We start from the raw sequence: 110733 nt of genomic DNA, 5'->3' as shown, positions 1-110733 counted from the left end.
ACCAGCTCGATGGCCTCCGTGCCGTAGCCCCTGCCGAACGCCCGAGGGCCGATCAGCGCGATGCGCAGGTTGCACGACAGGTTGGCGCGGTCGAGGGCGTTGAGGACCACCTCGCCCGCGTAACCGTCGCCGGTCATGATCGCCAGGTCGAGCCGGTCGGCGTGCTGCGCCCGGCTCGCGCACCACCGGCGGGCGCCCTCGAAGTCGAACTCGCCGTGCGAGCCGGTCAGCCGCCGCACCTCCGGGTCGCGAACCAGCTCGTACAGGCCTTCCGCGTGCTCGGGACCGACCGGGCGCAGCGTCACGCGCGCGCCCTCCAGCACGGGTTTCTCGGCGAACATCTCCCTTGCCTATCGGTCGCGATCACCGGCGGGCAAACCCATTTCCCGCACCACCTTGTCGCGCACCTGCTCGGGGCTGAGCTCGCTGACGTCGCACACCGTGTCCGCCACCTCACGGAAATAGCCCTCGCGGCGGGCCCGCATGGCCGCCGGGTCGAAGTCGGGACGGTGGTCGCTCGAACGCATCCGCTCGGCCAGCACCTTGTCGGGGGCGTCGACCCAGGCCACGAACGCGGCCCGCAATGCCGCCCGGACCTCGGGGTCCTCGACCGTGCTCGCCGCCGCCGCGATCACCTTGGGCGGGCCGGCCAGTTCGCGCAGCACGTGTTCGGCCTCGTAGAGGTGCAGCGCGGCCGCGCCCTCGCGGGCGGCGATCTGCGCGGCGGTGCCGCCGTACCTCGACTTCAGAAACGGATCGCTGTCGCTGAACTCCCGCCCCAGCGCCTCGGCGATCAGCACGCCCGCCGTCGTCTTGCCCGATCCCATGAGCCCGATCACCACGACTGGTTTGTTTTTCGACATGTGGATAGAGGTCCTTCGTGTTAAGGAGGTAAATCAGATGACCATCGCCGGAAGCATCATCCTCATCATGCTCGGTGCGATCCTCACCTGGGCCGTCGAGTTCGACCTCGCCGGTCTCGACATCAACGTAGTGGGTCTGGTCCTCATGCTCGGAGGCCTGGTCGGACTCGGGTTCGGCATCTACCGGATCAGCGTCACCCGCCGGGCGGTCGGCCCCATCGACGAGCCGGTCCACCGTCACGAGATCTACGAGGAGCCCGAGGCCAGGAGGACGACCGTCTACGAGGAACGGCGTCACTACGACGAACCACCGCTGTAGGAGGTGAAGCGACATGCCAGCAGTCGAAGAACTGCCGTCGACCATCAGGCGCTCGCCGAAGAAGGCACAGAACACGTGGATCAAGGCGCACGACTCGGCAGTGCAGGAGTACGGCGAGGGGCGGCGCGCCCACATGACGGCGTTCGCGGCGCTGAAGCACTCCTTCGAGAAGGTCGGCGACCACTGGGAGCCGAAGTCGAAGAAGGGTCCTTCCGACAAGGGCGCCACGGACCGGTCCGGCAGGACGGCCGAGGGCGTCGACGCCAACGCCAGCAAGGAACACCTGCAGGGCGTGGCCGCCAAGCTGGGCGTGCGCGGCCGGTCGAAGATGACCAAGCAGGAGCTGGTGTCAGCGATCAAGAAGGCCAACAGGAAGGCCACGGCGAAGGCTCGCTGACCGGCGCGCAGTCCGGAGGCGGCCGGCTCGTCACGAGGCCGGCGGGAGAGGGAGGCGGCACCGCGCCACCCCCTCGACCGCCGGCCTTTCCATGCCCCGCCTAACACCCGGCCGCCCGGCCGCGCGAGCACCCGGCCGCGCGAGCAGCTCGGCCTGAGCGGGTCACAGCACCCGCTTGACGGCCTCCACGATCGCGCGGCGGTCGATGCCGGCGTCGGCGAGCTGCTCCTCCGGTTTGGCGGACCCCGGCAGCCCGGTCACGGCCAGCTTCACCACTCGCGGCCCGAGCTCGCTGACGGCGTCCAGCACCGCGTCGCCCAGCCCGCCTTCGAGCCGGTGGTCCTCCACCGTGATCAGGTTGCCCGTGGTGGTGGCCGCCTCCACCAGCACCGCCGAGTCGAGCGGCTTGACCGAGTACAGATCGATCACTCCCACGGGGACTCCCGCCGTCTCCAGCTCGCCGGCCGCCGCCAGCGCCTCGTGCACGGTCACCCCGGCGGCCACGATCGTGGCCCGGTCGCCGCTCGACTGCCGCAGCACCCGTGACCCGCCGACGGGGAACCGCTCGCCCGGCGGATAGATCACGGGCGTGCTGCCGCGCGTGGTCCTCAGGTAGGACACGCCCTCGACGCCGGCCATCTCGGCGATCAGCGAGGCGGTCTGGTTGGCGTCGCACGGGTAGAGCACGGTGCTGCCGTACAGGGCCCGCATCATGGCCAGGTCCTCCAGCCCCATCTGCGAGGGGCCGTCCTCGCCGATCGACACCCCGGCGTGCGACCCGATCAGCCGGATCGACGCCCGGCTGACCCCGGCCATCCTGATGAAGTCGTGCGCCCTGGTCAGGAACGCGGCGAACGTGGCGGCGTACGGGATCCATCCGCGGATCTGCATCCCGACGGCGGCGGCGACGAGCTGCTGCTCGGCGATGTACATCTCGAAGAACCGCTCGGGGAAGCGCTGCGCGAAGGCCTCGGTCCTGGTGGAGTCGGCCACCTCGCCGTCCAGCGCCACGACGTCGCCGCGGGCCGCGCCGAGCGCCGCCAGCGCCTCCCCGTACGCCGTCCGCGTCGCGACCTGCTCGCCCACCTCGTACGCGGGCGGCTCCAGCGGGCCGGAGCCGAACCGGTACGGCTCGGCGGCCGCGTCCGGCCTGCGCACGGTGACGCGTACGTCCCGCGGCCCGCCCAGCTCGTCGACGGCCTTGTCGGCGTCCTTGAGCGGCTTGCCGTGGGCGCCCTCGCGGTTCTCGACCTCCAGCACGCCCTCGCCCTTGCGGGTCTTGGCCAGGATGGCGGTGGGGCGCCTGCGCGTCTTGCAGGCGTCCTGCAGAGCGAAGTCGATCTCCCCGGGGTCGTGCCCGTCGATCTCGATCGTGTGCCAGCCGAACGCCGAGAAGCGCCGCGCGTACGCGCCCGTGTCCCACTCGTGCCGGGTGGGTCCCCTCTGCCCGAGCCTGTTGACGTCGACGATCGCGGTCAGGTTGGCCAGGCCCTCGCCGCCCGCGTGCTCGGCGGCCTCCCAGATGGACCCCTCGGCGAGCTCGCTGTCGCCGCAGAGCACCCACACCCGGTACGGCATGCGTTCCAGCCGCCCGGCCATCGCCACTCCGACGCCCACCGGCAGCCCCTGCCCGAGCGAGCCGGTGGCCACGTCCACCCAGGGCAGCCGAGGTGTCGGGTGCCCTTCCAGCCGGCTGCCGCGCCGCCTGAACGTCAGGAGCTCCTTGTCCCCGATGACACCGGCCGCCTTGTACAGCGAGTACAGCAGGGGAGAGGCGTGCCCCTTGGACAGGATCACGTGGTCGTTGGCCGGGTTGTCCGGCTGGTCGAAGTCGTAGCGGAGGTGTCTCGCGAACAGCACGGCCATCAGGTCGGCCGCGGACATGGATGACGTGGGATGTCCCGAGCCGGCCGCGGCGGCGGCGCGGACGGAGTCGACGCGCAGCTGTGCCGCCAGCTCCGCCAGGAACTGCAGATCGTGTTCGGCCATCATGACCTCCTGGAGAGTTTCGGCCCGCCCTACCCCCGCCGCCTCGCTCGACGCGGGCGGCCCCCGTCGTCTGTGGTGCTGTCGTGGACGGTCAGCGCCGCAGGCGCCGGCCGAGGGTGGCGAGGGCGCCGGCGGCCGTGCCCGCGGCCAGCGTGATCAGGACCGGCCGGCGGTGCCGGGAGAGCCAGACCTGGGGACTGCGCGCGTGGGAGCGCTGGTCGAAGATGCCGTGGGCGCCGTAGTCCGTCGTCTCGTCGGCCGGGTCCCAGAGGTTGGACACGCCGCTGGGGGGTTTCTCGTCGGTCTGCTGCGAGCTCACTCCCGTCCGTGCCAGATAGCGGTCCACCAGGGCCGGGGCCACGCGCTGGGCCAGGAGGGTGGCCGCGGTGCTCATTCCCACCCAGTACTCCTTGCGCTCCGGGTGCTCGGCGGCGTACACGATCGCCCGCGCCGCGACCTCGGGCTGGTAGATCGGGGGGACCGGCTGGGGGTGGCGGCGGAGTTTGGACAGCACCCACTCGAACTGGGGGGTGTTGACGGCGGGCAGCTGGACGAGCGTGACCTGGATGTCGCTCCCGTCCGCCAGCAGCTCCGTGCGGACCGATTCCGAGAAGCCCTTGATCGCGTGTTTGGCGCCGCAGTAGGCCGACTGCAGCGGGATGCCGCGCTGGGACAGCGCCGAGCCGGTCTGGACGACGGCGCCGGAGCCGCGCGGCCGCATCAGGTCGAGGGCCACCTTGGTGCCCCAGACGTAGCCGAGGTAGGTGACGGCCGTCGTACGGCTGAACTCCTCAGGGGAGATGTCCTGAAATTTCGCGAAGACGGAGGAGAAAGCGGTGTTGATCCACACCGAGATGGGGCCCATCTCCGCCTCGATCTTCTCAGCGGCCTTGCGTACCTCGTCATAGTCCGCCACGTCCGCCTCGTAGACCTGCCCGCTGCCTCCCTCGACCCCCACGTCCACCGCTGCCGCGCCCAGCCCGGCCGTGCCTCTGGCGATCAGGGCCACCCTGGCCCTCCGCCGCCCGAGCTCGCGGACGACCGCACGCCCGACCCCGCCACTCGCGCCCGTCACCACCACTACGCGCCCGCTCAACTGCGCCATGTCGGGATCAGCCCGCCTCTCCGTCGCTCCGCTGCTTCTGGCGGCGTACGGCCAGCGTGATGTCGATCACCGTGAGCACCGCCAGCACGACTGCGATGCCCGTCATGACCGGGGCGCCCGCGATGAGCCCGAGCACCGCGACCGCGAACAGGAACACCAGCAGGAACGAGCCCACCCTGATGTGCACCACGTCGCGAGGGGTGGCGGGCACCATGGCGTGACCTCTGCTGGACTTCTCCTCGTGCCACTCTCCGTGTTCAGACATGCCGCTCACCTGCCCGTCCCGTTTGCGAGGTAACGTCCTGGGTAGCCGTGCCCGGTGCCCGAGCCTGACCAGAACGTGGACCCGCGACCCCGCGCCGGCGGTCCCGACCTGCGGCCCAGCGACCAGAACGAGCCGGGGATCGTACGACGGCGGTGCGGCCGGGGATTCTCCTACGTGGCCCCGGACGGCGGGCCGGTGCGCGACCGCGCCACGGTGGAGCGGATCAAGGCGCTGGCGATCCCGCCGGCCTGGAAAGACGTGTGGATCTGCGCCTCGCCCGACGGGCACCTGCAGGCGGTCGGCACGGACGCGGCAGGGCGCAGGCAGTACCGCTACCACGACGTCTGGCGGGAGCAGCAGGACCGGGAGAAGTTCGACCGGGTGCTGGAGGTGGCCGAGCGGCTGCCCGCGTTCAGGAAGGCCGTGGACGACCAGCTCCAGGGCCGCGGCCTGACCCGGCGGCGGGTGCTGGCCGCCGCCGCCCGCCTGCTCGACATCGGCTTCTTCCGCATCGGCGGCGAGAGCTACGACACCTACGGGCTGGCCACGCTGAGGATGGAGCACGTCACCTGCGCCCGCGGCGTGGTCGTCTGCTCCTACCCGGCCAAGGGCGACGTCGCCCGCGAGGTCGAGCTGGCCGATCCCGGGGCGTGCCGGGTGCTCAGGTCGCTCAAGGCGCTCGGGGAGGACGGTGAGTTGCTGCGCTACCGGCACGCGGGCGGCTGGAGCGACATCAGGAGCGAGGACATCAACGACTACCTGCGCCAGATCATCGGGTACGAGGTCACGGCCAAGGACTTCCGCACCTGGCACGCCACGGTGCTGGCCGCCGTGGGGCTGGCGGTGTCCGGGCCGGCCGGCGCGGAGGGGCGGACGAAGAAGCAGAAGGCGATCGTGCGCGTCATGCGCGAGGTCGCCGAGTACCTGGGCAACACCCCCGCCGTGGCGCGCGCCTCGTACGTGGATCCGCGCGTGGTCGAGGCGTACGAGCGGGACAGGACCATCGCGGCGGTGCTGACCGAGCTCGGGGCGGACGCCGACTTCGGGCAGCTGGCCACGGCGGGCACGGTGGAACGGGCGGTTATAGACCTAATTCGTGCCGTTTGACCGGTTTATACCCGGGAATGCGGCGACAGGGGAAGGAGACAGCGATGGAGGCTCCGCAGTACGTCGCGGCCCGCGTCCAGCAGGCGCTGGCCGAGGACGGGCGCACCAACGAGCTGGGCATCCGCGTGGACATCAGAGGCGACCAGCTGTTCCTGCGCGGTCAGGTGAGCGAGGCCGAGCAGCGCACGCGGCTCGGCCAGGTGGCGCACGAGACCGCGCCCGAGCTCCGCGTGCACAACGAGATCAACATCGTGGACGCCACCGAGCCAGGAGAGGATGAGCATCTTGACTGACCTGCGCATCGCCGCAGTGGGCGACATTCACCTGGGCGAGGACGGCAGGGGCCACTACCGGCGCAGGCTGGAGGGCATCGAGGAGCGCGCCGACGTGTTCATGCTCGCGGGCGACCTCACCAGGCACGGCACGCTGCAGGAGGGAAAGGTGGTGGCCGACGAGCTGCGCGACCTGCCGATTCCGGCCGTAGCCGTGCTCGGCAACCACGACTACCACTCCGACCTGCAGGACGAGATCGCAGATGAGCTCCGCGACGCCGGGGTGATCGTGCTCGACGACGACGGCGTCGTGCTCCAGTGCGGTGACACGAAGCTGGGCGTCGTCGGCGGGAAGGGCTTCGGCGGCGGGTTCGCCGGCAAGTGCGCCAGCGAGTTCGGCGAGCGCGAGATCAAGAACTTCGTCGCCCACACCCGCTCCATCGCCGAGGCGTGGAAGGTCGCGCTGAAGGAGATCGTGGCCGACGAGCGCGTGGTGCTGTCGCACTACTCGCCCGTCAAGGAGACGCTGGAGGGCGAGCCTCCGGAGATCTACCCCTTCCTCGGCAGCTATCTCCTGGCGGAGGCCGTCGACACGGCCGGCGCGGACCTGGTCCTCCACGGGCACGCGCACAAGGGCAGCCCGAAGGGCATGACGCCGGGCGGCATCCGGGTGCGCAACGTGGCCCTGCCGGTGCTCGGCCGGGCGTACGGCGTTTACTGCCTCGAATGCGAGAACGGGTTCTGACGCGCAGGGTGGACAGATGCGATGGAGCCATCGCGCTCGACAGGCCGAGTCCTCCGGTGGCCGAAATCCGGTGTCGCGGCGATGCCCCCACCTGCTAGAACGCTGGAATGACAGATCGCAGCATCGTCGTGGTCGGCGCCGGCATCGTCGGGGCGTCACTGGCGTACCACCTGGCCGGGCACGGACGACCCGTCACGTTGATCGATGCGGGCCTGCCTGGTTCGGGCGCCACCCGCGCTTCGTTCGCCTGGATCGGACGACCGGCCGTCAGCGACCTGCCCTCGGCGCCGCTGCGCTATCTCGCACTGGACGAGTACCGGCGGCTGGAGACGGAGCTTCCCGGACTGTCGATCCGCTGGTCGGGCTCGATCAGCTGGGACGGCTTCGACGAGAGCCCGGGGGCGCGCACCGACGACGTCGGAGCGCTGGAACCGCACCTGCTCCATCCGCCGGCCGAGGCCGCCCATAGTCCGGAAGATGCGGCGTTCGACCCGGTCGCGGCGACCGAACTCCTGGTCGCCGCAGCACGAAACCGAGGCGCGCGGTTGCTGACGGGCGTGCTGGCGACTGCCCTCGACCACCAGGCGGGCACGGTGAGCGGCGTCCGGACGACCGCCGGAACCGTTCCCGCTGAGACCGTCGTCCTGGCCGCCGGTACCGGCACGGTGGCCCTGTGCTCGGGGATCGGCATCGACCTGCCCGTCGAGCCGTCGCCCGCTGTCCTTGTCCGGTTGCGCGCGACGCCGGGCCTGGTCCGGACGATCGTCGCGACGCCGTCACTGGAGGTCCGGCAGCTCGACGACGGCACGGTCCTCGCCCCCGTGGCGTACGGCGGGGAGACGGACCAGGCCGCGCTGCTCGGGACCGCCCGGCGTGTCCGCGACCGGTTCGCTGCTTCCTTCGCCGGCGCCGGCGACACGGAGATCGTCTCCGGCGAGATCGGCTGGCGCCCCATGCCTGCCGATGGCGAACCGGTCATCGGCCGCCCCGCCGGCACCCGGGGTCTGTACATCACCGTGATGCACTCGGCGATCACCCTGGCCGCCGCAGCCGGCCGCCTTGCCGCGTCCGAGATCCTCACCGCCTTGCCTGCCCCCGAGCTCGCCGGTTGCCGGCCGGACCGGTTCCGCTGAGTTCCCCAGCGACGACCTGACCGTGCGATGCGTTCCTGCCCGAGGGCGCCGCGGCTTGGCGCAACGCTCTATTGACGGCCCTGTTCAACTTCTCTAGGCTGTCGGAAATCGATTTCCCCGTCCGCTCCCGAAGGGACTTCCCTCCATGGAGGAAACCACCGGCGGGCCGGCCGTCGGACCGCCCGGCGGCCGGGGAGGCGACCCGACCAGGCGCGGCGTGCTCAAGGCCGCGGCAGCCGCGGCGGCGCTCCCCATACTGACCACCGCGTGCGGCGGGACCGGCGAGGGCACGCTGACCTTCGTCTACATGGGGGACGCCAACCAGCAGGCGCAGTTCCGTGCGCTGTTCACCGAGTTCAACAAGGTCAACCCGAACATCCGACTGGTCGCGCAGGCCATCCCCGCCGGCAACTGGGCCGTGTTCGCCAACACCGTGGCGACGCGGATCGCGGGCGGATACGTTCCCGACATCATCCAGGTCGCCACCGAGGGGCAGCGCATCTTCGCCTCGAAGGGACTGCTCGAACCGCTCGACCCCTACATCAAGGCGGACCAGAAGATCGTCGACGACTACTTCGCCGACATCGATCCCAACCTGATCGACTGGAACACCCGCTACGCCTCCCACGACGGCCGTACGTACTACATGCCCGGCGGGTACAACACCGTGGTCCTCTACGCCAACACCGAGGTGTTCGCCCGTGCCGGCGTCGAACTGCCCGAGGACGGCAAGTGGACCTGGGACGAGTTCCGGGCCGCCGGCGAGCGCGTCAAGGCCGCGACGGGCGCCTTCCTCGTCCCCACCGACCTGAGCTATTTCGGCGGCATCATGCCGTGGCTGGCCACGAACGGCGCCAGCACATTCGACGCCACCTGGCGGCGGCCGACGTTCGACAGCCCCGAGGCGATCGAGGCGGTGACCTTCGTCAAGGGCCTCATCGACGCGGGTCTCGCGCCCAAGCCGGGAGGTCAGTTCGACGCGGCGACCGCGCTGGCCCAGGGCAAGCTGGCGACGCTCAACGGCGGCCGGTGGCCCGTCATCGACCTGCGCCGGCTCGGCATCGTCGGCAAGACACTGGTGGTCTCGTTTCCGACCAGGCGGACCGACGGCTCCCCGGTGGGCTGGGACGGCTGGCCCATCACTCGAGATTCGAAGAACAAGCAGGAGGCGTGGACCTTCATCAAGTTCCTGATCTCCAAGCAGGCGGCCACGTTCTTCGCGTCGATCGGCGGCACCATCGTCCCCGCACGCAGGTCCGTCGCCGAGGGCCCCGCGTTCACCGGCAACGCCTCCGAGCACAGCGAGCGTCTGGCGGAGGCGATCTCGTACGCGACGCCGATCCCCTCCCCCGACCGCGGCCCGGAGGCGCAGAAGATCATCGAGGAGGCGTGGCTGAAGGTGTTGAGCGGCAACGGAGAGCCGGCTGCGACGCTCGCCGAGGCCAACCGGCAGTTGGGCGGGCTGCTGTGACCGCGCCGACTCTCGCCTCCGGCCGGATCTCCTCCGGCGGAGCGCGGCGGGCCGCCCGGCCGCGACGGTCACTCGCCGGATACGTCTTCATCAGCCCGGCCCTGCTGCTCTTCCTGATCTTCGTGGCCGGCCCGCTGGTCTTCGCGTTCGCCCTCAGCCTGTACTCCTGGGACCTGCTGACCCCCGCACGGTTCGTGGGATTGGCGAACTTCGCCAACCTGTTCGCGGACCCGCTGCTGATCAAGGCGCTCGGCACGACCTTCGCCTTCGCCTTCGCGTCCGTGGTCACGCACATTGTCGGCGGCCTGCTGCTGGCCGTGGCGGTGAACCGGATGAAGAACCGGGTGCTGTCCTACTTCGTGCGAACCGCGATCTTCTTTCCGTTCGTCATCTCCTGGGCGGCGGTCTCGCTGCTCTGGAAGTACGTCCTGGACCCGAACTTCGGGCTGGTGACCCACTATCTCGGGGTGCTCGGCATCACCGCGCCGTCGTGGTTCGCCGACCCCGCCTGGTCACTGCCGGCGATCATCGGCATCGACTTCTGGCACACCATCGGGTTCACCTTCATCATCATGCTGGCCGGACTCCAGGCCGTGCCGGAGCGGCTGGTGGAGGCGGCCCGGGTGGACGGGGCGAGCAGCTGGCACGTGTTCTGGCACATCACCGTGCCGATGATGTCGCCGACGCTGTTCTTCGCCACGGTGATCACGTTCATCGGCGCATTCCAGATCTTCGACCCGATGCAGATCATCACGCAGGGCGGACCGGACAACTCGACGATGAGCATCGTCATGTACCTCTACCAGACCGGGTTCGAGAGCTTCAGCGTCGGTTACGCCTCGACGGTCGCCGTGGTGGTCTTCATCGTGATCATGAGCGTCACGGCTTTCCAGTTCTGGATGTCGAAACGATGGGTGCACGAGCAGTGACAGCGACGACATCGACGACATCGACGACGGTGGGCACGCCACGGCGGAGGCGGTGGCGGACCGGCTCCGTGGTGATCGACGCGGCGCTGCTGGTCGTGGGGATCATCATGGTGGCACCGCTGGTCTGGCTGGTCAGCAGCAGCCTGACCGCGGCCGGCCAGGCGTTCACCCTGCCGCCCAAGTGGATTCCGAGCCCTTTCACGCTCGACAACTTCGCCGAGGTGCCTGAGCTGCTGCCGTTCGGCCGGATGGCGATGAACTCGCTGGTGGTCGCCGTGACGGCCACCGCCGGGTCACTGTTCACCAGCGTGCTCGCGGCCTACGCGTTCTCCCGGCTGGAGTTCCGCGGCAGCCGCGTGATGTTCATCGCCATGCTCAGCGCGCTGATGGTCCCGCCGCAGCTCACGATCATCCCGGTGTTCCTGATGATGCGGAACCTGGGGCTGGTGGACACCCTGCCCGCGCTCTGGCTGCCCGCCCTGATCAACGTGTTCGCGATCTTCTTCCTGCGGCAGTACTTCAACACGATCCCGAGGGAACTGGACGACGCGGCGAAGATCGACGGAGCCGGTCACCTGTGGATCCTGTTCCGCATGCTGGTGCCGCTGTCGGGCCCGGCCCTGTCGGCGCTGGCCATCCTCGCGTTCGAGGCGTCCTGGAACAACTACTTCGCCCCGCTCATCCTGGTCTACAGCCCGGACAACATGACGCTCCCGCTGGGCCTGGTCACGCTGCAGAGCAGCTTCGGCACCAGCCCCACCGTGGTGGTCTTCGCGGCCATCACCATGGTGGTGCTGCCGGTGCTGATCCTCTTCCTGGCGTTCCAGCGCAGCTTCGCGGCCAGCATCGCGATCTCCGGGATCCGCGGATGAGCGGTGCGTCCCTGCCCCGGCTGTTCCGGGCCGCCTGGCCGTCCTTACCGGCGCTGCTCGCGGGCAGCGTCGCGGCCTGCGCCGGAGCGGCGGCCACCGCGCTGACCGGCCCCGGCCTGACACCGATCTCCGTGGCTGCCGCCGCCGTACTCATCGGCGCGCCCCTGGCCGCCCTCGTCCACCTCGCCGTGCGGATGTGGCACGGCGAGGAGCCCACCGTACGCGACTGGCTCGGCTGCCTGCGCTCCGCGTCCGCGCGCGGCGTCGCGGTGACGGCCGTTCCGGCGGGGATCGCCGCGCTGACGCTGGTCAGCCTGGAGGTCTGGGCGCAGTCCCGGCAGGCGTGGGTGCTGGTGCCGCTCGCGCTCGGCGGCGCCCTGACCGTGGTGACCGGGCTGGGCGCCTGCGTCGCACTCCCGCTGGCGCTGCACCGGCCGGAGCTGCGCGGCGCGCCTCTGTGGGCGGGCGCACTGCACCTGGTGGCCCGCAACCCGGTGAGGGTGCTGGCCGTACCGGCGGTGGCGGTGCTGGCGGTGCAGGCGGCCACCGGCCTGACCGCCTCGCTGCTGCTGCTCTTCCCTGCCCCCCTCGCCCTGGTGATGGTCGCGGCCGCCTTCACCTCGACCACGTCCGCACAACCGACCATGGGGAGGACCACCCGATGACCCCGCGCAACGCCGCCCGGCCGGATGCCGCCGCACCGCGACGCATCGAGCACGGCGACGGTCGCCACATCGCCATGCCGCTGGGCGGCATCGGGACGGGCAACGTCGCGCTCTGCGCCGACGGGGCGCTGCGCCAGTGGCAGCTCCACAACATCGGCAACCACAAAGGCGACCTGCCAGGGTCGTTCTTCGCGCTGCGCGCCACGCGGATCGAGCCGCCGCTGGACGAGGTGCGCGTACTCGCCGCTCCGCCAGTGGACGGGCCGGGCACGCCATTGGTCACGGACGACCACGTGCCCGGCTGGCAGCGGGACCTGCTGGCCCGCGAGCGCGGCGTGGAGGGGACGACCTTTGAGTCGACCTACCCGTTCGCGCGGATCGACTACCGCGACGCCTCGCTGCCGGTGCGGGTCTCCCTGGAGGCGTTCACCCCGCTGGTGCCGCTGGATGTGGCGCGTAGCTCGCTGCCCGCGGCCCTGTTCACCTTCACCCTGACCAACATCGACGACCTGCCGATCCACGGCCAGCTCGGCGCGACCCTGCAGAACGCCGTCGGCCACGACGGGGTCAGCCCCATCACCGGCACGGCCGGCCCCGGCTACGGCGGCAACACCAACCGGGTCCGCCGACACGGCGGGTGGACCGCCGTGGTGATGGAGAACGCCGGGCTGCCCGCCGCCCACCCGGGGGCCGGGCAGATGGTGCTCTGCGCCGACTCCGCCGCCGCGGGCGCGCTGCCGCAGTGGAGCGAGCCGGAGGAGTTCTTCGCGTACCTGCGGGGACGCGCGCCCGCGGTGGACGCCGCCCGGAGCCGGCACGTGCCATACCTGGCGGACACCATGGTCAGCGGGCCCAACCCGGCGGAGGGTCCGAGCCCGGCCGGGCGCACCTGGAACGCGGGCCTGGCGGTGCCGTTCCGGCTGGCTCCGGGCGAGCGCGTCCAGATCCGGTACGTCATGACCTGGTGGTTCCCCAACCGCTACGTCAACTTCACCCAGTTCGGGCCGCAGCACACCGAATGGGGACCGACCCGGTTCTGGCTGGGCAACGCCTACGCCACCGCGTTCCCCGACGCGGTGGCGGTGGCGGAGCACCTCGGCGCGAACTGGGCGGACCTGGAGGCCGACTCGCGGGCCTGGACCGACACGCTGACCAGCGGCTCGCTGACCGCGGACACCGCCGAGCGGATGGCCGCGCAGGCCGCGATCATCCGCAGCCCGAGCTGCTTCCAGACCGCCGACGGCGCGTTCTTCGGGTTCGAGGGCGTGCAGGGGGCGTCGACCGTGATGTGGGCGGGCGACGCCGGCGGATCGTGCCCGCTCAACTGCACCCACGTGTGGAACTACGAGCAGGCGCTGGCCCGGCTGTTCCCCTCGCTGGAGCGGAGCATGCGGGAGACCGAGTTCGACGTGATGCAGGCCCCGGAAGGCTACATCCCGCACCGGGTGATCTCCCCGACGTACCTGCCCCAGCTCTGGGACGTCATCATCGGCGGCCCGGAGGAGCCCGCGCTGGACGGCATGCTCGGCACGGTCCTGAAGACCTACCGCGAGGTACGGCAGGGCGCGGGCGAGGACTGGCTCCGGCGGTACTGGCCGAACGTGCGCAGGCTGCTCGACCACATCCGCGCGAAGTGGGACCCGGACGGCACCGGTGTGCTGCGCGGCATCCAGCCGAGCACCCACGACATCGACCTGTGCGGCGTGAACAGCTTCATGGGCACCCTGTGGCTGGCGGCGCTGCGGGCGGCCGGGGAGATGGCGCGGCTGACCGGCGAGCCGGACTTCGCGACCGAGCTGCGAGGGCTGTTCGAGCGGGGCAGCGCCGCCTACGACGAGTTGCTGTGGAACGGCGAGTACTACACGCAGGTCCTGGAGCCGGGAGAGTCGCGGGAGTTCCAGTGGGAGTCGGGCTGCCTGGCCGACCAGGTGATCGGCCAGTGGTGGGCGCACCAGCTCGACCTGGGCTACCTGCTGCCGCGCGAGCACGTGCTCTCCGCGCTGCGCGCGGTGGTCCGGCACAATCTCCGCACCGGGTTCAAGGACTTCGACCACGTCTTCCGGGTGTTCGCCGACGAGGACGACACCGGCCTGCTGATGTGCACCTGGCCGGAGGGGGGACGGCCCGCGGTGCCGACCCGCTACGCCGACGAGGTGTGGACCGGGATCGAGTACCAGGTCGCCGCGCACTGCCTGTACGAAGGGCTGCAGGAGGAGGGCGACGCGATCCTCTCCGGCCTGTGGGCGCGCTACGACGGCAGCCGCCGCAACCCGTACAACAAGATCGAGTGCGGCGACCACTACGTGCGCGCGCTGGCCGGCTGGAGCGTCCTCGACGTGATCACCGGGCAGAGCTGGGACGCCACCACCGGCACGCTGCGCGTGGCGCTGCCGCCGGACGGGGGGTCGTGGCCGGTGGTGACCGGCACGGGCTGGGGCACGCTCCGCCGCAGCGGCGTGGCGGTGACGTTGGAGTGCGCGTCGGGCCGGTTCGACCTGAACCGCCTCGCCCTGGTCGGCCCGGACGGTGAAAGCGCCGGCGGGCACGCGCAGCCCGTCGTCGTGGCGCGGGGTGAGGAGCTGACCGTAGAAGTCTGAAAGCGGGACTGCTGTGGTTCCTGGCGATCGCGTACGGCGATGCCCAGCTGGCCCACATCCCCGAGCAGACCATCGGGGACGGCGTCATCCCCGACCCGCGACGGGACCCCGAGCACCGCCTGACCTGGTCCATCTGGCGGCGACGACACCAACACCGCGCTTCTCCGCAGAACGCACAGGGAAACGTATGCGTACTCCGGTTGTTTGTTGCGTTATTCCGGCGAGAAGGAGAACCGCTGGACCGTTCTCGGGGAATCGGCCCAGCGGTCGGGTCGGGCGGGGAGCCATTCGGGTGGCGCCCCTAGACATTGAAGATGCTGACCCCGCCGGGCCCGACCAGGAAACCGAGCACGATGAGCACGATCCCCCAGAGGAGGTCGCGGCGGGCGAGGATCACGTAGATCCCGGAGATGACGAGAATTACCGCGATGATCCAGAGCAAAGTAGCCATGACTCCGCCTCTGCCCTGAGGGGTGGCCGCTTAACATGTTTTTCCGCTCGGAGGCGAGAACGAGAAACATCGGGCCGCGCCTTTATCGCCGCGTCATTCAAGAGGCCGACTTCATCAATTTCGCGTAGGCGAGCTGCAGCCAGTCGGAGATCGCCACCGCGGTCATCGTCGCCCCCACGAGCCGGGTGACCTTGGGCGCCAGCACCAGCCCGGCGGCGTACGCGGTGGCCACCCACTGCGACAGGCAGAGCGGGCAGGCGAGCAGCTCGCCCACCGGGCCGCGGGGCTTCTCCTGCACCTCGGCGGGCCCGCCGCCGCCCTTGTAGCGGGTGAACGGCGCCCGGAGCGGGCTGGTGACGGGGTCCTTCGCCAGCCGCCGTGACACCTTGTGCGTGCAGGCCGCCATCAGCCAGGATTTCGGTCATATGCTCCTCGCTCTGCCCCCAGGCCCAGGGCGTACTCGCGCGAGAGCCCTTATAACACAACGCCTAGTGGGGGATCGTGTGGGTAGCCCGAAACCATGAGCAGCCACGGTCACGCGGTCACGGACGCGATCCTCGACACCCTCAAGCGCGCCAGCTCCGGGTTGAAGGACGCCGGAGTGAAATTCGCGCTGGCCGGAGGCTGCGCCGCCTACGCCAGAGGGGCCGCGCCGTCGCTGCACGACGTGGACTTCGTGGTCACCGAGCACGACGTGCCCGCCGCCCTGGAGGCGCTGCGCGGGCTGGGCTTCCAGACGGCCAAGCCGCCGGAGGACTGGCTGGTCAAGGCGTACGACGAGGGCCGCCTGGTGGATCTGATCTTCCGGGTGTCGGACCTGGCGATCACCGACGAGCTGCTCGACAGGGCCGAGCCGCTGAAGGCGTCGGCCGTGATCGTTCCCGTGCTGGAGGCCACCGACCTGGTGATCTCGTGGCTGCTGCCGCTGTCGGAGCACGCCTGCGACTACGGTGCGCTGCTGTCGCAGGTGCGCGCGCTGCGCGAGCAGGTCGACTGGCCGCGGGTCGCGGCCGTGATAGAGGACTCGCCGTACGCGATGACGTTCCTCACCTTGCTGGAGCGGCTGGGCGTGCTGGAAGGGCCGGTCGTGCCGTCGGGCGACCCCAAGTGGCCCTGACGGTCTCCTGTGACGCGCTCAGCCGCGCCGGGTGGCGGCGGTGACGCGCTTGAGGATGCGGTCCCACTCCGTGCCGAAGGGGTTGTCCTGCACGAGGTAGGTCCACGTCGCCGTGGGCCGCCGCAGATCCGGCTCGGGCGCCTCGAACGACTCCAGCGAGCGCCGCTCCACCTCGGCCAGCAGCGATTTGTACTCGGCCACGGCCTCCCTGTGGAACTCGTCGACGGGGCTCATCCGGCCGAGCGCCCGCAGGTGGATGCCCTCGCGCAGGTCGGTCAGGAACGCCAGGTGCTCGGTCCAGCAGCGGTCGATCGCGTGCAGGACGATCTGGCGGGCCGTCTCGTCGCGGGCGTCCTCGGGCAGCGACTCCCAGCGCTCGGAGTCGGCCTTCGCCAGCGCCTTGGAGGCGGCGTCGCCGTGCAGGACCTTGTCGCGCCACTCCAGGATGAGCTCGCGCTGGTGCTCGAGCAGGCGGGTGTAGCGCCACGTGTTGCGGTGGATCTCCAGGTTGACGCCCTCGGCGACGCGCTGGGCGTGGCCGACGAGGTAGGCCCCGCGCCGGTGGCGGACGATGCCGTCGGGGTCGGCCGCGGGCGGCCGCTCGTCGGGGACGAACTGGGTGATCAGATCGTCCTGCATGCTGACGAAGAAGACCGAGCCGCCCGGGTCGCCCTGGCGGCCCGCCCGGCCGCGCAGCTGGTCGTCGAGCCGGCTGCTGGCGTGGCGGCCTGACCCGATCACGTAGAGGCCGCCCAGCTCGGCCACACCGTCGCCGAGGCGGATGTCGGTGCCGCGGCCGGCCATCTGGGTGGAGACCGTGACGGCGTCGCGCTCGCCGGCCTTGGCGATGATCGCGGCCTCTTCCGCGTCGTTCTTGGCGTTGAGCACCACCGGCTCCAGGCCACGCCGCTGGAGGAGCTTGGCCAGGTTTTCCGACTCGGCCACGTCGAGCGTGCCGATGAGGATGGGCCGGCCGGTGGCGTGCACCTCCTGGATCTCCTCGACCAGGGCGGCGTCCTTGTCGGGCACGGTCGGGTAGATGCGGTCGGGCTCGTCGGTCCTGACACACGGCCGGTTGGGCGGGATCACCGCGACCTTGAGGCCGTAGAACTCGCCGAGCTGCTCGCTGACGGCCACGGCCGTGCCCGTCATGCCGCAGATCTGTGGATAGCGGCGGATGAGGCCCTGCACGGTGATCGAGTCGAGGATCTCGCCCTTCTCGCTCGGCGGCAGCGCCTCCTTGGCCTCCACGGCCGCCTGCAGGCCGTCGGGCCAGCGCTGGAGCAACGCCACCCGGCCGCGCGAGGGGTTGATGAGCTGCACCTTGCCGTCGCGCACGATGTAGTCGACGTCGCGCGCGAGCAGGGCGTGGGCGTGCAGGGCCAGGTTGAGCTCGATGAGGGTGCCGGGCTCGTGCTCGTCGTAGAGCTCGACGCCCAGCAGGTTTTCCACGCTGTCGGCGCCCTTGGGCGTCAGGTAGACGTTGCGCGCCTGCTCGTCGATCTCGTAGTGGTAGCCGCGGACGAGCTGCCTGACCAGCGCCGCCATCTCCGGCACCGCGTTGCCGGGGTCGGCCGCGCCGGCCATGACCAGCGGCACGCGGGCCTCGTCGACGAGCACGGAGTCGGCCTCGTCGACCAGCGCCACCTCGGGCGCGGGCACGATCAGCTCGGCGGCGTCGGTGCGCAGCCGGTCGCGCAGGACGTCGAACCCGATCTCGCTGACCGGGCCATAGGTGACGTCCTTCGCGTACGCCTCGCGCCGCTCCTCAGGCGTGGAGTTCTGGCCGATCCAGCCCACGCTGACGCCGAGCGCGGCGTAGAACGGCCCCATCCACTCGGCGTCGCGCCGGGCGAGATAGTCGTTGACGGAGATCACGTGGACGCGCTTGCCCTGCAACGCGTAGCCGGCCGCGGCCATGGCGCCGGAAAGCGTCTTGCCCTCACCGGTCGCCATCTCCGCGACCTTGCCGTCGAGCAGGGCCAGCGTGCCCAGCAGTTGCACGTCGTAAGGGCGCAGCCCCAGCTCGCGGTCCGCGGCCTCGCGCACGATGGCACAGAACCCGGCCAGATCGTCCATCTCCGGCTTGGGCAGCTCGTCGAGCTCACCGATCTTGGCGGCTCGCGATCCGGCGGCCCTGACGGTCTTCTGGTAGGGGGCCAGAGGCACTCCGCCCGGGCGATCCAGCAGGTTCCTCAGCATTCCCGAGATTGACGCCACAGTTCCTCCAACGCACGCTTCGCCGAGACCGTTCCCTCGGCCAAGGGGTGGGAGCGGAGCGACGATACGGCAAGCGCCGCCGTACCGGACCTTAACTCATCCGGCGGCCTGTACCGTCACAACGCACCCGCCCGAGTCACCCCTCTTCGGCCCGGAGCGCGAGCACTGTCACCGCGGCCAGCAGCAGAGCGCAGCCGGTCCAGGCGAGTGGCGTGAGCCGCTCCCCGAACAGCGCCACGCCGAGCAGCGCCGCGCCCACGGCCTCGCCGAGCGAGATGACGGCGACCGTGGTGGCCCGCAGCGCGGTCAGCGCCACGAAGTACAGCCCGTACGCGAGCGCCGTCGGCACCGCGCCGAGATAGATCAGCAGTGCCATGGACGGCCAGCTGATGTCCGGCACCACGCCTTCCGCCAGCGCGAACGGAGCCAGGCACACCGCGGCCACGGCGAACCCGCCGATGGCCGTGCTCCGCGGGTCGCGGTCGTTGTGCCGCCGTGACAACAACGTCACCCCGGCGTACCCGGTGGCCGAGGCCAGCGCGAAGGCGACCCCGGCGACGGGGGAGCCCGCCGAGGGAGCCGCGGCGTGGTACGCGGGCCCCACCGTGAGCAGGACGAGGCCGGCCAGCGCGGCGGCCAGCGCGAGGAGCGCTCCGCGGCCGAGCCGCTCGCGCAGGAAGATCCGGCTGCCCACGGCCGTGAGGACGGGCGTCGCGCCCATCGTCACCACGGTCGCGACGGCCACGCCGGAGTGGGCGATCGCGGCGAAGTAGGCGGTCTGGTAGACGGCCATGCCGGCCCCGACCGGCAGGACCCGCCAGTCGAGGTGGTCGGCCAGGACGAAGCGGCGGACGATCACGAGGAGGAAGGCGGCGCCGAGAAGGTGACGCCACAGGGACACGCCGACGGGGCCGAGCTGGCCGGCCTGGAAGAGCAGGGCACCGGCGGCGCCGCCGGTGCCCCAGGCGGTCGCGGCCATGGTCACGTAGAAGGCGCCCCGCCGCGCGGAGACATGGGTCATGACAGATTGCTCCGGATGGAGTGGTTGGGATGGGCCCGGCGTGCGGGCAGCAACCACTCACGGATCTGTCAGACCCGTGAAATGCCAGGAAAGCCGCCCGCTAGCGGGCGGGCGGGGGAGAGCAGATGAGCATGCGTCGCGGCATGGGGCTCACCTTACCGTCAGCGACGGTCACCCGGATCGCGGGGACTCACGGCTTGCGGGCGACGCCACCCAGGAGCAGTTCCTCCCACGGCGCGAGCGGGCCGGGGACGCGCTCGTCGGGGTGCCACTCGGGGAAGTGCACGACTCCCGGCTCCACCAGCACGAGGCCGTCGAAGAACGCGGTGATGGCGGCGCGGTCGCGGAAGAAGCCGGCGCCCATGGTGGCCTGCAACATCACCTCGAGCGCCTTGGCCTTGGGGCTGGGGGAGGCGAGCATGTTGGCGGCGGCGAGGTAGCTGCCCGGCGACAGCGCCGACATGTATCTCCTGACCAGGGCGTGGGGGTCCTCCTGGTCGGGGAGGAGGTGCAGCAGCCCGATCGCCATGATCGCCGTCGGCTGGGACAGGTCGATGAGGCCGCGCAGCACCGGGTGGCCGAGCACGGCGTCGAGGTCGCGGGCGTCCGCGGTGATGGCGCCCGCGTGGGGGTTGGCGCCCAGCAGGGCCCGCGCGTGCGACTCCACCGTGGGGTCGACGTCGACGTAGACGACCTTGCACGCGCGGTCGGCGAACTGGGCGACCTCGTGGGTGTTCTCGATCGTGGGCAGCCCGGCGCCCAGGTCGACGATCTGCCTGATGCCGGCCTCGCGGACCAGGAAGTCGACCACCCTGCCGACGAAGGCGCGGTGGCACCAGAGGAGGTCGACCACCTCGGGCACCGTGTCCTTCAGCTTGCGTGCCACCGAGCGGTCGGCGGCGAAGTTCTCCGTGCCGCCGAGCAGCGCGTCGTGCACGCGCGCCACGTTCGGCCGCTGGGGATCCACACCGGGCGGAGCCCACGCCGGCTCGTCCGTCTCACTCATCCGGCCCCCTTCACTCTCCGTGACGCGGATCGTATCCGCACCTGGAGCCCGGATGCCCGGCGTGCCGGCCGGTTGTCAGAAGAGTCAGCCCACCCTGTCCGACGTCGGGCGGGGCGTCTCGCGCTGGGCGTGCCTGGGGACGTGGGCGGACGCGCCACCTGCCAACATGGCCTTCAGCCTGGGCGCGAGCGGCCGCTCGACGAACCTGTACACCAGGTACGCGGCGCCGAGCATGACCACGATCAGCCCGCACAGCAGCACGTACTTGTTGACCGAGTCGCCCAGCCTGGTGAAGAGCACGAAGCCGACGTGCGCGTGCAGCAGGTAGAGCGGGTACGTCAGCGCGCCGGCCGTCACCAGCCACGGCCTGCCCAGCCCTCGGGTGGCGCGCAGCGCGATGAGCGTCATGACGAGGAAGAGCAGCACGACCACGGTGATGATCACGGCGTGCGAGTACGTCACGGAGTACCGTTCACCGACGGCGTCGGCGTACCCGATGGCCCGGTAGACGGCGTTGCCCAGGCAGATCGGCAGCAGCAGGGCGATCTGCACGTTCAGCCCGAACTTGTAGAGCATGAACAGCGCCATGCCGGCGATGAAGTAGTGGGAGAACTCCGACTGCACGACCAGGTCGGCGATCCCCGGCAGCAGCCCCGCCTGCACGAGGAACGTCAGCCCCAGCCAGGCCCAGAGCCCCACCATGACGCGGGTCCGCGTCATGCCGATGAAGGTGAAGGCCAGGATGAGGAAGTAGAACCGCATCTCGGCCCAGAGCGTCCAGTAGACGACGTCCACGTTCGCGATGTTCGGCACCGACTGGAACATCGTCAGGTTCGCCAGAACCTGAGGCAGGCTCACCTCGAACACGCCCTGTCCCAGCGTCACGGTCACCACGCTGGTGACGGCGATGCCCACCCAGTACGCGGGATAGAGCCGCACGAAGCGTGAGACCACGAACGCGCGCGGGCTCCTGCCCCATGCGCTCATCAACACGACGAAGCCGCTGACCAGGAAGAACAGGTCCACGCCCAGGTAGCCGTACTTGGACCAAGCGCTCTCCGCGGCGAAGACGACCGGGCTGTGGTCGCCGGCCCAGCCGGAGAACGTGTAGTGGAACAGCACGACGCAGAGCGCCGCCAGTAGCCGGAGGCCGTCGATCTCGTATAGACGGTCTGAGCTAGTTGGCATTCTTATCACCCTTCTTGTCCAAGAAGAGGGTGGCGTAGACCGCTTGCTGACCGATGAATGATCGCTTGCTGTTAACCGCTTTGTTACCGGTTTACGGAGCTCTGTTCGGGTAGCGGATGGGGGCCCGAGAAGGACGGAAGAGGAGAGGACGAGTTCCTATGGAGCTCTGGGACTACCGACCTGACGTCTACGACCGTGGCAGGAGCCTGGATCTGGCGGGCTTCCGCGTCCAGGCGACCGACGGGAAGATCGGGACCGTCGACGAGGCGACGTACGAGGTCGGCGAGAGCTACATCATCGTCGACACCGGCCCCTGGATCTTCGGCAAGAAGGTCATGCTCCCGGCGCAGGTCGTCACGAGCATCGACCCGCAGGAGCGCGACGTGCACGTGGCGCGCACCAAGGCCGAGATCAAGGACGCGCCCGAGTTCGACGAGGCCACGTTCAAGGAGCCCGAATACCGGACCCGGCTGGGTGACTACTACGACCGCTTCCCCCGGTGACTCCGTGTCGTGACGGGAGGGCCGCGTCCGAACCCGGGGCGCGGCCCTTCGCCGTACCTGACACAAGATGGCAGGTACGGCTGGAACGCTCGACCCCATGACGACGAAAGCGAAGCTCCTGGCGGTCACCATCGACTGCGCGGAGCCCAGGAAGCTGGCCGCGTTCTACCACGAGGTCACGGGGCTGGACATCCAGTACTCCGAGGACGAGTACGCGGCCGTGGGCGACGGCACCACGAACATCTACTTCGGCAGGAACCCCGATCGCGAGCCGGCCGCGTGGCCTGGCCCGGCCAAGCAGTTCCACCTGGACTTCCGGGTGCCGGACGTGGAGAAGGCGGTCGGCGAGTACATCGCGCTGGGCGCGACCAGGCCGGATTTCCAGCCCGGTGTCACCGAGGAGGGCACGGGCTGGGTCGTCCTGCAGGACCCGGAGGGCCACCTTTTCTGCGTCTGCCCCGAGCGCTCCTAGCGCGGGCCGGTGGGGCCTGACCGGCCCCAAGAATGAGCCACAAGTTCGTGCTGTTCAGGATGGGTCCAGGTGGATTTATCAGCCTAAAGGTGGATTCTAGAAGCTCGCTGGGCTCATAAGCTGGAGCAATGCCTCTGAAAGGACGCCTGCCCCTGCGCGGGCCGCGATGACCTGGGTCGGCCTGCTGATCGCTCTGGCCGGCGCGCTGGGCTACGCGCTCGGCGCCGCGCTGCAGCAGTACGAAGCCGTCGCCGAGGGCGCCTCGCTCCGGCTGGTGCGGCGCCCTCGCTGGTGGATCGGCGGCATCATCGGCTTCACCGGCGCGTGCCTGCACGCGGTGGCGCTCAGCTTCGCCCCGCTGGTCGCCGTCCAGCCGATCAGCGTCGCGACCCTGGTGTTCGCGGTGCCGCTGGCGGCGTTCCTGTACGGCCGCCGTCCGTACCGCGCGGAGATCTTCGGATCGATCGCCGTGGCCGTGGGCCTGCTCTGGCTCATGATGCTGGTGCCCGAGCACAACGTGCCGCCGCACCTGGGCGACGGCGCGGCCATCGGGTTCATCGCCGTGATCGGGGTGGTCACCCTGGTCACGCAGCTGATGGCGCGCCGGGTGCACGGCGCGGCCAGGGCCGCGCTGCTCTCGGTGGGCGCGGGGGCCGTCACCGCGAGCGTGTCCACGTTCGTCCGCGTGGTCGGCGGCGGCCTCCAGGGCGACCTGGGGCGGCTGGTCCACTGGTTCACCCTCGCCGTGCCCCTGCTGCTGGTCTGCGCGGTCGTGCTGCTCCAGCGCTCGTACGCGGTCGGCTACTTCGGCATCGCCTACGCGGGCGTGCAGGTCGTCGACCCCATCACCTCCGTGCTCGCGGGCGCCATCCTGCTCGGCGAGCCGCTGCCCACGTCCCCCGCCACGGCGATCCCCGCCCTGCTGGCCGGCGCGCTGACCATCGGCGGCACGATCACGCTCGGACGCCTGGCCCCCGACCACCGCCCGGCACCGGCGGGCACCCCGGCGGGCACCCCGGCGGGCAGCGCTGAGGACGGCGCAGGGGCCTCCCTCCCCGTGTCGGCGACGTCGGACGTGAACTGAGGCGCGGCCCTCTCGCGGCCGTCCCTGCGGGCGGCCACCTGCATTGGTCAAACGGTTGAATTGACATGGCCTGCAGGGTTACGGTGCATCGGCGATGACCTTTGTGGTCTGTCACATTGCATTGCCCCGGAACGAGCGGAGTGCACGAGCATGCCGAGAAGAGCGATGGGTGTCCTGATCGCGTCCGTCCTGGTGGTCACGGCGGCCGGAGCGCCGGCGTCGGCGGAGCCCGGCTTACCCGCCGGCAAGACCGTTGTCCACGTGGCCAAGGACGGCGAAGAAGGCGCCACCGGTACGAAATCCGATCCGTTCGCGACGGTCGAGCAGGCCCGCGACGCGCTGGCGGGACGGACGAGCGCGCGGCGGCCCGGCGTCGTCTACATCAGGGAGGGCGTCTACCAGACGTCCAAGACCGTCCAGCTCAGCGGCGCTGAGCACTCCTACGTCACCTATGCCGCATATCCGGGCGAGCAGGTCGAGTTCGCCGGAGTCACCACCCTCGCCCCCGGAGACTTCCGCAAGCTGAGCGACGTGCCGGACGAGGCCAGGTGGTCGTCGAAGGCGCGCGTCCCCGACACGGCGGCCGGCCACGTCTACGTCTACGACCTGGGCGCGAAGGGCATCCCCGCCGGGGTGATCATGAAGAACGGGTTCAACTGGAAACCCCAGCCGTTCGCCCCCGAGCTGATCACCGACGACGCGACCCAGACCCTGGCCCAATATCCGAACGGCGACGAGAAGCTCGACAGCGCCGCCATCACCGTCAAGGAGGCGCCGAAGGGCGCCAGGGACTACTTCTCGGACAAGACCGAGGACGGCACCACCATGCCGTACGAGGACATGCTCAAGCTGCCGGGGCCCGTCTACACCTCCGTCGACGCCACGCTCAAGGAGCGCTCCGCCACGTGGGCGCCGCCGCAGGGCCAGGAGGCCGACAACACCGTTCACGAGACCGACGGCTGGCTCTCCGGCTATTTCGGCAACAACTACGCCAACGACCGCGTCCGCATCGCCTCCGTGGACCCCGGTGCGGCGGAACTGCGCACGACATATCCCACGATGTACGCCGCCACCGACAAGTGGACGTCGTTCGTCGCCCAGAACGTGCTCAGCGAGCTCGACACCGAGGGTGAGTACTACATCGACCGCTGGAACGACGCCGGCACCCTCTACTACTACCCGCCGGGCGGGACCGTCGAGGGCAAGGAGATCAGCCTGACCTCCTTCGACGCGCCCTTCTTCCAGCTGGAGAACGTGCGCGGGGTGACGCTCAAGGGCCTGAAGCTGAACGGCACCACCGGCACCGCCGTACGGCTGCTCGACGCGGAGTCGTGCACCGTCGACGGCCTGGAGATCCTCAACGCCAGCATGGACGCGGTCGCGATCGGCGAGGCCAACGACGCCATCACGGCCATCGCCGAATACCGCACCAGCCGAGGCGGCCACCGCAACAAGGTGATCAACAGCCGGCTGCACGACCTCGGCGGCGGCGGGGTGTTCACGGCCGGCGGCGACCGCGACTCGCTGGAGCGCGGCGACCACGTCGTGGAGCACAACGAGATCTACGACTTCTCCAAGCTCGCCACCTACACCCCCGCCGGCTACATGTACGGCGTCGGCAACACCTTCCGCTACAACCACGTCCACGACGCGCCCCACATGGCGATCCAGATCATGGGCAACGACATGGAGATCAGCCACAACAGGTTCGAGCGGCTGGTGACGCACGCCTCGGACCAGGGCGTGATCTACGCGGGCCGCGACTACACGTACCTGAACAACCTGGTGGCGTACAACCTGTTCAAGGACATCGGCGCGGACGGCAACCAGGCCGTCTACATGGACGACGGAATGTCGGGGATGGTCGTGCGCCACAACGTCTTCGACAACGTCCAGCACGGCCTGTTCTTCCAGGCCGGCCATAGCAACGTCGCCTCGGACAACGTGTTCAAGGACGTGACCTACCTCGGGCACGACAAGCTCTACCACGAGGACGACCTGCCGGTGCCGAACTCGAAGGTCGTGGTCGAGCGCTTCAACGACATGCTGAAGCCCGGCGACGGCACCGGCTTCACCAACACCAGGGAGAACATCGAGAAGTGGTACCGCCACTACGGCAAGCAGTATCCGAACATCCGTGACTGGTACGTCCCGTCGAAGGCGAACGGCGAGCTCTGCACCTCGATCGACGGCACCGAGTGCACCGAGGCGTACGTGTGGACCGACCCCGACTCCCTGTACGTGCCCGCGCACAACGTGCTGACCCGGTCGGTCAGCATCGCGACGGGCGACTTCGCCTACACCGACGACGCCGGCGGGCTGAGCGTCAAGACCTTCAACCCGGACTTCGACTCGTACAACGTCAAGAAGGACAGCGCCGCCGCGTTCGCCTTCGATCCCGCCACGGGGAAGTTCGACGCCAGGTCCACGCCGCTCAACTCGGCCGAGGGCTTCGGCCCGAAGTGGGTGCGCGAGTGGAACAGGAATTTCACCCTGGACGGCATCGGGCCTCGGTGAGGAGCCCGGCAGCCGGCTCGTGACGGGCTCATGACGGGCCTGGCGGCGGCGCCCGCCTCAGCCGTCAGACGGGACGCTCGGTGCTTTCCTTCGGCCGGTCGCCGCGGGGCGGGCGCCAGCCGAGCACGTCGTGCATGGAGCGCAACATCAAGTCAGGGCTGAGCCGGGCGGCCGTGGACATCCCGAGGTCGCGCAGCCGTACGGCCAGCGGATGGCGGAGCCTGGTCATCCGGTTGATGGTCATGGACTGGCGGACGACCCGCCACGTGCGGTCGAGGCGGGCGGCGGTGTAGGCGGGGAGCACCTCCTCGACCGCGGGGGAGCCGCCCGCCAGGCGGGCCAGGACGACGGCGTCCTCGATCGCCTGGCAGGCCCCCTGGCCGAGGTTGGGCGCCATGGGATGGGCGGCGTCGCCGACGAACGCCACCCTGCCGGTGTGCAGGGCGGGCAGCGGCGTGCCGAACGAGAAGATGTCGTTACGGATGATGTTCGCGGGGTCGGCCGCGCGCAGCAGCGAGGGGATCGGCTCATGCCAGTCGCCGAACCTGCGCAGCAGTTCCTCCCGCTCGTCCGCGTGGACGGCTCCGGCGGGGGACACGTCGGTGGCGTACACGTACACGGTGTCCTCGGCGTGCCCGGCCTTCCCGATGTCCCCCGCCTCTCCCGCCAGCAGGTGGACCCCTATCACGAGCCCTTTGCCCCAGGTCTCCGTGCTCTGGATGGGCAGGTCGGACCTGGGTATGAGGGCGCGCCAGGCCGTCACGCCGGAGTAGGCCGGGCCCGGATGGCCGGGGAAGAGCGCCCCGCGGGTCGCCGAGTGGATGCCGTCGGCGGCGACGACCAGGTCGGCCTCCAGGTCGCCCTCTCCGGTGCGGACGACCCCGCGGGCGGCGTCCACGTCCGCGACGGTGACGCCGAGCCGCAGGCGGGCCCCGCCCAGGGCGTCGGCGAGCACGTCCATCAGCGCGGCCCGCAACAGGACCACCATCGAGTCCCCGTAACGCGCGAGCGCGTCGTCCTCCGTGGTGTGCACGAGCCACCGCCCATCGGGGCGCCGGATGCCCACCTGCCCCTCGAACCTGCCGAGTTCGCGGATGCGATCGCCCAGGTCGAGCGTGTCGAGCGCCTTCAACGCGTTGGGCGCCATCGCCAGCCCCGACCCCACGGGGGCGAGGTGGGCGGCCCGTTCGAGCACGGTCACGTCCCACCCCTCGCGGCGGAGCGCCACCCCGGCGGTCAGCCCGCCGACACCTCCGCCGATCACCACGGCCTTCGGCATGTCCCTGCCTCCTTCGCACTACGTCTGTAGTTTCGCATACTACGCGTGTAGTCGGGTGGTTGTAAGATCGGGTCCCGTGAAACGCTCAGAGCTGGTCGCGGACACGGCCATCACGCTGCTGGCCGAGCGCGGCATGCGCGGCCTCACCCATCGGGCCGTCGACGAGGCGGCCGGGCTGCCGCCGGGGTCGACGTCCAACCTCGCCCGCACGCGCGCCGCCCTGCTGGAGCTGACCCTGTCCCGGCTCACCGAGCTGGAGATACGCGCGCTGGGCCCGGCTTACACGACCGCCAGGAACGGCACCCTGGGCGCCCAGGCAGACATGGCGGACACCGTGGCCGAAGGGCTGCACATCCAGATCAGAGACCGCAGGCGCGCGCTGGCCCGCTACGAGCTGGCCCTGGAGGCGACGCGGCGGCCGGAGTTGCGCGAGATCTACGACGCGGCGGGCAGCCGCTTCCGCGATCCGGCGGTGGCGCTGCTGGCCGCCCAGGGCTCCCGCGATCCGGTCCGGCACGCCCGCCAGCTCGTGGCCTTCAGCGAAGGGCTCATGTTCGACGCGATCGTGGGGGCGGGGGGCACGCCCACCTTCGAAGAGCTCCGGCAGGCCGTCGAGGACTTCCTGGCCGGCATGCTCGGCCGGCCGTCCAGGGGCCTGTGAGGGTCACCGGGCCCTGGACAGCCTAGGGGCCCGTGAGGGTCACGAGGCCGTAGCCGCCGGACAGGACGGCCGTCAGGACGGGATGGGCCTGCTCGTCGACGTCGAGCCGGGCGCCGACGGCCGCCAGCGCCGCGCGTACGGCCTCGGCGTCCGGATGGCCGCCCGCCAGCGACACCAGCTCGACCGCGGGCAGCCCCTGCCCGGCCGGATGCGGGGTGCCGCCCCACTCGATGAGGAACGGCACCAGGCCGTCGTGCCCGGCCCGCTCCGGCGGCGTGAGCCGCCAGCTGAGCAGGTCACCGGAAGGGGTGCGCCGCGACATGTCCCGCGGGTCTCCGGGGTCGTGGCCGCGGGCCCGCGCCCTGGCCGTGACCGCGTCGATGTCCTCGACCGCCACCGCCCAGCCGACCAGCGCCGCCGCTTCCAGCTCGTCGATGCCGAACGGCCGTGGGGCGGCCGGGGCCTCCTGCTCGGGATCGGGCCCGATGATCTCCAGGTAGCTCGTGCCGCCCAGGCCGAGCAGCCGGTTGTGCGTCCCGAACCCCGGGTGCCGCCCGCCGGCCGCGGGGCGTACGCCGAGCAGCCGTTCCAGCTCGGCGGCGGTGGACTCCAGGTCCGGGGTGGCGTAGACGAGGTGATCGAGACTCATGGGTGCAATTGTGCGTGACGGCAGGTCACCGGCAGGTCAGGCGCCGCCGTCCCGCGGCGTGCCCAGGCGGGCCCGGTGCTGCGGCCACTCGTCGTCGAGGATGCCGAAACAGACCGTGTCGCGCCAGGTGCCGTCGGGCCTCCTGCGGTGGCGGCGCAGCGTGCCCTCGTGCACGCCGCCGATGCGCCTGATGGCGTTCTGTGACCGGATGTTGAGCACGTCGGTCTTGAGCAGGACCCGGTTGTGGCCGAGCGCGAAAGCGTGGTCGATGAGCAGGAGCTTGCACGCGGTGTTCACGGCCGTACGCCAGACCGCGCGGCCGTACCACGTCCAGCCGATCTCGACGCTCTCGTCGAAGCCGGGCACGTCGCAGTAGGTGGTCCAGCCCACCGCGCGTCCGCTCTCCTTGTGCACGACCGCCAGCGGGACGTGCCGGTCGTCGTCGATGAGGTGGCGGGCCACCTTCGCGAGCTCGGCCTCGGTGCGCGGCGTGCCGGCGGGCAGCCAGCGCCAGACCTCCTCGTCCCCTCCGCCGGCGGCGAACAGGTCGGGCACGTGCCCCATGGCCAGCGGCTCCAGCCGGACGACGGCGTTCTCGAGCACCACGGGCTCGGGCAGCTTGGAGGTCATGGCGGCAACCCTACGGAGGGCCGGGCGGTCGCGGTGATGGCCACCTGTGCCTTTTTACGGGGAACCACTGTCGACACTCATACCGGCCGGTCGGTAGGCTCACGGCATGGACTTCGCTTACGACACCGTCACCGAGGACCTGCGCGAGCGACTGCTGCGCTTCATGGACGAATGCGTCTATCCCGCCGAGCCCGCTTTCGAGGAGCAGGCGGCGACCAGCGGCTGGAGCGCGCCGCCGCTGATGGCCGACCTCAAGGACGAGGCCAGGAAGCGCGGCCTGTGGAATCTGTTCCTGCCCGGCGAGCACGGCGCCGGGCTGACGAACCTCCAGTACGCGCCCCTGGCGGAGATCATGGGCCGGAGTCCCACGCTCGCCCCGACGGCCACCAACTGCGCCGCGCCCGACACCGGCAACATGGAAGTGTTGTCCATGTTCGGCAGCGAATGGCAGCGCAAGGAGTGGCTGCGGCCGCTGCTCGACGGCGAGATCCGCTCGGCGTTCGCCATGACGGAGCCCGACGTGGCTTCCTCCGACGCAACGAACATCGCCACCTCGATCGTCCGCGACGGCGACGAGTACGTCATCAACGGCCGCAAGTGGTTCATCTCGGGGGCGATGAACCCCAACTGCAAGATCTTCATCGTCATGGGCAAGACGAACCCCGACGCGCCCAAACACCGCCGGCAGAGCATGATCCTCGTGCCCCGCGACACCCCCGGAGTGCACATCAAGCGCGGCATGCACGTGTTCGGCTACACCGACGCCGACCACGGCGGCCACGCCGAGATCGTGTTCGAGGACGTCCGCGTCCCGGCGGAGCACCTGATCGGCGAGGAGGGCGGCGGCTTCGCCATCGCCCAGGCCCGGCTCGGCCCCGGGCGCATCCACCACTGCATGCGCCTGATCGGCATGGCCGAGCGCGCAGTCGAGCTGATGTGCGGGCGGGCGCTGGCCAGGAGCACGTTCGGCAAGCCCGTCGCCCAGCAGGGCGTCGTCCAGGACTGGATCGCCGAGTCGCGCATCAGGATCGAGCAGCTGCGCCTGCTCGTGCTCAAGACGGCCTGGCTCATGGACACGGTGGGCAACCAGGGGGCCCACACCGAGATCCAGGCCATCAAGATCTCCACCCCGATCACCGTGGAGTGGATCCTGGACAAGGCCGTCCAGGTGCACGGCGCGGGCGGCGTCTCCCAGGACTTCCCGCTGGCCGCGCTCTGGGCGCACGCGCGCTCGCTGCGCCTGGCGGACGGCCCCGACGAGGTGCACAAGAGGTCACTGGCCTACCGCGAGCTGAAGAGGTGGATGTGAACGAGGCGGAGATCAGGGAGCGCGTGGCCGCGTTCCTCGGCGAGCATGACCCGAGCGGCGACCGGCTGGAGTTCCTGCGGGCCAGGTACGACGCCGGGCTGGCCTGGGTGTGGTTTCCCGAAGGGCACGGCGGGCTGGGGGCGCCTCGGGAGTTGCAGCAGGTCGTGGAGCGGGAGCTGGCGCACACCCCGCAGATCGACGGCGGCATCCAGGGCATCGGCCTCGGGATGGCGGCGCCGACGATCCTGGCGTTCGGCACGGACGAGCAGAAGCGGCGTTTCCTGCGGCCGCTGTGGACGGGGGAGGAGATCTGGTGCCAGCTCTTCAGCGAGCCCGGCGCCGGGTCCGACCTGGCCACGCTGGCGACCCGGGCGGTCAGGGACGGCGGCGAGTGGGTGATCGACGGCCAGAAGGTGTGGACGTCCGGCGCCCACCACTCCCGGTGGGCCATCCTCGTCACCCGTACCGACCCTGACGTGCCGAAGCACCGCGGCATGACGTACTTCATCTGCGACATGCACGCGCCGGGCGTCGAGGTGCGGCCGCTGCGGCAGATCACCGGCGAGGCCGAGTTCAACGAGGTGTTCCTGACCGGCGTCCGGCTCCCCGACGAGCTGCGGCTCGGCGCGGTCGGCGACGGCTGGCGGGTCGCGCAGACCACGCTGATGAACGAGCGCGTCGCCATCGGCGGCGGGCCCGCGCGGCGCGGCGGCGGCATGATGGCCCCGGTGCTCGACGCCTGGCGCGAGCACCCCGAGCTGCGCAGCCACGACCTGCACCAGCGGTTGTTGTCGCTCTGGGTGGAGGCCGAGGTGACCCGGCTGTCGGGAGCGCGGTTGCGCGAGCAACTCGCCGCCGGGCAGCCAGGGCCCGAGGGCTCGGGCATGAAGTTGTCGTTCGCCCGGCTCAACCAGGCGCTGACCGGGTTCGACGTCGAGTTCCGGCGCGATCTCGGCTACGACGACTGGACGTTCCGGCGTTCCGAGAACGTCGACTTCTACGGCCGCGGCCCCGGCTACCGCTATCTGCGGGCCAAGGGCAACTCGATCGAGGGCGGCACCTCCGAGATCCTGCGCAACATCATCTCGGAACGGGTGCTCGGCCTGCCCTCCGAACCTCGCATCGACAAGGACGTTCCCTGGAAGGACCTGCCGCGATGAGCCGCGACCGGATGACGCTGCTGTACACGGACGTCGAGGAGGAGCTGCGGGCCGCCGTGCGGGGGGTGCTCGCCGACCGGTGCCCGCCCGCCGCGGTGCTCAAGCGCGCCGAGTCCGAGCCCTACGACCTGGACCTGTGGAAGACGCTGGCGGGGGAGATCGGGGTGGCCGGGCTGCTCATCCCCGAGGAGCTGGGGGGCGCGGGCGCGTCGGCCAGCGAGGCGGCCGTCGTGCTGGAGGAGCTGGGCAGGGGAGTGGCGCCGGTGCCGTTCCTCACCAGTGCGGTGCTGGCCACGCGGGCGCTGCTCCCGACCCGTGACGCCCTGCTCGGCGAGCTGGCCGAGGGCAGGCGGACGGCCGCGCTGGCGGTGTCGTTCGCCGCGTCCCCCTACCGGCCGGAGCGGGGTGCGTCGCTGAGCGTGGACGGCGCGGGCCGGTTGTCCGGCAGCGTCACCGGCGTGGCGGGGGCGGACGTGGCGGACGTGCTGCTGGCACCCGTGGACGGCGGCCTGTACGCGGTGGAGACGGGCGCGGCGGAGGGAGGTCCGGTCACGGGATGCGCGGTCGAGGTCGTGCCCTCGCTCGACCTGACGAGGCCGGTCGCCACCGTGACGTTCGACCGGGCGAGCGCCCGCCGGGTGGGGGCGTGCGACCTGACCGGGGTGCTGCGGTTCGGGGCGGGGCTACTGGCGTCGGAGCAGCTCGGCGTGGCCGAGTGGTGCCTGGACACGACGCTCGCCTACGTCAAGGAGCGCCACCAGTTCGCCCGGCCGGTCGGCTCCTTCCAGGCGATCAAGCACCGGCTCGCGGACCTGTGGCTGGACGTGGTCAGGGCCAGAGCCGCCGCGAGGAGCGCCGCCGCCGACACCTCGGCCGTCACCGTGGCCGTGGCCCAGTCGTGGAACTCCGGCGTGGCGGTGCACGCGGCGGAGGAGGCCGTGCAGCTGCACGGCGGGATCGGCATGACCTGGGAACACCCCCTCCACCTGTTCCTCAAGCGCGCCAAGGCGAGCGAGATCGCGCTCGGGACGCCGGGCGACCACCGGGAGGCGCTGGCCTCACTGGTCGACGTTCCCGGCCCGGAGTGAGGTGAGCAGCAGGTCGGCGAAGTGCCTGCCCACCTGGGCGCCGGTCAGCGGGCCGTCCGCGTGGAACCAGGTGCCCAGGTGGTGCACGGAGCCGAAGAAGTAGTCGACGACCAGCTCGGCGGGGACGCGGTCGCTGAAGACGCCCGTGCGCTGCCCCTCCGCGACGAGGTCGCGGAACCGCTCGTGGTAGCGGCGGCGCTCGGCGCGTACGGTCTTGCGCGTCTCGGGGGCGAGCAGGTGCATCGACCGGAAAAAGATCTTGGAGTCGTCGAGGTTGGCGGTCGTGGTCTCGACGACGTCGGCCGCGGCCCGGCGCAGGCGCTGCTCCAGCGTGCCGGGGCCGTCGGCGATCTGCGCCAGCCGGTCCGTCTGCATGCGGAGCACCCGGCCGTAGATCTCGTGCAGCAGGTCGTCCTTGGAGTCGAAGTAGTGGTACATCGCACCTTTGGTGACGCCGGCCGCCACCACGATCTCCTGCACGGAGGTGCCCTCGAAGCCTCGATCGGCGAACAGCCTGGTCGCCTCGGCGAGGATCCGCTGCCTGACCGGTTCTTCTCTCACATGGTCCCCCTTGGTCACCCGCCCTAGCATACCGACTGGTCGGTTGAGCTCATTGGGTGGTCTTGCAGGTACTAATTCCGTCACCTTAGGCTCGCCTTGGTTGGGAGCGGGTATCTCTTGACCGGCGAGGGATCTTCGGCGTGGCAGATCCTGCAAGACACCTACTCATTCGGGGAGTTTGCCGTGCCAGGTGGCTCTATCTACGTGAAGCAGGACGAAAAGTACACAGGCTCATCCCCGCAATGGTGGTACGAGAAGTTCTGGCGCGAGGACGCCCAGAACCGGCGCAGGTCCCGGTACATCAAGGCCGGGGTGGGGCTCGTGATCGGCGTCGCGCTGGCGCTCAGGTTCGACCTCACCGCCCTGTCACCGCTGTTCGGCCTGCTCTTCGCCGGCCTCGTGGCCGGGGGAGACTGGTTTCTCCACTGGCGCTCCTTCCACGCCACGGCGGTCTGGCGCGGAGCGCGGCGCGGAGAGGCGATCACCGGCAGGCACCTGCGCAGAGCGCTCCGCCGCCAGGGCTACAACGTCCTCGACGGTCGTGCCATCCGCGGGAAGGCCTCCATCGACCACCTGGTGATCGGCCCGGGAGGCGTCTGGGTCGTCGACAACGAGTCGTGGAGCCCCGACACCGAGATCGCCTGCTACGCGGGGCGGCTCTTCTTCGGCGAGAAATACGGCTCCAAGACGGCCAAGCCGCTGGTGGAGGCCGCCGAGGCGTTCGCCGAGCTGCTCAACCGCGAGACGGGCATCGCGGTGACCATCACGCCCCTGCTCGCCGTCCACTGCGGGCTGCTGCCCAAGGGCGGCTTGGTGCACGCGGAAGGGCTCACGCTGCTCAAACCCCGCCTGGCCGGCAAGCTGATCAGGGCGGCCGAGGGCGGCGTGCTCACCGGCGAGCAGATCGAGGTGCTCACCCGCACGGCGGCCAGGGAGCTCCAGCGCGTCTGAAGGTCAGGCCAGCGTCTCGACGAACGCGGCGAGCTGGGCGACGTTGCGGCACTCGTGCATCGGCACGACCTGCCCGTAGTCGCTCGCGAGCGAGTCGCCCGTGTCCCACTGCCGGCGCGGCTCCGGGTTGAGCCAGTAGGCGTGGCGCGCGCGGGACACGAGGGACGCCAGCACGTCCAGGGCCGGCGGCTGGTAGTTGGAGCGGGCGTCGCCGAGGATCAGCAGCGAGGTCTTCGGGCCGATCGCGTCGCCGTACCGCTCGGCGAAGCGCTCCAGCGCGTGCCCGTAGTTGGTGCGGCCGAAACGCACCATGTCGGCCTCGTCCGCCAGCCTGGCCATGGCCTCGACGACGTCGGCGCCGGGGGCGAAGAAGCGGGTGATCTCGTCCACCGTGTCCACGAAGCCGAACGCCCGCACCCTGGCGAACTGCTCCCTGAGCGCGTACGTGAGCAGCAGCGTGAAGTGCGCGAACGACGAGACCGAGTCGCTGGTGTCGCAGAGGATGACCAGCTCGGGCCGGTGCGGGCGCGGGGGTTTGAGGTGGACGGCCAGCGGCACGCCGCCGCTCTGCAGCGAGGCCCGCATCGTCCTGCGGAAGTCGAGCCGGCCGCGCCTGCCCTTCCTGTGCTTGATCGTCAGGCGCGCGGCCAGGCGCCGGGCCAGCGGATGCACCTCCCGGCGCAGCCTGGCCAGGTCGGCCCTCGTGATGCGCAGGAAGTCGATCTGGTCGAGCGGCGGGCGTACGGCGGAGCGGGCGATGCGCTCGATGCCGGAGTTCTCGGCGATCCGGCGGCGCACGTCGGTGGCCACCGCCTCCTCGAAGCGCCGCAGGCCGGCGCCGACCCGCTGGCGCAGGGTCTTCTCGGCCAGGCCGCCGCGCTCGCCGTCCCGCAGCCCGGCGCGGAGGATGCCGGCCATCAGCGTCTCGGGCGACAGGGCGCGCATGACGCTGTAGGAGAACCAGTTCTGGCGCCCAGGACCGGACTCCTGGCGGCCGAACCGGCCGACCATGGCCTGGGCGAACGCGCGCACCTCCGGGTCGGAGCCGCCGGTCAGCAGCCCGGCCAGGTGCTCGCGCAGCTCGGCGACCGTGGCCGTGTCCGGGTCCGCCGCGCCTGCGGGCCGCGCGGCTCCCAGCCCGGTCGTCGACGCCGGGAACCACAGGTCGAACAGCACGTCGAACCCCGGCCGGTAGGCGGGCTTCTTGACCAGCGTGGCCGCGTACGCGGCGCGCAGCGACTCGCGGTCGCCCAGCTCGATCGCCCGCAGGGCGTTGGCGGCGTCCAGCCCTTCCGCCACCGAGACCGGCACCCCTGCCTCGCGCAGCGCGTGCACGAAACCCACGTGCCGGTCGACCAGCGACTCGCGGTCAGGCATCCGGCAGCCCCAGCTCCTTGATCGCCCTGGTCTGGTCGGAGGCGTGCTTGAGCACCACGCCCAGCGTGCCGGCGACGGTCGCCTCGTCCAGCTCCGCCCGCCCGAGGGCCAGCAGCGTGTTGGCCCAGTCGACGGTCTCGGCCACCGACGGCGCCTTCTTCAGCTCCAGCGCCCTGAGCGTGGCGACCGTCCTGGCCAGCTGCTCCGCGAGTCCGGCCCGCAGCCCGGGGACCTGGGCGAGCACGATGTCCCGCTCCCGCTCGGGGGTGGGGTATTCGATGTGCAGGTAGAGGCAGCGCCGCTTGAGCGCCTCCGACAGCTCGCGGGTCGCGTTGGAGGTCAGCACCACGTACGGCCGCCGTGTCGCGGCGATGGTGCCCAGCTCGGGGATCGTCACCTGGAAGTCGGACAGCAGCTCCAGCAGCAGCCCCTCGACCTCGACGTCCGCCTTGTCGGTCTCGTCGATGAGCAGCACGGTGGGCTCCGCGGACCTGATCGCCTTGAGCAGGGGCCGCTCCAGCAGGAACTCCTCGGTGAAGATGTCGTCGTCGGCGCTGGTGGCCTGGATCCTGAGCAGTTGCTTCTTGTAGTTCCATTCGTAGAGCGCCCTGGCCTCGTCGAGGCCTTCGTAGCACTGGAGCCTGATCAGCCGGGCGCCGGTGGCCTGCGCCACCGCCTTGGCCAGCTGCGTCTTGCCCACCCCTGCAGGCCCTTCGACCAGCAGCGGCTTGCCCAGCGCCGCAGCCAGGAACACCGACGTGGAGATGGCGTCGTCGGAGAGGTAGTCCACGGCGGCGAGCCGCTCCGTCACGTCGGCGGGCGAGTCGAACATCGATGCTCCTGTCTCGAGGCCGAACTTTATTCTAGCGGCTCGGGTCCGGCTGATACCGATTCGACCAGGATGCGGATCACCGGTATATTCCTCTCTGCCAGCGCCGCTAGCTCAGTTGGTCAGAGCAGCTGACTCTTAATCAGCGGGTCCGGGGTTCGAGTCCCTGGCGGCGCACCAGTTCTGATCAGGCCCGGCTTCGGTTATGACAGCCGGGCCTGATCTTTGATGGGGCCGTGATGAGGCCAGGGTGAGCGCGTCAGCGAACAGCAGCCTGATGACGCTTCCGTCGGCCTACGGTCTGGCTCTGCTTCCGGACAGAGCCACTACGGCGACGGGGGCGATTGCTCCCAGGCGGTCGGCGTCCGGCCTCGCGAATGAGGCGGGCTACGGCTTCGGCGGTGTCACGGGCGACCTGCGGGACGACGGTTACGTAGGTATCGGCCGTCAGCACGATGCTGGAATGACCAAGCTGGTCCTGGATGACCTTGAGGTCCGCGCCTGCCTGAAGCGCGAGACTGGCCGCCCCACGTCGAAGGTCGTGCAGGCGAATGGGTGGAAGCCCGCTCTCCTGGATCATGGCGCCGAAGGTCCGGGTCAGGCCGTCGGGGGTCATCGGCCGGCCGCGTTGGGTGGTGAAGACGTAGCCACCGCCGTCTTAGTCGAGGAGGGCGAGGTCGGCCTGCTGGAGGTCGCGGTGACGGCGTAGCGCGGTGACGGTGGTGCGATCGAGGGCGATGGTGCGGCGGCTGGTGGGCGTCTTGGGCGGACATTGGGCCAGCCCGCCGCCGTCCAACCGTTGTGTCTGGCTGTTGATCGTGATGAGTGCCGCGTCGAGGTCGAGATCGCACCAGCGTAGTCCGGCGGCCTCTCCGCGGCGCAGGCCGCGCAGAGTGATGAGGTGATAGACGGCATACAGCCGGTGGCCGCTGATCGCGGTGAGGAACGTAGCGGTCTGGGCGGCGGTCCAGATTGCCACCCGGGGACGGGTCCCGCTGCGTTGCCATTCGGCGATCTGGTCGCTGGTCCACACGACTGCGTGAGGGCGGCGTAGCCGGGGGAGTTCGATATAGCGGGACGGATTGTCAGGCAGAAGGTTCTCTCGAACGGCGGCGTTGAGCGCGGCTCGCAGGGTGGCGTGCAGGCGGGCGAGCAAGGTCGCCGAGGCTGGCCGGCGGGTAATGGTGCCGTGTCGCATGATCGTGGTGAACATGTGCTGCACGTCGCGGATGGACAGGTCGCGGAGCGGGATGCCGCCCAGGTGTGGGATGAGGTAGCTGTCGATGTGCGCGGTGTAGTTTCGCAGCGTGGCGGGCTGGAGGGAGACCCTGGAGGCGATCCAGATGCGCAGCCATTGCGCGATGGTCAGCAGGCTGGCTTGAGGATCGGAGCCGGACGTCTGTAGCTGGCGAGTGCTCTGACAGCGGCGCGGCGGCTGGTGAAGCCGCCCTTACGGAGGCGGCGGCGGGCACCGTCGAGACTGGCGGGAATGTCGAGGGTGAGGTACCAGCTGCCGTGGCCGCGGGTGGTCAGCTTGGGGCAGTGGGCTCCGAGCTGACGTCCGGTTTGTGGATTCCGGCAGCCGCAGCGCTTGTGGACGTGACCGGCGACGGGCATGGCGACTCTCCGATCAAGATGGGGTAATGGTGAGTGGATCGTGGGGATGTTTGCGATGATGAAGGGGGCCGGGTCGAGCGAGGGAGGTGAAGTGGGTGTCCTATAGTCCGAAGCTAGCGGCGGCGTTGTCGGGTGCCACGCTTCGTCAGCTCGCGCACTGGCGTAAGGCCAGTTCTGGGCGTGGCGCGGTGCTGGTGCCGGAGGTCTCTCCGGTGCGTCCGGTGCTGTATTCGTTTCGGGATCTGGTGGCGTTGCGTACGTGTGTGAAGCTGCGCAATGACGCGTCCTTGCAGAAGATTCGCCGGGCGTTGGACACGCTCCGTGACGACCTGCAGGAGCGTGAGCATCTGTCGGCTTACCAGTTGGTGACCGATGGTTCGACGATCTACTTGGTCGAGCAGGGTCAGGCCACCGATCTGGTGCATCGCAAGGCCAACCTTGTCATCCATGACATGGTCGAGGTGTTGCGGCCGTTCTACCGCGATGGACGGCACATTCCGGACCTGCTACGTCCCCGGGAGCACGTCACGGTTGACCCGGCGGTCCGCGGTGGGATGCCGGTGATCGACGGGACCCGCGTGCCGTACGACGAGATTGCGGCGTTGCTGCGGGATGGCGTTCCGGCTGAGCGGATCGTGGAGTACTACCCGAGCGTGTCGGCCACGGCGGCGTTGGACGCCGCCGACTTCGCCGACTACGTCGACAGTTACGAGCCTCCCAGGGAGCAGCGTGCGGCTGCTGCTGGATGAGAACGTCCCCCGTCCGCTGCACCTGGTCCTGACGAGTTTCGTACTGAACCACGACATCGTCCACTTGCTGGATCTTCCTGGCTGGTCGGGCACGCGCGATGAGACCTTGTATCCGCGAGCCGCGGCCGAGGGGTTCCACGTGGTTCTCACCAACGACGGCCGCCAGATGCAGCGACCGCGGGAAGTGGCCGCTATCGCCGCCTCTGGTCTGCACCGGATCGAATATCCGCACAAGCACCCTGGGCTGGTCGGGATGGGCGCCGCGATCGCGACGGTCGCCGCTGGATTGCCGAGCGTGCTGGCGTTGCTGGAAGAATCCAGCGGACCACGCTTGATCACTTTGCGAGGCGTCGATCCCACGGTGGCGAGTCGGCTGCGGTTGATCGATCCTGCGCTGAATCCGCCCAAATTCTGGCCTACGTCTCCGTCTGGGCGGACCCGGCCAGGTGCCAATGCCGAAAATATGTGAAGGGCAACGGCGAAGCGGTCGAACTCACTCGGGCATCACGCCGCGGCGAGTCCCGTCCTGACCTTGCCTGCGACCGACGCGCCTAGCGTTTTCGCCTGTCTGCTGGTTTGCGCCAGTACGGCAGCGCCACGCACCTGATCCTGCGGCCGTCCCATGAGGACGTGGGACGGCCGGGGGAACGGATGGTTGTTGAGATGCCGGCGCTGGCCCGCGCTGCTCGGGCCCCACTGCGTGCCGCACCGACGCAATCTCTCAATCACAGGAAAGATGGCGCTGACGGTCATACCCTGAAATCTGATGCCGGGCGGAAAGGCCAACGAGCCGTGATCATCAATCAGGCGGGGAAGAGCAGCCTGCAGGTTTCGGAAATCCTGTTCTCCCCGCTGCTCACCCTTGACGAGCTTGGACCTATGGGGCACATAGCCATCACCTACTCGGTGAAAGAGAACGGCTGCTCGCACAGCCCTTCCTGCCGGCAGCGGGGAAAACACGCGGCGGAACCCACAACCACGAGCCTGAAGGAGTTTCGGGGACATCGCCATCACGAGCGGATGTGCCGAACATGCGGCGGCGCGGACCTGCCTGCGTTGAAACCGGAGGAGATCGCAAGCGTCGAGGAACTGGCGCTGTTGCTGCCCCCACGGTTGGAGGCGGCGCAGCGGAGGGCTGAGGCCGAACGCGTTGTGGCGGCTCGGGTGCGTGCTGCTGATGCACTCGATGAGCGGGCACGGGCGATCCTCGATGGGTGGGAGTGGAGGCTCGCTGAGGAGCGGCAGCGGGCTGAAGGAGGATCCGCCGACGTCCTGAGCGCAGTGACTCGTTGCTGCGAGGACGGGATGTGCACGGCAGAAGCCGATGTGTCGTTCGATCCGCGCACGCTGAAGGTCGATTTCCGGTGCCGGGCCAATCCGATGCACGGCCGACTGGCCTGGAAGGATGACGAGACCTACGAGATATGGAAGCACTGGGATGAGGCCAAATACGACACTCTTGCCCTCATCGCTTCGTTGATCGCTGAGGATGACCCCTGCTGGAGCGAGGTCTACGGCACCCGGGCAGATGACTGGCGAGCGGTGACCGCCGCGCTGCGGGTTTTCGATGAGGCGAACCCACAGCCCATGGACCTCGGCCCCAACGTTCGGTGTGGTTTGTGCAGTCGGCGGATGGCGCTCCACGAGAGGGCAAGCCGTGCGGACGTGCCCTCGGTGTACGAGTGCGGGCACCGGCACACGGATGGCCGTTTCCACCGCGAGAAGAAGGCTGATGTCCACCGTGTGGTCGACCGCGTTTTGCTCGACGCGCTCAACGGACGCTTCTCCTGGGTGACCGCGCCCGAACTGGCGCCGGCTCCCGCTGCCCTGGTTGCCTACGCCGACTATCTCACGGCGAAGATCGCGACTTACGATGCGCACATCGGCGCGGCGAAGGCAGACGCGGCTCTTTCGCGGCAGCACACCGACCGGGTGGCGCGGTTGGAGCAGGTCGGGATGATGCAGGAGCACGGAGTGTTCGCGGTGGCCGGCCTGGATGCACTTGTCCGGGAGCCCTGGCGCGGCAGGTCGGTGCGCGACGATGGCGTGTTTACGGATCTCGGACGTGCGCTGCTGGTTGATCGGGTTGTGTGCCATCGCGACGGCATCGAGGTCTTCACTCGTCTCGATGAGGGCACCGCTCTTTATCGGAGACTGTACGCGGAGGATCTCCGGGAAGAAATCCGCGTGGCTCGTGCCCAGTTGCAAATGCTGGAGGACGAACTTACGGAGTTGGAGGAGACGCCAGCAGGCCCTCCAGACTCACCGTCATCGTGACATGACTCCGATCAGCGACTGGAGTGGAGTTGTCCCGGATGGCCGGACAGCCCGTGGGCCGTGAGGTCGGCGGCGAGACGAGAGCCGACCGAGAGGAGGTCGGCTGCTGCCTGGTCGAGGACGTGGATGAGCGCGGTCATCGCGGCTGGGTTGATCCCGGCGAATGTGCCGCGTATGGCTGTGATCATGGCGGCTGAGGACGCGCTGGCGGGGACGGCTGGTGTGGGGCCGCTGTGCCGTACGGCCAGGGTGGCGAGCTGGTGGAGCGCGTCCGCCAGGGCGGACTGGAGGAGACGACGGTGCTTGTTGAGGCTGTCGGCGAAGCCTGGGGCGGCCGCCACCGCCCCAGGCGCAGGCGCTCGTCTGGCGGGCAGCGGAGTCGAGAGCGTCGCGATGGGCGACGGCGAGTGCGCTGACGCGCCGGAATGCTTGAAGGGTCGCTGCGTACTCCGCCATGACGAAGGTAAGGATCTCAGGCCAGTGGGCGTCGACCCGCTGGTTTGGCAACTCCTCCTAAATCGTCCGACGCGACCGCTGCTATGGTCCGATCTCTCCGAATACCAGAGTGGGATCGTAGTCGTCGACCATGGCAATCGGCTCGTCGAGAGTGATCGTGAAGTTCCAGCCCTCGTTCTGGATTGCCTGGCCAAGTTCGTCCCAGGTCAGCTGTCGGCCATCGACGACCACGGCCATCTCATCCGGGCTGCGCCAGATGATCCTGCCGCGTACCTCGCGGTCGGCGATGGTCGGCTTGCCGCTGAATGGGCTGCGCTCGAGGTAGTGCCTGCCGATCTCGCGGCGGGCGGTCTCCCGTACGTGGTCAAGAGCGCGTTGCGGGTCGGCGTAGGGGGCTGCGAGTGAGCGGAACTCATACCCTTCCTCGACGCCGACTTCCGTGAGGTCGGCTTCGATGCCGGTGGCGCCGTGTGTGAGGCGGTAGGCCAGGACATGCGGCCGACCGTCAGGATCGACGAACATCTCTGGTGGCGGAGGCGACGGCAGCGGATCACGTCCGGTCCGGTCACACATCCACGAGTTCCAGCAAGCGTCGCAGAGCATGCCCACCGGGTTGAGATGAATCCGGGCGGGTTGCCCGCACCTGCTGCATTTCGCGCTTTCGGTAGCCACCTGCTGACTCTACGTCTTCGGGTGTCTCGGGCCGCGTACATGAGATCGGCGAGGCGATACGCTCGCCGTCATGCTCTCCGTAGCCGAGAGTCCGGTGTTCGCAGCCGCCCACGCCCTGGCCGCCTGGGTAGGCGAAGGACGTGCGGTCACGCCGGGCGGCGTACTTAAGCCCACTCTCGTCCCGGATGTCGCGAAGGCCATCAACGTTCCTTGTCCGATCAAGGTACGGCGGCTGAGCGATGTTCCCGAGGTGTTTCGGGCATGGCTGACCGCGGTAGCCATCGAGATGATCACGGTCAGCGGGGCGCGTGCCGTACGCTCCGAACCCGAACCGCACCTGGACGCCGCCCGCGGGTATGTGGCGCTGGAGCAGGTGATCGCGGCGCAGGTCACCGATCCGTGTGGGGCAGACCCGCGGATCTGCTGCCAGGTGACGCTCGACCTGCTCGCCGAGGAGGAGCCGCCGCTCGGGCAGGCGCTGCGGCGCGAAGTCGAGGCCGTCATGCGGCAGCGTCGCGACTGGGACTGGCGCGCATCCGGGCTGATCGACGGGCATCCCGCGGACCAGGTCGTGACCATTCTGCGCGAGTTCGGCGCGCTGGACACCCGGCTGAACGTGACTGAATTGGGCGAACATGCCCGCCGTGAACTGGCGGACCGGATCCCGCTGCCGGTCACGCCGGACTTGGACGCGGCCGAGGTGCTGCGCCGAGTGGCCATGTCCGCCGAGGAAGACGTACCGGAACTGTTGCGGCGATGGCGGATCCCTGACTACGGTTCGCTCGTTAGGCCGCCGAGGCCGCGCAATTGCCCGGTCGGTTGCTCGGTGGTTGCTCTTCGGCCATCGGCACCCGTGAACCCGCGGTGGCATTTTGGGGCATTTCGAGGACAACGGAAAGGGACGGAGCGCTACAAGCAAGTACATTTAGGTACGGCTTGACACAAAGGCTAGTGACTCTTAATCAGCGGGTCCGGGGTTCGAGTCCCTGGCGGCGCACCGCGCGAAAACCCCAGCTTGATGTGCCGAGCTGGGGTTTCTCGCTTCGTCGGCGGGCGCGTGGCCGACCGGCCCGGCTCCGGCTGGTCAGCTGATCTTCGGTACGCGCCACATCGGCCAGACGGCTGGGCCGTCGGGCAGAAGGATCGGTTCTCCGCACCGCACGAACCCGTGGCGTTCGTACAGCCGCAGGTTCGCCTGCCCGCTCGCCTCCAGGTAGGCGGGCAGACCGGCCGCGTCGGCGCGTGCCAGACCGCGGGCGAGCAGCGCGGAACCGGCGCCCTGCCCCTGGCAGGCGGGGTGAACGCCGAGGAACTGGAGGTGGAGGTGGTCGCGATCGCTCGGGTGCCGAGCGGTCGTGAGCTCCACATACTGCCTCAGGCGGACGGGCAGTTCCGGTGGCAGCCCGTCGGTCGCGGAGCCGGGCGTGGAGTCGTCGGCGGACCAGGGCAGCCAGACGGCGACGGCCACCTCGTCCTGGACCTCCAGGCCTCCGGCCGCGGCGGACTCGGCAACCACGAAGGCGAACATCCGGGCGGAGACCTCCGGGGTGAGCCAGCGGATGACGGCGTCGGCGGCGAAAGCGGCGGTGAGCACGCGAACGGCCGCGCCCGCGTCCCCTTCCGGTGTCCGGTCACGACGAAGGCCGCTCCCCTGGCCGCGGCTCGTCACGCGCCCTCCATCGGCGTCGCCGCCGCGGCGGCGGCCGCGGTCTCGAGAAGACGGCAGCGCTCGTCCGGCCCGATGTACCGTCCGGCGGCCACGACCGCGTGGATCCTCCGGGTGTTGGTGATGTCGGCCAGCGGATCGGCGTCCAGGACCAGCAGGTCGGCCAGCCTGCCCGGCTCGACCGTCCCCGAGATTCGCTCGCGCCCGAGGAACCTGGCGGGTTCGAGCGTCGCGGCCCGCAGGGCGCGCATCGTGCTCAGCCCGGAGCCGACCAGCAGTTCGAGCTCGTCGTGCAGGGCGAAGCCCGGGAACAGACCCGGGGTCACCGCGTCCGTGCCGGCCAGCACGCGCACGCCCGCCTCGTCCATGGCGGCGACCGCCGCCCGCCGGTGGTCGAACAGCCTGCGCCGCTTGGTCACCTCGTCCGAACTACGCCCGCCGCCGTGGAAGATCTGGTCCCGGACGAACGCCCACATGTCGGAGGTGCCGGGGGCCATGTAAGCGAGCCGCTGGTCGTCCAGCCGGATTCCCTCGGCCAGGTCGACCGCGGCGTGCATGATGAGCGTCGGGCAGTAGGCGACGTCCTCGGCGACGAACCGCTCGAACAGCGCCGTGGCGGATGCCCGGCTGTAGCGGTTGACTGACTCCCATTCCACCTCGTTGACCTGCTTGAACCAGTTCGCGTAGTGGAAACCGGGTTCGGGGGAGATCCGGGCCATCGCGGCCTCCATCCGCTCCACGTCGTCGGCGGTGGCGGGCCACAGGCCGTGGACGTGCTCGAAGGACCGCTGGCCCGCGCCGACCTGCTCGACGAGCGGGATCAGGTCGGACCGGTGGCCGACCACCGGGATGTCCTGTTTGGCCGCCTCGTCCAGTAGTGCGAAGTAGGGCTCCCTGCCCAGCCGGGAGTACGCCTTGACGAAGTCCGCTCCACCGTCCTTGGCCTCGCCGACGGCGCGCCGGGCCTCCTGCTCGGTGGTGACCGAGATGATCGGCGCGTCTTCGAACAGCTCTTCCCACAGGGCGGGGGAGCCGTCCACGATCGGGCTGGCGATGATCGACCGAGGTCCGAGCATCTTGCCCGCCTCCGTCCGCCGCCGCCATTCGTGCAGGTGCGGCTGACCCCACATCTCGCGTACCGTGGTCACGCCGTTGGCGATGTAGAGCGCGGGAAACTGCCGTTCGTCGTCGCCGCCCTCGCTGTGCACGTGCATGTCGGTCAGCCCCGGCAGCACATAACGCCCGGTAAGATCATGGATTTCGGTCCCCGGCGGGATCACGACCTGGGATGCGGGCCCCACCGCCACGATGGTGCCACCGGCCAGCAGGACGGTCTGGTCCGGCAGGGACGGCCCGCCGGCGACGTCGATCACGGTGACATGGGTGAGTGCCATGGGTACGTCGGCGAATGTCATGTGTACACCGTATGGATCGGCACGCTCGCAGGCTCGATCACCTGATGCACTTCTTCAACCGTACTGCTGGCTGGGCGCTGAACGGCGGCTCGCCGGGTTGCCCGCGTTCGCTTCCGAACTAGTACAGTTGGGCCGTGGCAGCGGTGCGGGATGATCAACGACCGGCGCAGCGCGTCGTTCTCGAGCTGCGCCGCAGGATCGCCGACGGCGTCCTGCGGCCCGGTGATCGGGTGCCTTCCACCCGGCAGATCGTGCGCGATTTCGGCGTCGCCATGGCGACCGCGAGCCGCGCGCTGACCCTGCTGAGGGAGGAGGGCCTGATCGTCACGCGGCCCGGCTCGGGCAGCGTGGTCAGGGTCCCCGAGACCCGCGCGCCCGCCGCGCCACGGTTGTCGCCCCGCGACCTGACCAGAGCGAAGATCATCGCGGTGGCCATCGCGGTCGCCGACCGCGAGGGGATCGAAGCGGTCTCCATGCGTGGCCTCGCGGGCAGGCTGGGTGTGGCGGCCATGTCCCTCTATCACCATGTCGCCGGCCGTGACGAGCTCGAGCTCCTGATGATCAACGCGGTGTTCCGGGCGCAGCCGCTGGCCGCCGTCCTTCCCGAGGGGTGGCGCGCGCAGCTGGAGGAGATCTACCGGCTGCAGTGGCGGCTCTACCGCCGTCACCCGTGGCTGGCAGGGCTGCTGTCGCTGACGCGGCCGCCGTTCGTCCCCGAGGCCATGATGCACAGCGAGCGGACCTTCGCGGCGCTCGCCCAGCTCGGCCTGTCGCCGGACGAGCGCAAGCGCGCGGCCCTCGCGCTCCCCGCGCTGGTGCGCGGGCTCGCCTTGACGGCGGCGGATGAGGTACGCGTGGAGCGCGAGACGCGCATGCGCACGACCGACTGGTGGGCGGCCATGGAGAGCGAGGCCAGGATGACGTTCCGGTCGGGGAGCTTTCCCCATCTCGCGGCCGTGGAGCAGACCGTGCTCGCCGAAGACCTGGAGGTCGTGTTCGAGCATTCGCTCATGCGCTATCTCGACGGGCTGGCGGGGCTCGCCGAGCAGCGATGACCGGGCTCGCCGCCAGCCCGGCAACCGACGCGAGAGCAGACGTCGCGCTCCGCATGCACGGCCTCTTCGATCTTGGTGAGTGAACCGGACCGAGCCTGCCCGAGCCCCGCGGCGTCGGTCCACCGGATGGCCGAGAGGGAGGGAAAATCCGTCCGGCCGGCCGCGATGCGCGAGCGGATCGTGGACGCTACGACAAGGGAACGTGGAGGCTCCGGCATGGCCCACCGCGCGGCGATGGGTGAGGCTTTCCTCCAGATTCAGCCGTTCCGATCAAAGGAGGGATTCCATGCCCGTCCTCCTCCAAGGGGGTCGACCTGGAGCAACTCCACGGTGATCCGCATGCGGTACTGGTTGCCCCCGACGAAGCGCCGCCGCGACAACATCAAGATCGTGGACTTCGGCAAGCGGGGGGAACACGGGGCCAGTGATCGATGACGGGATGGTGGACAGCTTCGGATCCGACTGGAAACCCCTTCTCATCCGGAGTTACCAGCGCCGCGTCGGCAAGGTCCGCGTGGAGTTCGTCTTCGACCGCAAGGGTAAGGACCCGCGGCGCTCGAGGACGTTCTGACCGACGGTCCGCTCTCGCCGGCCGCCCGGCGCCCTCATGGGTCTCCGACGCCTCGCAGCCTTGGGGCGGTTTCGGTGGGTGCCGGGAGGTGCGCCGGCCAGCGCCGTGCCACAGGCAGCATGGCCAGGCAGCCGGCGAGGCCGCACCCGCCCACGATCAGGGCCGGGTTGCCGGCGAGGTCGGTGAGCGCACCCGCCAGGCTGGTGGCCAGCCCGATTCCGGCCATCATCCCTGCGGCGGCGACGCCGAAGGCCCGGGCGCGGTGGGAGCCGGGCACCTCGCGTACGAAGCGGGCGTTGAGCGCGATCTGGAACGCCGTGCCGTACCCGCTCAGGGCCAGCAACCCGAGCACCACCGGGAGGGGCGGGCCGGCGGCGATCGGCACGAGGGCGAGGCACGACAGCAGCGCCATCGGGCGGACCTGCCTCCAGCGCGCGGCCGGCGAGGTGAAGCGGCCGTAGATGATCGCTCCGATCATGCAGCCGAAAGGCATGGCCGACAGCAGCAGCCCGACGGTCGCGTCACCGCCGCCAACCCACTGCGCGTAGGCGGTCATCAGCCCTTCCGGTGCCGTGGCGAAGGCCGCCCCCGCCCACCCGAGCAGGAGATACGCCCGCAGCTGCGGGTCGCGGGTGACGAGGCGGAAGCCGTCGGCGGTCGACCGGAGTACGGTGGGCGCCCCCGCCCGTGCCGGAGCCGGACGGCGGATGAGATGGCGGGCGAGGAGAAGCGCCGAGATGGCGAAGGTGGCGGCGTCGATGAGCAGCACCTCCCGCGCGGACAGGACCGCCAGCAGCAGCCCGCCGCCGGCGAAGCCGAGCATCTGAGCGATCTGGCCGGTCAGGCTGCTGATGCCGGCGGCGACGACGTACTTGCCCCCGTCGAGCACCTCGGGCATGGTCGCCGAGCGAGCGGCCTGGGCGGGCGGGGCGAGCAGCGCGGACACGAACAACACGCCGATCAACACGGCGACCGGAAGGCCCGGCGTCACCAGCAACGCGATCAGGCACATGCGGGCCGCATCGCTGACGATCATCACGGTACGCCGGGGAAAGCGGTCGGCCAGAGCCGACAGCACGGGTCCGAGGACCACCCACGGCAGATAACCGATACCGAAGGTGACCGCCGCCAGGAACGCGGAGCCGGTGCCGGTGAACACAAGAGCCGCGACCGCGACCTTCGTGAGCTGGTCGCCGATCAGCGAAAGCAAGTGGGCGGCGAACAGGGCACGGAACTCCCGGAGCCGGAAGATCTCTCGATAGGTGGCGGCCGTTGTGTCTGTCGGCATTCTCTTCCCCGGATCAACTGCAGTCGAGGTGGGCCCGCACACCCCTGCACGCGGGCCCACCCCTTACCCTTCAATCGGCGCACACGACCGAATCAATACCAGGTGTTCCCTCGACGTGCCTTCACGTGAATCACCTCCGTCCTTCTCCGCTTGAAACGTTCGTTCTTTGGCTAGGCTATTGAATCTGGCACGCGAAACGATGTCGCGGGGTCCACGCTTTTTGGCGATGCGTCCACAGGAAAGGCGGATATGAGCGGGGAAGCGGAGCGGGTGCGGTCGCATCCTGCCGACTGGTTCGAGGTGTGGCGCGAGCAAATGAGCAAGGGCGCGGGATTGGAGATGGCCAGCGAATTCGCCGACGACATACGGGTCAGCGGGCAGGAAACGCCCCTCGGTCCCGTGGACCTTCAGGTGAAGTCGTTCCGGTCGGCGGCGGCGCGGCGACTGCGGGGCAGCACGATCGACGATCGCACGTATCAGATCGTCCTGCCCCTGCGCGGGAGCCTGCGCGCCTGCTGGGACGGGCGAGAAGCCGAGGTCGGCGCCGGAGACCTCTACGTGCACGACATGGCGCGGGCCGATCGTTACGAGTTCAGCGCGCCCCACGAGCACGGGTTGTTCGAGATGGCGGTGATCGCGTTCCCGAAGGTTCTCCTGCCCCGCAACGCGAGGCACGAGCAGATGCTCGGGCAGCGCATGTCGGGCACGGAGGGAACGGGCGCGCTGCTGAAAGGCTTCATCGCCGAACTCGCCAACGGAAAGGGCGAATTCAGCACGTCAGAGAGAGTCAGGCTGGGTATGGTTCTCGTCGACCTGGCCACGGTCCTTCTCTCCTGCCCGGGCGGCGAGGAGATGATCGACCCAAGGGCTCGGGACAGATATTCCCTGACCCTGCAGGTTCAGCGGTTCATTCAGGTCAATCTCGCCGATGCCGAACTTTCGCCGAGGTCGGTTGCCGCCGCGCATCACATCTCGGTCAGTTATCTGCACAAGCTTTTCCAGGAGCAGGAGATCTCGGTCGCCGCATGGATAAAGACGCGCCGGCTGGAGCGGGTGCGCCGCGATCTGGCTGATCCGTCGCTGGCCGACGTCCCCATTCACGGAATCGCCGCCCGGTGGGGATTTCCGGACGCGGCCGGTTTCAGCCGTTCGTTTCGCGCGGCGTACGGCATGCCCGCCAAGGACTTCCGGGCGCAGGCGCTGGACGGCGGCGCCTGACGGCCGGTCGTCAAACGGTCGCCGGGCCCCTTCGCCAGCGGGCCGCGGCGGTCCTGACGATCGTGGGCACCATCCCGCGCATCCCCAGCGCCTGGACCCCGGAAAGGGGGCTCCAGTAGTCACGCCAGGTGACGATCTCCCCGCCCCGCGCGCGCAGCACCTGAATGTAGGGCATGCGGTACGGCTTGCCGGTGCTCACCACCCGCCCCCGCCCTTCGTACTCGGCGACGACGACCTCCGGATCGCCGGTCTCATAGACGCGGAGCCCGTGAAAGCCGGTCAGTTCCAGCGGAGTGGAGGTGATCGAGGTGAGATAGCGGCGGATCTCCTCCCGGCCCCGCAGGAACTTCGGCACTCCGGGTGGAGCGAAGGGCAGTTCGTGTGTCCCGTCGGCCGCGAACATGTCGGCGAAGCCGTTCAGGTCTTTGGCGAGGAAGAGCCGCTGCGCGCGTTCGAGGATCGCCTTGGGGAGGGTGTCGGGCGTTGGCATGGCGGGTCTCCTCATTGGGTCTACGGTTGTTGACTGAACTGATGCTAGTGCGAGCCGGCGGGTTGGGTCAACGGCTGTAGACTCAAGTTTCATGTCCGACCACCGTCCCCGCCTGTCCCGGGCCGAGCAGCGCAGACAGACCGAGAACCGGATCCTGGCCGCCGCTCGTCACCTCTTCGCCACCCTGGGGTATGACCGCACCACGATCAGGGGAGTCGCCGCCGCCGCGGAGGCCGACCCCGGGCTGGTGATGCGCTACTTCGGCTCGAAGGACGCGCTGTTCGCCCGGGTCGCCGAGGTCGCGCCCGACCGGCCGGTGGCCGGGACGCCGGAAGAGGTCGCCGAACTCCTGCTGGCCTCCATGGCGGACAAGCTGGAGTCCGATGCCCCGGGCGCCCTGGCGATGCTGCGTTCCATGCTCACGCACCCGGACACCGGCGACGAGGTGCGCGCCGCGATCGCAGAGCAGCAGCGGCAGGTGGCCGCCGCACTCTCCACCGACGACGCGGTTCTTCGCGCCGGGCTCATCGGCGCCCTCACCGTCGGGGTCCTGCTGAGCCGCCACCTCCTCCACCTGGAAGGGGTGAGGGACGCCGGAGTGGCGGAGATCGTCCGCGTGCTGCGGCCAGCCGTGCACGCCATCGCCCAGGGCACGGCCGCGCCCGATCCGCAGCACCATCACTGATCGCGAGGTCGTCCCGAACCCGCCGGCGGTTCGGTGTTCGATGCCGTGGAAGGACACCCCGGCGTCCAGCACGCCGGGTGGCGAACTCGCGCACGGAGCAGAGCCAGGCCATCGGATGCCCTCACTCGGAAAGGGATCCGGATGCGGCACCGGCGGGACGCCTGCCGAGGACGAAGGCGCCGCCCTGGGCGTGGAAGACACCCATGGCCAGCACGCCCGCCGCGCCGGCGGCGAGCGCGGGGATCGGGTGTCCGCCGAGCTCGGCGGTGATCACCAGAGTGATGGCGATCACGTACATGGCCCAGCCGGCCACGAGATTCACCAGCGGGCTGGTGCCGAAGAGGGTCGGAAATCGTTCTCTGGTGATGCCCTTCACGAAATGGGGTGTGGCGTTGGCGGCCAGGACGCCGGCCAGGAAGCTGAGCAGAATCGTCTGCGTCACGGCACTCTCCTTGGGTCTTGGTCAGATCAGCATTCGGCCGGTGAGGCCGGCGAGCCGGCGTAGCCGGGTGCGCGGCACGGCCGGCTCCTCGTCCTGCTGGGCATTCCGCCGAGCACGTCGATCACCGCGTGTAGACCTGCGTGCGCCACGTGACGCGCGCGCTCGAGGTGTCGGATGAGCTGTACGCCCGCAGCGCCGAGGCTCGGTAGCCGACCAGCTTCGCCGAGTCCCCGGCCGACCACGGGACGCTGACCGAGCCCGACCTCCCACAGGTCTCGGCCTTGAACCCCTTCTCCTTGCCATTGACGTAGCCGCGCACCTTGACGCACACGCGGGCGGTGGCCGACCAGCGGTAGGACAGCCGCGTACCGAGACGGTGGGAACAGCCCTGCTGAACCGGGCCCCATGTCCTGGCCGGCGCGTTGACGCTCTTCTGGCAGTTCACCGGATCGGCCGCGGCCGGCCCCGCCGCCACCGGCGTCAACGCGATCGCGGCACCAGCCGCCGCCACCAGGCCGAGAATCCTTCTCATCGGTGTTTCCCCTCAGTAGGAGTGACCGCGCTCCCGCGGGCCTCCACCCAAGGATCTTGGCCGGGCACGGCGGCGTCCATGCCGGGAAGTCGCCCGCACTTGACTCCGCGTCCACAGGACGCTGATGCCTGGAGCACCCAGCCGCGTTCGACGTCGAGGACCAGCTTTCCGGTGCTGCCGCCGGACCCGACGCGCCGGTGTGCCGTCGCCCCGGCTCGCGGATTCCCTGGCGGCCTGGCCGCCTACGGCAGGCGCAGGCCGCGCAGCCGCGTCCACGACAGCAGCACGTGCACCCGGTCCGGCAGGTCCAGCTTGGTCAGGATGCTCGACACGTGCACCTTCACGGTGTATCGGCTGATGACGAGCCGGCGGGCGATCTCGTCGTTGGACAGGCCCTCGGCGATCAGCTCACAAACCTGCCGCTCGCGGTCGGTGAGCCGGTCGGCCGCAGCCAGCAGCGCCCTGTCGGCGTCGGTGGGCAGCGTGGGCTGCAACGCCTCGATCATCCGGGTCGTCGCCTCAGGAGCCAGCACCGACTGGCCGGCGGCGACGATCCTGATGCCGTCGCGGATGCGCTCGCCCGGCGCGTCCTTGAGCAGGAAGCCGCTGGCTCCGGCCTGCAAGCCGGCATAGACGTAGCTGTCCAGGTCGTACGTCGTGAGAATGAGCACCCGGCTGTGCCCGCCGGCGATGCGGCGGGTGGCTTCGATGCCGTCCATGCCGGGCAGCCGGATGTCCATGAGCACCACGTCAGGACGGTGCTCCGCGACGGCGGCCACGGCGGCGGCACCGTCACCCACGGCGGCCACCACGGTCAGGTCGTCCGCCGCCCCGACCAGCCGGACCAGCGCCTCGCGAAGCAACTGCTCGTCGTCGCAGACCAGGACGCGGATGGCGGTCACGACACCGCCCGCAGCGGCAGCGTCGCGCACAGCTCGAACATCTCCCGCCCCGAGCTCACCTCCACGGTGCCGCCGAGGAGCCCGACGCGTTCGCGCATGCCGATCAGCCCCACCCCGCTCGGCCCGCCGGCGGGGGCCTCGGCGGGGACGGCGTTGACGACCGTGACCCTCAGGTGGGTGGCGGTGTAGTCGAGCGACACCCGTACGTCCACGGGGCCGGCGTGCTTGGTGACGTTGGTCAGCGCCTCCTGGACGACGCGGTAGGCGGCCAGCTCGATGCTGGTGTCGACGTGCCGTACGTCGCCGGAGCGGATCAGCGTCGCCCGTGGCCCGCCCGGCGGGATGGCCGCCACCAGAGCGTCGAGCTGGTGCAGCCGCGGAGGAGGGGCGAGCGGATCGTGCCCGGGCGGCGCCTGCCTGAGCACGCCGAGCAGCCGCCGCAACTCGGCCAGGGACTCCCGGCCGGTACGGGCCACCCGGCGCAGCGTCTCCTCCATGTCGTCACGGGTGTCCGCGCCGGCCTCCGCGTCCAGCACCATGGTGGTGACCGAGTGGTTGAGGATGTCGTGCAGCTCCCTGGCCAGCAGTGTCCTCTCGCGCTCCGCCGCGCGCCGCTCGGCCAGCTCGCGTTCGGCCTCCAGCCGCCGCGAGCGGGCCTGCAACTCGTGGATGCGGTCACGGCGGCGCCCGTCCACACGCCCCATGGCCCAGAACCCGACGACGAGCACCGCCGCCACCGCGTACACGGCCACCACCCGCAGGGGGTCGCCGAGTGACACCAGCGTGACCGGCAACCCGATGCCCAGCAGCGCCAGCACCGCCGCGACGCCGATGACCCGGTGGCCACCCCGGCCCCACGCCCCGAGGCGGGACGCGGCGACCAGTGGCGCCACCAGGACGGGCATCTTGACGAGAATCAGCGCCAGCTCGAGGACGACGCTCACGCCCAGCACGGAGAGCGGAAAGCGGCGCGACAACATCAGCGCCGCCGACTGCGCGCCCGCCAGCGCCAGTTGCACGCCCGGCTCGTCACCGGGCACGACCAGCCAGGCGGCCAGCGGCGGCAGCAGGGCGGGCAGGCCGTCGCTCAGCCACTCCAGCCTGGTTTCGCGCTGCGCCGGATCGCCCGCGTACGCGCCCAGCCGGCCGCCACCAGCACCAGCACCGGTGCCCACGGCAGCAGCGCGATCGTCCAGCTCACCCCGAGCGGCGGGCCCGGCTGGTCGATCGCCTGGACCGGCAGGACTCCCGTCGAGGTCGCGCCCGCTCTCTCCACGGCGAACTCGAAGCGCCATGTGCCCTCCTCAGGCAGTGAGACGACGTCCAGCCCCCAGACCTGCTCCGCGCGGGGATGCCGCGGCAGCACGATGGCATCGCCGCGGCGCTGCAGGACGATGCCCTTCAGCCCTTTGCGGTCGCCGCTGGGCGACACGGTCGTGACCAGGCCTGTGCGCCCGCCGATGCCGCCCGCCGGTTCGAAGGTGAAGTCGAGGGACTGCAGGGCGCGGACCGGCCACTCCGTGAACCCTACGGTGATCGGGGCCCCGTCGCTCATGGTGACGGTCTCCGTGTGCACGATCTCACCGGGGAGCGGGGCGGCGGCGGCCGGTCCCGCGGCGGTCATCACGGCCAGGGCGGCCGCCAGAGCCACCAGGACGCGCCTCATGCCGTCACCGCCTGCGGGACGGAGAGGCCGCGCTCGTTGAAACGGCGCAGCAGGACGGCGCACTGCCAGCCCAGCCATCCCGCCCCCGCGCCCAGGGCGGTCGCCGCGGCCAGCGTGATCGGCAGGTTCATCTCCAGAATCCCGAGCCCGCCGTAGAAGAGCGCGGTGTTCGTACCGGCCAGCGCGCCGGCCGCCATCGCGATCCGCACCGGCTGCACCGCGCGCCGGACCGCCCACGCCGTCATGGAGCCGGCCAGCAGCGCGACGAGCGGATAGGTGACCGGGAACCCGATCAGCGCCTGTGGCATGTTCGCGGCGTAGTCGCGCATCGGCTGGCCGATCGCCTCGGCGTACCACCGGGTGGCGGCCGGGGCGAACAGTGAGAGCCCGCCTTGGACGAGCACGAACGTCAGCCCTGTCGCGGCGGGCCAGTGCCAGGAACGAGTGAGGCCGATGACCAGGCTCAGGATGAGCGCCGCCGCCGCGCTCAGGCCCAGCACGCGGGGCGCCACGCCGGGCAGCCATTCGAAGATGATCTCCGACACCATGCCGAAGGCCGACGTCGAGCCGAGGGTGGCCAGGCCGACGGCCAGGGCCAGGCCCCATCGCTCGGCCCGGGTACGCCGCAGCACGGCGAACGCCATGATCATGGCAAAGATCTCGACCTGGATGGACAGCCCGAGCCCGAAATGCGACGGGGTGGTCCCGGCGGCGATGTCGAAGCCGTACACCTCGTGCCACCACAGGTCGGAGCCCGCGTACAGGAGGTTGCCCGAAGCGCCCAGCCCGCCCACCAGGAACGGCCACGGCGCCCGGAACGTGCGCAACACCGTCACGGAGGGCGTGCTGGTGGGCGCGCCACGCGCCCACGTGGACTGCAGCACCACGATCAGGCAGGTGAGCCCGATGATGCCGGTGCCGGCGTAGAGGAGCAGGTGCGGGGCGGTCCAGAAGTTGTCGGGCCCGACGTCGCCGTGCCACTGCCCGTCCCAGACCATGCCGGTCAGTAACGTGGCGTAGCCGAGGAGCAGGGACCAGGCGCCGGTGACCTCCCGGCGGGGTATGTGTGGAAGTTCGGATGACATGGGGGAGTCACTCCTAAGCTGTGATCAATGTGTTGACTTTGATGACTTCGGTGCCCGAGGTGTCGTGCACGCGGACGCCGATCTCCCACGGGCCCGTCATGGTGAACAGCTCGCCGCGGGCCACATAGCGGCCCGGCCCGTCGGACCGGGCCTGGAGCTCCGGCGTGGCGTGCCCCATGTGCGGCATCACCGCGGAGATCGAGACGTCCGCCGGGGACGCCGGGTGGAGCTCGACGCGCACGTCGAGAGGGCCGAGCCGGGGTTCAAGACGCACCACGACGGCGTGGTGGGTGCCCCGGCCGCGCAGCTCGGCCGGTCCGGGATCGGCGGGACTCCCGTGGAAGATCCAGGCGATGCCGGCCGCGATCAGCAGCACGGGCAGGACGATGTACAGGCGGCGCCTCATCGGCCGCTCCCTTCTTCGGCGACCTCGATGACGTGGGGCACGGTGACGATCCGGTAGTCCCGGGCGTACTGGATCCAGACCAGGTAGCGGCCCGGCCGGGGAAAGCTGAAGACGAACTCGAGCCGGGGCCCGTAGCGGGCGACCGACTCGTCCGGCACCCGGGCGGCGGTGGCGTCGGCCATGGAGCGGGCCTCATGGACGTGGCCGAGGTAGCCGCCGTCATGGCTGCGCAGGATCAGATGGCCGGCCATGCCGAGCCATGGCCGCAGCGCGGTGGCGCCGGTGTCGAGCGTGAGGCGGAGCGGCCGTCCGGCTACGGGATGCGCGGGTTCGGTCACCGGCCGCGCGCCGGTGGAAGCGGTCACCGGCCTGTCCCCCCGATCGCGGTGATCCGGGTCGGGGACGGTGAACGTGCCCGAGACGAGCTGGCCGCCCGCACCGGCCCGTTCGAACTCGACGTACACGAGGTGCCGCCCCGGCTGCTCCGCGCGCAGCCGCACCTCGTACACGCCCGGCGCGGTCCTGATCGGGTGCACGTGCCGGAAGAAGCGGCCGTCGTCGCTGGTCACGACCAGGTGTGCCAGGGCGGCGTGGTGCTCGGCCAGGTCGTCCGCCGGGGCCCCGGTAGAGCCGTCGAACAACGTCACCCGCAGCCGGTAGGCCGACCGGAGGGCGGGTCGCTCCGGCGCCACCTCCACCAGCGGCTGCGCGTTCGGCCGGGTGAGCGTCTCGGGAGCCGGGGCACCCTCCGGCGCGAACCAGGGCGAGATCGCTCCGGTGGTGAACGCCACGACGATCGCCACCGCGAACGTCCCCGCGAACCCCATCGCCGCGCCCCTGCGCCGAAGCGCCGCACTCGCCAGTGCGCCGAGCAGCGCCACCGCCCCGCACGCGAAGGCCGCGTACACGACGACCTCCCAGCGCGGCGTGGTCGGCACCAGCAGGCTGAACGGCAGCACCGACCGCTCCCCGCCCGCCCGCACCTCCAGCTCGTGCGGTCCCACGTCCTGGGCGCGCAGGATGGCCGGGTACATGCCGGGCCGCCCGCCCTCGACCCGCACGGAGGCCGTGGACGACCCGCCGTTCTCGACGGACCGGACGGCCAGCTCGACCTGCCCGCCCTTCCCGGGGTCGTGCGCGACCACGTCCACCTGCAGCGGAGCCGGTACCCGTATGCTCGCCCGCACCACGACGGTGAGTTCCATGCCGCCGATCGTCTGGGCGAAACGCGCATCGGCCTCGGCGTCCCGGCCGTGCGCGGCCGCGGGGGACGCCCAGGCGAGCAGGGCCACAAGGGCGAGCAGAACCGGGGTCAGACGGTTGATCACGGCGTCGAGCGTAGGAGCCGGCCCGCATCCGCCACATCGCCCGGCGGCACTGACGTGCCTAGTTCCACGGAACTACCGACGTCGCCGGATCGATCGTGCCGCCCCGCCCGCGCACGCCCGATGGCGGGGACGCGGCCGGCGTCCCCGCCAGGTCGGTTGGGGACGGCTACCGCTGGGCGGAGCGTTCGGCCTCGCGCTTGACCTTCTGGATCTGCTCGTCGGTGACGACCAGGTTGCCGAATTCCTTGACCGCCTGGTAATAGGTCCAGGCGAGCCCGTCACAGGTGGACTTCGACACTCCCGAATAGCCGGCGCACACCCGGCGCATGTCGAAGTAGAAAGCGTCGTCTATGCGGGGCTTGTTGGCCGGGAACTGGCCGACGTCCTTGTAATTGCGGTAACCGAAGTCGTGCCGCCTGCACGGCATGCGGAAATCGAAGCCGAGCGGCTGGTCGGGGCTGCTCGAGCAGAGGTCGGTGGACCAGTCGAAGGCGTAGTCGGCCCAGGCCGACTGGTTCTCCCACGCGTTGCGCCACGCATTGGCGCTCGTGGTGGTGGGCTGGCTGAACGAGGAGAGAGCGGCGAGTTTCTGCTCCAGCGTCACCGCGTGGGCCGGCAGCGCGAATCCGAATAAGGTGAACAGAAGGACGACGGCGGGGGTGATGAGGGCGATTGGTCGTCTGATCATGAAAACCTGCTCCAGATGCCCGGGGATATGGCAGGGTTCGCCTGATGTCCTTACGATGACGCGCGGTTCCGGGAAAATCCGAAGCAGATCTTGCCCAAACTTCCGGGCAGGCTTCGCACAGCATTGATCTTTACAATGCGACGCGATTCTGTCAGCTGTGGAGTCAGCGGGTGACGCGGCGGGACAGCAGCAGCCGCGCCGACCAGCCGGCGGCCCACAGCAGGAGCAGCGCAACGAGCGCGCCGCCCAGCACGATGGTCAGCCCGGCGCCGATGTTGGCCCCGACCGTGCCCGCCGTCACGACCCGCCAGCCGGCTCCCACGACGGCGCCCGCGGCCAGCACCGGGATCAGCGCCGCCCACCACCGGCGGTCGAACCGGCGCCGCCGCGACGCCCGCACCAGCAGTGCCGCCGTCACGCCCGCCACCACCAGCGCTCCCAGGCCGACGGCGCGCTCGGCCCACGGGCCCAGGCCGGGTGGACTGATCAGGTGGTCGAGGACCGTGCCGGGCGGCACGTCCGCGCTGAGGTCGCCCACCAGCCACCAGACGGCCACCGGTACGGCCAGCGCGCAGCCCGCGGCTGCCGCGAGAAGGCCCCGTCCCGAGGGCGATGCCGTGTCTCCCATGCGGTAAGTCTTACCGCCACGAGGGCCGGCATGCGCCCGGCCTTCAGCGTTCGCTCCCCAGCGGCTGCACCGAGCACCTGACCACGATGTGGGTGCCGAGCGTGATCGGCGATTCGGCCAGCGGATCCCTGCCCGACAACGCCAGGCGCACGGCGGCCCGGCCCAGCTCGGTGTGCGGCAGGTGAACGGTGGTCAGCCCGATGTCCTCGGCGGGCGGCACGTCGTCGTAGCCGACGATCGAGACGTCCTCGGGGACGCGCAGCCCGTGCTCGCGCAGCGCCTTGACGGCGCCGGCGGCGATCAGGTCGGTGGCGGCGAAGACCGCGGTGAAGTCACGCGGCCCCTCGGCCAGCCGTCGCTTCATCGCCACGTAGCCGCTGCGCCGGTCGAAGTCGCCGCACATCTCCAGCGCGGGGTCGGCCGCGACCCCGTGATCGGCGAGGGCCGCGCGATAGCCCGCGACCCGGGTGTCCGACGTGGTGTTGCCGGGGCGGATCCCCAGGTAGAGGATGCGGCGGTGCCCGGCGGACAGCAGGTGCGCGGTGATCGCGTGGGCCCCGCCGGTGTTGTCGAAGTCGACCGTGAAGGCCGGCACCCCGTCACCGAGCGGGGGCCGGCCGCACAACACCAGGCGGGAACCGGAGGCCGCCAGCCCGTGCGCGTAGCGCGTCATGCGTTCGCGGTAGTCGTCGTCGAGGACCACGCCGCCCACCAGGATCACCGCCTCGGCCCGCTGCTCGCGCATGGTCTGGACGAAGGCCAGCTCGCGTTCGGGATCGCTGCCCGTGGTGCAGACGAGCGACAGGCGGCCCTCGGCGGCGGCCTGCTCCTCCACCCCCTGGGCGATGTAGGCGTAGTAGGGCGAGTCGACCGAGTGGATGACGATGGCCACCGCGCCGGGCGAGGCCACGGACAGCGCTCTGGCCTGGGCGTTGGGCACGTAGTCGAGCTCGCGCACCGCGCGCAGCACCTTGCGCCTGGTGCTCGGGTGCACCGGATAGTCACCGGCCAGCGCGCGCGAGACGGTCGCCACCGAGACCCCCGCGTGCGCGGCGACGTCGCGGATGGTGACGCGTCTAGCCGGTCCGGACAACGCGTGCTCCCGCGGATCCATGCCGGCGGTAGGCGGGCTCGCGTCCGAGCCGGACTTCGACCCGCGAGCCGGCGGCATCATTCCACGAGACCTGCTCGCCGTGCACCGAGATTTCCGGGCTCTTGGCGGAAGGGGCCCGCCCTAGCCGCACCGCCGAGACGAAGATCGCCGTGCGACCGCCCGGGTGGGCGCCGACGAGGTAGGGGGTCGCGGAGTGGGGGCCGAACGCGTTCTCGTCGTGGCGGAGGGCGGCGGCTGCCGTGTCCCAGCCGTGCAGCCCGGCGATCTCGCTGACCAGTTCCTTCCCCGAGGTGGTGGTCACCGAAGCGGTGAGCCCGCCCGGCGCGACCGTGCACGGTTCGTCGGCGGCGACGGCGTGCCCGCCGTCGCGGACCACGCTCCCCGCGGGGGCGCTCACCCGGTGCACGCGTATCTCCCAGGGCCCGTCGAGCACGGACGCGGTCTCCACGACCACCTCCCCGTCGGCGTAGCGGGACGCGGCGAAGCCGTCGGCGACGCCGATGCGCTCGATCCGGCGGCGGCGGGTGGCCCGCCCGTCGGGCAGGAGCACGGTGAGATGGTTGTCGATGTTCTCGGCCCGGCCGCCGGCGCCGGTCTCGGGCGCGGTGTGGGTGGAGTAGCCGAGCTTGGCGTAGTGGGGGTCGTCCCTGGCGGTGTCGGGGTCGTTGCCGTCGCTGCCGTGGTTGACCAGGCGGGTGATCCCGTCATGGCGGTGCAGCAGCCAGCCGGGCGCGGGCAGGGCCAGGCTGAGCTCGCCCGCGTCGGGGTCGGCGGCCGGTGCGGTCCACACCGGGTGGTCGGGGCCGAGCAGCAACCCCAGGAAACCCTTGCTCGCCCAGTAGGGGGAGGCCGGCCCCGAGTAACCCTGGGTCACGGGCAGGAAGGGACGGTGCCAGCCCAGGCTGAGCAGGCCGCGTTCGTCGGGCGCGCCGTGGGCGGCGAAGTGGTCGAGTGTGCGGCCGGCCATCAGGCGGGTGGCGCCCGGCTCGATCGGGGAGGCGTCGAAGAGCGCGCCGAGCCAGAGCGGGGCCAGGCTCGCCATCCGGTAGGTGAGCGAACGCCCCTGGTGCATGGGAGCGCCGTCGGGGGCGAACAGGTGCCGGTAGCCGTCGAGGAACGTGCGGAGCCGGTCGCGGTGGACCGTCGCGTCGGCGCCCGACATCCTGGTCCACAACAGCGTGTAGAGGTGGATCGCCCATCCGCAGTAATAGTCGTAGTTCTGGCCGGCGCCGTCGGTGTACCAGCCGTCGCCGACGTACCAGCGCTCCACGTCCGCGAGGTGCCGGTCGATCTCGTCCTGGTCGTACGGGCCGCCGACCCCGGCGAGGAACTGCTCGACGATCACCTTGAACAGCACCCAGTTGCACGGCCAGGCGTGCTTGCCGACGATCCCGCCCAGCCAGGCGACCACCCGCTCCTGGACCCCGGGGTCGAGCCGGTCGAAGAGCATCGGCCGGGTCTCGTGCAGCGCGATCGCGATCGAGGCGGCCTCGACGATGGTCTGGTGGCCGTCGGCGATGGGCAGCCAGGCGAATTCGTGGCCGGGGTCGGTGCCGCCGGCCAGCCCTTCTGCGTAGCGCTCCAGCAGCGGCGCCGGCGCGGCGGCCGGGTCGCCGGCGAGGCGGAACGCGGCGAGCAGGAAGGTGCGCGCGAACCCTTCGAGCCCGTCGGACTCGGGCCCTGACCTGCTGGTGCGGCCGGGCAACCGGTATTGCGCGTGACCGGGCGTGGCGTAGGGAGTCACCGCGTCGAGCAGCCCGTCCGCGACGCTGACCCAGTGCTCGCGAGGGTGGTCAGCGCGCATGACGACTCCTTGGTAACGGGTTACTGTGATGCCGCGCCGAAGATACGCACGCACCGCGATGAGCGTCAAGCCTCGGTGTGTAACCGGTTACTACGACCCGTCCGCGTGCGCGCGGGCGCGCCACAGGAGATAGACGAAGTACGGCGTGCCGATCAGCGCCGTGACGAGCCCCGCCGGCACCTGCGCGGGGGCGATGACCGTACGCCCCAGCGTGTCGGCGAGACTCACCAGCAGCGCGCCGAGCAGCGCCGCCACCGGCAGGACCCTGGCGTTGTGGGCGCCCACCATGGCCCGGGCGGCGTGCGGGGCCACCAGGCCGACGAAGGCGACCACGCCGACCGCCGACACCGCCGTGGCGGTGAGCAGCACGGCGCCCGCGAGCGCGGCCAGCCGTACGGGCTCCAGAGGGACGCCCAGGATGCGCGGGCTGTCCTCGTCCAGGGAGAGCAGGTCCAGGTCCCGGCGCAGCCAGGCCAGCAGCGGCACGGCCAGCAGCAGCGCCAGCGCGACCGGGATCAGCTGCGCGGGCACGCGGCCGTACGTGGAGCCGGACAGCCAGGTCAGGGCCAGGGCGGTGTTCCACGGGTCGGCCTTGACGATGATCAGCACGGTGAGGCTCGTACAGGCGTACTGCACGGCGATCCCGATGAGGACCAGCCGGTCGGAGCTCAGGCCGCCGCGCCACGCCAGCCCGTAGACCAGGCCGAAGGCGGTCAGCGCGCCCAGGCCCGCCGCGCCGGTCATGGCCCAGATCCCGGCCACCGGAGCCAAGGTCAGCAGCGAGATCGCGCCGACGCCCGCCCCTGCCGTGACGCCCAGCACGCCCGGCTCGGCGAGGGGGTTGCGGCACACGGCCTGTACGGCGGTGCCCGCCACGGCCAGCGCCGCCCCCGCCAGCACGGCGGCCAGGACCCGCGGGTAACGCTGGTCGAGCACGAACGTCAGGGCCCGGCCCGTACGGCCCTGCAACCAGTTGAGCACGTCACCGGTCAGCAGCCACCGGTCACCGGCCAGCAGGCCCAGGACCAGCGCCCCGGCCAGCAACGCCGCGAACGTGCCGGTCACGGCCAGGAAGGCCGCGCGCGACCGGGTGGCGCCGATGCGCGCGGCCGGAGGGCGGCGCGTCGGCCCGGCGTCCCGGTAGCGGCGTGCCAGCCACACCATCGCGCCCGCGCCGAGCAGCGTGGTCACGACGCCCGGCGGCACCTCCACGCCGGCCTGCGCTCCCAGCACGGCACGGAGGGCGATGTCGGAGCCCAGCACGATGAGCACGCCGGCCAGCCCCGACAGGGGGAGCATCGACCTGTTCCTGTGCAGCCCGGGGATCGACCGGGGCAGCAGCCGGACGATCACCGGGGCACAGAGGCCGACGAACCCGATCGGCCCCGCCACGGTCACGGCGGCGGCCGCCAGCACGATGGCCAGCAGCGTCAGCCACAACCGCAGGCGCCGCACGTTCACGCCGAGCACCGAGGCGGTGTCGTCGCCGAGCCCGAGGATGTCCAGCCGCGGCCCGGCCAGGATCGCCGCCGCCATCGCCACCGCGATCACGGGGGCGAACTGCGTGACGGCGCGCAGGTCGCCCTGCACGAGAGAGCCGCTGCCCCAGGCGTACAACCCGGTCGTCTCCTCCTCGAAGAGGATCATCACCAGGTTGGTGAGCGAGCTCAACGCCAGCGCCGTGGCGGTGCCGGCCAGGATCAGCCGGGTCGTGCCGCTGCGCCCGCCCGCCGACATGGCCATCACCAGGGCCGCCGCGGCCAGGCCGCCGACCAGGGCGAGCCCGCCGGACACCGGCAGGGGCAGCGTCAGGCCGAACGCGGCGGCCGTGGCGATGGCGAGGTGGGCGCCGGAGCTGACGGCCAGCGTGTCCGGCGAGGCCATCGGGTTGCGGGCGACCGACTGCAGCAGCGAGCCGGCCACGCCCAGCGCGCAGCCGACGGTGACGCCGGCCAGCAGGCGGGGCAGCCGCGAGGCCAGCAGGACGCGGGCGGCCTCCTCGCTGCCGCCGAAGGGCCCGTTGAAGAGGAGCGCCAGGAGGTCCAGCGCGCCCACCGACGAGGTGCCCTGCGTCACGTGCACGGCGGCCACCAGGACGGTGGCGGCCACGGCGAGCAGGAAGACCCCGGCGGTCCCCAGCCGCCGCAGTGGCGTGGCGGGAGGCGCCGGAGCCAGGACCGGGACGCTCAACCCGCGTACGCCTTCACCAGCGCCTCGGCGTACTGCCGGCACGACAGGGGCCCGCCGAAGGTCCAGATGCCGTCGGGCAGCTTGGTGACCTGCCCCTTGGCCACGAACGGCAGCGACTTCCAGATGGCGTTGCTCTCCAGGCCGTCGGTGAACACGTCCACGCCGTCGGAGGCGTTGTAGAAGAAGCGGATGTCCGGGTCCTTCAGCGCGGACAGGCCCTCGACGTCGGTGGCGCCGAGCCCCCACACCTCGTCGACCTTGCCGGTCCAGGCGTTCTTCAGCCCGAGGCGGATGGCGACCTGGGAGACGAGCGAGCCCTCGCCGAACGGGCGGATCGAGATCGTGCTGCCCTGCTTCCACCCGTCGGCCATGACGAACGGCTTGCCCGCGGCGCCGGCGGCGGCGATCTTCTCCTTGGCGGCGGTCATCGCGGCGTCGAAGTCGGCCATGAGCTTGCCGGCCTCGTCCGTCCTGCCGACCGCGGTCGCGATCCTGTCGAGGTCGTCGCGCATCCGCTTGAGGTTGTCCTTGGCGTCGCTGCCCTCGAACGCCAGCACCGGCACGAACTTCTCCAGCTGGCTCACCAGCGCCGAGTCGCGTCCGGACTCCATGACGACCAGGTCGGGCTGGAGCGCGCTGATGGAGTCGACGCTGGGCTCCTGCCGGCTGCCGACGTCCTTGACCGAGGCGTCGAGCTTGATGGAGGTGTTCCAGGTGGCGTAGCCCTTCACGTCGGCCACGCCCACGGGCATGACGCCGAGGGAGGCCAGCATCTCGGTCTCTCCCCATTCCAGGCTGACCACCCTGGTCGCCGGGCGGTCGAGGGTGACCTGCTTGCCGCGGTCGTCGGTGACGGTCACGGCGGCGGCGGTCGATCCGCCGGGAGAGGGGGCCTGCTCGGTGACGGGCGCCTCGGTGGTGCCGCAGGCGGCGAGGGTCACGATCGCGGCGAGCGCCGTCAAAGCGCTGCGCAGTGAGGTCATGGTCGTTCCTGTCATGTCGTGGCGGGGACGTTTTTGGTGTGCCGGCCGATCGGCCGGGTGCTCACCGTCCCCGTCCTGGGGTCGTGGCTGACCTCGATGCGGATGCCGTACGTGTCGCTGAGCTGGTCCTCGGTGAGGACCTGAGCGGGCGGGCCGTCGGCGATGACCCGGCCCTCCCGCAGGAGCACGACGTGGTCGGCGATCTCGGCGGCCTGGTTGAGATCGTGCAGCACGACGCCGATCGCCACGCCGTGCTCGTCGGCCAGGTCGCGGACGAGCTCCAGCAGCTCCACCTGGTAGCGCAGGTCGAGGAACGTGGTGGGCTCGTCGAGCAGCAGCACGCCGGTGTCCTGCGCCAGGCAGGTGGCCAGCCATACGCGCTGCAGCTCGCCGCCGGACAGCTCGTCGACCGGGCGTTCGGCCATCGCCGTCACCCCGGTCAGCTCCATGGCCCGGCGTACGGCCTCGGAGCCGCCGGGGTCGCCGGCCCTCCAGCGCCCCCTGTAGGGGTGGCGGCCGTACCCGACGACGTCGCGGACCTGCACGCCACCGGGGGTGGGCCGGCTCTGGGCCAGGAGCGTCACCCGCCGCGCGAAGTCGCGGGCCGACAGGGCGAGCGCGGAGGCGCCGTCGCCCAGCGTCACGGTGCCGCGGTCGGGACGGTGCAGGCGGGCCAGGGCGCGCAGCAGCGTGGACTTGCCACTGCCGTTCGGGCCCACCAGCGCGGTGACGTGGCCGGGCCGCAGCACGATGCGGCCGTCCTCGACCACGGTGGCTCCGTGGTAGCTGAGGCACAGCTCCGCCCCGCGCAGAGAGATCTCCTCGGTCATGAGGATAGGTTAGGCTAACCTTGCCAAATAATCACCATGCCGCACGTACGGATTTATGGGCCGTTCGGCGAACGCCGGGCGGGCCTGCGCAACCACAGGCCGCCCGTGGCGGCGAAGACGACCAGCAATCCCGTGGCCACCAGCACCCGCCCGTCCGGCCCAGCCATGCCGCCGCCCCCGGTCGCCACGCCTCCCGTCGGGAGCTCGGTCACCGTCCTGGTCGTGGTGGAGGCCGGGCTGGTGGTCGTGTCCTCAGAGGTGGAGACGTCGGGGTCGGGCGTCTCCGACCCGGCGGTCTCGTCGGGACTGGGGCTGGTGGACTCCCCGGTGACGGTGAGCGGATATTCGCGTAGCGACTCCTCGTCGTCGACCTCGCACTCGATCACGCGCTCCTGCGGGGTGGGGCCGAAGTTGACGGCGGCGGCGTGCACCGTGCCGGTGCCCGGGAAATTCGCGGTGGTCTTCATCTCGACGGTCGTCGCGGGCAGCGTGATCGGCTGCCCCGGCGTGACCGTGCCGAGCTGGCCGACTCCCGTGGCGGAGGTCAGCCTGTCGATCCCGCTGATGCCGGCGTAGGCGTACATCTTGAGCTGGCCGTCCGTGGCCGTCGTGGGGGCGAGCAGTCTCGCGGAGCCGACGTAGGAGCCGCGCCAGCCGATCGTCATCTGCGTGCCCACCGTGGCGTCCGTGGGCACGGTCAGCTCGATGTCGAGGCTGATCTGCTGTTGCATGCCCGTCGCGACGGTTTCGCACGTGTACGCCACTGTGTCGGCGTGCGCCGCCGAGGGCAGGGCGGTGTACGCGAGGGCCAGGGCCACGGCCGGGACGGCCAGTCGAACGCGCAAGGCGGCTCCTTGAGGCAGATGGTGCGCAAGAGGAGACGGGGCGCGAGGGCATTCGGTTGACAGATGTGTCCGCATCGGGACAACGCATGCGTTTCCTGACCCGACCGATCTGTGGCTAGTTCATGACATGTCTGAATTTCGCCATGGCTGAAAGTCCTATGACCAGCGCAGTTGTGCCATCTTAGACCAGATGAAATGACGCACATGTGGAGGAAAGAGATGTGGCCTGGTCGATGGGCCCCAGTCCGGCGATGGGCCGCGGTGGCGGCCGCGCTGGCGGTGAGCATGACACCGGCGCCGGGAGCGCGGGCAGACTCCGTACCGGAGCTCTTACCGGCCGCCAACCCGCGAAGTTACGACGTCACGCTGATCACCGGTGACAGGGTGCACATCACCGTCGGCGAGGACGGCCGGCAGCGGGCGAAGGTCACCCCGCGAGACCCGGCACGCACCGGCTTCCGCATGGTGGACCACGGCGGCGAGCTGTCCGTGGTGCCCGCCGACGTGGCGGACCTGGTGCCGGAGCGGCTCGACCCAGAACTGTTCAACGTGACCTCGCTGGCCGCCCAGGGCTACACCGACCAGCAGACCGACTCCATCCCGCTGATCGTGCGGCAGGACGCGGGCGCCGCGCCCCTGGCCGGGCTCGCGGCCGTCACCCGGCTGGAGAGCATCGGCGCGACCGGGGTCAGGCTCGCGAAGAAGGACGCGGCCACGTTCTCGACCGGCCTGGTCACCGGCTCCGGACTGGCCGCGGGCGTGAACAAGATCTGGCTGGACCGCAAGATCACCGCACGGCCGGTCACGAGCGCGTCCACCGCCGGGGCCGCGGCGACGGCGGCGGCCGGCGGCGACGGCGCCGGCACCACCGTCGCCGTCCTCGACAGCGGAATAGACGCCGGCCACCCCGACCTGGCGGGCAAGGTCGCGGGCACGCGCGACTTCACCTACGACGGCGACGGGGTCGACCGGTACGGCAGCGGCACGGCCATGGCGGGTGTCATCGCGGGCAGCGGCGCGTCGTCCGGAGGCACGTACACGGGCGTCGCTCCCGGGGCGCGGCTGCTCAACGGCAAGATCATCGATGGCTCCGGCAGCGGACTCGCCTCCTGGGCGATCGAGGGCCTGGAGTGGGCGTCGGGGGAGGCGGGCGCCGAGGTCGTGACGATGGCGGTGAGCGTCCCCGGCAAGGGCGGCCCGCTCACCGACGCCGTGAACGAGCTGACCGCCAAAAACGGCACGCTCTTCGTCATGAGCACGGGCGACCGGGGCTGCGAGGCCTGCGTCGAAAGTCCGGCGGACGCCCGGGCCGCGCTCACGGTCGGCGCCGTGGACGGCAAGGGCGGGCTCGCGGAGTTCTCCGGCTACGGGCCGGTGGGCCTGCACCGCGCGGTCAAGCCCGAGCTGAGCGCGCCCGGGGTCGGCGTGGTCTCGACCCGCGCCGGCGACCTCCCGCCCGCCGAGCCCGTCGGCGACCACTACGCGCGCTTCTCCGGCACCGCCCTCGCCGCGTCGTACGCCGCGGGCGCCGCCGCGCTGCTGCGCCAGGCCAGGCCCGGCATCACCGCTCCCGAGGTCAGGTCCGCGCTCGTGGGCGGCTCGGAAGCGCTGCCCGGCGTGCCCGTGGACAAGGGCGGAGCGGGCCGGCTCGACGTGGCAGGGGCGCTCGCGCGCACGGTGCTGGCCGGCGACGCGACGCTCGACTTCGGGCTCGCGACGGCCGGCGCCGGCGACCCGGTGACGCGTACGATCTCCTACCGCAACGTCGGTGCGGAACCGGTCACGGTCGCCCTCGACGCCGGTGCCCCGTTCACGCTCTCCACGACCGAGCTCACCCTGCCCGCGGGCGGCAAGGGCCAGGTGGACGTCACCCTCGACCTCGCCGGGGCACCGGCGGGCTGGGCCCGCGCGGAACTCGTCGCGACGCCCGCCGGCGGCGCCGCGCTGCGGACGCTGCTGACCGGCAACGTCGAGGTCCAGCGGGTCGAGCTCCGGGTGTCCGCCGTGGCACGGGACGGCCGCCCCCGCCGCATCCTGCCCAGCGTGGTCGACCTGGGCAACGGCGACCTCTTCGGCCGCGAGCTGCCGAGCGACCCCGACAGGCGGTGCGAGACGGACGCCGGGGACTGCTGGCTCGTCCCGCCGGGCACGTACTCGATCGCCGGAATCATCAGCACCCTGCGGCCGGGAGCCACCAGCGAGGGCCGCGGAGACATCGTCAACCAGAGCTTCGCCGGGTATCCGGAGATGGAGGTCACCCGCGACACCGACGTCGTGCTCGACGCGCGCAAGGCGGTCGCGGTGAAGATCGACACGCCTGACCATCACACCGCGCGGAACCGCGGAGCTGCCACCAAGCTCGTCTACACCAGGCAGCCGGTGAAGGGACCCAGGTATACCGAGAGCCTCCTCGTGGACGGCCGCCTTGAGGAGAGCTATTACCTGCAGCCCACCGCCAAGGTGACCAAGGGCGAGTTCGCGGTGGCCACGCGGTGGCGGCTGGAGGCGCCCGCGCTCACCATGTGGACGTCCGGCGTCGACCTCGACCCCGTATACGTCGACCCGGTCCACTTCAGCAACCGGTCCACGCAGTATCCGCGGTTCGACGGAACCGCGGTGCTGGCCGTCGCCGACGCCGGTGACGGCAGCGCGGCGGCGCTCAAGGGCCGTGACCTGCGCGGCCGGCTGGCGCTCATCCGCCGCACGCCCGGCACGCCCGTCTCGGCCCTCGCCAACGCCGCTGGGGCGGCCGGCGCCCGCATGGTGGCGATCTACGGTGACACGCACCTGGGCTGGGACGAGAGCCGGCTCACCGTGCCGACGGTGACGCTCGCGGAGGCGGAGGGCACACGGCTGGCCGAGCGGGCGAGCCGCCGGACGACCCACGTCGTCGCCAAGGGCATCGTGGCCAGCCCTTACGTCTACGACCTGTACCTGAGCGAGGAGGGCCAGGTCAGGAAGCAACCGTCGTACGTGGTCGGGAAACGCTCCCTGGCCCGCGTGGACACGGCCTTCCACAGCGAGCTGACCGACGACGTCGCCCTCTCCGAGGTCAAGTACGGCTGGATGCCGTGGGAGACCTTCTCGTGGGACTCGGTCAGGCCGCTGGCCAGGGCGCCGCGCGTGCGGACCGACTACCTGAGCCCAGCCCCCGACGTGCAATGGCACAGCGGGACCGACATGCCGGAACGGTCGTACAACTCGATCCTCCCCGAGGAGCCGCAGGGCGTGATGACCGTCAGGGACACCGTGCGCGGTTACCAGGCGGGCAAGCGGATCGAGCGCACGTGGCTGAAGCAGCCGGTGGCGCCCGGGTTCCCGGCGGACTCGCCCACGCAGCGGCAGGGCGACACGCTCACCGTCGACATGCACGCCTTCGTCGACGCCGAGGGGAACACCGGGGCCCAGCAGACCGATCCGTTCCCGCACGGCTACCTGTCGGACTGGCGCATCTACAAGGGTGACGAGCTGCTCGGCAGGACGGCGACCGGCGGCTCCGGACGGATCCTGCTGCCGCCGGAGCGGGCCGGCTACCGCGTGGAGTACACCGTGGAGAACCGCTCGACCTGGGCGCGCCTGTCCACCAGGACGAGGACGGTGTGGACGTTCGACTCGGAGCGCGCCGAGGGCGATCCCGTCGTGCTGCCGCTGCTGGCCGTCGCGTACGACGTGCCCGTTGACCTGCGCAACCGCACCGCCTCCACCAGGCTCGGCCTGACCGTCGCCCACCAGGAGGGCTCGGAGGGCAGCGCGATCGAGAAGGTGACCCTCGAGACGTCGTCCGACGACGGCAGGACCTGGCGCCCCGCCCGCCGGCTGCGCGACAAGGGCGACGGCACGTACGAGGCCACCATCGAACGGCCCCGCCCGGGTGCGGTGTCGTTGCGCGTCATGGCCTCCGACGCCGCCGGCTCCACGGTGACGCAGGAGGTGATCCGGGCGTACGGAACCCGCTGACCCGAAAAACATCGTCTCTGGCGTTGACGACGATTCCTGCTCCAGGGTACCGTCTGTCTCTGTCAGAGACGATGTTCTGCCCGCCCGGGTGCCACTTCCCGGCGTGGTAGTAATGAGATCCCCGCAGGAGGCAGGAAAGACAGAGCTGGCACCATGACCGAGCACTACCTGGGCGTTCTCGGCGTCGCCGAGGCGCTGGGAGTGACCCGGCACGCGGTGCACAAATGGCGCTCCCGCCATCCGGCCGGCTCCGACCGCCCGTTCCCCGAGCCCGACGTCGAGATCGACGGGGCTCCCGGATGGCGTCCCGACCGGGTGGAGGAGATCGTCCGATGGCGCGACGGCCTGCCGGGCCGGGGTGCGGGCGGAGGCCGTCCGTCCGCCGCCCGCCAGGACTACCTCAGGGCGGCCCTGGCGCGCGGTCTCGACCGCGACGAGGCTCTGCGCGCGCTCGCCGCGTTCGTCGCGGAGTTCCCCGAGATGACCGAGCCGGAGGTCTGCGCCTGGCTCATGGAGAAGTGGCGCGGCTAGCTTGCCGGATCCACCGGCGACCCCAAGGAGACCCCTCGATGGCCCACCTTCCCCGGCCCGGCCGCACCCCCCTCACCGCGGAGGAGAAGTCCCGGGCGGAGGCCAGCTTCGTCACCCTCGTCGCCGAGCACCTCACCGCCGCCGGCCGGTTCAGGGTGAGCGCCGACACCCCCGAGCTGACCGAGATGTTCCAGAACGTCGCCCGCAGGGTGGGCGAGCTGCTCGGACGGCCCGTGGTCAGCTACGCCAACGGCAGGTACATCGTGATCACCTTCGGCCCTCAGGAGTAAGCGCCGCCGCCGAGCAGCACCCCATCCACACCGACGGAAGGCGATGACGCATGCCCGACATCAGCGGGGAGACCGCACCGGGATTCGAAGCAGTACGTACGGCCTTCGCCCGCAACCTGGCCGAGCACGAGGAGATCGGCGCCGCGGTCGCCGTCTACCTGCACGGCAGGAAGGTCGTCGACCTGTGGGGCGGCCTGGCCGACCCCGATGAGGGCCGTCGCTGGGAGCGCGACACCCTGCAGGTCGTCTACTCCACCACCAAGGCGATCACCGCCGCCTGCGCGCTCCTGCTGGCGCAGCGGGGCGAGCTGGACCTCGACGCGCCCGTCGCGCGATACTGGCCGGAGTTCGCGGCGCAGGGCAAGGACCGCATCCCGGTGCGCTGGCTGCTCACCCACCAGGCCGGCCTGCCCGCCATCGACCAGCCGATCACCCCGGCAGAGGCGATCGCCTGGGAGCCCATGGTGGAGGCGCTGGCCGTCCAGCGGCCCTTCTGGGAGCCGGGCACGGAACACGGCTATCACGGGCTCACGTACGGATGGCTCGTCGGAGAGGTCGTCCGCCGGGTGAGCGGCCGCAGCATCGGCGCCTTCCTCGCGGAGGAGATCGCCGGCCCGCTCGACCTGGACCTGTGGATCGGGCTGCCGGAGAGCGAACTGCACCGGGTCAGCCGGATCGTCACGTCCATGCCCGGCATGGCGGACCTGGCCGGGATCGACCTGGACGCCCTGCCCGAGCCCGCCCGCGAGATGATGCGGGCCTACACCGACCCGGCGTCGCTGACCGTACGCTCGATGTCCGTGGTCTCGCCCCCGCTCGACCACAACGACCCCCGCGAGCAGCAGGCCGAGATGCCCTCGACCAACGGCATCTGTACGGCCCGCGCGCTGGCCCGCTTCTACGCCGCCCTCATCGGCGAGGTCGACGGCCACCGCGTCCTCACCCCCGCCACCCTGGCGGCGGCGACCGCCGAACAGGCCGCCGGCCCCGACCGCGTCCTGCGCATGCCGGTCAGGATAGGCACCGGCTTCGGCCTGCCGACCCCGGACATGTTCTTCTACACCCCCACGACCTTCGGGTTCGCCGGGCTCGGCGGTTCGCTCGGCTTCGCCGACCCGCAGAGCGGGCTCGCGTTCGGCTACGTGATGAACCACGTCAAGGAGGACGGCGAGAACCGGCGAGCCGCCACCTTGGTGGAGGCGGTCAGGAGCGCCATGACCGCCTAGCGGGGAGGCGCGGCGTGTGAAACGGCTTTGCCGCCGATCTCCGAACGTATGACAATGGCCGCTCGGAGCGCGGCGACCATCGGAGATGCGTTATGTCCCCAGAAGAGCGTGACGGTGCCGACGCGGAAGCCGCAGAGGAGTCGCCGGCGGCGTTCGGGACGATGTTGCGGGGCTGGCGTGAGCGGGCGTTGCTGACCCAGGAAGAGCTGGCCGCACGGGCGGGACTCAACGCCCGCACGGTCCGCCGGCTGGAGGCCGGACAGTTGCGACGGCCACGCGGCACATCGGTGCGGTTGCTGGCCGAGGCGCTGGGCCTGGACGAGGCGGAGCGGGCGACGCTGACGCACGCCGCGAGAAGTGCCCCGGCGAGTCCGGCGCCCGTGCGGGTGCCGCCGCGGCACCTGCCCGCCGACGTGGTGGCGTTCACCGGGCGGGAGCGGGAACTCGCCGCTCTCGACGGCGTCGGCGATCAGGGCACGGCGGGCACGGTGCTGATCACCGCCATCGACGGCATGGCGGGCGTGGGCAAGACGGCGCTGGCCGTACACGCCGCGCACCAGCTCGCCGCCCGGTTCCCCGACGGCGACCTGTTCCTCGACCTGCACGGATACACGCACGGCATGGTCCCGGTTGACCCGGCCGAGGCGCTGGCCAGGGTTCTCGCGGTGCTGGGCGTGCCCGGTGAGTCCATCCCCCAGCACGCCGACGACCGGGCGGCCCTGTACCGGAGCATGCTGGCGGACCGGAAGATGCTGATCGTGCTGGACAACGCCGCCGACGAGGCGCAGGTACGCCCGCTGCTGCCGGGTTCGGGCGGCTGCCTGGTTCTGATCACCAGCAGGCGGCGGCTGATCGGCCTGGACGATGTGCGTACGGTGTCGGTCGACGTGTTGCCGCCGGCCGAGGCGGTCGCGCTGCTGGCCCGTACCGCCGGCCACGAGCGCGTCGCGGGCGAGCCGCCGCAGGCGCTGGCGGAGCTGGCCCGGCGGTGCGGGTGGTTGCCCCTGGCGATCCGGCTGGCCGCGGCCCGGCTCAAGGCGCATCCGACGTGGAGCGTGGGGCATCTGCTGGCACGGCTGGAGGAGCATCACCGCCGGCTGGGCGAGCTGCACGCCGGGGAGCGCAGCGTCACCGCGGCGCTCGATCTCTCCTACCGGGGGCTGGAGACGGCCGAGCGGCGCGCGTACCGGCTGCTGGGGTTGCACGCCGGCACCGACATCGCCCCGGACGCGGCGGCCGCGCTGCTGGCCACCTCCGTCGCGGCGGCGACCGGCCTGCTGGACCGGCTGCTTGAGGGAAACCTGCTGCAGGAGCCGGTGCCCGGCCGGTACCGGTTCCATGACCTCATCCGCGCTCATGCCGCCGCCCTGGCCGGTCAGGAACCGGAGGCGGAGCGGCGTGCCTCGGTCACCCGCCTGCTCGACCACTACAGCGGGGCGGCAACGGCGGCCATGGACCGCCTCTACCCCTACGAGGCCGACATGAGGCCGCGCCTTCCGCCGGGCGGCGGTCCTCTGCCCGCGATGGACGACGCCGAAGCATGGCTGGAGGCGGAGCTGCCCAACCTGCTGGCCCTCGCCCAGCACGCGGCCGAACACGGCTACCTGGACCACATCCGGCACCTGTCGGCCACCCTGCACCGGTGCCTGCGCATCCGAGGCCGCAACCCGGAAGCCGAAACCCTCAGCGCACGCGCGCTGGCAGCCGCCCGCGCCGCCGCCGACCACACGGGAGAGATGGAGGCTCTCATCGCGCTCGGCGAGATCCGTCACCGGCAGAGCCGCTACGAAACCGCGATCGAGGACAACGTGCGGGCTCTGGACATCGCTCGCGCCATAGGGCATCACTCCGGAGAACTGCGGGCACTCAACTCCCTGGGGCTGCTCCGCGCCGTCCACGGCGAGCACAGCCGATCGATCGAGAACTTCGCGCAGGCGCTCGCCATCGCCCGCGCGACCGGCCACCGCAGCGGCCAGCTGGACGCGTTGATCGGCGCCGGCCACATCCACCGGATGGTGGGGCAGCACGGCGAAGCAGCCGACTCCCTCGCCGAGGCTCTGGACATCGCCCGGGAGACCGGCCACCGCACCGGCGAGGTGCGCACGCTGCTCGCGCTCGGTCACCTCCATCTCGGCCGCGGCGAGTACGACGCGGCCACCGACCGCTTCACCCGGGCCCTCGACCTGGCCAACGGCACCGAGCACCGGCTCGGCCAGCTCGACGGCTGGATCTCTCTGGGCGACATGCACCGCATCGGCGGGCGATACGAGCAGGCCCATGCCTGCTACGAGCACGCCCTCGACCTCGCACGCGAGCTCGGCAACCGGAACTGGCAGTTCGAGGCCATCCACGGCATGGGCCGGCTGCGGCACGAGCAGGGCCATCACGACCAGGCGCTCGACGACCACCAGGAGGCGCTGCGGCTGGCCACGGACCTGGGCCAGCCGGGCGACCAGACCCGCGCCCACGACGGCCTCGCCCGCGCCCACGCCGCGCTGGACCAGGACGACGACGCTCGCCACCACTGGTCGCAGGCGCTGGCCATCCTGAGCAAGCTCGGCACCGACCACACCGACGAGCCAGGCGTCGACACCGACAACATCCGCGCCCATCTCGCCGCTCTCGGGTCGGACGGGTCCGAGCTCCGTCGCGACCCCTGAGGCGGGCGTGCGGCGTTCACCGGCGGCGGGGCGTGTAGGGCGGGAACGCGGTCCTGTCGTCGAGGTCGAGGTCCGTGTCGGGCCAGCGGCGCCGGAGCAGGGCGGCCAACCGGCGGGCCCAGCCCGCCAGGTGGGGCAGGCTGCGGTGCTCGTCGGCGGTACGGGCGGCGGCCTCCAAGGTGGCGACGAGCTGGACGCGGCTCCCGTCGCCCGGCGGGCGCGCCTCGACCTTGGCCAGGCGTTCCAGCCGGACCAGCACGTACGAGAAGCAGGCGGCGGCCAGGCCGAACCCGTAACGCCGGTCGTCCTCCGCCTCGGGCAGGCCGGCGGCCAGGGCCCGGCGGTAGCCGCCGGCGAAGGCGGCGTCCACCGACACCCAGCCGGGACCGGGGACGTGCAGGCAGACGGCGTCGTGCAGCGCGTGCGTGTAGCCGGCGAACTCGAAGTCGATGAGGCGGGCGTCCGGGTCGCCCGTCGCGTGCACGAGGACGTTGTTCGCCTCGGGGTCGCCGTTGCTCAGCGCCAGGAACGAGCCCGGATGCTCCAGCTCCTCCAGCGCGGCGGCGAGCTCCCGCTCCGCCCCGCCCTCGACCGGCGCGCCGAGGCGGGCCGCCTGCCTGCGTCCCTCCTCGCGAAACCCGGGGAACCGTTCGGCGTCGCCGGCCGGTCCGAGAACGCGCCTGCGCGCGCCGTAAAGTGCTGACCTGCCCGCTGTGGCGGCGCTGAGCTCACCGCGGATGCGGGCGAAGGCGGCCAACCCTTCCGCATGGGCGGTGGCGCCCTCCGCACGCAGCAGCCCGTCCAGCGCCGTACGCGGAGCCAGGTCCTCCAGCACGACGAGCTCCGCGTCGAGGTCGGCGGCGATCACCCGAGGCGCCAGGCCGGACGCCAGGTCGTCGGAGAGGAAGCGCAGCGCGGCCACCTCGGTGCGCAGCCGCTGCGACGTCGCGAGACGGGCGGCGCCCGGGTGCGGGCGCATCCACTTGACGATAACCCGCTCCCCGCCCTCCAGCCGCGCCCGCGCGATGGCGTACGGCTCCAGCCGCCGCCACCCGGCCACGGCCACAGGGCCGCAACGGTGACGCGACAGCAGGGACTCCACCTGGGTGACGATCACATCCACGGTCACCGGCGCCAGCCTATGGGGCCGCGCCCGTCGCCGAAAGATACCCTTCTCGGGACGAGCCGTTCGACGACACCGCCATGGAGCCGGGGACCGACTGACGATGGGCGCGGAACAGGATTTCGAGCAGGTCGGCGCCGAGCTGGCCGACCTGGGTGTGCGGATCTCCAGGATGATGGGGAGTCCCGCGCTCAAAGATCAGGCGGGGAAGGTTTTCGCGAGCCTGCAGCGCGACGGCGCGATGGTGTTCCGGCTGGTCAGGGACACCCCCGAACACGCAGCCGCGCTCCAGCTGGCCGGTGCGTCCCTGTTCGACCCCATGGGGCGGGGCAGGGTGATGAAGGACTGGGTGGTCGTGCCCCACACCGCGGCCGAGCGATGGACAGACCTGGCCGAGGCCGCCCTCAGCCGCCCGCGCTGACAGCGGACGCCGCTCGTCACGGAACGATCGTCCGGCCCTGCGCGGTGCCCTCCACGGCCGCGACGTAGGCGCGGGCCACCTCGGCGACCGGCGTCCCGTTCGCGCCGTCGAGGCCCATGCCCTCCAGGGTCTCCTTGATCCAGCCCGGGGCGATCACGTTGATCCGCAGCCCGCGGGGCAGCTCGCTCGCCGCGTTCCGTACGAATCCCTCGAGCCCGGCGTTGACCAGCGCGCCCAGTGACCCGCCGGCGAGCGGGGCGGCGAACGTGCCTCCGGTGAGGGTGATGGACCCCCCGTCGCGCAGGCGACGCAGCGCCCGTCTGGCGAGTGCGACCTGTCCCAGCAGCTTTCCCGCTGTTCCCGCGGCGAACTCCTCGTCCGTCACCGTCTCCAGCCGCACCAGCGGCCCGCTGGCCGCGCAGCACACCACCGCGTCGGCGTCGGGCACCGTCTCGAAGAGCGCGTCCAGCGACTTCCCGTCTTCGAGGTCCACCCGGACCGGCCCTCGCCGCGAGGCCGCGACGACCTCGTGGCGAGGGCTCAGGGCGGCCTCGACGGCTCGCCCCACGGTTCCCGACGCTCCGATCACGATCACTTTCATGTGATCCATGATGGCTCGTGAACGTCTGTCACGCGTTGATGACCTCCTCCCTGTACTGGGCGTGCAGCGGGTCGCCGGTGGAGCCCATCCACGCGTCCATGGCGGCGCGCCGGCGGGCCAGCTCCTCGGGCGCGCCCCCGTCGGCGAGGTTGTTCAGCGCGTGGGGGTCGTTCGCGAGGTCGTACAGCTCCTCCCGGACGCGGAGCAGGTAGAACTGGGCACGCGCGGCGACCGCGGGGTCCGTCGAGTCGCGCATCGCGGGCCAGGTGAGGCCCTGCATGTTCTCCGCCCGGTAGTTCAGGCTGCCGTCGGACCAGGCGTTCCAGATGTAGCTCCAGCGCTCGTCGTGGACGCCGCGCATGTCGTAGCGCTGGTCCGAGCTGGACTCGTGGAAGACGGTGTTGATCTGGTCGCGGCCTGACTGGCTGCCGCCCTTCAGCAGCGAGGTGAGGTCGCGACCGTCCAGCCCTTCGGGGACGGTGGCGCCCGCGGCCAGGCACAGGGTGGGGAAGAGGTCCATCGTGGACACGAAGTGCTCGTCGTCGGTGCGGCCCGCGCCGGCCACGCCGGGCCACCGGACGATCAGCGGGGTGCGCGTGCACTGCTCGTACACGTTCGCCTTGCCGAACGGCACCGCCATGCCGTTGTCCGACATGAAGATCACGATCGTGTCCTCGGCCAGCCCGGACGCGTCGAGCGCGGCCAGGACCGCGGCCAGCGTGTCGTCGGCGCGCCGGGCGCTGCTCATGTACTGCGAGACCTCCTGGCGGATCTCCGGCAGGTCGGGCAGGTACCCGGGCACCTCGGCGTCGTCGGGGCCGTACACCTTGGACGGCTTGGCGATGCTGGCCAGCTCGTCCCCGTCGAACCTGTTCTGTTCGGCCATGCTGCCGCTGAAGGGCCGGTGCGGGTCCTCGGAGTTGGCCATCAGGAAGAACGGGCGATCCTCGGACTTCGCCCGGTCGAACAGCTCCGTCGCGTGCCGCGCGTAGTCGGCGGGGTTGCGCCCCATGCCCAGCTGCTCGTCCGGAATCACGCTCTGATCCCAGGCGAACCGATCATCCGGGCCGAGGTGGGCGACCTTGCCCAGGATGCCCGTCAGGTAGTTCCGCGGGCGGAGCAGCTCGTTCAGGATCGGCACGCCGGGGTCGATGTCCTCGAAACCCTCGGCGCCGTTGCGGTGGGGGAAACGGCCGGTCATCAGCGCCGACCGGCTCGGCTGGCAGAGGGCGATCGGCACGTGCGCGCGGTGGAAGGCGACGCCCTCGCCGGCCAGCCGGTCGATGTTCGGCGTGAGGTCGGCCCGGCCGCCGAAGCAGCCGGGCGAGCCGCCGTGCATGTCGTCGACGGTGAAGAGCAGGATGTTCGGCGGCGCCGCGTTGCGGGCCCGTGGGGTGTCGCTCCAGGCGGCCCGCACGCCGAGGCCCGCGGCGATGGCTCCCGCGCCCGCCCCGGCCAGCAACGTACGCCGTGAAAGGGGTGTGTTCATACGTGTGATCTACCGGTCGGCGCGTTACGTTTCCGTTTCCGCCGGGACGCCCGATGGGCGGGACGCACAGGTCGACCCCTACTACGCTCCCATGGAAGGGCATCATTGGGGGCGGAGGGATTCGTGACGGTCAACGGGGCGAGCCAGGCGGTGGAGGAGGCGGCACCCGCGGCGGGAGACGCGGTCGGGCGGGTGCTCGGCACCCAGGCGGCCTCGCCACTGTCGTTCTGGGTGGGCCTGGAGCCGGGCAAGGTCGTCCAGCTCGACGACGTGGTGGTGACCAGGCGCGACGTGCCCGGCTACGGCCCGGTGCTGGTCGCGGGCGTGGTGACGACCGTCGAGGCCCGGCACGAGGGCGCCGCCTACGACTCCGACGTCTTCCTCATCGCCGACGGCGCGTTGCCCGCGGCCGTGGTCGAGGTGGCCGAGGTGCGGGTGACCAGGGTCGAGCCCGAGGTGTTCGTGCCGCCGCTGCCCGGTGCCAAGGTCCATCTCGCCGGGTCCGACGACCGCGAGCAGGCACTCTACTTCGACGTGATGGACCGGCGCATCCCGATCGGGATGGGGCGCGACGGCCGGCCGATGTACGCCAACTTCGACTTCCTCGACGGCACCCGCGGCGCCCACGTGTCGATCTCCGGCGTGTCCGGCGTGGCGACCAAGACCTCCTTCGCCACGTTCCTGCTCTACTCCATCTTCAACTCGGGGGTCCTCGACGCCGAGTCGGCCAACACCAAGGCGCTGATCTTCTCCGTCAAGGGGGAGGACCTGCTCTTCCTCGACCACGACAACCTCCGGCTCGACGACGATGCCCGCGCCGTCTACGCCCGGCTCGGGCTGCCCGCGCGGCCGTTCGGCAGCGTGCACGTCTTCGCCCCGCCGCGCCCCGGCGACGCCAACGGCGTGCCCCACGTCTCGGCCCGCACCCAGGGCGTGAGCTCCTTCTACTGGACGCTGGTCGAGTTCTGCGAGGAGGAGCTGCTGCGGTTCGTCTTCGCCGACGCCGACGACGAGCGGGCCGGCTACTCGCTGCTGGTCGGGCAGGTCGCCGCCCGGCTGAAGGCGTGGGCGGAGCCGGTGGGCGACGGCGGCGCCGTCATGGTGCAGGGCACCGCCGCCCGCACGTTCGCCGACCTGGTCGAGTTGCTGTCCGACCAGCTGCAGGACGAGGGAACGCGCCAGCAGTGGACCGGCGCGCAGACCCCGCTCGGCACGGTCAACGCCTTCCTGCGCCGGCTGCGCAGCGCGGTGCGCCCGCTCTCGCCGATCGTCCGGGGCGACCTGCCCTTCTACCGCAACCACACCGTCAGCACCTCCGACGCCCAGGTCTCGATCGTCGACCTGCACAACCTGCCGGAGCGGGCGCAGCGGTTCGTCGTGGGCGTGGTGCTGCGCGGCGAGTTCCAGCGCAAGGAGTCGTCCGGCACCGCGAAGCCCCTGCTGTTCGTCGTGCTCGACGAGCTGAACAAATACGCGCCGCGCGAGGGCGACTCCCCGATCAAGGAGATCCTGCTCGACGTGGCCGAGCGGGGCCGCTCGCTCGGCGTCATCCTCATCGGCGCCCAGCAGACGGCCTCCGAGGTGGAGCGCCGTATCGTCTCCAACAGCGCCGTACGCGTCGCGGGCCGCCTCGACCCAGCCGAGGCCGCCAGGTCGGAGTACGGCTGGCTGCCCCCGGCGGTCCGCGAGCGCGCCACGATCGCCAAGCCTGGCACCATGTTCGTCGCCCAGCCGGAGATCCCGGTGCCGCTGGCCGTCGCCTTCCCCTTCCCCGCGTGGGCGACCCGGCCCGCGGAGGCGGCGGCCCCGGCCGCGAAGGCCTCAGGCGATCCGTTCCAGGGGCTGCCCGGCGTCGAAGAAGACATCCCGCCCTTCTGATCACAGGTGATGACGTGAAGATCCTGCACACCGCGGACTGGCACGTGGGCAAGGTGCTCAAGGGCCGTTCCCGCCTCGACGAGCACCGCGCCGTGCTGCGCGAGCTGGTCGCCGCCGCCCGCGACCACGACGTGGACGCCGTCATCGTGGCGGGCGACCTCTTCGACACCTCCGCGCCCACGCCCGAGGCGCAGGCGCTGGTGCTGAACGCGCTCATGGCCCTGCGCGGCGACGGCCGCGACGTGCTGGTGCTGGCGGGCAACCACGACAACCCGCAGCTGCTGGAGGTCTACCGGCCGGTGCTCGGCAAGCTGGGCCTGCACGTCATCGGCAGCTTCCGCCGCCCCGACGCGGGCGGCACGCTGGCCTTCACCGCCCGCTCGGGCGAGCCGGTGCGGCTGGCCGTGCTGCCCTTCCTGTCGCACCGCTACGTCGTACGCGCCGCCGAGGTGCTGGCCGGCACGGCCGCCGAGCACAACCGCGACTACGCCGCCCGCATCTCCGAACTGATCGGCGCGCTGACGGCCGGCTTCCACGGCGACACCGTCAACCTGGTCACCACTCACGGCACGCTGCCCGGCGGCGCGTTCGGCGGCGGGGAGCGGCAGGCCCAGTCGATCTTCTCCTACTACTTCGAGCCGACCGCCTTCCCGCCGTCCACCCAGTACGCCGCCCTCGGCCACCTGCATCGCCGCCAGCAGATCCCGGGCCCGTGCCCGATCTGGTACAGCGGCTCGCCCCTCGCCGTCGACTTCGGAGAGGAGGGCAACACCCCCGGCGCGCTGCTGGTGGAGGTCTCGCCCGGCCGCCCGGCCGTGGTGCGGGAGGTGGCCTTCGGCTCGGCCCGCAGGCTGCGTACGGTGCGCGGCACGCTGGAGCAGCTGGAGGGCCTGGAACAGGGCGACGACTGGCTCAAGGTGATCGTCGAGGAGAAACCCCGCGTGGGCCTGGCCGACGACGTCCGCGAGCTGCTTCCGGGTGCCGTGGACGTCATGCTGGACGAACGGTTCAGGCCGGTGCCGGCCACGCGCAGGACCGGCTCGGCCGACCGTGGCGCCCGCGAGTTGTTCCGCGAATATCTCACCGCCACCGGGCGGCACGACGACCAGGTGGCCGCGCTGTTCGACCGGCTGCACGACGAGGTGACCAGCTGATGCGCCCGCTGCTGCTCCAGCTCGACCACTTCGGCAGCTTCCGCGAGCCGGTGAGCGTCGACTTCTCCGACACCGAGTATTTCGCGCTGGTCGGCCCGACCGGCGCGGGCAAGAGCACGATCATCGACGCGATCTGCTTCGCCCTCTACGGCACCGTGCCGCGCTGGGGCAAGGAGAACGTCATCGCCCACGCCCTGGCCCCCTCGGTGTCCTCGGGGAAGGTGGCGCTGGTCTTCGAGAGCGGCGGCCGGCGCTACGGCGTCGTGAGGGCGATGGTGCGCGACAGCAAGGGCGCGGTGCGTACCAAAGAGGCCAGGATCGACGAGCTCGACCCCTCGGCCCCGCTCGACCAGGCCTACGACGCGGTGCTCAAGCCCCTGGCCGAGGGCGAGAACGTCACCCCCGAGGCGCAGCGGGTGACCGGGCTGGAATACCGGTTCTTCACCCAGTGCGTGGTGCTGCCGCAGGGCCGCTTCGCGGAGTTCCTGCACGCCGCGCCCCGCGAGCGGCAGGACCTCCTGGTGCAACTGCTCGACGCCGACGTCTACGAGCTCATCAGGCAGCGGGCCGTGCAGGAGGAGGAGCAGGCCAAACGCGACGCCGCCTTCGCCCGCGACCAGCTCGGCAAGCTGTCGGGAGCCACGGCGGAGGCCGAGCAGGAGCTGGCCGACCGGCTGGCGGCGCTGCGGCGCCTGGCCGAGACCATCGGCGCCGATCTCGACCTGCTGCGGGCCCGCGAAGCCGACATCCGGCGGGCCGAGCAGGAGCGCGCCGCCGTGGCCGAACGCCGGTCGGTGCTGGCGTCGCTGCGGATGCCGGACGCGGTGCCGACGCTGGCCTCGGCCCGGCGGGCCGCCGCCGAGTCGGTGGAGGCACTGGCCGCCGAGGTCGCGACGCTGGAGGCCGACGACCACGAGGCGTACGAAGCGCTGGCCGCGCTCGGCGACCGCGGGGCGCCCCGGGCGGCGCTGGCCGCCCTGGACGCCCGCGAACGGCACGCCGCGCAGGCCGCCCGCGCCCGCGCGGAGGCGGCGGCCGCGGCGGAGCCGCTGCCCGGCCTGGCCGCCGAGCGGAAGGCCGCGGAGCAGGCGCTGGCCGCCGCCGAGACCCAGCGCGAACGCCTGCGCGACGCCCACGCCGCCGCCCACCTCGCGCCCCGGCTGGCCGTGGGCGAGCCCTGCCCGGTCTGCCGGCACCCGGTCGCCGAGCTGCCCCGCCACGAGCCGCCCGCCGACATCCGCACCGCCGACCGCGCCCTCGCCGGAGCCCGCGACCGGGCCGAGCGCGCCAGCTCCGCCCACGCCAGGGCCGAGGCGTCGGCGTCGATGCTGGCCGGTCAGGCCGACCGGCTGGCGTCCGAGCTGGCCGCGCTGCCCGAGCCCGGCGACCGGGCGGAGCTCGAAGGGAGGCTGGCCGCGATCGGCAAGGCCGAGGAGGTCGCGGCCCAGGCCCGCAACGCCTTCCGCGCCGCCAGGGGCAGGCTCGAACGTGCCCGCACGGGCGCCGAGCAGGTCGAGCGGCAGGCCGAGTCCGCCTGGCGTACCCTCGAGTCCGCCCGCGACCGGCTGCTCGTCTCCGGCGGACACGACGACCCGCCGCCGCCGCTCACCCGCGACGACCTGCACCGGGCCTGGACCGACCTGCTCGGCTGGCGCGACCGGGCCGCGCAGGCCGCCCAGGCGGCGCTCGCGGCCTGCGACGGGCAGCTCGCCCAGGCGGGCGACGCGCTGTCCCGCGAGCGCCGCAAGCTGGCCGAACGCCTGGCCGAGCACGGCGTCGTCCCGCCGCGCGACGCCTCGCCCGACCAGCTCGGCGCGGCCGTCGCCGGGGCCGCCGCGCGCGTCGAGAGCGCGCTCGACCGCGTCAGGGACGACCGCAAACGCGCCGCCGACCTGGACGCGCAGATCACCGGGAAGGAGCACGAGGCCAAGGTCGCCCACGAGCTGGCCCTGCGCCTGCGCGCCAACGCCTTCGAGCGGTGGTTGTGCGCCGAGGCCCTGGCGGTCCTGGTCGCGTCGGCGTCCGAGACGCTCCGCGAGTTGTCCGACGGCCAGTACGAGCTGACGCTCGGTGACAAGACCGGCGACATCGAGGTCGTCGACTTCGGTGAGGCGGGCATGCGGCGCAGCGCCCGCACGCTGTCCGGCGGAGAGACCTTCCAGGCCGCGCTCGCGCTGGCCCTGGCGCTGTCCGGGGCGGTCGCCAGAGGGCTCGACTCGATCTTCCTCGACGAGGGCTTCGGCACGCTCGACCCGGCCACCCTCGACACGGTGGCCACCACCCTCGAACGCCTGGCCGCCGGCCAGGACCGCATGATCGGCGTCGTCACCCACGTCCCCGCGCTGGCGGAGCGGGTGCCGGTACGCTTCGAGGTCAGGCGCGACGCCAAGGGCTCCCACGTGCGGAAGGCGGCCACGTGACCGGTTTCACCGTCGATCCGTGGGATCCCGGCTACGCCGCGGCCCTCGCCGTCGAGGCCCTGTCCGAGCTGGGCTCCACCAGCGCCGAACTGGTGCTCGACATCGAACGCCCGGCCGCCGACTGGAAACCCGTCACGCCGGGGCCCGACGCCGACCCGCCGCGCACCCTGCTGGTCGCCGACGGCGTCCGCAGGATCGACGCCCGCGTGTGGGTGCACGACCCCGGCTCGCCGATGCCCGTGCCCGGCATCGCCGCCTCCTACGCCGCGGGGATCGTCAGGTGCGGGCAGGACGGCGCCGAACTGGCGGAGATCCAGGTCAACCGCACGCTGATCTCCGCGTCGCCGGACACCCCCGAGGTGAGGACCGGCCACGCCCTCTACCGCGCCGGCAAGGCCGCCGACTCCAGCTTCGAGGAGCTGTCGCTGGCACTGCAGCGCCAGGTCACCCAGCTGGAGGTCGACCTCGCCGTGCGCCACCGGTCGGCGAGCGACGACCTGCTGCTGGTGGACGGGCCGCTGCGGGGCCGCACCCACCTGCCGCGCACGGTCGGCTACATCAAGACCCACCACACCGCCTACCTGCCGTCGCCGCAGTCGGCGGTGGTCGCCGCGCTCGCGCCGGGGCAGCGTACGCCGGTGTTCCTCATGGGCACGAGCTGGCGGCGGCACGCCTGGTACGTACGCCTGCCCGTCAGATCGACCGCCCCGTGGGCGGGCGTGGCGCGCTGCGAGGCCGGCGCCGACCTCGACCCCGCGCAGGTGGTGCGGCTCGCCGACGCGCTGACCCTGGCCCTGCCTCCGCTGGCCGGAGTCGACTACAAGGACCCGCGCGCGCCCCAGAACCTGGTGCCGATCGGCGGCCTGGAGAAGCTGCTCCGCCACCACCTGGGCGACGCGCGCCTGCTCTACCGCGCGCTGCGCAACGCCGCCCGCGGTTAGCGCCCGCTCCCAGCCGGTCGCTCGGCCGGTCGCTCGGCCGGTCGCTCGGCCGGTCGCTCAGTCGGCTGCGAACACCTGCGCGTCGTCGGCGAACGCCTTGAACTCCAGGGCGTTGCCCGCCGGGTCGAGCAGGAACATCGTCCACTGCTCGCCGGGCAGTCCCTCGAACCGCAGGTACGGATCGATGACGAAGGCGGTGCCGGCCGCGCGGAACCGGTCCGCCAGCTCATGAAATTCCGGAATCGTCAGGATCAGCCCGAAGTGCGGGACCGGCACGTCGTGGCCGTCCACCGGGTTGTGCACCCGCTCCGGACGCGCGGGCGCCAGGTGCGTGACGAACTGGTGGCCGTGCAGGTTCCAGTCGATCCAGCTGTCAGAGCTGCGGCCCTGGGCGCAGCCGATGAGCTCGCCGTAGAAGTGGCGGGCCTTGTCCAGGTCGTCGACGGGCACGGCCAGGTGGAAGCGGGGAATCATGGGCATCGGGAACGCCTGCCTTCCGATAGTGGCACGATCACACGCCCACCCTGCCCCTCCGCCGCCCCTCGACGCCAGCGCCCGCCTACCAGCCCTCGCCGAAATCGCAGATCTTCACCGTGGCGCTCTTCCTGGCGCGCGTCGGCTCGACCACCTCGAAGACGACGCTGTACGTGCCCTCCTTCTTCCACACGATCGACGGCAGAAGCGGCTTCGACGACGCGTTGCCCACCTTCGCGCCCTGGCTCTGACCGTTGAGCCGCCACCGGTAGCTGTAGGAGCCGGTCGCCGACACCTTCGCCCAGATGTTCATGTCGTAGCGCCAGCAGTCCCCCATCCGGATGCCCTCGTAGTCGAACGACACCGACGTCACCCCGCCCGCCTGCCTCGTCCTGGTGGGTTGCGCGGTGGTGGGCCGGGCCGACGGCCTCGGCGTGGTCCTCGTGCTCTTCGCAGGCGTCGGCGTGGCCCGGGTCCTGGTGGGTTTCGTGGTCTTCCTGCCGGGGCGCCGGCCGGCCGACGGGTCCAGCGGCCTGGGCGACCGCTTCGTGTCCGCGACCGTACGCGAGCCGGTGGGGGAGGAGGGCGCGGCGACGGTGGCGGTGGAGGCGCCCGCGTCACCGGGCGGGGTGGGAAGCAGGACCCAGGCGGACGCCAGCCCGCCCGTCACGACCAGCGCGGTCGCGCCGGCCAGCAGGGCGATGCCGAGCCGGTTGCGCGACACCGGTCGGGTGGGACCGGTCCGGCCGGGCAACCCCTCCGGCGGCGGCCACCCGCGCCCTCCCACCGGAGGTGCCGCGACCGGCGGACCACCAGCGAAGGGAGCCTGGGCCGGGCCGCCGGGGAAGGGAGCGTGGGCCGGGCCGCCGGGGAAGGGCGCCTGGGACGGAATCGGGCCGCTGCCGGGGGAGTACCGGTCGTCGGCGGCTGACGCCCCGGCCCGGCCGCTGATGAGCTGGAAGAGCACGTCCTGCATGGCCGGCCGGGCGGCCGGATCCTTGGCCAGGCAGCCGTACACGATCGAGCGCAGCGGTTCGGGCACGTCGCCGAGGTCCGGCTCGTCGTACTGGATCCTGCTGAGCACCGCGGGCAGCGAGTCGTTGCCGAACGGAGGCGCGCCCGTGGCGGCGTACACGATGACCGAAGCCCAGGCGAACACGTCGGCGGCGGGCCCGGCGACCGCGCCGAGGAACTGCTCGGGCGCCATGTACGCGGGCGTCCCCACGATGCTGCTGGTACGGGTCAGGGCGGCGTCCATGGCACGGGCGATGCCGAAGTCGATGACGCGCGGGCCGTCCCGTCCGAGCAGGACGTTCGCCGGTTTGAAGTCGCGGTGCACGACGCCGGCCCGGTGGATGGCGGCCAGCGCGGTGGCCGTGGCGACCGCCAGCCGCTGCAGGTCTGCGCCCGTGTGGCGGCCGGCCCGCTGGAGCGAGGGCCCTTCGACGTACTCGGTCACGATGTACGGCCGCGCGCCCAGCGAGGCGTCCAGCACCTGCGCGATGCAGAACGGCTCCACCCGCCGCGCCGCCGCGATCTCCTTGGCGAAGCGGCCGTCGCCCGGCACGCCCTCCCGCAGCACCTTGACGGCGACCTGCGTCCCGTCGGGGGCCGTGCCGAGGTAGACCACTCCCTGGCCGCCCTCGCCGAGCAGCCTGACGACCCGGTACGGGCCGATGGCCTCCGGCGTCACCAGGTTTCCAGCGCGCAGACGCTGAACGACATGCTCTTGCGCGCCGAGGACGGCGAGCTGACCTTCAGGGTCACGGTGTGGCGTCCCGCGGGCAGGTTCCACTGCCTGGCGGTCACGAACGCCGTGTAGTCGTCCTCGGGCACCCAGGACTTGCCGCTCTCCTTCGTGCTGCCGTCGACCAGCCACGCGTAGGAGACCCACACCCCGCGTCTGGTCGACTCCACGCGGGTCTGGACGTGCACCGGAGGCATGTAGCAGCCTCCGGACTCCGACTGGCCGGGGCCGCCCCTCAGCTCGAGCGCGAGGATGCTGGCCCTGGCGCTCGTGACCGGCTTCTTGGTGGTACGGGTGCGGGACGGCGTCGGCCGCGCCGTGCTCCGCTCGGGCGTCGCCGTGGGCGTGTGCTTCTTCGGAGTGCCGGCGGGCTTGGTGGTACGGCGGGCGGGGGGCCTGGTCTTCCTGGGGGTGCGCTTCGGGGTGGTCGACGGCGTGGGTTCGGCGGTGGGGGTGGTGGTGCTGGGGGAGGGCGCGGCGATCGGCTTCTCCTCCTGCGTACCCCATCCGGGGGCGATCCAGACGATCCCGCCGATCAGCGCCGCCACGACAACACCCGAGACACCCGCCACCAAGGGCACCACCAGCCCTCTACGGCCAGCCGCCCTCCCCGCGCCCGGCCCGCCCGGGTGCCGCCCGTTCGGAGGCAGCGGACCGCCCGCGTGCGGCACGGGCGGGTTGTTCCCGCTCAGCAGCCGCAGCAGCACGTCCCGCATGGTCGGCCGGGCCCGCGGGTCCTTGGCCAGGCAGTCGTACACGACCGAGCGCAGCGGAAGCGGCACGTCGCCGAGCTGCGGCTCGTTGTTCAGGATCCGGTTGATGATCGCGGGCAGCGTGTCCTGCCCGAACGGCGGTGTGTCCGTGGCCGCCCACACCATCACCGACGCCCAGGCGAACACGTCCGCCGGCGGCCCCACCGGCTGGCCCGCCAGCTGCTCGGGCGCCATGTACGCGGGCGTCCCCACGATGCCGCTGGTGTGGGTGGCCGCGTCGTCCATGGCGCGGGCGATGCCGAAGTCGATGACGCGAGGGCCGCCCGGGCCGAGCAGCACGTTCGCGGGCTTGAAGTCGCGGTGCACGACGCCCGCCGCGTGGATGGCGGCCAGCGCGGTGGCCGTGGCGACCGCCAGCCGCTGCAGATCGGCCCCGGCGTGCCGGCCGGCCTCGTGCAGCGACGGGCCCTCGACGTACTCCGTCACGATGTACGGCCGCGCGCCCAGCGAGGCGTCCAGCACCTGCGCGATGCAGAACGGCTCCACCCGCCGCGCGTTCTCGATCTCCTTGGCGAACCCGTCGTCGAGCCCGGCCCTCGAACGCAGCACCTTGACCGCCACCCGCGTGCCGTCAGGCGCCTGCCCGAGGTAGACGGTCCCCTGGCCGCCCGAGCCCAGCCGGCCGAGCAAGCGGTATGTCCCTACCGCCGTCGGGTCGTCCTCCCGCAGCGGTTCGACGTGCGCCATGAGAGCAGTGACTCCTGAGACGAGTGCGGTAGATCTTTACGTACGATACTCACACGAAAGAAGTTTTGTAGTGATGTTACTGGCCTGTAGGAAATCGCCGCCGCAGCCAGAAAACTGGGTCGCGGATCCGCGTACCGGCGCCTATCGTGACAGCGCCGAACACGGACCAAGGAGGCCCGCCATGGACCGCGACGAGATGTCCTTTTGAGCCCACCAGCAAGCGCCGCCGGGGGTTCCCTCCAGCGAGACGCACGTCAAGCGCGGCGACCGGCGCGTCGGCCGCGACAAGGAGCTGATCGAGAAGCTCGGCGGCAAGGACCCGTGCCCCTGCGGCTCAGGGCGGCGCTTTCCGACGGTGCTGCCGTCCGACCGGCCGCTACGACGGCACGCTCGGCGACTACTACGTCCGCGACCGCCCGTAGAGCCGCCGCAGGTGTCGCCCAGCCCTCACCGGCGAACCCCCGCCCTGCCCTCACCCCGCCAGCCTGACGACGGCGGCGGGGACGGCGGCGGGGCGCCGAGTTCTGTCGGTGGGACCTGGCAGGGTGACTCCGCATCCTCCCGACCGCCCCCGCCACAGGGGCCGGGCGCCGATGACGCGGGAGGGCCGGAAAGAGGTGCGGTGACCGGTGAGCGGGTCCGTCCGGATGATGTTCGCGCCGCTGGCGGTCCGCGGCTTCCGCCGCTACTACGCGGGGCAGACGGCCTCGGCGTTCGGTGACGCGCTGACGCCGCTCGCCGTCGCGTTCGCCGTCCTTGACCTCACCGGATCCCCGGTGGATCTAGGAATCGTGGTGCTGAGCACCCGCCTGCCCGTGATCCTGCTGACCCTGCTCGGCGGCGCGGCCGGCGACCGGTTCTCGCGCAGGACCGTCATGCTGCTCGCCGATCTGGCCCGGTTCGCCGCGCACGGCGTGACGGCGGTGTTGCTGCTCACGGGCACGGCGAGCGTCTGGATGCTGGTCGTCCTGCAGCTCGTCGCGGGCGCGGGATCGGCCTTCTTCAACCCCGCCGCCGTGGGGCTGGTCGCCTCGCTGGCCGGCCGGGAGCGGCTGCAGGCGGCCAACTCGCTGATCTCGATCTCCAGGAGCACGGCCTCGATGCTGGCTCTCGGCACGGCGGGGGCGCTCGTGGCGCTGGCGGGGCCGGGCTGGGCGATCGCGGCCGACGCGCTGACGTTCCTGGTGAGCGCGGCCTTCCTCTACCGGTTGCCCGCTGATCTGGCCGCCGAGCGGCTCCAGCGCGGCGGCGGGCTGCTGGCGGGCATCCGCGGCGGGATCGCCGAGGTGCTCGGGCACTCCTGGTTGCAGGTCTGGACCCTGCATGCCGCGGTCACCAACCTGATCGTGGTCTCCCCGATCCTCGTCCTCGGCCCGTACGTCGCCGACCAGCACCTCGGCGGCGCCCCCGCCTGGTCGGCGATCGGCATCGCCTACGCCTTCGGTGGGCTCGCCGGCGGGCTGGCCGGGGCGCGGTGGAGACCGGCACGGCCCATGGCGGCGGCGATCCTGCTCTTCCTCCTGATGGCGCCCTTCCCGGCGTTGCTGGCTCTGCCCGCCGACGTCTGGCTGCTGGCGCTCGCGGCCGTCGCCGCCGGCCTGCAACTGGTGGTGTACAACGTGCTCCAGACCACCTGCCTCCAGCAGCACCTGCCCGAGCGTTTCGTGGCGCGGGCGACGTCGGTCACGATGCTGGGCGGGCTCGTGGCCGCACCGCTCGGCATGGCGCTGGCCGGCCCCGCGGCCGCTCTGCTCGGCACCCGTCCCGTGCTGGGCGCCGGCGCCGCGACCGCCGTGCTCCTGACGGCCGCCGCGTTGCTCGCGCCGGCGGTGTGGCGGGTCCGGGGAGAGCCCGCCGCTGTCCAGGATCCCGTGCCGGAGCCCACGGGATGAGCCGCATCGTGTACTTTTGCCGCCTCCGGCGCTCTCATCAAGCAGCGGCTCCTCCTCTGCAGAGGGGCCCACCTTCACGACCGAGGAGACGATGACCATGGGCAAGGCACTCGTAGCCGTCCTGGCCGGCGGGGCGCTGCTCGCCACCGGCACACCCGCACACGCCCAGACCGTCCGTGCGGAGCAGGCCGCTCAGGCCGTTGAGGGTGCCAAGACCAGGCTGGGCCCCAACGGCTACGGCAAGGTCAGGCTCGGGATGAGCGCGAAGAAGGCGAGGGCGACGGGCAAGGTCGTGCTCAAGATGCCCCTGCGGGGTGGCTCGTGCTCGGGCTGGGACCTGAAGGCGCACCCCACCGGCAAGAACAGCGTGGGCCTGTACATCTCCAAGCGGCGCGGCGTGGCCGTGATCTTCGCCCCGAAGGGGGTCAGGACACCGGAGGGCATCGGCATCGGCTCCACGACCAAGCAGGTCAAGAAGGCGTACCCACGGTGGAAGACCGCCGCGAGCGGCTTCCTTCTCGCCTCCGTGCCGGGCAACAAGAAGGCCTACTACGCCTTCATCGCCTCGAAGAAGGGCACGGTCAAGGAGCTGGCGTTCGGGCTGAACACGCAGGACTGCGTCAACTGAGCAGGGCCTTTCGCCGACGAGGGCGCGGCCACGTACGACATCGTCACCGTCGAGCCGGGCCGGCTCACGCGGCGGGCACGCGCTAGGCGCGGGGGCGGGGCAGGGAGGCGATCACGACCAGGCCGCCGCCCTCGCGCGGCCGGGCCCGCACCTCGCCGCCGTGCGCGAGCGCCACCGACCGCACGATCGACAGGCCCAGCCCGGCGCTCTTCCCCGTGACCGTCCGTTCGGCCCCGTGCCGGTGGAAGGGCTTGAAGAGCAGCGGGACGTCGTACGGCGGCACGCTCGGGCCGGTGTTGCTGACCTCCACCTCGACCTTCCCGTCCGACACGGTACGGCTCACCACCCGCACCCATCCGGTGCCGTCGTCGAGGTTGTATCGGATGCCGTTCTCCACGAGGTTGTGCACGAGCCGTTCGAGCAGCAGCGCGTCCCCGGTGGTGGGGGCCTGCTCGGCGACCTCGTACATGGTGACCTTGGCCTCGAAGGCGTCGGAGGAGGTGTGGGCGACCACGTGGGTCACCACGTCGGCCAGGTCGACCGGCGACCGGTCCGCGATGTGCTGGTCCGATCTGGCCAGCAGCAGCAGTCCGGAGATGAGGCGTTCGTGGCGGGCGTTGATCTCCAGCAGGTTCTCGCCCAGTTCCTTGACGTCGGGCGTGGCCGTACGCCGGTGCATGGCCAGCTCGACCAGGGCCCGGTTCAGGGTCAGGGGTGTGCGCAGCTCGTGGGAGGCGTTCGCGACGAACCTGCGCTGCCCGTCGAAGGAGTGGTCGAGCCGCTCGACCATGGTGTCGAAGGTGTCGGCGAGCTCCTTGACCTCGTCGTCGGGCCCGTCCAGGGAGATCCGTTCGTGCAGGCCGCGATCGGCCATCGGGGCGGCGGCGATCCTGCGCGCCGTGGCGGTCACCTGGTGCAGCGGCGCCAGCACCCGGCCCGCCACCACCCATCCGAGCACCACTGCGGCGGCCCCGACCACGATCAGCGCGATGACTCCCTGGGTGATCAGCGACGTGACGGCGACGCCGCGCAACTCCATCTCCTGCTGCTCTATGAACTCCCTCGCGGCCTCGCCCGAGAGCTCGACCCCGTCGCGGAGGAGGAAGGTCTTCTTCAACTTGCCGGGCTCCGGCGTGAACCGGCTCTCGAAGTAATGGTTGAGCTGCTGGTTGAACAGGAGATAGGTGACGCCGAGCAGCGTCAGCCCGGCGACCATGAACAGGGCGCCGTAGACGAGGGTGAGCCGCAGCCGGAGCGTCGGCTGCGGGCGTGGCAGACGCAAGAAGATCATGCGATGCGATACCCCACTCCGGGCACGGTCTCCACGACCGGCGGGTCGGCGAGCTTGCGGCGCAGCTTCAGGATGGTGAGCCGGACCGCGCCGGTGAAGGGGTCGGCGTGCTCGTCCCACGCCTTCTCCAGGAGCTGCTCGGCCGAGACGACGGCACCGTTCGCCCGCATCAGTTCGGCCAGGACGGCGAACTCCTTCTTGGACAACGGTACGAACCGCCCCTTCCGGTACACCTCCCGCCGCGCCGGGTCGAGCGTGATCCCGGCCCGCCGCAGCACGGGCGGCGTCGCGGGGCGGGAGCGCCGGCCCAGCGCCAGCACGCGGGCGGCCAGCTCGGGGAAGGCGAACGGTTTCGGTAAGTAGTCGTCCGCGCCGATGGACAGCCCGGTCACCCGGTCGTCGAGTTGCGCGGCGGCCGTCAGCATCAGCACCCGCGCGTCGGAGTCCGACGCCACGAGCTCCTTGCACACGTCGTCGCCGTGCACGCGCGGCAGGTCGCGGTCCAGCACGACGACGTCGTAGTCGTTGACCGCGATCCGCTCCAGCGCGCTCTCGCCGTCGTGCGCCAGGTCGACCGCGTGGGTCTCGTCCCGCAGCCATTCGGCGATCGCCTCGGCGAGGATTCGCTCGTCTTCCACCACCAGCACTCGCATGGCGTATCCAAGGCCCTTTCATCCGCTTGCCGAGGCCGATTGTGGCGCAAGAGATATTCGCTCGAAGTAAGCCGAAATGGAAACGTCGAGGAAACAGCCGGCTCTATTGCATCTCCCTTCGACGACATTTCGACGGAGGAGAGCTCTGATGCGAGGACGAGTCCTCAGCGCGCTGGCCGTGGCGCCGGTCGCGTTCACCCTGGCCCTGACCGGATGCGGATCCGGCAGCGACGGCGGATCCGATGTGGCGTCGGTGAGCGGCGGCACCGGCAACCAGGCCGCGGCCACCAGCAAGCCGAGCGTGGATCCGCAGGAGCAGGGCCTGAAGTTCGCGCAGTGCATGCGCGAGAACGGCGTGGAGGTCCCCGACCCTGAGCCTGGCAAGGGCGTCAGGATGAAGCTGGAAGCGAAGGGCCAGGAGGATCGGGAGCGGATCGAGAAGGCCCAGGAGGCCTGCAAGGAGTTCGCCCCGAGCGGGCAGAAGTCGGGCCAGGGCGACCCCAAGATGGGCGAGAACCTGCGCAAGCTCGCGCAGTGCATGCGTGACAACGGCGTCGAGAACTACCCCGACCCCGAGGGCGGCATGATGCGCATCACGGGCGAGGTCGGCAAGGACCCCGACTTCAAGGACGCGCAGGCCAAGTGCCAGAAGGAGTCCGCCGACGCCGGTATGGGAGATTCTTGATGGCTCCGGCGACGGACCGGGCCACGCCCCTCGACGGGAAGGCGGAGCCCGGCGCGACGCCCGCCCGCCGCCGACGCGGCGGGCGGGGCAAGCTGGTCGCCGGCCTGCTGGTCGCCGTGGCCGTCGCCGGCGGCGGGCTGATCGCGGTGAACGGCGCCGGCCTGCTGGACGGGAAGGCCGGGCCGACGCAGCCGGCCGGCTCGCTGCCCCCGGCCACCACCGAGGTGACCGAGCAGACCCTGAACGACACCAGGGACGCCGACGGCGAGCTGGGCTACGGCCCCGTGACCACGGCGGTGAGCAGGAGACCGGGCACGATCACCTGGCTGCCCGACAGCGGCCGGCAGATCACCCGCGGCAAGTCCCTCTACCGGGTCGACAACGAGCCGGTCATGCTGATGTACGGCAAGACGCCCGCGTACCGCGACCTGAAGGCCGGCCTGGAGGGCGACGACGTCGAGGCGCTGGAACGCAACCTCAGCAAGCTCGGCTACGACGGCTTCACCGTCGACGACGAGTACACCTACGACACGGCCGAGGCCGTCATGCAGTGGCAGGAGGATCGAGGGCTGGACGAGACCGGCGTGGTCGAGCTGGGCCGGATCGTCTTCGCGCCCGGCAAGGTGCGGGTGGAGAGCCTGGAGACCGAGGAGGGCCAGCCGACCGCGCCCGGGCAGAAGGTGCTGACCTACACCGGCACGTCCAAGGTGATCACGGTCGACCTGGACGCCGAGGACCAGCGGATGGCCAGGAAGGGGGCCAAGGTCGAGGTCACGCTGCCTGACGGCAGGAGCGTGGACGGCAAGGTGACCGAGGTCGCCACCGTCATCCAGCCCGGCGAGAGTCAGGACGCCGAGCCGGAGACCCGGCTGGAGGCGCTCGTCTCGATCGGCGACTCGAAGGCCGCCAAGGGCCTCGACAAGGCGGCGGTGGACGTGACGTTCACGGCCTCCAAGCGCGAGGACGTCCTGACCGTGCCGGTCGCGGCGCTCGTGGCGCTGCAGGAGGGCGGGTTCGGCCTCGAGGTCATCGAGGGAGGAAGGTCCCGGTACGTCGCGGTGGAGACGGGGTTGTTCGCCGGAGGCCGGGTCGAGGTCAGCGGCGACGGGCTCGCCGAGGGCATGACCGTGGGGATGCCGACGTCATGACGTACCCCATGATCGAGCTGACGGATGTGTCCAGGACCTATCCCGGAGGCGTGGCGGCGCTGCGGTCGGTGTCGCTGCGGATCCGGCACGGCGAGCTGGCCGCCATCGTCGGGCCGTCCGGCTCGGGGAAGTCGACCATGCTCAACGTCGTCGGCACCCTCGACCGGCCCTCCTCGGGGACCGTCCACATCGACGGTTACGACGTCTCGACGTTGTCGGACGGGCAGCTGTCGGCGCTGCGGGCCACCACGATCGGCTTCGTCTTCCAGTCGTTCCACCTCGCTGCGAAGGTCCCCGCGCTGGACAACGTGGCCGACGGGCTCATCTACACGGGCCTGAGCAGGCAGGAGCGGCGCCGCCGCGCGGCGGCCGCGCTGGACCGGGTGGGGCTGGGGCACCGGATGGACCACGAGCCGCACGAGCTGTCCGGTGGTGAACGGCAGCGCGTGGCCATCGCGAGGGCCGTGGCGGGCGACCCGCCGCTGGTGCTGGCGGACGAACCCACCGGGGCGCTGGACTCGGTGTCGGGGACGGGGGTGATGGAGCTGCTGCACGAGCTGAACGCGAGCGGCACGACCATTCTGATCATCACGCACGACCGGGAGATCGCGGCCGGCCTGCCCCGGCAGGTGCGGATGCGCGACGGCCGGATCGTCTCCGACTCCGCCGCCGCCCCGCACGGCGAGCCCTGGCCCCGGCACGCCGGATCAGGGGTGGCGTGATGGCGGGCATCGAGGTGGCGCGGCTCAAGCCGTCGCCGGCCAGGATGCGGCCGGGCGACGTCCTGCGCGTCGGCGCGATCGGTCTGCGCACGCGACCGCTGCGGGCGTTCCTGTCGGCGCTGGGCATCGCGATCGGCATCGCCGCCATGGTCGGCGTCGTCGGGCTCTCGTCCTCGTCGGGCGCCGAGCTCGACCGTACGCTGTCGGCGCTCGGAACCAACCTGCTCACCGTGTCGTCGGGCACCACGCTCATGGGCGAGGCGGCGCAGATGCCGAAGGACGCGGAGGTGATGATCGAACGCATCGGCCCCGTCGAGCGGGCGTCGTCGGTCGGGAAGGTCTCCGAGGCCAAGGTGTACCGGTCGGAGCGGATCCCCGAGGCGCAGACGGGCGGCATCAGCGCGTACGCCGCGAGCCTCGACCTGCCCGCCACGGTGGGCGCGACCCTGAGCAGCGGCACGTGGCTGAACGCGGCCACCGAACGTTACCCCGCCGCCGTGCTCGGTTCCGTCACCGCCCAGCGGCTCGGCATCGGCGCTGCGGGAACGGACACCCAGATCGTCGTCGGCGGCGTGCGGTTCACGGTCGTCGGCGTCCTGAACCCGGTGGCGCTCGCCACCGACCTGGACAGCGGGGTACTGGTCGGATGGCCGGTGGCGGAGTCGAGGCTGGACTTCGACGGCCACCCGACCACGCTCTACACCCGGTCGGATGAGGCCAAGCTGGAGTCGGTACGGCAGGTGCTGGCCGGCACGGCCAACCCCGAGGCGCCGAACGAGGTGGACGTCTCCCGCCCGTCCGACGCGCTGGCCGCCAAGCAGGCGACCAGCCAGGCGTTCGCCAACCTCCTGCTGGGCGTCGGCGCGGTGGCTCTGCTCGTCGGCGGCGTCGGCGTGGCCAACACCATGGTCATCTCGGTGCTCGAACGCCGTGCGGAGATCGGCCTGCGGCGGTCCCTGGGCGCCACGCGCGGCCAGATCCGCACGCAGTTCCTCGCCGAGTCGCTGCTGCTGTCCGCGATGGGCGGGAGCGGGGGGATCCTGCTCGGCACGGGCGTCACCATGGGGTACGCGCTCTACAGCGGCTGGCCGTCCGTGGTGCCGGCCTGGGCCACGGTGGGCGGTCTTGCGGCCACCCTGCTGATCGGCGCCGTGGCCGGCCTCTACCCCGCCATCCGCGCCTCCCGGCTGTCACCGACGGAGGCCCTGTCCACCCCGTGAGCCGCCGGGCGCGGCGGGGCCGGCGGCGCGTCAGGGGCGCCAGCGGCGCAGCCCGGTGTCCTGCTCGTACGGCTGCGCGTCCGGGTAGGTGACCAGCTCCACCACGCTGCCCCAGGGGGTGCGGCAGTGGACGAACCGGTTGCGCCCGCCCGACTCCGGCCCCGGCAGCGGCACCGGCTCGCCCATCGGCGACCCGCCGGCCTCGATCACCCGCTGGACCGCCGCGTCCACGTCGTCCACGTACAGGGCGACGTGCTGCCACCCCAGATCGCACATGAGGACCGGGTCGGCCTGCCGCGGCCCGCCGAACTCGAACAGCTCGATCCCGGGCCCGTTGGGCAGCCGCAGCATGCGGATCGCCACCTCGACCGTCCCCTGGGGCACCCCGAGCCGCCGCTCGACCGCCCAGCCTCCCTTCGGTCCCCGCTCCTTGGGCAGGGTGTCGTAGAGCACCTCGGCCCCGAACGCGCGGGCGAAGAACTTCGTCGCCTCGTCGAGGTCGGGCACCGTCACCCCGACGTGGTCGATGCCGTGCACGGTCATGGACTGTCTCCCCTCACCGCCGCCGGGCCGCTGCCGATCCGTCGTCGAGCCGTCGTCGTCCTGACGCCGTCGCGTCGTCCTCTCTCGCGCCGGCGTCACCGGCCGCGGAGCTTGGAGATCAGCCCCAGGTCCTCCGCGCAGCGGCCGAGCCCGAGCGCCACGGACTCCAGCGGCCGCTCCGCCCTGCTCACCGGAATGCCCAGCGCCGCCCGCAACCGCCGGCCGAGCCCGCGCAGCAGCGCGCCGCCGCCCACCACCACCGCGCCGCGGTCGGCGAGATCCACGGAGATCTCGGGCGGGCACTGCTCGACGGTCTCGATCGCGGCCCGCACGATGGACTCGATCGGCTGCCTGGTCGCCTCGTAGATCCGCTGCACGGGCAGCGGCACCGAGCGCTCGCGGCCGGTGTCGCTCTCGCGTCCGCGCACGGTGACCTGCCGATACAGCGGCTTCCACGCGGTGCCGGCGCGCCGCTTGGCCGACTCGGCCTCCTCCTCGTCGAGTTGCAGGCCGTGGTCGCGTTCGACCTGGCGGATGATGGCCCGGTTCATGCCGTCGCCTCCGCCGGGGACCGTGGCGGCCGCGATCACGGAGCCGTGGGAGAGCACGGCGATCCGCGTGGTGTCGCGTCCGATGTCGATCACCATGCGCCCGGCGCAGTCCTTGACCGGCAGGCCCACGCCCAGCGCCGCCGCCAGCGCGTGCGGGATCAGCAGGATCCCCCTGGCCTCCGCCTCGAACGCGATGTCGCGCAGCGCCGCGCGCTCGATGGGGGTGGAGTTGTTCGGCAGCGCCAGCACGACGCGCGGCCTGGAGAACGGGTGCCCGTGCACCTTGCGCAGGAAGTATCTGATCAGGTGCCGGGCGAGTTCGTCGTCGACCGGGAGGCCGCCGCTGACCGGCCAGCGTGTCTCTCCCCGCTCGCCCTGCGCGGCCTCGGCGCCGTACCCGACGACCCGGCCCGTGCGGCTGTCCAGCATGACGGCGGAGGGCTCGTCGAGCACGATGCCTCTGCCCTTGACGTAGATCCGGGTGCTCGCGGCACCCAGATCCATCGCCAGGTCATGACCGAGCACGTTCATCGCGGACCGTCCATCGTGGCGCCTGGGGCGTCGACCAACATGCGGGGTGTATTTCCTGGGCCACTCCAACACAACACCAGGAACCGAACGGTCTCCTTTTACCCGGCGGCGTACGATTCGGGTCGTGCTCGACTATGACCTCGAAGCCGCACATTACGACGAGACCCGTGGCGGTCTGCCGCGGGCCGAGGCCGCCGCGGAGGCCGTGCGCGCTCTGCTGCCCGGGGGCACGCTGCTCGACGTCGCGTGCGGCACCGGGCTGGTGAGCAGGGAACTGGCCGGGCGTGGCCTGCGGGTGCTCGGCGTGGACGCCTCCGCCGGCATGGCGCGGGTCGCCGCGCGGCGCGTGCACGTGGTCCTGGGTGACGGCTGCGCGTTACCCGTACGCGACGGGTCGGTCGACGCGGTCACCACGATCTGGCTGCTGCACCTGCTCGACGACGCCCGCCCGGTGATCGCCGAGGCCGCGCGCGTGGTGCGGCCGGGCGGGGTGTACGTCACGACGGTGGACAAGCGCGCCGCCCACGGGCCTGGAGGGCGGCGGCGTCCCGCCGACGGCCGGGAACTGGTCGTGGCGGAGGCGGTCCGGCACGGTCTGCGCCAGGCCGGCGAGACCACGTTCGTGGGTCACGGGCAGGGGCGGGACGGGCCGGACCCGGTGTTCCGGCTGCTGGCGTTCACCCGCGACGGGTGACAGGGCGGAGTCGGTTTCGCATCGAAAGCGACGCCGTGCGAAGCTGTGGTTGTCCCCAACACCATGGAGGTCCTCATGGCGGAATCACCGGAGCCGGAAGTCAGCGAAACTCCCGAGGACGAGATGAAGCGCAAGTTCCGCGAAGCACTGGAGCGCAAGCGCAACCAGCACGCGGGCTCCGGCGCTGGTGGCAGGGGCGTCGACCCATCGAAGATTCACGGGGCGCACGGCCCGGCTGCGAGTAAGAGATCGTTCAGGCGCAAGAGCGGCGGCTGAGCCGGAAAGGACTGAGGGGGTACGGCATGCCGTACCCCCTTTCGTATTCCCGCGCAAGGTAGATCTTTGCCCGGTTCATGGCGAATCGTTTGCGTATGTCCGATTCGCTGCTAGAGTTGCCGCCATTACCAGCCGGTGACCTGGCCCTTACCCAAGAGAGGGCCTCCGGCTGGCGCCGAATCCCGACTCGATCGGGAACCGGGGACCCACCTCACTGGGGTGAATCCGGCCCGTGCCGGTAGGGCATCTCCACGCCCGAACCCGTCAGCTAACCCGGTAGGTGTGATGGAGAGGACAGAACGCATGTATGACCGCAGCGCACCCCCGAATCGCGTAGCGCCGGCCGCCGCCTGAGCGGCCCCCCTTCCCCCCTTTCTTTCCCTCGCCCGATGTAGTCGCTCGGGCGTGCCGCAGCGCCGTGCCCTCTTGCCGGCGTGCCTCCCCCTCGTCCCCTCGCGAAGGACTTCACACTTTCATGTCTCCCCGTTTTGGCCTGCGTTCCCTTGCCCTGCTCACCGCCTCCGCCGTCGGCTCGATGAGCGTCGTCTGCACCGCGGCACACGCCGATCCCGGCGCCGAGGAGAAGGCCCTGTACAAGGGCTCCACCACGGCGTCGTACTTCTGGGACGACGGCTCGGGCAGGGCGGGCGACACCGGCCTGCCCGCCAGCGGCAAGCCGATGCAGAAAGGCATGGCCGCCAGCCCGAGCTGGCCGCTGCTGACCGAGGGGTACGTGATCTACAAGGGCAAGAAGATGCCCTTCTTCGTCGGGGACAGAGGGCCGGGGGAGCCCTCCAGCCGCGGCATCATGCTGGATCTCGACGCCAAGACGTTCGCCGACCTGACCGGCGGCACCTTCAACCCCCGCTCGCTGATGGTCAACGGCAACGGCGGCAAGGGGCACATCAAGATCGACTATGTCATCACCAAGTGGGGTGACGGCCTGGGCAAGAAGGGGCGGCCGGTGCCCTTCTCGACCGGCGCCTACGCCCGGCGGGGCTGACTTTACGAACGCAGCGCCAGAATGACATTCTGGTCACCGTGACCCTCCGCGTAGCCGCGAACGGCATCGACATCGCCTACGAGAGCATCGGTTCCCCCGACGGGCGGCCCCTGCTCCTCATCATGGGGCTCGGCGCGCAGCTCACCCACTGGGACGACGGGTTCTGCGAGCTCCTGGTGGACCAGGGGCACCACGTCGTCCGGTTCGACAACCGCGACGCGGGCCTGTCGACCCACCTCCACGACCAGGGCGCTCCCACGACGGGGGCGCCTTCGGCGTACCTGCTGGACGACCTGGCCGACGACACCGCGGGCTTCATGGACGCCATCGGCTGGCCGGCCGCCCACGTGGTCGGCGCGTCCATGGGCGGGATGATCGCCCAGTCCCTGGCCATCCGGCATCCGGCACGGGTGCTGACCCTGACCTCGATCATGTCGACGCCCGGCCCCACGGTCGCTCCGCCGACGGAGGCCGCGTTCGCGGCCCTGACCGCCCGCCCCGCCGCCGAGCGCGCGGCCGTCATGGCGCAGGCGCTGGAGACGTACGCGGTGATCGGCTCGCCCGGCTACGCGATGGACCGGGAGCGGGTCGTCCGGAGGGCCGGGCGCGCGTTCGACCGCTGCTTCGACCCGGCGGGCACGGGCCGGCAGCTGGCCGCGATCATGGCTTCGGGTGACCGTACGGACCTGCTGGCGAGCCTCACCATGCCGGCGCTGGTGCTGCACGGGGAGGACGACCCGCTGGTCCCGGTCGAGGGCGGCCGGGCCACGGCGGCGGCCATTCCCGGCGCCCGGCTGGTGACCTATCCGGGCATGGGACACGACCTGCCCGAGCCGCTCTGGCCGGAGATCGCCCGCGAGATCACCAAGCTGACCGCCGCCTGACCGCGCGGCCGCTCCCGGGCTACGCGGACCGCTCCCGGCGCCGGAGGATCTCGGCCACGTGGGTCTCGGCCCACGCGGCCACCGCCGCGATCGGGGTGTGCAGGGAGCGGCCGAGGTCGGTCAGCCCGTACTCCACCCGCGGTGGCACCTCCGCGAACACCTCGCGCGTGATCAGCCCGTCCTGCTCCATGGTCCGCAACGTCTGTGTCAGCACCTTGGGCGTGACCCCGCCGATCCGCGAGCGCAGCCGGGTGAAGCGCATCGGCCCGTCGGCGAGGCAGAGCAGCACCAGTGCCGACCATTTGTCGCCGATCCGATCGAGAACCACCCGCGTCGGGCAATTCGGGTCGAAGACATCACCGGTATCCACAAGGTACTTATAGCACGGTGAAGTAACCAGTATCCGATGGATATCGTGACGCCATGAAGATCCTGCTTTTCGGCGCGACCGGCATGCTCGGTCAGCGCATAGCCGCCGAACTGGCCGGTCGCGGGCACGACGTGACCGGCCTCAGCCGCAGCGGGCCCGTCAAGGGCGACGTCCGCGACGCCGCCACGCTGGCCAAGGGCCACGACGCCGTCGTCTCCGCCATCGCGCCGCCGCGCGACGGCACCGAGCCGGGACCGCCCTTCCTCGCCGCCAACCGCGCCCTCATCGAGGGTGTGCGCGCGGCCGGGGTGCGCCGGCTCATCGTCGTGGGCGGCGCCGGCAGCCTCAAGGTCCCGTCCGGTGTCGACCTGGTCGACACGCCCGGCTTCCCCGAGAGCCTGAAAAAGGAGGCGCTGGCCGCTCGTGCCGCGCTCGAGCTCTACCGGGAGGTCACGGACCTCGACTGGACCTACGTCTCGCCGGCCGCGGAGCTCGCGCCGGGCGAGCGTACGGGCGCCTTCCGTCTCGGCGGCGACATGCTGCTGACCGACGAGCGGGGCCGCAGCGCCATCAGCGCCGAGGACCTCGCGGTCGCGATCGCCGACGAGGTGGAGCAGAACACCCACCCGCGCAGCCGCATCACCGCCGCCTACTGAGCCCGAGCGTCCTCGTCGGGGAGCAGGGCCTTCTCGTCGGGCTTGTGCACGAGCACGTTGTCCACGTACGACTTCACGGCCGCGGCCAGTCCCACGTCGGCGTCCGCACCCTCCGACAGGTACCAGCGATGGTCGAGGATCTCGTGGAAGAGCTGCGCGGGCTCCAGCTTCCCGCGCAGCCCGGCGGGGATCGCCTCGACCGTGGGCTGGAACACCTCCGCCAGCCACCGGTGCGCCACGATGGCCTCGTCCTCGTGCCGCAGGCCCTTGGCGACCCGGAAGCCGTCGAGGTCGTTGAGCAGCCGCCGCGCCTGGTTCTCCTCCACGTCGAGCCCGGTCAGCCTGAGCAACCGCCGCTGGTGGTGCCCCGCGTCCACGACCTTGGGGCGTACGATCAGCCGTCCGGTGCCGACCTTGCGCCGCACCATCATCTCGGCCACGTCGAAGCCGAGCAGGTTGAGCCGTCTGATCCGCTGCTCCACCCGGTGCCAGTCGACCTCCTCGATGATCTCGCTCTGGGTGATCTCGTCCCACAGGCGGTGGTAGCGGGCGACGATGTCCTCGGCGGTGTCCATGGGGTCGATCGACGGGTGCAGCAGCCCGCCGGCCTCCAGGTCGAGCATCTCGCCGAAGATGTTCGTGTGCGCCACGTCGATGTCGCCGCGCCGCTGCCCCTCGCTGATCATCGGGTGCATCTCGCCGGTCTCGGCGTCCACGAGGTAGGCCGCGAAGGCCCCCGCGTCCCTGCGGAACAACGTGTTGGACAGCGAGCAGTCCCCCCAGTAGAAGCCGTTCAGGTGCAGCCTGACCAGCAGCACGGCCAGCGCGTCCAGCAGGCGGGTGAGCGTGTCGGGGCGCAGGGTGCCCGACATGACCGCGCGGTAGGGGAGCGAGAACTGCAGGTGCCTGGTGATCAGTGCCGCGTCGAGCCCGTTCTCGCGGCCGGTGACGTACGCGACGGGCTCCACGGAGGGGGCGTCGAGCCGGGCGAGGTCCCACAACAACTGGTATTCGCGCTTGGCGTACCGCTCGCTGATCTCCTTGATCGCGTACACCTTGCCGGACAGCCTGGCGAACCGCACCACGTGACGCGAGATGCCGCGGGGCAGATCCACCAGGTGACGCTGCGGCCAGTCTTGGAGGGGCACCTCCCAGGGGAGGCGGATCAGGTCAGGGTCGCCTAGCGCGCCGGTGATCTGCAGGGGCATTTCATCAGGATATGGTGCACCGGTGGACGAGTTTCTCAAGTGGTACTTTTCCGACCGTCCCGTCATCGCCAGCACTTTGGGGGCGGACGGCTACGATCACACCCTCGGCGATTTCACCGCCACCGCCTGGACCGCCCGCGAGCAGGAGGAGGTCCGCTGGCTCGACCGCCTGTCGGCACTCGAGACCACGTCGCTCGACGACACGATCGACAGAGACCTGGTCCTCTCCCAGCTGAGAGGCTCGATCGCGCTGGCGTCCTGGCCCGCATGGCGGCGCGACCCCGCCACCTACCTGTCCGCGATCTTCGCCTCGATGTTCACGCCGTTCCAGCACCGCCTCAAGCCGGAGCCCGAGCTGGTGACGGCCGCCGTCTCCCGTCTCGCCGAGGTGCCCGGCGTGCTGGCCGCCTGCCGCGCCAACCTGGACCCCGACCTGGCGGCCCCGCTGCTGGTCCAGCGCGGGCTCGGCCAGGCCCGCACCGGCCGCAACTTCCTCACCCGCACGATCCCGTCCATGGTCCAGGACGAGGCCCTACGCGCGACGCTCGCCGAGGCCGCCGAGCCCGCCGCCCGGGCGTTCGACGAGCTCGTCACCTTCCTGGAGGGCTTCGAGTGCGGCGGCAGCTGGCGGATGGGGGAGAAGCTCTACTCCACGCTGCTGCGCGAGCGCGAGATGCTCGCGTACGGCGCCGCCGAACTGCACGAGAAGGGCAAGGCCGCCTGGGCGGAGCTGGACGCGCGGATGCGCCAGGTCGCGCTCGGGGTCAACGGCGGCGAGGACTGGCGAGCGGCCATGGAGTCCCTCATGGACGACCACCCGCCGACGCTGGCCGACATGCGCGCCGAATACGAGGCGGAGACCCGGCGGGCCCGCGCGTTCGTCAAGGAGCACGACCTGGTCACGTTCGCCGGCGGCGAGGAGTGCCACGTGCTGCCGTCGGCCGAGTACACGCGGCCCGTCCTGTCCGTCGCCCACTACCTGTCGCCGCCGCCGCTGAGCGCCTCACGCACGGGTGTCTTCTTCGTCCCCTACACGCCCGACGACTTCACCCCCGAGCAGATACGCCAGCGCCTGCGCACCAACTCGCGGGCCCAGATGCCGTCGATCGCCGTCCACGAGGCCTACCCGGGGCACCACTGGCATCTGTCGTACATGGCGGGCAATCCGCGCCCGGTCAGGAAGGTCTTCCGCACCCCGTACTTCACCGAAGGCTGGGCCCTGTACGTCGAGAAGGTCCTGCACGAGCAGGGCTACTTCGACACCCCCGCCACCGAGCTGGCCCATCTCGACTGCCGGATCTTCCGCGCCGCCCGGATCGTGGTGGACACCGCGCTGCACTGCGAGGACATGTCCGTCGAGGAGGCCGAGACGTTCATGGCCACGAAGGCGTCGCTGTCGCCGGGGACCGCCCAGGGCGAGGTGAACCGCTACTGCGCCTGGCCCACGCAGGCGCCGTCCTACCTCACGGGCGCGATCGAGATCGACCGGATCCGGGAGTCGTTCCGCGGCACGCCGAAGGAGTTCCACGACCGGATCGCCGGGTCAGGGGGCCTGCCCCTGGGCCTGGCCGAGCAGGCCGCGCTCGCCTGACCGTCACCGGCGGTGCGCTCGGACCGTACGGCCGGGCCGGGCGGGTCAGGGGCGGCGGGGGAAGGCCGGCGGGTTGAGGGCGCGGTCGACGACGGCGGCGAGCTGCTCCTCCGTGAGGATGGCCGGCTTGCCGACGCCGAGCCCTCTGACGTACACCTCGCACAACCACTCCAGCAGGCGGGTCGCCTCGAACGCCTGCTCCAGCGTCGGCCCGATGGTCACCCCGCCGTGGTTGGCCATCAGGGCCGCCTGCTTGCCCTCCAGCGACGCCCGTACGTTGGCGGCCAGCTCGGGAGTGCCGTACGTGGCGTATTCGGCGACCTTGACCACGCCGCCGAGCGCCAGCGCGTTGTAGTGCACCGGCGGCAGCTCCGTCATCGTGGTGGCCACGACCGTCCCGAACACGGAGTGCGTGTGCACCACGGCCAGCGCGTCCGTGGCCTCGTAGACGGCCAGGTGCATGGGGGTCTCGCTGGACGGCTGGGCGTCGCCTTCGACGAGGTGGCCCGAGACGTCCACGATCGGGCACAACTCGGGCGTCAGCCGGTCGAGCGCCACCCCTGAGGGCGTGACCGCCACCAGATCGCCCTGGCGCACGCTCAGGTTGCCCGAGGTGCCGATGACCAGGCCGAGCTCGACGGCCCGCCGCCCGTACTCGCACAGCTGCTCGCGGAGGCTCATGTGCGTCGAATGTAGCGGGTCGTCCGAAAAGCGGCAATCAGCGGCGGTCGAGGGCGCCCAGCATGATGCGTTCCGCGCCCTCCCGGGTGAGCCGGCCGGGGTAGAGCAGCAGGTGCAGGCTGAGGCCGTCCACCAGGGCGAGCAGGTGCTCGGCGAGGTCGTCCAGCTCGTCGTCCCAGTGATCGTCCCAGTGATCGTCCCAGTGATCGTCGCAGTGATCGTCGCGGTGCTCGTCCCGGTGGCCGTCCGGGCGCAGCTCGCCGGCCGCGCGGGCCTGCCCGAGCAGGTCGCGTACGGCGGCGCGCAGCTCGGCCGCCTCCGCCCGCTGGACCTCGGCCAGGCGTTCGGAGGTCAGGCTGCGGCTCCAGAAGCTGACCTCGAGCCGGGTCTCCCGGCCGCGCTCGTCGTCCAGCGGCAGGTTGTCGAGCAGCAGCTCGCGCAGCGCGGCCAGCCCTGTCGCCCCCTCGACCTTGGCGGTCAGCCGGGCGCGGATGCGCTGGTGCGACTGGCGCAGCGCCGAGAGCAGGATCTCGTCCTTGTCGGCGAAGTAGTGGGCGAGGACCCCGTTGGAGTAGCCGGCCTCCTTGGCGATGGCCCGCGTGGTGGCGGCGTCGATGCCGTCCCTGACGATCACCCGGCCGGCCGCCGCCATGACCTCGCGCCTGCGTTCGTCGTGGTCGACGATTTTCGGCATCGGGTAGCCCCTCTCGTAGGCGTACCTCACCATATTGACTTTTTATTCGGACGTCTGTCTATTTAAACCATGACCGTCGCCACCGTCGGCGTGCACATCGTCGACATCCTCGCCAGACCCGTCGAGCACATCCCCGACGGCCAGGACACCGTGCTGGTCGACCAGATCCGCCTCACCGCCGCGGGCGCCGCCGCGGGAACGGCGGTCGACCTGGTCAGGCTGGGCAACTCCGTGGTCACCATGGGCGCCGTCGGCGACGACGAGCTGGGCGACTTCCTGCTGGCGGTGCTCACCAAGCGCGGCGTGGACGTCTCGCGCCTCGCCCGCAGGGCGGGGGAGCAGACCGCCGCGTCGATCCTGCCCATCAGGCCCGACGGCGGCCGGCCCAGCTTTCACGTGCCCGGCGCGAACCTCGGGGTGACGTACGCCGACCTGGACCGCGAAGTGCTGCGGGGCGCGCGGGCGATCCACCTCGGCGGGATGGACGTCACGTTCGGCCTGGGCGACCCGGCCTTCTTCGCGCTCCTGGACGAGGTACGCGTGGCCGGGACGATCGTCACGATGGACCTGCTTTCGGAGATGCCCGACCTGCTGGACATGGCCACGGCGTTCCTGCCCCACGTGGACTACGTCCTGCCCAACGAGTCGCAGGCCCTCCTCATGACGGGCGCCACCGACGTCGCGGCGGCCGCGGACGCCCTGCTGGCCCGCGGGCCGCGCGGCGTGCTCGTCACCCTCGGCGCGGCGGGCAGCCTCGTCGTGACCGCGGACGGCGCGGAGCGGGTGCCCGCGATCAAGGCGGAGGTGGCCGACACGACCGGCTGCGGCGACGCCTACTGCGCCGGCTTCCTCACGGGCCTGCTGCACGGCCAGGACGTGCCGGTCGCCGCCCGCTGGGGCACGGCCGCCGCCGCCCGCGTGGCCACCGGCCTCGGCTCGGACGCCGGCCTCACCGACCTCGCATCCACCCTCAGCCTCCTGTAAGGACCCCAAGATGACCGACGCAGAACTCCGCCGCAGGGCCTCGAAGGTCGTCCCCGGCGGCATGTACGGCCACCTCAACGCCGCCCTGTTCGCCCCCGGCTTCCCGCAGTTCTTCGAACGCGGCGAGGGCTGCCGGCAGTGGGACGCCGACGGCAGGGAGTACATCGACTTCATGTGCAGCTGGGGCCCCGTCGTGCTCGGGCACCGGCACCCCCGCGTGGAGGAGGCCGCCGCCCGCCAGGCCGCGCTCGGCGACTGCCTCAACGGGCCCGGGCCGATCATGGTGGAGCTGGCCGAGCTGCTGGTGGACACGGTGCCGAGCGCCGACTGGGCGATGTTCTCCAAGAACGGCACCGACGCCACCACGCAGGCGCTCATGGTCGCCAGGGCCGCCACCGGGCGGGCGAAGGTGCTGATGGCGCACGGCGCCTACCACGGGGCCGACCCCTGGTGCACGCCGTCACCCGCGGGCACGACGCCGAACGAGCGGGCCGACCTGGTGGAGTTCACCTACAACTCGCTGGAGTCGCTGGAGGCCGCCGCGGCGACCGTGGAAGGGGACGTGGCGGCGATCATCGTCACCCCCTTCAAACACGACTCGTTCGAGGACCAGGAACTGGTGGAGCCGGCCTTCGCCCGCGGCGCCCGCGCCCTGGCGGACCGCCTCGGGGCCGCCCTGGTGATCGACGACGTGCGGGCCGGGTTCCGCGTCGACCTGCGCGGCTCGTGGGAGCCGTACGGGGTGCGCCCCGACCTGACGGCCTGGTCCAAGGCGATGGCCAACGGCTACCCGATCGCCGCCGTGACCGGCACGGACGCGCTGCGCGGCCCGGCGCAGACGCTGTACTCGACGGGGTCGTTCTGGTTCTCGGCGGTCGCGATGGCGGCGGCCAAGGCCACCATCGAGACCCTGCGCGACACGGACGGCATCGCCGCCATGGAGCGGGCGGGCGCCCGACTGCGCGAGGGGCTCTACGCGCAGGCCAAGTCGCACGGGTTCGCCGTGAACCAGACGGGACCGGTCACGATCCCGTGGCTCAGCTTCGACGGCGACGCCGACCTGTCTGTAGCGATGCACTGGAGCGACGCCTGCCTGCGGCACGGCGTCTACCTGCACCCGTGGCACAACTGGTTCATGTCGGCGGCGCACACGGAGGACGACGTGGCCAAGGCTTTGGAGGGCACGGACCGGGCGTTCGCGGAAACCCGCGCCCACGTCGGCTGACGGCCGCCACACAACCTGGTACCGGTTCCCCCAACACGTTATGTGATCGGCCGGTCACTCGTTAGGGTGGGTGCCTCTCGGAGCCCTCATGCCGGAGGGGCTCGAACCATGGGGGTCTCATGCGCGTGTCCAAACTTCCGCTCGTCCTGCTCGCCGTCGCCTGCGCCGGAGCCTGCGCGGGTCCGCCCGCCCCGGTCCAGAACGCGGCCGGTCCCGAGGCCGCCAAGAGCCCGGAGAGCGCGATCACGTTGTCCGGTTCCGGCGAGTTCACCGACGACGACACCTCGGCCATCGCCTACGACCGCAAGCTCGCCCCGAAGGGCGCCCAGGCCAGCGTCACCGTCGAGTCGTCAGGAGACGAGACCACGACCTCGCTCGTCGCGGAGGGCCTGCTGCCCGACCGGCGCTACGGCGTCCACCTGCACACCAAGCCGTGCGGGAAGAAGCCCGACGACTCCGGTCCGCACTTCCAGCACAATCCGGGCAAGATCAATCCGGAGAGCGAGGTCTGGCTCGACATCCGCACCGACGGCGAGGGGGCGGGTCGCTCGACGGCCCGCAACGACTGGGCGCTCGACCCCGACAAGCTGCCGAGCTCGCTGGTCATCCACTCCAAGCCCACCACGCCCAAGGGGGCCGAGGCCGGCATGGCGGGTGACCGCGTCGCCTGCCTGACGCTCGCCAAGGTGTGACACGTCCCGATTTCTCTCTCGGCCCGCCTCCCGAACGCTCAGGAGGCGGGCCGACGCCGTGTGCCGGCCGCTTTCCCGTAGGGTGACGAGTCCTTGGCGGAGTTGTGCGCGTCGTAGCGTTACACGCTCGGCACGGTCGATTACGTTCGGTGATGGAACCGGCGAGTCGTACCCTCTCACCCGCCCGCCGGCACACACCGCATGCCCATGCCGTGCTCCTGCGGCGACCCGACCTGGGCCCGACGGTGGGCGTGAAGAGCGCGTCAGGCCCCCTGGTTCCTGTCCGAGCCGGTCACAGCCACCAGGCTTTTCGCAAAACACAGGAGTCCACATGCGATTCACGTCCAAAGTCTGCACGGTCGTCGCCCTGGCGGGGGCGGCTCTCGGGCCCGTCGCCACTCCCGCCGTCGCGGCCCCCGTCACCTGCTCGGCTGCCGCGTTGAAGCGCGCGATCGAGAGGGCCAACACCGTCGGCGGGACTCTGGACCTGCAGGCCGGCTGCGTCTATCGCTTGGCGAACGCCGACAACGGCGCCAACGGGCTGCCAGTGATCAGGGCGGATGTCACGGTCAACGGCAACGGCGCGACCATCGAAAGGGCGGCGTACGCCTCGGCCTTCCGCTTCTTCCAGGTGAAGCGCGGAGGCAAGCTCACCCTCAACCGGGTCACTCTCCGTAACGGCCGGGTCAACGGCGCGAACGGCGGCGCGATCCTCGTCGACACCGGGGGTGCCCTGACGTTGCAGGACAGCGTCATCACCGGCAGTTCCGCCGCCAAGGGAGGCGCCGTCTACACCCAGGGCACCATCTCGGTCAGGAACTCCCAGATCGTCGGCAACACCGCGACCGAGGTCGGCAACAGCATCGGAACGGGCTCCAGCGCCGCGGTCATCGTGTCCAACTCCACCGTGGCCGACCAGGCGGGTCCCTCCGTCAACCTCGGCAACACCGTCGAAATGGGAGACCTCTTCGACGGGGACGGCTTCCTGTAAGCCGCGCCGCCTGCGCGAAGTCGCCGGACCGGGGGGGGGGGGGGGGAGGGGGGGGGGGGGGGGGGGGGGGGTGGGGGGGGGGGGTGGGGGGGGGGGGGGGAGGGGGGGGGGGGGGTGGTGGGGGGGGGGGGGGAGGCTCACGTC

General features: G+C 71.4%; 109 protein-coding genes, 2 tRNA genes, 2 pseudogenes and 1 riboswitch (1 of these 114 only partly in view). Of the genes and pseudogenes, 58 read left to right on the top strand and 55 right to left on the bottom strand.

Going from position 1 to position 110733, the window contains the following annotated elements; translation table 11 throughout:
- Together ACZ6SA_RS31320 and ACZ6SA_RS31315 are read right to left on the bottom strand one after the other, a co-directional pair.
- Positions 1 to 341, bottom strand: the 5' portion of a protein-coding gene (locus ACZ6SA_RS31320) for a GNAT family N-acetyltransferase (RefSeq protein WP_347647047.1). It extends 214 nt beyond the left edge of the window; 341 of the gene's 555 nt are visible here — the first part of the coding sequence; its start codon is at positions 339 to 341; the stop codon falls past the left edge of the window.
- Positions 342 to 350: 9 nt separating this feature from the next.
- Positions 351 to 863, bottom strand: coding sequence for a shikimate kinase (locus tag ACZ6SA_RS31315; RefSeq protein WP_347647048.1), 513 nt, complete (start codon positions 861 to 863; stop codon positions 351 to 353).
- Between the two features lie 37 nt (positions 864 to 900).
- Here ACZ6SA_RS31315 and ACZ6SA_RS31310 point away from each other — a divergent pair, with 37 nt between their 5' ends.
- Together ACZ6SA_RS31310 and ACZ6SA_RS31305 are read left to right on the top strand one after the other, a co-directional pair.
- Positions 901 to 1182 carry a hypothetical protein gene (locus ACZ6SA_RS31310; RefSeq protein WP_347647049.1) on the top strand — a complete coding sequence of 94 codons (282 nt, stop codon included), beginning with the start codon at positions 901 to 903 and terminating at the stop codon, positions 1180 to 1182.
- A 13-nt stretch (positions 1183 to 1195) separates the two neighbouring features.
- A complete protein-coding gene (locus tag ACZ6SA_RS31305; RefSeq protein WP_347647050.1) occupies positions 1196 to 1579 on the top strand; it encodes a ChaB family protein in 384 nt (127 codons plus the stop codon).
- Between the two features lie 162 nt (positions 1580 to 1741).
- On the opposite strand, the gene ACZ6SA_RS31300 is transcribed toward ACZ6SA_RS31305, so the two are convergent.
- The 3 genes from ACZ6SA_RS31300 to ACZ6SA_RS31290 form a co-directional block, all read right to left on the bottom strand.
- On the bottom strand, positions 1742 to 3568 hold the full coding sequence (locus ACZ6SA_RS31300; RefSeq protein WP_465832199.1) for a transketolase: 1827 nt from the start codon (positions 3566 to 3568) through the stop codon (positions 1742 to 1744).
- A 91-nt stretch (positions 3569 to 3659) separates the two neighbouring features.
- Positions 3660 to 4673, bottom strand: a complete 1014-nt coding sequence (locus tag ACZ6SA_RS31295; RefSeq protein ID WP_465832197.1) for an SDR family oxidoreductase — start codon at positions 4671 to 4673, stop codon at positions 3660 to 3662.
- 7 nt (positions 4674 to 4680) lie between these two features.
- Positions 4681 to 4938 carry a hypothetical protein gene (locus ACZ6SA_RS31290; protein ID WP_465832194.1) on the bottom strand — a complete coding sequence of 86 codons (258 nt, stop codon included), beginning with the start codon at positions 4936 to 4938 and terminating at the stop codon, positions 4681 to 4683.
- 54 nt (positions 4939 to 4992) lie between these two features.
- Between ACZ6SA_RS31290 and ACZ6SA_RS31285 the strand changes: the two genes are divergently transcribed.
- From ACZ6SA_RS31285 to ACZ6SA_RS31245, 9 genes are all read left to right on the top strand, one after another.
- Positions 4993 to 6045, top strand: coding sequence for a DNA topoisomerase IB (locus ACZ6SA_RS31285; protein ID WP_465832192.1), 1053 nt, complete (start codon positions 4993 to 4995; stop codon positions 6043 to 6045).
- A 44-nt stretch (positions 6046 to 6089) separates the two neighbouring features.
- Positions 6090 to 6338 (top strand): BON domain-containing protein, encoded by a 249-nt coding sequence (locus ACZ6SA_RS31280; protein ID WP_347647055.1) that lies wholly within the window; start codon positions 6090 to 6092, stop codon positions 6336 to 6338.
- Entirely contained in the window at positions 6322 to 7062 is a 741-nt protein-coding gene (locus tag ACZ6SA_RS31275) for a metallophosphoesterase family protein (protein WP_347647056.1), read from the top strand. Before ACZ6SA_RS31280 ends, ACZ6SA_RS31275 begins: the two co-directional genes overlap by 17 nt.
- Positions 7063 to 7169: 107 nt before the next feature.
- Positions 7170 to 8195: an NAD(P)/FAD-dependent oxidoreductase gene (locus tag ACZ6SA_RS31270; RefSeq protein WP_465832189.1), complete on the top strand. Its 1026-nt coding sequence runs from the start codon at positions 7170 to 7172 to the stop codon at positions 8193 to 8195.
- A gap of 145 nt (positions 8196 to 8340) precedes the next feature.
- Positions 8341 to 9666 carry an ABC transporter substrate-binding protein gene (locus ACZ6SA_RS31265; RefSeq protein WP_465832187.1) on the top strand — a complete coding sequence of 442 codons (1326 nt, stop codon included), beginning with the start codon at positions 8341 to 8343 and terminating at the stop codon, positions 9664 to 9666.
- Positions 9663 to 10595: a carbohydrate ABC transporter permease gene (locus tag ACZ6SA_RS31260; protein ID WP_465832185.1), complete on the top strand. Its 933-nt coding sequence runs from the start codon at positions 9663 to 9665 to the stop codon at positions 10593 to 10595. Before ACZ6SA_RS31265 ends, ACZ6SA_RS31260 begins: the two co-directional genes overlap by 4 nt.
- Complete coding sequence (locus tag ACZ6SA_RS31255) at positions 10592 to 11467, top strand: carbohydrate ABC transporter permease (RefSeq protein ID WP_465832183.1); 876 nt, start codon at positions 10592 to 10594, stop codon at positions 11465 to 11467. Before ACZ6SA_RS31260 ends, ACZ6SA_RS31255 begins: the two co-directional genes overlap by 4 nt.
- The gene (locus ACZ6SA_RS31250) at positions 11464 to 12132 is read left to right on the top strand and encodes a hypothetical protein (RefSeq protein WP_465832181.1); all 669 of its coding nucleotides are present in this window, start codon (positions 11464 to 11466) and stop codon (positions 12130 to 12132) included. The genes ACZ6SA_RS31255 and ACZ6SA_RS31250 overlap by 4 nt, the downstream gene beginning before the upstream one ends.
- Positions 12129 to 14729, top strand: a complete 2601-nt coding sequence (locus ACZ6SA_RS31245; RefSeq protein ID WP_465832179.1) for a GH116 family glycosyl hydrolase — start codon at positions 12129 to 12131, stop codon at positions 14727 to 14729. The genes ACZ6SA_RS31250 and ACZ6SA_RS31245 overlap by 4 nt, the downstream gene beginning before the upstream one ends.
- Positions 14730 to 15030: 301 nt before the next feature.
- Here ACZ6SA_RS31245 and ACZ6SA_RS31240 read toward each other — a convergent pair whose 3' ends face one another.
- Both ACZ6SA_RS31240 and ACZ6SA_RS31235 read right to left on the bottom strand, forming a co-directional pair.
- Positions 15031 to 15180: a GPGG-motif small membrane protein gene (locus ACZ6SA_RS31240; protein ID WP_165959640.1), complete on the bottom strand. Its 150-nt coding sequence runs from the start codon at positions 15178 to 15180 to the stop codon at positions 15031 to 15033.
- Positions 15181 to 15277: 97 nt separating this feature from the next.
- Positions 15278 to 15589: pseudogene (locus tag ACZ6SA_RS31235) on the bottom strand (DUF1360 domain-containing protein); the annotation flags it as partial.
- Between the two features lie 111 nt (positions 15590 to 15700).
- Between ACZ6SA_RS31235 and ACZ6SA_RS31230 the strand changes: the two are divergent.
- Positions 15701 to 16297 (top strand): nucleotidyltransferase, encoded by a 597-nt coding sequence (locus ACZ6SA_RS31230; RefSeq protein WP_347647063.1) that lies wholly within the window; start codon positions 15701 to 15703, stop codon positions 16295 to 16297.
- An 18-nt stretch (positions 16298 to 16315) separates the two neighbouring features.
- Here ACZ6SA_RS31230 and secA2 read toward each other — a convergent pair whose 3' ends face one another.
- From secA2 to ACZ6SA_RS31210, 4 genes are all read right to left on the bottom strand, one after another.
- Entirely contained in the window at positions 16316 to 18499 is a 2184-nt protein-coding gene (gene secA2 / locus ACZ6SA_RS31225) for an accessory Sec system translocase SecA2 (protein ID WP_465832176.1), read from the bottom strand.
- 154 nt (positions 18500 to 18653) lie between these two features.
- A complete protein-coding gene (locus tag ACZ6SA_RS31220; protein ID WP_465832174.1) occupies positions 18654 to 19538 on the bottom strand; it encodes a DMT family transporter in 885 nt (294 codons plus the stop codon).
- Between the two features lie 190 nt (positions 19539 to 19728).
- Positions 19729 to 20544 (bottom strand): SAM-dependent methyltransferase, encoded by an 816-nt coding sequence (locus tag ACZ6SA_RS31215; protein WP_465832172.1) that lies wholly within the window; start codon positions 20542 to 20544, stop codon positions 19729 to 19731.
- Positions 20545 to 20628: 84 nt separating this feature from the next.
- Positions 20629 to 21732 carry an acyltransferase family protein gene (locus ACZ6SA_RS31210; RefSeq protein ID WP_443155896.1) on the bottom strand — a complete coding sequence of 368 codons (1104 nt, stop codon included), beginning with the start codon at positions 21730 to 21732 and terminating at the stop codon, positions 20629 to 20631.
- A gap of 158 nt (positions 21733 to 21890) precedes the next feature.
- On the opposite strand from ACZ6SA_RS31210, the gene ACZ6SA_RS31205 reads away from it, so the two are divergent.
- The 4 genes from ACZ6SA_RS31205 to ACZ6SA_RS31190 all read left to right on the top strand — a co-directional run bounded on the left by ACZ6SA_RS31205 (position 21891) and on the right by ACZ6SA_RS31190 (position 26308).
- Positions 21891 to 22235: a PRC-barrel domain containing protein gene (locus ACZ6SA_RS31205; protein WP_465832170.1), complete on the top strand. Its 345-nt coding sequence runs from the start codon at positions 21891 to 21893 to the stop codon at positions 22233 to 22235.
- A 97-nt stretch (positions 22236 to 22332) separates the two neighbouring features.
- A complete protein-coding gene (locus ACZ6SA_RS31200; protein WP_465832168.1) occupies positions 22333 to 22707 on the top strand; it encodes a VOC family protein in 375 nt (124 codons plus the stop codon).
- A 166-nt stretch (positions 22708 to 22873) separates the two neighbouring features.
- The gene (locus tag ACZ6SA_RS31195; RefSeq protein WP_465832166.1) at positions 22874 to 23791 is read left to right on the top strand and encodes a DMT family transporter; all 918 of its coding nucleotides are present in this window, start codon (positions 22874 to 22876) and stop codon (positions 23789 to 23791) included.
- Positions 23792 to 23941: 150 nt separating this feature from the next.
- Positions 23942 to 26308 carry a right-handed parallel beta-helix repeat-containing protein gene (locus ACZ6SA_RS31190; protein WP_465832164.1) on the top strand — a complete coding sequence of 789 codons (2367 nt, stop codon included), beginning with the start codon at positions 23942 to 23944 and terminating at the stop codon, positions 26306 to 26308.
- A gap of 64 nt (positions 26309 to 26372) precedes the next feature.
- Here ACZ6SA_RS31190 and ACZ6SA_RS31185 read toward each other — a convergent pair whose 3' ends face one another.
- Positions 26373 to 27587: an FAD-dependent monooxygenase gene (locus ACZ6SA_RS31185; RefSeq protein ID WP_465832162.1), complete on the bottom strand. Its 1215-nt coding sequence runs from the start codon at positions 27585 to 27587 to the stop codon at positions 26373 to 26375.
- 76 nt (positions 27588 to 27663) lie between these two features.
- On the opposite strand from ACZ6SA_RS31185, the gene ACZ6SA_RS31180 reads away from it, so the two are divergent.
- Positions 27664 to 28248 carry a TetR/AcrR family transcriptional regulator gene (locus ACZ6SA_RS31180; RefSeq protein ID WP_465832159.1) on the top strand — a complete coding sequence of 195 codons (585 nt, stop codon included), beginning with the start codon at positions 27664 to 27666 and terminating at the stop codon, positions 28246 to 28248.
- A 22-nt stretch (positions 28249 to 28270) separates the two neighbouring features.
- Here the strand turns inward: ACZ6SA_RS31180 and ACZ6SA_RS31175 are convergent, their stop codons facing one another.
- Positions 28271 to 28897, bottom strand: coding sequence for a VOC family protein (locus ACZ6SA_RS31175; protein WP_465832157.1), 627 nt, complete (start codon positions 28895 to 28897; stop codon positions 28271 to 28273).
- Positions 28898 to 28933: 36 nt separating this feature from the next.
- A complete protein-coding gene (locus ACZ6SA_RS31170) occupies positions 28934 to 29527 on the bottom strand; it encodes a GNAT family N-acetyltransferase (RefSeq protein WP_347647075.1) in 594 nt (197 codons plus the stop codon).
- A 106-nt stretch (positions 29528 to 29633) separates the two neighbouring features.
- Here ACZ6SA_RS31170 and ACZ6SA_RS31165 point away from each other — a divergent pair, with 106 nt between their 5' ends.
- From ACZ6SA_RS31165 to ACZ6SA_RS31155, 3 genes are read left to right on the top strand one after another with little or no spacing between them, the layout of a single operon-like run.
- On the top strand, positions 29634 to 30836 hold the full coding sequence (locus tag ACZ6SA_RS31165; RefSeq protein WP_465832153.1) for an acyl-CoA dehydrogenase family protein: 1203 nt from the start codon (positions 29634 to 29636) through the stop codon (positions 30834 to 30836).
- Positions 30833 to 31996 (top strand): acyl-CoA dehydrogenase family protein, encoded by a 1164-nt coding sequence (locus ACZ6SA_RS31160; RefSeq protein ID WP_443155889.1) that lies wholly within the window; start codon positions 30833 to 30835, stop codon positions 31994 to 31996. Before ACZ6SA_RS31165 ends, ACZ6SA_RS31160 begins: the two co-directional genes overlap by 4 nt.
- The gene (locus tag ACZ6SA_RS31155; RefSeq protein WP_465832149.1) at positions 31993 to 33084 is read left to right on the top strand and encodes an acyl-CoA dehydrogenase family protein; all 1092 of its coding nucleotides are present in this window, start codon (positions 31993 to 31995) and stop codon (positions 33082 to 33084) included. The genes ACZ6SA_RS31160 and ACZ6SA_RS31155 overlap by 4 nt, the downstream gene beginning before the upstream one ends.
- On the opposite strand, the gene ACZ6SA_RS31150 is transcribed toward ACZ6SA_RS31155, so the two are convergent.
- Positions 33055 to 33675, bottom strand: coding sequence for a TetR/AcrR family transcriptional regulator (locus tag ACZ6SA_RS31150; protein ID WP_443155887.1), 621 nt, complete (start codon positions 33673 to 33675; stop codon positions 33055 to 33057). The genes ACZ6SA_RS31155 and ACZ6SA_RS31150 overlap by 30 nt on opposite strands.
- Before the next feature lie 174 nt (positions 33676 to 33849).
- Between ACZ6SA_RS31150 and ACZ6SA_RS31145 the strand changes: the two genes are divergently transcribed.
- Positions 33850 to 34596: a nuclease-related domain-containing protein gene (locus tag ACZ6SA_RS31145; RefSeq protein ID WP_465832145.1), complete on the top strand. Its 747-nt coding sequence runs from the start codon at positions 33850 to 33852 to the stop codon at positions 34594 to 34596.
- Positions 34597 to 34599: 3 nt separating this feature from the next.
- Here the strand turns inward: ACZ6SA_RS31145 and ACZ6SA_RS31140 are convergent, their stop codons facing one another.
- Together ACZ6SA_RS31140 and ACZ6SA_RS31135 are read right to left on the bottom strand one after the other, a co-directional pair.
- Complete coding sequence (locus ACZ6SA_RS31140) at positions 34600 to 35973, bottom strand: vWA domain-containing protein (protein WP_465832142.1); 1374 nt, start codon at positions 35971 to 35973, stop codon at positions 34600 to 34602.
- Positions 35966 to 36805: an AAA family ATPase gene (locus tag ACZ6SA_RS31135; protein WP_347647082.1), complete on the bottom strand. Its 840-nt coding sequence runs from the start codon at positions 36803 to 36805 to the stop codon at positions 35966 to 35968. The genes ACZ6SA_RS31140 and ACZ6SA_RS31135 overlap by 8 nt, the downstream gene beginning before the upstream one ends.
- A gap of 100 nt (positions 36806 to 36905) precedes the next feature.
- On the opposite strand from ACZ6SA_RS31135, the gene ACZ6SA_RS31130 reads away from it, so the two are divergent.
- A tRNA-Lys gene (locus ACZ6SA_RS31130) sits at positions 36906 to 36982 on the top strand.
- Between the two features lie 70 nt (positions 36983 to 37052).
- Positions 37053 to 37511, top strand: coding sequence for a hypothetical protein (locus ACZ6SA_RS31125; protein ID WP_465832139.1), 459 nt, complete (start codon positions 37053 to 37055; stop codon positions 37509 to 37511).
- On the opposite strand, the gene ACZ6SA_RS31120 is transcribed toward ACZ6SA_RS31125, so the two are convergent.
- Both ACZ6SA_RS31120 and ACZ6SA_RS31115 read right to left on the bottom strand, forming a co-directional pair.
- Positions 37461 to 38015 (bottom strand): site-specific integrase, encoded by a 555-nt coding sequence (locus ACZ6SA_RS31120; protein WP_465832137.1) that lies wholly within the window; start codon positions 38013 to 38015, stop codon positions 37461 to 37463. The two genes, ACZ6SA_RS31125 and ACZ6SA_RS31120, sit on opposite strands and share 51 nt — an antisense overlap.
- A gap of 9 nt (positions 38016 to 38024) precedes the next feature.
- A pseudogene (locus tag ACZ6SA_RS31115) lies at positions 38025 to 38165 on the bottom strand (tyrosine-type recombinase/integrase); the annotation flags it as partial.
- Between the two features lie 349 nt (positions 38166 to 38514).
- Here ACZ6SA_RS31115 and ACZ6SA_RS31110 point away from each other — a divergent pair.
- From ACZ6SA_RS31110 to ACZ6SA_RS31100, 3 genes are all read left to right on the top strand, one after another.
- Positions 38515 to 39168, top strand: coding sequence for a DUF433 domain-containing protein (locus tag ACZ6SA_RS31110; RefSeq protein WP_347647085.1), 654 nt, complete (start codon positions 38515 to 38517; stop codon positions 39166 to 39168).
- Positions 39149 to 39637, top strand: a complete 489-nt coding sequence (locus tag ACZ6SA_RS31105; protein ID WP_347647086.1) for a PIN-like domain-containing protein — start codon at positions 39149 to 39151, stop codon at positions 39635 to 39637. Before ACZ6SA_RS31110 ends, ACZ6SA_RS31105 begins: the two co-directional genes overlap by 20 nt.
- Before the next feature lie 323 nt (positions 39638 to 39960).
- On the top strand, positions 39961 to 41445 hold the full coding sequence (locus tag ACZ6SA_RS31100; protein WP_465832134.1) for a hypothetical protein: 1485 nt from the start codon (positions 39961 to 39963) through the stop codon (positions 41443 to 41445).
- A gap of 11 nt (positions 41446 to 41456) precedes the next feature.
- On the opposite strand, the gene ACZ6SA_RS31095 is transcribed toward ACZ6SA_RS31100, so the two are convergent.
- Entirely contained in the window at positions 41457 to 41786 is a 330-nt protein-coding gene (locus ACZ6SA_RS31095; RefSeq protein ID WP_347647089.1) for a hypothetical protein, read from the bottom strand.
- A 196-nt stretch (positions 41787 to 41982) separates the two neighbouring features.
- Entirely contained in the window at positions 41983 to 42474 is a 492-nt protein-coding gene (locus ACZ6SA_RS31090; RefSeq protein ID WP_465832259.1) for a DUF7713 domain-containing protein, read from the bottom strand.
- A gap of 169 nt (positions 42475 to 42643) precedes the next feature.
- Between ACZ6SA_RS31090 and ACZ6SA_RS31085 the strand changes: the two genes are divergently transcribed.
- Both ACZ6SA_RS31085 and ACZ6SA_RS31080 read left to right on the top strand, forming a co-directional pair.
- Positions 42644 to 43513, top strand: a complete 870-nt coding sequence (locus ACZ6SA_RS31085; RefSeq protein ID WP_465832131.1) for a hypothetical protein — start codon at positions 42644 to 42646, stop codon at positions 43511 to 43513.
- Positions 43480 to 43570: transfer RNA gene (locus tag ACZ6SA_RS31080), tRNA-Ser, on the top strand. The genes ACZ6SA_RS31085 and ACZ6SA_RS31080 overlap by 34 nt, the downstream gene beginning before the upstream one ends.
- 87 nt (positions 43571 to 43657) lie before the next feature.
- On the opposite strand, the gene ACZ6SA_RS31075 is transcribed toward ACZ6SA_RS31080, so the two are convergent.
- Together ACZ6SA_RS31075 and ACZ6SA_RS31070 are read right to left on the bottom strand one after the other, a co-directional pair.
- Positions 43658 to 44242 carry a GNAT family N-acetyltransferase gene (locus tag ACZ6SA_RS31075; protein WP_465832129.1) on the bottom strand — a complete coding sequence of 195 codons (585 nt, stop codon included), beginning with the start codon at positions 44240 to 44242 and terminating at the stop codon, positions 43658 to 43660.
- Entirely contained in the window at positions 44239 to 45654 is a 1416-nt protein-coding gene (locus ACZ6SA_RS31070; protein WP_465832127.1) for an amidohydrolase family protein, read from the bottom strand. The genes ACZ6SA_RS31075 and ACZ6SA_RS31070 overlap by 4 nt, the downstream gene beginning before the upstream one ends.
- A gap of 134 nt (positions 45655 to 45788) precedes the next feature.
- Here ACZ6SA_RS31070 and ACZ6SA_RS31065 point away from each other — a divergent pair, with 134 nt between their 5' ends.
- Entirely contained in the window at positions 45789 to 46709 is a 921-nt protein-coding gene (locus ACZ6SA_RS31065) for a TetR/AcrR family transcriptional regulator C-terminal domain-containing protein (protein ID WP_465832125.1), read from the top strand.
- Positions 46710 to 47133: 424 nt separating this feature from the next.
- A complete protein-coding gene (locus ACZ6SA_RS31060; RefSeq protein ID WP_465832123.1) occupies positions 47134 to 47280 on the top strand; it encodes a hypothetical protein in 147 nt (48 codons plus the stop codon).
- A 34-nt stretch (positions 47281 to 47314) separates the two neighbouring features.
- Here the strand turns inward: ACZ6SA_RS31060 and ACZ6SA_RS31055 are convergent, their stop codons facing one another.
- A complete protein-coding gene (locus ACZ6SA_RS31055; protein WP_465832121.1) occupies positions 47315 to 48568 on the bottom strand; it encodes an MFS transporter in 1254 nt (417 codons plus the stop codon).
- A 249-nt stretch (positions 48569 to 48817) separates the two neighbouring features.
- On the opposite strand from ACZ6SA_RS31055, the gene ACZ6SA_RS31050 reads away from it, so the two are divergent.
- Positions 48818 to 49786, top strand: coding sequence for a helix-turn-helix domain-containing protein (locus tag ACZ6SA_RS31050; RefSeq protein ID WP_465832119.1), 969 nt, complete (start codon positions 48818 to 48820; stop codon positions 49784 to 49786).
- Positions 49787 to 49796: 10 nt separating this feature from the next.
- Here ACZ6SA_RS31050 and ACZ6SA_RS31045 read toward each other — a convergent pair whose 3' ends face one another.
- On the bottom strand, positions 49797 to 50276 hold the full coding sequence (locus tag ACZ6SA_RS31045) for a nuclear transport factor 2 family protein (protein WP_465832117.1): 480 nt from the start codon (positions 50274 to 50276) through the stop codon (positions 49797 to 49799).
- A gap of 91 nt (positions 50277 to 50367) precedes the next feature.
- Between ACZ6SA_RS31045 and ACZ6SA_RS31040 the strand changes: the two genes are divergently transcribed.
- Complete coding sequence (locus ACZ6SA_RS31040; RefSeq protein WP_465832115.1) at positions 50368 to 50961, top strand: TetR/AcrR family transcriptional regulator; 594 nt, start codon at positions 50368 to 50370, stop codon at positions 50959 to 50961.
- Positions 50962 to 51082: 121 nt separating this feature from the next.
- On the opposite strand, the gene ACZ6SA_RS31035 is transcribed toward ACZ6SA_RS31040, so the two are convergent.
- The 16 genes from ACZ6SA_RS31035 to ACZ6SA_RS30960 form a co-directional block, all read right to left on the bottom strand.
- Complete coding sequence (locus ACZ6SA_RS31035; protein ID WP_465832113.1) at positions 51083 to 51403, bottom strand: hypothetical protein; 321 nt, start codon at positions 51401 to 51403, stop codon at positions 51083 to 51085.
- Between the two features lie 121 nt (positions 51404 to 51524).
- On the bottom strand, positions 51525 to 51935 hold the full coding sequence (locus tag ACZ6SA_RS31030) for a hypothetical protein (RefSeq protein ID WP_465832111.1): 411 nt from the start codon (positions 51933 to 51935) through the stop codon (positions 51525 to 51527).
- A gap of 242 nt (positions 51936 to 52177) precedes the next feature.
- Entirely contained in the window at positions 52178 to 52867 is a 690-nt protein-coding gene (locus ACZ6SA_RS31025; RefSeq protein ID WP_347647101.1) for a response regulator transcription factor, read from the bottom strand.
- The gene (locus ACZ6SA_RS31020; RefSeq protein ID WP_465832108.1) at positions 52834 to 54012 is read right to left on the bottom strand and encodes a sensor histidine kinase; all 1179 of its coding nucleotides are present in this window, start codon (positions 54010 to 54012) and stop codon (positions 52834 to 52836) included. The genes ACZ6SA_RS31025 and ACZ6SA_RS31020 overlap by 34 nt, the downstream gene beginning before the upstream one ends.
- Positions 53925 to 54503 (bottom strand): hypothetical protein, encoded by a 579-nt coding sequence (locus ACZ6SA_RS31015; RefSeq protein ID WP_347647103.1) that lies wholly within the window; start codon positions 54501 to 54503, stop codon positions 53925 to 53927. The genes ACZ6SA_RS31020 and ACZ6SA_RS31015 overlap by 88 nt, the downstream gene beginning before the upstream one ends.
- Positions 54500 to 55588, bottom strand: coding sequence for a hypothetical protein (locus ACZ6SA_RS31010; protein ID WP_465832106.1), 1089 nt, complete (start codon positions 55586 to 55588; stop codon positions 54500 to 54502). Before ACZ6SA_RS31010 ends, ACZ6SA_RS31015 begins: the two co-directional genes overlap by 4 nt.
- Positions 55589 to 55601: 13 nt before the next feature.
- Positions 55602 to 55994 carry a hypothetical protein gene (locus tag ACZ6SA_RS31005; RefSeq protein WP_465832104.1) on the bottom strand — a complete coding sequence of 131 codons (393 nt, stop codon included), beginning with the start codon at positions 55992 to 55994 and terminating at the stop codon, positions 55602 to 55604.
- The gene (locus ACZ6SA_RS31000; RefSeq protein ID WP_465832101.1) at positions 55991 to 57322 is read right to left on the bottom strand and encodes a hypothetical protein; all 1332 of its coding nucleotides are present in this window, start codon (positions 57320 to 57322) and stop codon (positions 55991 to 55993) included. The genes ACZ6SA_RS31005 and ACZ6SA_RS31000 overlap by 4 nt, the downstream gene beginning before the upstream one ends.
- A gap of 166 nt (positions 57323 to 57488) precedes the next feature.
- Positions 57489 to 58010, bottom strand: a complete 522-nt coding sequence (locus ACZ6SA_RS30995) for a phospholipase (protein ID WP_465832099.1) — start codon at positions 58008 to 58010, stop codon at positions 57489 to 57491.
- A gap of 163 nt (positions 58011 to 58173) precedes the next feature.
- Positions 58174 to 58638 carry a hypothetical protein gene (locus ACZ6SA_RS30990; RefSeq protein ID WP_347647108.1) on the bottom strand — a complete coding sequence of 155 codons (465 nt, stop codon included), beginning with the start codon at positions 58636 to 58638 and terminating at the stop codon, positions 58174 to 58176.
- Positions 58639 to 58681: 43 nt separating this feature from the next.
- Complete coding sequence (locus ACZ6SA_RS30985; protein WP_465832097.1) at positions 58682 to 59731, bottom strand: LacI family DNA-binding transcriptional regulator; 1050 nt, start codon at positions 59729 to 59731, stop codon at positions 58682 to 58684.
- Entirely contained in the window at positions 59715 to 61556 is a 1842-nt protein-coding gene (locus tag ACZ6SA_RS30980; protein WP_465832095.1) for a DUF2264 domain-containing protein, read from the bottom strand. Before ACZ6SA_RS30980 ends, ACZ6SA_RS30985 begins: the two co-directional genes overlap by 17 nt.
- 90 nt (positions 61557 to 61646) lie before the next feature.
- Entirely contained in the window at positions 61647 to 63746 is a 2100-nt protein-coding gene (locus ACZ6SA_RS30975; RefSeq protein WP_465832093.1) for an iron ABC transporter permease, read from the bottom strand.
- Positions 63743 to 64729, bottom strand: coding sequence for an ABC transporter substrate-binding protein (locus ACZ6SA_RS30970; RefSeq protein ID WP_465832091.1), 987 nt, complete (start codon positions 64727 to 64729; stop codon positions 63743 to 63745). Before ACZ6SA_RS30970 ends, ACZ6SA_RS30975 begins: the two co-directional genes overlap by 4 nt.
- An 11-nt stretch (positions 64730 to 64740) precedes the next feature.
- Complete coding sequence (locus tag ACZ6SA_RS30965; RefSeq protein ID WP_347647113.1) at positions 64741 to 65559, bottom strand: ABC transporter ATP-binding protein; 819 nt, start codon at positions 65557 to 65559, stop codon at positions 64741 to 64743.
- A gap of 53 nt (positions 65560 to 65612) precedes the next feature.
- Positions 65613 to 66404: a hypothetical protein gene (locus ACZ6SA_RS30960; RefSeq protein WP_465832089.1), complete on the bottom strand. Its 792-nt coding sequence runs from the start codon at positions 66402 to 66404 to the stop codon at positions 65613 to 65615.
- 261 nt (positions 66405 to 66665) lie between these two features.
- Between ACZ6SA_RS30960 and ACZ6SA_RS30955 the strand changes: the two genes are divergently transcribed.
- From ACZ6SA_RS30955 to ACZ6SA_RS30935, 5 genes are all read left to right on the top strand, one after another.
- Positions 66666 to 70361 (top strand): S8 family serine peptidase, encoded by a 3696-nt coding sequence (locus ACZ6SA_RS30955; protein WP_465832087.1) that lies wholly within the window; start codon positions 66666 to 66668, stop codon positions 70359 to 70361.
- A 153-nt stretch (positions 70362 to 70514) separates the two neighbouring features.
- The gene (locus tag ACZ6SA_RS30950) at positions 70515 to 70892 is read left to right on the top strand and encodes a hypothetical protein (protein WP_347647116.1); all 378 of its coding nucleotides are present in this window, start codon (positions 70515 to 70517) and stop codon (positions 70890 to 70892) included.
- A 38-nt stretch (positions 70893 to 70930) separates the two neighbouring features.
- Entirely contained in the window at positions 70931 to 71182 is a 252-nt protein-coding gene (locus ACZ6SA_RS30945; protein ID WP_347647117.1) for a hypothetical protein, read from the top strand.
- 50 nt (positions 71183 to 71232) lie between these two features.
- Complete coding sequence (locus tag ACZ6SA_RS30940; protein WP_465832085.1) at positions 71233 to 72408, top strand: serine hydrolase domain-containing protein; 1176 nt, start codon at positions 71233 to 71235, stop codon at positions 72406 to 72408.
- Between the two features lie 92 nt (positions 72409 to 72500).
- Positions 72501 to 75068: an ATP-binding protein gene (locus ACZ6SA_RS30935; RefSeq protein WP_465832083.1), complete on the top strand. Its 2568-nt coding sequence runs from the start codon at positions 72501 to 72503 to the stop codon at positions 75066 to 75068.
- Between the two features lie 16 nt (positions 75069 to 75084).
- On the opposite strand, the gene ACZ6SA_RS30930 is transcribed toward ACZ6SA_RS30935, so the two are convergent.
- Positions 75085 to 76197 carry a phosphotransferase family protein gene (locus ACZ6SA_RS30930; protein WP_465832081.1) on the bottom strand — a complete coding sequence of 371 codons (1113 nt, stop codon included), beginning with the start codon at positions 76195 to 76197 and terminating at the stop codon, positions 75085 to 75087.
- A gap of 97 nt (positions 76198 to 76294) precedes the next feature.
- Between ACZ6SA_RS30930 and ACZ6SA_RS30925 the strand changes: the two genes are divergently transcribed.
- Positions 76295 to 76612 (top strand): hypothetical protein, encoded by a 318-nt coding sequence (locus tag ACZ6SA_RS30925; protein WP_465832079.1) that lies wholly within the window; start codon positions 76295 to 76297, stop codon positions 76610 to 76612.
- 16 nt (positions 76613 to 76628) lie between these two features.
- On the opposite strand, the gene ACZ6SA_RS30920 is transcribed toward ACZ6SA_RS30925, so the two are convergent.
- Positions 76629 to 77213, bottom strand: a complete 585-nt coding sequence (locus ACZ6SA_RS30920) for a short chain dehydrogenase (protein ID WP_465832077.1) — start codon at positions 77211 to 77213, stop codon at positions 76629 to 76631.
- A gap of 28 nt (positions 77214 to 77241) precedes the next feature.
- Complete coding sequence (locus ACZ6SA_RS30915; RefSeq protein WP_465832075.1) at positions 77242 to 78702, bottom strand: sulfatase family protein; 1461 nt, start codon at positions 78700 to 78702, stop codon at positions 77242 to 77244.
- A 123-nt stretch (positions 78703 to 78825) separates the two neighbouring features.
- On the opposite strand from ACZ6SA_RS30915, the gene ACZ6SA_RS30910 reads away from it, so the two are divergent.
- Genes ACZ6SA_RS30910 through ACZ6SA_RS30895 form a run of 4 tightly spaced genes read left to right on the top strand, consistent with a single transcriptional unit; the run spans position 78826 to position 85095 of the window.
- Positions 78826 to 80580: an ATP-binding protein gene (locus tag ACZ6SA_RS30910; protein WP_347618723.1), complete on the top strand. Its 1755-nt coding sequence runs from the start codon at positions 78826 to 78828 to the stop codon at positions 80578 to 80580.
- A 14-nt stretch (positions 80581 to 80594) separates the two neighbouring features.
- Positions 80595 to 81734, top strand: a complete 1140-nt coding sequence (locus tag ACZ6SA_RS30905) for an exonuclease SbcCD subunit D (RefSeq protein ID WP_465832073.1) — start codon at positions 80595 to 80597, stop codon at positions 81732 to 81734.
- Complete coding sequence (locus ACZ6SA_RS30900) at positions 81734 to 84154, top strand: SMC family ATPase (RefSeq protein WP_347647126.1); 2421 nt, start codon at positions 81734 to 81736, stop codon at positions 84152 to 84154. The genes ACZ6SA_RS30905 and ACZ6SA_RS30900 overlap by 1 nt, the downstream gene beginning before the upstream one ends.
- Positions 84151 to 85095 carry a hypothetical protein gene (locus tag ACZ6SA_RS30895; protein ID WP_347647127.1) on the top strand — a complete coding sequence of 315 codons (945 nt, stop codon included), beginning with the start codon at positions 84151 to 84153 and terminating at the stop codon, positions 85093 to 85095. Before ACZ6SA_RS30900 ends, ACZ6SA_RS30895 begins: the two co-directional genes overlap by 4 nt.
- 57 nt (positions 85096 to 85152) lie before the next feature.
- Here ACZ6SA_RS30895 and ACZ6SA_RS30890 read toward each other — a convergent pair whose 3' ends face one another.
- The 3 genes from ACZ6SA_RS30890 to ACZ6SA_RS30880 all read right to left on the bottom strand — a co-directional run bounded on the left by ACZ6SA_RS30890 (position 85153) and on the right by ACZ6SA_RS30880 (position 88776).
- A complete protein-coding gene (locus ACZ6SA_RS30890; RefSeq protein WP_347647128.1) occupies positions 85153 to 85575 on the bottom strand; it encodes a VOC family protein in 423 nt (140 codons plus the stop codon).
- Positions 85576 to 85654: 79 nt separating this feature from the next.
- Entirely contained in the window at positions 85655 to 87262 is a 1608-nt protein-coding gene (locus ACZ6SA_RS30885; protein WP_465832070.1) for a serine/threonine protein kinase, read from the bottom strand.
- Positions 87259 to 88776, bottom strand: a complete 1518-nt coding sequence (locus ACZ6SA_RS30880; RefSeq protein ID WP_465832068.1) for a serine/threonine-protein kinase — start codon at positions 88774 to 88776, stop codon at positions 87259 to 87261. Before ACZ6SA_RS30880 ends, ACZ6SA_RS30885 begins: the two co-directional genes overlap by 4 nt.
- A gap of 629 nt (positions 88777 to 89405) precedes the next feature.
- Between ACZ6SA_RS30880 and ACZ6SA_RS30875 the strand changes: the two genes are divergently transcribed.
- Positions 89406 to 90668, top strand: coding sequence for an MFS transporter (locus ACZ6SA_RS30875; protein ID WP_347647131.1), 1263 nt, complete (start codon positions 89406 to 89408; stop codon positions 90666 to 90668).
- Positions 90669 to 90759: 91 nt separating this feature from the next.
- Complete coding sequence (locus ACZ6SA_RS30870) at positions 90760 to 91296, top strand: hypothetical protein (protein ID WP_443155178.1); 537 nt, start codon at positions 90760 to 90762, stop codon at positions 91294 to 91296.
- A gap of 82 nt (positions 91297 to 91378) precedes the next feature.
- Here the strand turns inward: ACZ6SA_RS30870 and ACZ6SA_RS30865 are convergent, their stop codons facing one another.
- Positions 91379 to 92587 (bottom strand): sensor histidine kinase, encoded by a 1209-nt coding sequence (locus ACZ6SA_RS30865; RefSeq protein WP_347647133.1) that lies wholly within the window; start codon positions 92585 to 92587, stop codon positions 91379 to 91381.
- Entirely contained in the window at positions 92584 to 93240 is a 657-nt protein-coding gene (locus ACZ6SA_RS30860) for a response regulator transcription factor (RefSeq protein WP_347647134.1), read from the bottom strand. The genes ACZ6SA_RS30865 and ACZ6SA_RS30860 overlap by 4 nt, the downstream gene beginning before the upstream one ends.
- Positions 93241 to 93388: 148 nt before the next feature.
- Here ACZ6SA_RS30860 and ACZ6SA_RS30855 point away from each other — a divergent pair, with 148 nt between their 5' ends.
- The 4 genes from ACZ6SA_RS30855 to ACZ6SA_RS30840 are packed head-to-tail and all read left to right on the top strand — an operon-like array spanning position 93389 to position 97015.
- Entirely contained in the window at positions 93389 to 93925 is a 537-nt protein-coding gene (locus ACZ6SA_RS30855) for a hypothetical protein (protein ID WP_347647135.1), read from the top strand.
- Positions 93925 to 95073, top strand: a complete 1149-nt coding sequence (locus ACZ6SA_RS30850) for an efflux RND transporter periplasmic adaptor subunit (protein ID WP_465832064.1) — start codon at positions 93925 to 93927, stop codon at positions 95071 to 95073. Before ACZ6SA_RS30855 ends, ACZ6SA_RS30850 begins: the two co-directional genes overlap by 1 nt.
- Positions 95070 to 95795, top strand: a complete 726-nt coding sequence (locus tag ACZ6SA_RS30845) for an ABC transporter ATP-binding protein (protein ID WP_347647137.1) — start codon at positions 95070 to 95072, stop codon at positions 95793 to 95795. The genes ACZ6SA_RS30850 and ACZ6SA_RS30845 overlap by 4 nt, the downstream gene beginning before the upstream one ends.
- On the top strand, positions 95795 to 97015 hold the full coding sequence (locus ACZ6SA_RS30840) for an ABC transporter permease (RefSeq protein WP_347647138.1): 1221 nt from the start codon (positions 95795 to 95797) through the stop codon (positions 97013 to 97015). The genes ACZ6SA_RS30845 and ACZ6SA_RS30840 overlap by 1 nt, the downstream gene beginning before the upstream one ends.
- Positions 97016 to 97045: 30 nt before the next feature.
- On the opposite strand, the gene ACZ6SA_RS30835 is transcribed toward ACZ6SA_RS30840, so the two are convergent.
- Both ACZ6SA_RS30835 and ACZ6SA_RS30830 read right to left on the bottom strand, forming a co-directional pair.
- Positions 97046 to 97558 carry a VOC family protein gene (locus ACZ6SA_RS30835; protein ID WP_347647139.1) on the bottom strand — a complete coding sequence of 171 codons (513 nt, stop codon included), beginning with the start codon at positions 97556 to 97558 and terminating at the stop codon, positions 97046 to 97048.
- A 95-nt stretch (positions 97559 to 97653) separates the two neighbouring features.
- Positions 97654 to 98640, bottom strand: a complete 987-nt coding sequence (locus ACZ6SA_RS30830; protein WP_347647140.1) for a rod shape-determining protein — start codon at positions 98638 to 98640, stop codon at positions 97654 to 97656.
- Positions 98641 to 98764: 124 nt separating this feature from the next.
- On the opposite strand from ACZ6SA_RS30830, the gene ACZ6SA_RS30825 reads away from it, so the two are divergent.
- From ACZ6SA_RS30825 to ACZ6SA_RS30810, 4 genes are all read left to right on the top strand, one after another.
- On the top strand, positions 98765 to 99334 hold the full coding sequence (locus ACZ6SA_RS30825; protein ID WP_347647141.1) for a class I SAM-dependent methyltransferase: 570 nt from the start codon (positions 98765 to 98767) through the stop codon (positions 99332 to 99334).
- A gap of 75 nt (positions 99335 to 99409) precedes the next feature.
- Positions 99410 to 99610, top strand: coding sequence for a DUF5302 domain-containing protein (locus ACZ6SA_RS30820; protein ID WP_132601313.1), 201 nt, complete (start codon positions 99410 to 99412; stop codon positions 99608 to 99610).
- Positions 99611 to 99773: 163 nt separating this feature from the next.
- A riboswitch (cyclic di-AMP (ydaO/yuaA leader) is annotated at positions 99774 to 99908 on the top strand.
- Between the two features lie 177 nt (positions 99909 to 100085).
- Entirely contained in the window at positions 100086 to 100613 is a 528-nt protein-coding gene (locus tag ACZ6SA_RS30815) for a hypothetical protein (RefSeq protein WP_443155183.1), read from the top strand.
- Between the two features lie 38 nt (positions 100614 to 100651).
- Entirely contained in the window at positions 100652 to 101497 is an 846-nt protein-coding gene (locus ACZ6SA_RS30810) for an alpha/beta fold hydrolase (protein ID WP_465832059.1), read from the top strand.
- Between the two features lie 19 nt (positions 101498 to 101516).
- Here the strand turns inward: ACZ6SA_RS30810 and ACZ6SA_RS30805 are convergent, their stop codons facing one another.
- Entirely contained in the window at positions 101517 to 101867 is a 351-nt protein-coding gene (locus ACZ6SA_RS30805) for a winged helix-turn-helix transcriptional regulator (protein WP_465832057.1), read from the bottom strand.
- Positions 101868 to 101920: 53 nt separating this feature from the next.
- Here ACZ6SA_RS30805 and ACZ6SA_RS30800 point away from each other — a divergent pair, with 53 nt between their 5' ends.
- Complete coding sequence (locus ACZ6SA_RS30800) at positions 101921 to 102523, top strand: NAD(P)-dependent oxidoreductase (RefSeq protein WP_465832055.1); 603 nt, start codon at positions 101921 to 101923, stop codon at positions 102521 to 102523.
- Here the strand turns inward: ACZ6SA_RS30800 and ACZ6SA_RS30795 are convergent.
- On the bottom strand, positions 102517 to 103731 hold the full coding sequence (locus ACZ6SA_RS30795) for a DUF4032 domain-containing protein (protein WP_347647145.1): 1215 nt from the start codon (positions 103729 to 103731) through the stop codon (positions 102517 to 102519). The genes ACZ6SA_RS30800 and ACZ6SA_RS30795 overlap by 7 nt on opposite strands.
- 22 nt (positions 103732 to 103753) lie before the next feature.
- Between ACZ6SA_RS30795 and ACZ6SA_RS30790 the strand changes: the two genes are divergently transcribed.
- A complete protein-coding gene (locus ACZ6SA_RS30790; RefSeq protein ID WP_465832053.1) occupies positions 103754 to 105322 on the top strand; it encodes a DUF885 domain-containing protein in 1569 nt (522 codons plus the stop codon).
- Positions 105323 to 105367: 45 nt separating this feature from the next.
- Here ACZ6SA_RS30790 and ACZ6SA_RS30785 read toward each other — a convergent pair whose 3' ends face one another.
- On the bottom strand, positions 105368 to 106003 hold the full coding sequence (locus tag ACZ6SA_RS30785) for a class II aldolase/adducin family protein (RefSeq protein WP_465832051.1): 636 nt from the start codon (positions 106001 to 106003) through the stop codon (positions 105368 to 105370).
- 37 nt (positions 106004 to 106040) lie between these two features.
- Positions 106041 to 106697 carry a TetR/AcrR family transcriptional regulator gene (locus ACZ6SA_RS30780; RefSeq protein WP_465832049.1) on the bottom strand — a complete coding sequence of 219 codons (657 nt, stop codon included), beginning with the start codon at positions 106695 to 106697 and terminating at the stop codon, positions 106041 to 106043.
- Positions 106698 to 106766: 69 nt separating this feature from the next.
- Here ACZ6SA_RS30780 and ACZ6SA_RS30775 point away from each other — a divergent pair, with 69 nt between their 5' ends.
- The 4 genes from ACZ6SA_RS30775 (at position 106767) to ACZ6SA_RS30760 (ending at position 110589) form a co-directional block, all read left to right on the top strand.
- Complete coding sequence (locus ACZ6SA_RS30775; RefSeq protein WP_465832047.1) at positions 106767 to 107681, top strand: carbohydrate kinase family protein; 915 nt, start codon at positions 106767 to 106769, stop codon at positions 107679 to 107681.
- Between the two features lie 10 nt (positions 107682 to 107691).
- Positions 107692 to 108906, top strand: coding sequence for an aminotransferase class III-fold pyridoxal phosphate-dependent enzyme (locus tag ACZ6SA_RS30770; protein WP_347647150.1), 1215 nt, complete (start codon positions 107692 to 107694; stop codon positions 108904 to 108906).
- Between the two features lie 119 nt (positions 108907 to 109025).
- The gene (locus ACZ6SA_RS30765; RefSeq protein ID WP_465832045.1) at positions 109026 to 109598 is read left to right on the top strand and encodes a hypothetical protein; all 573 of its coding nucleotides are present in this window, start codon (positions 109026 to 109028) and stop codon (positions 109596 to 109598) included.
- Positions 109599 to 109929: 331 nt separating this feature from the next.
- Positions 109930 to 110589, top strand: a complete 660-nt coding sequence (locus ACZ6SA_RS30760; protein WP_443155187.1) for a hypothetical protein — start codon at positions 109930 to 109932, stop codon at positions 110587 to 110589.
- Positions 110590 to 110733: the final 144 nt, after the last annotated feature.

The organism is Nonomuraea sp. NPDC049378, assembly GCF_055586745.1.
Note: the sequence above shows the minus strand (reverse complement) of the source record. Positions and strands in the feature narration are given on the sequence as shown.

Excerpts from the sequence above, each read along its gene's own strand:
- ACZ6SA_RS31315 (WP_347647048.1), bottom strand. The coding sequence starts at position 863 with ATGTCGAAAAACAAACCAGTCGTGGTGATCGGGCTCATGGGATCGGGC.
- ACZ6SA_RS31310 (WP_347647049.1), top strand. The coding sequence starts at position 901 with ATGACCATCGCCGGAAGCATCATCCTCATCATGCTCGGTGCGATCCTC.
- ACZ6SA_RS31305 (WP_347647050.1), top strand. The coding sequence starts at position 1,196 with ATGCCAGCAGTCGAAGAACTGCCGTCGACCATCAGGCGCTCGCCGAAG.
- ACZ6SA_RS31300 (WP_465832199.1), bottom strand. The coding sequence starts at position 3,568 with ATGGCCGAACACGATCTGCAGTTCCTGGCGGAGCTGGCGGCACAGCTG.
- ACZ6SA_RS31295 (WP_465832197.1), bottom strand. The coding sequence starts at position 4,673 with ATGGCGCAGTTGAGCGGGCGCGTAGTGGTGGTGACGGGCGCGAGTGGC.
- ACZ6SA_RS31290 (WP_465832194.1), bottom strand. The coding sequence starts at position 4,938 with ATGTCTGAACACGGAGAGTGGCACGAGGAGAAGTCCAGCAGAGGTCAC.
- ACZ6SA_RS31280 (WP_347647055.1), top strand. The coding sequence starts at position 6,090 with ATGGAGGCTCCGCAGTACGTCGCGGCCCGCGTCCAGCAGGCGCTGGCC.
- ACZ6SA_RS31275 (WP_347647056.1), top strand. The coding sequence starts at position 6,322 with ATGAGCATCTTGACTGACCTGCGCATCGCCGCAGTGGGCGACATTCAC.
- ACZ6SA_RS31270 (WP_465832189.1), top strand. The coding sequence starts at position 7,170 with ATGACAGATCGCAGCATCGTCGTGGTCGGCGCCGGCATCGTCGGGGCG.
- ACZ6SA_RS31265 (WP_465832187.1), top strand. The coding sequence starts at position 8,341 with ATGGAGGAAACCACCGGCGGGCCGGCCGTCGGACCGCCCGGCGGCCGG.
- ACZ6SA_RS31250 (WP_465832181.1), top strand. The coding sequence starts at position 11,464 with ATGAGCGGTGCGTCCCTGCCCCGGCTGTTCCGGGCCGCCTGGCCGTCC.
- ACZ6SA_RS31245 (WP_465832179.1), top strand. The coding sequence starts at position 12,129 with ATGACCCCGCGCAACGCCGCCCGGCCGGATGCCGCCGCACCGCGACGC.
- ACZ6SA_RS31240 (WP_165959640.1), bottom strand. The coding sequence starts at position 15,180 with ATGGCTACTTTGCTCTGGATCATCGCGGTAATTCTCGTCATCTCCGGG.
- ACZ6SA_RS31230 (WP_347647063.1), top strand. The coding sequence starts at position 15,701 with ATGAGCAGCCACGGTCACGCGGTCACGGACGCGATCCTCGACACCCTC.
- secA2 (WP_465832176.1), bottom strand. The coding sequence starts at position 18,499 with ATGCTGAGGAACCTGCTGGATCGCCCGGGCGGAGTGCCTCTGGCCCCC.
- ACZ6SA_RS31220 (WP_465832174.1), bottom strand. The coding sequence starts at position 19,538 with ATGACCCATGTCTCCGCGCGGCGGGGCGCCTTCTACGTGACCATGGCC.
- ACZ6SA_RS31215 (WP_465832172.1), bottom strand. The coding sequence starts at position 20,544 with ATGAGTGAGACGGACGAGCCGGCGTGGGCTCCGCCCGGTGTGGATCCC.
- ACZ6SA_RS31210 (WP_443155896.1), bottom strand. The coding sequence starts at position 21,732 with ATGCCAACTAGCTCAGACCGTCTATACGAGATCGACGGCCTCCGGCTA.
- ACZ6SA_RS31205 (WP_465832170.1), top strand. The coding sequence starts at position 21,891 with ATGGAGCTCTGGGACTACCGACCTGACGTCTACGACCGTGGCAGGAGC.
- ACZ6SA_RS31200 (WP_465832168.1), top strand. The coding sequence starts at position 22,333 with ATGACGACGAAAGCGAAGCTCCTGGCGGTCACCATCGACTGCGCGGAG.
- ACZ6SA_RS31195 (WP_465832166.1), top strand. The coding sequence starts at position 22,874 with ATGACCTGGGTCGGCCTGCTGATCGCTCTGGCCGGCGCGCTGGGCTAC.
- ACZ6SA_RS31190 (WP_465832164.1), top strand. The coding sequence starts at position 23,942 with ATGCCGAGAAGAGCGATGGGTGTCCTGATCGCGTCCGTCCTGGTGGTC.
- ACZ6SA_RS31185 (WP_465832162.1), bottom strand. The coding sequence starts at position 27,587 with ATGCCGAAGGCCGTGGTGATCGGCGGAGGTGTCGGCGGGCTGACCGCC.
- ACZ6SA_RS31175 (WP_465832157.1), bottom strand. The coding sequence starts at position 28,897 with ATGAGTCTCGATCACCTCGTCTACGCCACCCCGGACCTGGAGTCCACC.
- ACZ6SA_RS31170 (WP_347647075.1), bottom strand. The coding sequence starts at position 29,527 with ATGACCTCCAAGCTGCCCGAGCCCGTGGTGCTCGAGAACGCCGTCGTC.
- ACZ6SA_RS31165 (WP_465832153.1), top strand. The coding sequence starts at position 29,634 with ATGGACTTCGCTTACGACACCGTCACCGAGGACCTGCGCGAGCGACTG.
- ACZ6SA_RS31155 (WP_465832149.1), top strand. The coding sequence starts at position 31,993 with ATGAGCCGCGACCGGATGACGCTGCTGTACACGGACGTCGAGGAGGAG.
- ACZ6SA_RS31150 (WP_443155887.1), bottom strand. The coding sequence starts at position 33,675 with ATGCTAGGGCGGGTGACCAAGGGGGACCATGTGAGAGAAGAACCGGTC.
- ACZ6SA_RS31140 (WP_465832142.1), bottom strand. The coding sequence starts at position 35,973 with ATGCCTGACCGCGAGTCGCTGGTCGACCGGCACGTGGGTTTCGTGCAC.
- ACZ6SA_RS31135 (WP_347647082.1), bottom strand. The coding sequence starts at position 36,805 with ATGTTCGACTCGCCCGCCGACGTGACGGAGCGGCTCGCCGCCGTGGAC.
- ACZ6SA_RS31120 (WP_465832137.1), bottom strand. The coding sequence starts at position 38,015 with ATGTTCACCACGATCATGCGACACGGCACCATTACCCGCCGGCCAGCC.
- ACZ6SA_RS31090 (WP_465832259.1), bottom strand. The coding sequence starts at position 42,474 with ATGTGTGACCGGACCGGACGTGATCCGCTGCCGTCGCCTCCGCCACCA.
- ACZ6SA_RS31085 (WP_465832131.1), top strand. The coding sequence starts at position 42,644 with ATGCTCTCCGTAGCCGAGAGTCCGGTGTTCGCAGCCGCCCACGCCCTG.
- ACZ6SA_RS31070 (WP_465832127.1), bottom strand. The coding sequence starts at position 45,654 with ATGACATTCGCCGACGTACCCATGGCACTCACCCATGTCACCGTGATC.
- ACZ6SA_RS31055 (WP_465832121.1), bottom strand. The coding sequence starts at position 48,568 with ATGCCGACAGACACAACGGCCGCCACCTATCGAGAGATCTTCCGGCTC.
- ACZ6SA_RS31050 (WP_465832119.1), top strand. The coding sequence starts at position 48,818 with ATGAGCGGGGAAGCGGAGCGGGTGCGGTCGCATCCTGCCGACTGGTTC.
- ACZ6SA_RS31045 (WP_465832117.1), bottom strand. The coding sequence starts at position 50,276 with ATGCCAACGCCCGACACCCTCCCCAAGGCGATCCTCGAACGCGCGCAG.
- ACZ6SA_RS31040 (WP_465832115.1), top strand. The coding sequence starts at position 50,368 with ATGTCCGACCACCGTCCCCGCCTGTCCCGGGCCGAGCAGCGCAGACAG.
- ACZ6SA_RS31030 (WP_465832111.1), bottom strand. The coding sequence starts at position 51,935 with ATGAGAAGGATTCTCGGCCTGGTGGCGGCGGCTGGTGCCGCGATCGCG.
- ACZ6SA_RS31015 (WP_347647103.1), bottom strand. The coding sequence starts at position 54,503 with ATGAGGCGCGTCCTGGTGGCTCTGGCGGCCGCCCTGGCCGTGATGACC.
- ACZ6SA_RS31010 (WP_465832106.1), bottom strand. The coding sequence starts at position 55,588 with ATGTCATCCGAACTTCCACACATACCCCGCCGGGAGGTCACCGGCGCC.
- ACZ6SA_RS31005 (WP_465832104.1), bottom strand. The coding sequence starts at position 55,994 with ATGAGGCGCCGCCTGTACATCGTCCTGCCCGTGCTGCTGATCGCGGCC.
- ACZ6SA_RS30995 (WP_465832099.1), bottom strand. The coding sequence starts at position 58,010 with ATGATCAGACGACCAATCGCCCTCATCACCCCCGCCGTCGTCCTTCTG.
- ACZ6SA_RS30990 (WP_347647108.1), bottom strand. The coding sequence starts at position 58,638 with ATGGGAGACACGGCATCGCCCTCGGGACGGGGCCTTCTCGCGGCAGCC.
- ACZ6SA_RS30980 (WP_465832095.1), bottom strand. The coding sequence starts at position 61,556 with ATGCGCGCTGACCACCCTCGCGAGCACTGGGTCAGCGTCGCGGACGGG.
- ACZ6SA_RS30970 (WP_465832091.1), bottom strand. The coding sequence starts at position 64,729 with ATGACCTCACTGCGCAGCGCTTTGACGGCGCTCGCCGCGATCGTGACC.
- ACZ6SA_RS30965 (WP_347647113.1), bottom strand. The coding sequence starts at position 65,559 with ATGACCGAGGAGATCTCTCTGCGCGGGGCGGAGCTGTGCCTCAGCTAC.
- ACZ6SA_RS30950 (WP_347647116.1), top strand. The coding sequence starts at position 70,515 with ATGACCGAGCACTACCTGGGCGTTCTCGGCGTCGCCGAGGCGCTGGGA.
- ACZ6SA_RS30945 (WP_347647117.1), top strand. The coding sequence starts at position 70,931 with ATGGCCCACCTTCCCCGGCCCGGCCGCACCCCCCTCACCGCGGAGGAG.
- ACZ6SA_RS30940 (WP_465832085.1), top strand. The coding sequence starts at position 71,233 with ATGCCCGACATCAGCGGGGAGACCGCACCGGGATTCGAAGCAGTACGT.
- ACZ6SA_RS30935 (WP_465832083.1), top strand. The coding sequence starts at position 72,501 with ATGTCCCCAGAAGAGCGTGACGGTGCCGACGCGGAAGCCGCAGAGGAG.
- ACZ6SA_RS30925 (WP_465832079.1), top strand. The coding sequence starts at position 76,295 with ATGGGCGCGGAACAGGATTTCGAGCAGGTCGGCGCCGAGCTGGCCGAC.
- ACZ6SA_RS30920 (WP_465832077.1), bottom strand. The coding sequence starts at position 77,213 with ATGAAAGTGATCGTGATCGGAGCGTCGGGAACCGTGGGGCGAGCCGTC.
- ACZ6SA_RS30915 (WP_465832075.1), bottom strand. The coding sequence starts at position 78,702 with ATGAACACACCCCTTTCACGGCGTACGTTGCTGGCCGGGGCGGGCGCG.
- ACZ6SA_RS30900 (WP_347647126.1), top strand. The coding sequence starts at position 81,734 with ATGCGCCCGCTGCTGCTCCAGCTCGACCACTTCGGCAGCTTCCGCGAG.
- ACZ6SA_RS30890 (WP_347647128.1), bottom strand. The coding sequence starts at position 85,575 with ATGCCCATGATTCCCCGCTTCCACCTGGCCGTGCCCGTCGACGACCTG.
- ACZ6SA_RS30880 (WP_465832068.1), bottom strand. The coding sequence starts at position 88,776 with ATGGCGCACGTCGAACCGCTGCGGGAGGACGACCCGACGGCGGTAGGG.
- ACZ6SA_RS30870 (WP_443155178.1), top strand. The coding sequence starts at position 90,760 with ATGACCATGGGCAAGGCACTCGTAGCCGTCCTGGCCGGCGGGGCGCTG.
- ACZ6SA_RS30865 (WP_347647133.1), bottom strand. The coding sequence starts at position 92,587 with ATGATCTTCTTGCGTCTGCCACGCCCGCAGCCGACGCTCCGGCTGCGG.
- ACZ6SA_RS30860 (WP_347647134.1), bottom strand. The coding sequence starts at position 93,240 with ATGCGAGTGCTGGTGGTGGAAGACGAGCGAATCCTCGCCGAGGCGATC.
- ACZ6SA_RS30855 (WP_347647135.1), top strand. The coding sequence starts at position 93,389 with ATGCGAGGACGAGTCCTCAGCGCGCTGGCCGTGGCGCCGGTCGCGTTC.
- ACZ6SA_RS30850 (WP_465832064.1), top strand. The coding sequence starts at position 93,925 with ATGGCTCCGGCGACGGACCGGGCCACGCCCCTCGACGGGAAGGCGGAG.
- ACZ6SA_RS30845 (WP_347647137.1), top strand. The coding sequence starts at position 95,070 with ATGACGTACCCCATGATCGAGCTGACGGATGTGTCCAGGACCTATCCC.
- ACZ6SA_RS30840 (WP_347647138.1), top strand. The coding sequence starts at position 95,795 with ATGGCGGGCATCGAGGTGGCGCGGCTCAAGCCGTCGCCGGCCAGGATG.
- ACZ6SA_RS30835 (WP_347647139.1), bottom strand. The coding sequence starts at position 97,558 with ATGACCGTGCACGGCATCGACCACGTCGGGGTGACGGTGCCCGACCTC.
- ACZ6SA_RS30830 (WP_347647140.1), bottom strand. The coding sequence starts at position 98,640 with ATGAACGTGCTCGGTCATGACCTGGCGATGGATCTGGGTGCCGCGAGC.
- ACZ6SA_RS30820 (WP_132601313.1), top strand. The coding sequence starts at position 99,410 with ATGGCGGAATCACCGGAGCCGGAAGTCAGCGAAACTCCCGAGGACGAG.
- ACZ6SA_RS30815 (WP_443155183.1), top strand. The coding sequence starts at position 100,086 with ATGTCTCCCCGTTTTGGCCTGCGTTCCCTTGCCCTGCTCACCGCCTCC.
- ACZ6SA_RS30800 (WP_465832055.1), top strand. The coding sequence starts at position 101,921 with ATGAAGATCCTGCTTTTCGGCGCGACCGGCATGCTCGGTCAGCGCATA.
- ACZ6SA_RS30795 (WP_347647145.1), bottom strand. The coding sequence starts at position 103,731 with ATGCCCCTGCAGATCACCGGCGCGCTAGGCGACCCTGACCTGATCCGC.
- ACZ6SA_RS30785 (WP_465832051.1), bottom strand. The coding sequence starts at position 106,003 with ATGAGCCTCCGCGAGCAGCTGTGCGAGTACGGGCGGCGGGCCGTCGAG.
- ACZ6SA_RS30780 (WP_465832049.1), bottom strand. The coding sequence starts at position 106,697 with ATGCCGAAAATCGTCGACCACGACGAACGCAGGCGCGAGGTCATGGCG.
- ACZ6SA_RS30775 (WP_465832047.1), top strand. The coding sequence starts at position 106,767 with ATGACCGTCGCCACCGTCGGCGTGCACATCGTCGACATCCTCGCCAGA.
- ACZ6SA_RS30770 (WP_347647150.1), top strand. The coding sequence starts at position 107,692 with ATGACCGACGCAGAACTCCGCCGCAGGGCCTCGAAGGTCGTCCCCGGC.
- ACZ6SA_RS30765 (WP_465832045.1), top strand. The coding sequence starts at position 109,026 with ATGCGCGTGTCCAAACTTCCGCTCGTCCTGCTCGCCGTCGCCTGCGCC.
- ACZ6SA_RS30760 (WP_443155187.1), top strand. The coding sequence starts at position 109,930 with ATGCGATTCACGTCCAAAGTCTGCACGGTCGTCGCCCTGGCGGGGGCG.